Below are 115,343 nucleotides of genomic sequence, written 5' to 3' on the forward strand. Positions count from 1 at the left end.
GCAATTACCTTGTACACATTTTTTGCAAACAGCGTGGAGGCGGACATTAAGATCATAGACCCTGGCACAAGTGCTGTCAGCAGTCCGGCAGCACCGATAATTCCGACAAACCAAGGGTCAAATGCTTGCAGAGACAGTCTCAAAAGCGACAGATCCCCGTCTGCGCCTTTCAGATCTGGAACTTGCAGGATAGCCGCGAAGCCGACGAAAAGGACGAAGAGCAGGACCAGCTGGTACAAAGGCATGATGATGGCGTTTTTACGAAACACTTTTGGGTTTTCGGCTGAATACGAAGCGGAAAACGTGTGAGGCCACATGTAAAACCCGAGCGCTGTCAAGAGTACGGTTGAACTGAACCAGGCCACACTTTGTCCCGATTCGGGGAGCGTAAGAAAGCCAGGCTTTGCCGTTTCAATCTGCTGAAACATGTCTTGAAATCCGCCGTAGTAATGAATTGGCAAATACACACCTAAAAACAGAACGACAACCAGAATCATGATGTCCTTCACAACCGATATCCAGGCAGACCCGTGAATGCCTGAAACCATAACATAAACCGTGATGGAAACAGCGCCGATCCAGATGGCGGCGGTCGGGGTGATTTTGCCGTACGAGGTTTCCGATACAATCAGCCCGAGGCCTTTCAGCTGTAGTACAAGATAGGGAATGAGTGCGGCGATGCCGACCAGTGAAACGAGAATGCCAAGCAGCGGACTGTTGTATTTTTTTGTGAAAAAATCAGACTGCGACATCAGTTTATGCTGTTTCGCGTACGTCCAAACTGCTGGAAGAAGCCAGTAAGAAAGGATGTAGGCCAGACATCCGTAGGCGATGATATAAAAGGCTGGACCGCCCTTTCCGTAGGCCCAGCCGCTGCCGCCGAGAAACGTAAAAGTAGTATAAATTTCGCCTGCCATCAAAAGGAAGACGAAAACAGTTCCGAAGCCGCGCCCTCCGACCGTCCACTGCTCCAGGTTCATGTCTTTTCCTTTTTGGGCGCGTATACCGAGAAAAATACTCAAGAGCAGGACACCGAAAATGATGATGAGAGCTGCATTCATTCTGCTTCCTCCTTTTTATTTTCCTTGTCGAGGACATACACAATCGCCATCAGCGCAGAGGTCAAAAGAGCCCACATCACAATATAGGCAAGAATAAACGGCATGCCGAACACATAGGGGGTCACCTTATTTGCAAAAGGGATGCCGAGTAAGATTCCGATAAAGGGCAAAGCGGCAAGAACGTGAATCAGTTTCATAGAATCCTCCTTCTATTTAGGATTGGGGTGTACAAGCCTAAGCGTACTGAAAATGATGTCGCAGATATGGCAGCACATGTCACTTTTTAGGGTGAAAGGCTGTGGTTCGAATTATAAATAAATTTATTTTGTTTGTATAGTGTGAATTGTCTGAAATTAATGATCTGAATCGCCCGAAGAGGGAACGGGCAGTATGATTCAAAAGGCTCGGAGTCTGTCTGGGGCAAATAGATAGTATGTTAATAATTCGCTGACCTGCTCACGGATTCGCGGATTAAAATAGCGGTGGTTTTCTTCATAACCGTCGATGACAAATGTATAAAGCGTAAAGGCCTCATCGCGTTCCGTCTCGCGGATTGCAATTTTTCTTTTCCTCAGTTCTTTTCTGACCTCCATCAAATCCTTTTGTGCTATTTTTAATGATTCGCCGATAAGCTGTTTATAAGGATGCTTCAATTTTAATGTGCTTTCTTCAATTCCGGCGAGATCACGGTTAAAAATCGTAATAGCCATGGGCAAAAAGAGAGCCCGTTCAATTAGATCGTATATTTCCTCCTGCAGATTTGGCATGTTGACTCCTTCCTTCTAAGGGAACGTTTGTTCTAATTGTATTCTATATCGGCTGGTGAAATGTTTCAAGACAGAAAAAATCACCAAAACTTTTTAGTTTTCTGCTGATAATGTGTAGAATAAGGATAGACAAACCCGGTAAGGAGTATAAATGTTGGAGCATTTTTTATCCTATTTGACACAAGAACACTTAACTGAATTATTTCAAAGCTATAGGGCTTTCGGTCCGCTCATTGCTGTGCTGCTGCCTTTAATTGAAGCGTTTCTCCCGTTTTTGCCGCTGATCGTGTTTGTGGTGGCGAATACGAACTCGTTTGGCTTGTGGGAAGGATTCATCCTGTCTTGGGCGGGATCAACTGCTGGTTCCATTCTCGTATTTTTGATTGTCCGTCAATACGGACAGAGAAAATTGCTTGGATTTATCCGCAGTCATCCGTCTGTAAGAAAGCTGATGTTATGGGTGGAAAGACACGGCTTCGGTCCCATGTTTCTTCTGCTTTGTTTTCCATTTACACCGTCAGCCGCGGTGAATGTTGTTGCCGGTTTGTCAAGGATCGGAACGCGGCCGTTTATTTTGGCGGCAGCCTCGGGGAAGCTTGTCATGATTTTTATGATCAGCTTCATCGGATATGATCTGCACGCGCTGATTACACAGCCGATTCGAACGGTCATCGCCGTATTGGTGATCACTGTCTTATGGTATGTCGGCAAAAAGGTGGAGCGGTATCTGCATGTAAGAGCCAGTCAGCGTGAGCATGATGGAGGGAGACAGTAACATGAAAAAACGGTTTTGGTTTCTTGCCGGTGTAGTGTCCGTTGTTCTCGCCATTCAGGTTAAAAATGCTGTCTTTATTGATTACAAGGTAGAAGGCGTCAGTATGAACCCGACCTTCCAGGAAGGAAACGAATTGTTGGTCAATAAATTTTCGCATCGATTTAAAACCATCCATCGTTTTGACATCGTCCTTTTTAAAGGCCCTGATCATAAAGTGCTGATTAAACGGGTAATCGGCTTGCCCGGTGAAACGATCAAATATAAAGATGATCAGCTGTATGTGAACGGAAAGCAGGTTGCTGAGCCATTTTTGAAGCATTTGAAATCTGTTTCTGCCGGCAGCCATGTAACGGGTGATTTTTCTTTGAAAGATGTGACGGGAACAAGCAAGGTGCCGAAAGGAAAATATTTTGTCGTTGGAGATAATCGCATATACAGCTTCGACAGCCGGCATTTTGGTCCGATAAGAGAAAAAAATATTGTCGGTGTGATTTCTGATGCCGAATAAAAAGACGCTAATGGAAGAGGCGTCTTTTTGTATGCCGTTTGGAAAAATGTGTTGAAGAAAAATTTGTAAGGAGCTATAATCAAAATTGTTACCCGTGTAACAAAATTTATATATTTTTTGATTGGAGGGCCGTTTTTATTGGTTTTTGTTCGTTTTTCATGAAACAAAAGGAGTGGTGAATGATGAAATATGAAGCAGTGATTATAGGAGGAGGACCGGTTGGATTTATGCTGGCTTCTGAGCTTGCGATGGCCGGAGTGGGAACATGTGTGATTGAACGGCTTGAAAAACCTGTTCCGCATTCCAAGGCGTTGACGCTGCATCCCCGAACGCTGGAGCTCCTTGAGATGAGAGGGATTTTAGAGCGGTTCGTATCCAAGGGAAGCAAGATACCTTCCGGACATTTTTCAATGCTGGATACCCGTCTGGATTTTTCAGGCTTGGATACGAGCTGTCCTTACACGCTTTTGCTCCCGCAGTCCAAAACAGAAAAGCTGCTTGAAGATCATGCACGAAGGCTGGGAACAGAGGTGTTTCGGGGTGCAGAGGCGCTGGCGGTTACGCAAGACGGGGAAGCGGTCCAAACGATATTTAAGGATCGGGATGGCAGTGTACGGACGATCACAAGCAAGTTTGCCGTTGGGGCAGATGGCGCCGGGAGTACCGTCCGGAAACAGGCAAAAATTGAGTTTCCGGGAACAGACAGCACTGTCACCGCTGCGCTTGGGGATGTGGCGCTCCTTTCTCCGCCGCCGTCAGGCGTGCTGTCCCTTTGCACAAAAGAGGGCGGTGTTATGATTGTTCCGTTATCTCCAGACCGATACCGTGTCGTTGTGATCAGTCCTTATCGCACGCAAACGCCGAAAGATGTGCCTGTTACTGAGGAAGAGCTGAAAGCTGACCTCCTGCGAATTTGCGGAACTGACTTTGGTTTAAGCGATCCTTCGTGGATGTCGCGGTTCGGGAACGCCGCGCGCCAAGCGAAACGGTATCGGGACGGCAGAATCTTTCTTGCGGGTGATGCCGCGCATATTCATTTTCCGGCGGGCGGGCAAGGGCTGAATGTCGGCCTCCAGGATGCAATGAACCTTGGGTGGAAACTGGCGGCGGCCATCAAAGGCTCTGCGCCTTCATGGCTTTTGGACAGCTACCATGACGAGCGGCACCCGGCAGCTGAAGGGCTCCTCAGAAACACGGAGGCACAGACAAAGCTGATCGATTTCACTCAAGCAGGCCTCCATTTGCGAAGCATGATGTCGGAGCTGCTGGCCTTCCCTGATGTGAATCGATATGTAGCAGGGCAAATTTCTGCACTCGATGTCAGATATGAAGCTGATCGTACCATGCCGCCGAATCGTTTGAACGGGGCAAGGCTCCCTGACATGAAGCTGATTCTTTCCGACGGCAATTCGGAACGGCTGTACAGCTTTCTCCAAAACGGGACATTCGTTTTGCTGTCATTGAGGCAGGAAGCTGATGATCATATCGAAGTGAAAGGCTTACGTACGGTAACCGCCTCGCTTGCAGAACCGAATGAAAAGTTGCGGGATGTGCATACCATATTGATTCGTCCCGATGGACATGTAGCCTGGGCGGTGGATGCATCAGCGCCCGATTGTTCCGAGGTGATTCAAAAAGGGATCAGCCGCTGGTTTTCCGTCACCAGCCGAGTATAATTCAATTCGATTGTTTCATCTGTAACAAAACGGTATGATAGAAGAAACAATCGAATGAAAAAGGATGGAAAACCCGATGAACACAGATCATACGAAACGCAATCTTTTTGAATTGTATGCGGAGCTCATTCATCAGCAGGAGAAATGGGAGGGGCTTATTAAAGTCTTTTTATCTGACGAATTGAGGAAGCTGGATGTAGAGCACGGGAGTAAATCTCAATTGACGATGACAGAAATTCATGTTCTATCCTGTGTCGGGGACAATGAACCAATTAATGTCACGTCGATAGCAGAAAAAATGAATACGACAAAAGCGACTGTATCACGCATCAGCACAAAATTGCTCGGCGCAGGCTTCCTTCACAGAACACAGCTCAGCGATAATAAAAAGGAGGTCTACTTCCGATTGACGCCTGCTGGAAAAAAGCTGCACAGTTTGCACAAATATTATCATCAGAAGGCTGAACAGCGTTTTCTGTCATTTTTTGACCGCTATACCGAGGAAGAGATTCTTTTTGCGGAACGGCTGTTTCGGGATCTGGTGACAAAATGGTATCCGTCGTCAGAAGAAATTGAAGGGGGGCTTCCTAGCATTTTTAAATAAAAAAACACGCACTGCGGTGCGTGTTTTTCACGTTTCTTCTTTCTTTTTCAAGATTGTAACGTAAATCAGATTTCCTCCGACTAAAATCATAAGGGGCAGTCCAGGGGAGCCGGATGTCACCAAATTATAAATCAGCCAGATTCCTAAACATATTCCATAATATAAGTGCATTGCCTTCTCGGGATTGTCGCGCAGCAAACTTCGTTTAATAATCTTTTTCATCATATCGCCCCTATTAATTTTAGGATTTCCCTTTAGTTTACATGCATCTTCGGTTCATCTCAAAATTTGCTCTTTAGCTTTTGATGCTCTCAAAATATTTCGAGGGAATTTTAGAATTATTTTTTTACAGATATGTTTTCTGATAGCTCTGCCCACTTCTATCATCTACTATCTCCCTTGCTAAAACACTGTTTTCTCCATATAAACAAGGAAAGACCTTCTGTAGTAAGCTACCCATTTAGTCCTTTTATTTCCTCTTGGGGGGAATGTCTCACTTTCTATTTCGGCTAATACTCCCATAGAATCAACAAATGTAATACTTGTTTCATTTTCACGCATAAGAATTTTCGTACCCCCACTTAATAGACCCTGTCATTTCTCAGCTAAGTCTGTTGTTAACTTGCCAATATTTTCTGCAGAGATGCCGTACCATCCAACAATTCGTTATGAATCAACCTATTCTGAAATTGGTCAGAGATCTCTAGAATACCCAAGTAACTTGTGATTTTACTTTCTAATAATTGGAACCACTGATCTTTTTCACTCAATGTATCTTCTATATATATAAATTTGTACATGTATTTACCTCAATTCATTCATTTGTTTTATTTTTATTTGAAAAGTAAAAAGAGGACATTAAGTCCTCTTCTTACTTACGATATGTCTATTAGTATCTTTCATTTATACGTGTTTTTGATGCTTTGTTTTCAAATGAAATAGGGTCTTCTGTTTTAGTTCTCCTAATCTTTACAGAAATACCTACTAGAATGACCGCCATAGTTGTAAATATTCCCATGGTTAATAAGATCGTATCCTGATTTAAACTCCATCCAATTAAGAAAGAGATGATCGCTCCTCCGAAACTTGCCGAAGCAATAAATAAACTTGTAACTTCGTCAACGTACTTCTGAATAATGATTGATGCTAGTGTTAAAGCAATGGGAAATATGCCCGCTATACTTAGGCCAATCAAAAATGTACCACTCAATTGAAGTATTGGGTTACTTATATAAGAGAAGGCAATCAACAAAACAATTAAACAACTACAGCTAAAAAGAAGGTATTTGGAAAAATCAAGCCTTCTACTTACGAAACCAATCAATATTCTTCCTATGATGATCCCTACCCAGAAAAAGGAGACACTTATAAGACTAATTTGTTCATTGTCTTGGTTTATCATGATTGAAGGTAAAAAGTTGGCAAAATTTGTTTCGATTCCAGCATATAGGAAAGCGAAAAATACAAAAAAGCCTAATTGCTTTGATTTTTTTCTATCTCCTATAAAGTATTGAAATGCTCCTCCATCTGGAAAGGTCACTTGTTGGTTAGCATTCTTAGCGTACTTTCGGTTCTTGGACAAGAAAATGAACCACCCTACGAATAGGACGAATAAAAAGGTGAATATACAGTAATACGGTAAAAACCAGTTATTGATATCTATGAAGGAATTAATTAATAATGGGAAAGATAGAGCGCCTAATCCAAAGAGAACTTCCAGCTTACTCATTTTTTCTGCATTACTTTCGAAATTAGCAATAACAAATGAACCAACTGTCGTTTCTAATGTGCCTGCCCCATATCCTAAGAGAAAAGCCATTACAATAATATAATACCAATCCTTAGTTAGAAAAAAGATACTTAACGCTGCAAGCATTATTGTCAAAGCTAAAGTAAGTGTCCTAAAATGACTGTATTTCTTAATCATTAACGGTGCGATTAATACTCCGCTTAGAAATCCGGTAAACTGAAAGAAGATTATGACCGAAATATCATCTGTTGTCTTGTTAAAAGCCTCTAATAGAAATGGTGTCAAACTCCCTGTTGATATATGGATAATACCTACTGTAAAAAAGAAAGCATATCCGAATAAATATGTCCCTCTTAACATTCATTACACCCCTATATGAAAAAGCAGGAAAGTAAATTCCTGCTTTTTTAGTAACTTCTCTCTTTGAAATACTAGTTGACTGCTGAAACAGACATTGGTTGAGAGTTGCTGTCTTTCTCAAAGAACATTTCTAACACTTCCTGAGATCTAAAACCATCACTAAAAGAAGGGATCTCAACCCAATCATTCTGAGTTGATGCAATCCAATTGATTAACTCGCTTCTAAAAGAATCAGCCCATCCATAAAACTCGTTTGGCGGATCGTTTAATAGGCTTTGCGGTACTGGGCAGTCTACCACGTTCAAGCCATCTATGAGCTTGTAAACGTGAGGATTACCTGTGTGGTATTTAAACTCTTTTTTGTGTCCAACTACCTCAATGCTAAAACCACAGTCTTCAGGTACAGAACATTTTGATGTGATGATATTTACAAATACCTTGTTCTTCAGCTGGCCATAAATTTCTGCATAGTCATCTACAAGTACCTGTTTATCCTCTTTTGTTTTTACATTTGTGTTCATCTTTGCCCTTACTGATTCTGTGATGAAATCACTCTCAAACAAATACCATACCATGTCAATAAGGTGAATACCCAGATCCCCCAATGATCCACTCGTCTTCTTACTGTTAGCGTCATCTCTCCAAGTAAACTTCTTACGCCTAAGTGCACTATTTTTCTTGAAGTGTACTTTTATGGACAGGATGTTACCTAGTTCATTATTGATAATTAAGCTTTTTAAGATATTTACGTAAGATAAATATCTATAATTAAATCCCATACTGGCTCTTACGCTCAACCTTTCAGCAGTATCTTTCATTATGCTTGCTTCTTCAAGAGAAATAGCCATAGGCTTTTCACACAATACATGCTTATGTTTTGCTAATGCTTGCAAAGCATGTTCTTTATGGCAAAAGTTTGGTGATGCTACAATTAAACCCTCTGAGGCATCAATTAGTTCATCTGCGTTTTCAAATGACTTCCCGCCGAAAGTTTTCACAAAGCTTTCCGCGTTTTGTTGATTTATGTCATATACCCCTACCAACTCTGCATTTTTTATTGTAGATAAAGCAGTTGCATGCGCTCTTGCAATACCACCTGCACCTATGATGCCTATCTTCTTCATTTTTATTTCCTCCTCATGATCCAATTAATTTTTTTAAGGTATTAGTAATTCCTTTTGAGTACTCACTATCAGTTATAAGGTTGTGCAAGTTTTTGGCTTCCTGTGTTGCATTTTTTAGCAGATATCCATTCCCTACTGTCTGTAACATACGAACATCATTTCCACTATCCCCAAATGCGATAGCTCTTTCGGGATTTAGGTTGTATTTCTCTAACATAAACGTTACAATTTCATTCTTTCCTGTCCCTATGGGGATAAAATCTACATCATAGCTGTCTTCTGGATCGCCTGCTAAGGGATTACACCGATTTATATTTACTGAAACGCCATATTCCTCGCAGATTTTTTCAATTGCTAATAGGTTTTTCTTGTCGTTTATTTCATCTTGTTCCTGGTAGTAGAAGTTATGCTTATACCGTGACTTTCCTAATTGAGTTTGAGGATTCAAAAGAATGTTATGATTTTCTTGCAGCTGTTTCACAAGTTTTTCAACCTTTTCTTTACTAAACCCTTCATTAATGCGACTGTTCCACTTGTTATCTTGCTGACCGAAGTTATGCTCTGAAAAGTACGTAATTTCAGTTCCAAGATCACTAGCTATAAAATGCGGAAAATATCTAAATTTTCCTCGTCCCATTTTATCGAGAATAGATTCTATACTGCTCCCAGTAACCCATCCGATTATTAGTTCCCCATCTTTACTTTTTTGTTCTAGGTAGTCTTCGAGTTCATAAATGTCTTGTTGCTTTTGTTCGTCGATTGTATGCGGAAAATACGTTTCATCAAAATCACAAAAAACAATATATTGAGGATGTTCAACCGTGGATAACGTTTTATACTCCGATTTCTTGCTTAATAACATGAAACAGTCCCTCCATTACTTTGTCTTGTTCTTCTAAAGTAAATGACGGATATAAAGGCAAATGCAGTACCTGACTATGAGCCTTTTCCGTATGAACCAATGGGAGTCCTGCATACTTGTCCTGTACTAAAGGAGTTTTTTGCATATGAGACAGTATTGGATAATATACATCTGTTTGAACACCAAAATCTTCATTTAATTTAGTCATGATATCTGCTCTATCTTCTGTTCTCACCTTAATAGGAAACAGATGCCATACATGATCTTCACTTAATTCTGGTAATTCAATAAAGCCTTTATTCTGCAACTCTGCTAATTGGGTAATGTATCTATCCGCCAAGAACAGTCTTTTGAAGTTGTTTAATGAAAGGTACTTCATTCTCTCTAAACCAATTGCTGCCTGTAAATTGTCCATTTTTGAATTAAAACCAAAATTGATGACTTTCTTATTTTTCACATTTACTTCAAAACCATGATAACTAAATTGAATGCATTTTTTAGCGAGTTCTTCATTATCAGTTGCTATTGCCCCAGCCTTGCCACATACACCAAAATTCTTATAGGGATTAAAACTTAATGTAGTGATGTCTGCATACTTTCCTAAGTCTGTCAGTCCAATTCCTTGGCAGGCATCTTCAATTACTTTCAATTTATAACGATTTGCGATTTGTCGGATATGCTGCATGTCAGAATGTTTTCCGTATAAATGCACAGGTAGAATAAACTTTGTATAAGGAGTGATTGCTTCTTCAATTTTGTCAGGATCGATGCAGAATGTTTGTGGGTTAATATCTACATAGATAGGAACGCCTCCCAAAGCTAACACAGCATTTTCAGTAGCTGAAAAGCTATTAGCCGGCATGATAACTTCATCCCCTGGATTTAACCCTAAAGCCAATAAACCTATCATAATAGCATCGGTTCCACTGCTGGTTGCAATTACATACCTTTTATGTAAATATGTAGATAAAACTTTTTCGAATTGCTCTAAATAGGGACCACTCGTAAATTTTCCAGTTGGCAAAACTTCAGTTAATGTATTTAAGATATCTTCCACTTCATCATTGGTTATTAATCTGTCTACAGGCAAAAAAGGGACTTTACTGATTTCACGATTTTTTTGATAGTTGAAAAGATCATGTTCAATATCTATCTTTTCCTTTAATACTTGTTTCCACTGCTCGTTTACAATACTGTCTTCAATAACAAGTTCTTTTCCTTGTACGTCACCTTTTAAGTGTTTTAATAGTGACATGTTTTCTTTGCTTTTACCTGAAATCTTAACCTGTTTTTGCATGAACAGTACCTCCAATGATTTTATAATCTAAAAATTTATTACAAATTTATCCTAATTTCTGAAATCGGTAACATGTCAACAACTTTTTTAAGGAAGGGAAAATATGCCTACAATTGATGAAATAGCAAAATTATGCAATGTGTCTAAAACCACAGTGTCAAGAGTATTGAATAATCATCCGTATGTGTCGAAAGAAAAAAGAGATATGATCTTAAAGGCAATTAACGAACTTGACTACACTCCCAATTATTTAGCTCGGAATTTTAGGAGAAATAAGACACAAACGATAGCTTTATCGGTTCCGAGTATCGACCATCCATTTTTTGCTCAATTAATAAAAGGGGTCTCTCATGAAGCACTGTTTAAGAATTACAAGGTAATTGTATTTCAGACCTTTTATGACAAACAGACAGAGCTAGAATTGTTAGAGTTATTGAAGCATAAAGAAGTGGATGGTATTATTCTTGGAACTTTAGAAAATGAATGGGATCAGATATCCCCTTTCTTAAAGTATGGTCCTATCTTATTATGTAATGAATATCATCACTCAGCGGACATAACGATAATTGGGTATGATGAATTTGAAGCTACATACATGGGGGTAGTACATTTAATTGAAAGAGGGCATAAAAAAATTGGGTTTTGTTTTGATACTCCATATAGCGAAGCTCAATGTCAGAGGAAAGAGGGTTATTTGAAAGCTTTACAAGATTACGATTTACATCATAGAAGCGAATGGATATTCGGCGAAATGTTTAATATCGAGGATGGCTTTCGTGTTTTTCATAAGATAAAGGATCTAAAGGACAGGCCCTCAGCAATATTTACAGGAAATGATCAAGTCGCCGCAGGGATTATTAAACAGGCGATGAAAAATGGCTTTAAAGTTCCAGAAGACTTAGCTGTAATTGGTTTTGACAACCAATTGATTTGCCAAGTCGTTACTCCGACCATAACAACAATTGATATCCCCGTAATAGAATTAGGTCAACAGGCTGTGTTGAAAATCATCGAGTCCATTTCGGGTAATGCCACTTTAAACAGAAGAATTATTAAACTGCCAACAAAGCTTATTATAAGAGAATCAACGTAACGATAGATTTCCCTTTATCATTTTATATCTTTATATAAGAAAAAGAGGTTATTCATTTTAACCTCTTTTTCAATCGTAAGTCGTCAATTATTTCTTTCATTTCACCCTCTGGCAGCATTCACTTCAAACCTGATCCATTAACAACGAAATATCCGCTTATATTTCCTCATCTCGATGGTTTGCGAATTAAAAGTTCTTGAACCCTTTTTTCAACTAGGCACTACTGCCGCTGATTGAGCTCTTTTTGTCTTTTTTTTCACCATGAAGATGGTGAAGCAGGCGATAAAACGGCGGCAGCAGGGCAATAACCAGAATGACGCGAATGACCTGAACCGCAACGACAAAGGTGGAATCAGCATGTAAGGTAACTGACGTCGTCGCCATCTCTGCAATCCCGCCGGGCGCAAATGCCAGAACAGAAGTGATGAGCGAAATTCCTGTCAGCTCGGAAACGATCACGGCGCTCAAAAACATTGCTGCGATTAAACCGACGGACGAGACAAACCCGACGATGATAATACGGGTGACGCCGGCAAACATGCTTTTGTACATCTTAGAGCCGATCGTTGCCCCGAGAAATACTTGTGATACATGGTTAGCTTGTGACGGCCACCATGCCATCATGTCGTGCCCTGTCACCGCAGCTCCGCCAACATGCACAATTGCTACACCGAGCATGCTGCCGAGCAGCCATGGAGCTGGAAATTTTAAAAATTTCGCAGCTTTGCAAGCTCCCCAGGCAGCGAGAATAAGAATGACGGTCCACAAAACGGGAGCGAGCCTAAAATCTGTCGTTGCAGAAGAAATCGTCTCTGCTGCGGCACTTGCGGTACGATCTTGTTTTGTATAGATCAGAATGACTAAAAACGGAATGGAAAGCACCACGAGCAGCACACGCATCATTTGAACGAGGCTGACTATAGCGGTATTGGCGCCTACTTCCTGTGCGATACTCGGCATGGCGGAAAGCCCGCCGGGAGCGGTGCCGACAAAGCTAGTCATCATATCCGTTTTGCTGAAACGCCAAAGCACATATCCTGACAGCATAGCCAGCAGGATAGACAATATCAGCATAACGCCGACTGAAAACCAATGGTCTTTGAGAACAGAGAGAACGGATAAATTCAGCTTTTGGCCCAATTCGATGCCGAGGATCATCTGCCCAAGGGCGAGCCATCGTCGGTTAATTCCTTTTTGGTCTGGTGCCATCATCAGCCATGCCGGCCGTATCATGGCGAGGCAGCAGGCGACAATCAGTGTTCCGATCATCCATCCAATTGATATTCCGGTTAATGAAAGAATAAACCCCCCGGCTGCACTGATTGCGATAAACCATAGATCTTTGAGGAGATTTTCGTCTTTCTTCAATGTAAAACCCTTCTTCCTTTTTCACGTAACACTCCAATTGTTCACGTAGTGAATGTATTTATTACTATAGTATATTTTTGTTGATAAAGAAATTATGAATTATTTTCTATAAGCGATTCACTTTTCTTATGACCTTGTGTTCGAGCTTTTCTATTGTGTAAGTCAGAGATAAACCCGCTGTCAGCAGACACACGGCAAGAGCGTAAAAAATCACTTCTCCGCCAAATGATGTCAGGATCAGCCCGCCTGCCAGCGGTCCGATTGAGCGGGATATATCCCAATGCAGACCATAGACAGCATAAAACCGGCCCAGCAAATGAGGCGGCGCCAATTTCGATATGAAGGTCTGGATGTGGGTTAGCCCGATGCTTTCGCCAACCGTCATCACCGCTGCCGTCACTAAAAGCATTGTCAGGGAGGTTGAGCATGCAAAACCGGCAGCCGCAAGGGAGTAGCAAATATAAGTAATGAAAAGGATTGTTTTCATTGAAAGCTTTTCGGTCCCTTTGACAAGAGGTACTTGAAGAACACAGCTGAATAAAGCTTTTGCTGCTGAATAGATGGTCAGCATGGACAGATAATCAGAAAACATGTTTTTGCTGAACAGCCTGTATGTTGTTTCTGATTGTGCATATAACATGCTGATGGGGAGAGAAAGCAGCAAAAGAAGCAGGACAGGCCTGTATATCGTAAAGCTCGCGGACATTTTCGGGGTAACAGCTGGGTGTAGCGGCTTTGTCTCAGGCAGTTTCAGTGCAGCGATCAGAAAGTAGATAAACAATGCCGCAGCATCTAATGCGAATATCCACACGGGGTTATGATTGTACAGCAGCATCCCCACTAGCGGTCCTGCCGTCAGACCCGCTGAATAGATCGCATTGATGACCGCAAACACTTCCGAACGTCTGCTTTCCGGCGTGCTTTCAGCGATTTGGGCGCGGGAAGCGGGAATGTACAACGATCTTCCGATGCCATTCATGACATAGAGAATAGCGAAAACATACGCATGCTCAGCAAATACAAACCCTGTCATTGCCGCTGATTGAAGAAGCAATGCGGTCAAAATCGCTGTGCGCCGCCCAATCCGGTCCGCCGCCTTTCCTGCAGCGAGCGTCAGGAAAATATCAGCAAATGGCTGAAGGCTGATGATCAGCATTGGCATCATGATACTGCCGTTTAATTGTTCATGCAGATACAGCACCATAAAAGGTCCCATCATTGCACCTGTCAGGCTTGTCAGCAATTCGCCGAAAAAGCGGAGCCGAACGGGAGCGGTATATCTCGATTTTATAGAGTGAAAACTGGTCAACATGTGATCGCCGCCTTTCGCTGTTTGATATAGTAGTAGTGTATAGAAGGGGCGGCGGCCCAAAAAGTGAAGAAAAGAAGAGATAAAAGTTCCCCTTTTGTCGGGAGGTGCGGGGATTGAAGCTGATAGAGCACTACGTGGCGCTTGTAAAAACAGGCTGCGCCGAGTATGGACAAATGAACGAAATGACACTCACTGAGATTGCCGACTGTTTATTTTGTACAGAAAGAAATGCAAAGCTCATTTTACATAAGCTGGAGAACAGCAATTGGATTATCCGGAAAAGCGGGGCGGGGCGCGGCCGCAAATCTAAAATCGCGTTTCTTCGGAGGCCTGAGGAACTGCTTCTTCAAACTGCAAAGGAATATACCATGTCAGGAAAGCTTAAAAAGGCAAAGAAGCTGCTTCAGCAGTATCAGTCCGCGTTTCCGGGGCTTCAAAACGAATATAACATGTGGCTTTCAGAGGTATTCGGATTTGTGACGGAGACAGGCGAGAATGGGGCGAAGGATGTTCTGCGGCTGTTCATCGCGCCTGAATCTGTCAGCAGTTTGGATCCATGCCAAATATTTTTGCGGTCTGAGGGCCATTTCGTCAAACAGATATTTGATACACTCTTGACGTTTGATTCGGATATACAGGAGCCGAAGCCTCATTTGGTTCATGGATGGGAAGAGGTCGGAAAAAAACAATGGAGATTTTTTCTTCGAAAAGGTGTGTCATTTCATAATGGACAGCCGCTGACATCGCGGGACGTTGCGTTTACGTTTCAGCGCTTTTTGGAACTGGGTGACAACCCGTATAAATGGCTTCTGCACGGAGTGAAAAAAGTCTTAGAAAAGGGCCCTTATTGTGTGGAGCTCATACTCGATAAGCCGAATGCGCTTTTGCCGTATGCTCTTTGTGATGAACGGCTGTCCATACTTCCGGCAGAACAGGGCGGCGGGAAAAATGGAACAGGGCCTTTTCAGGTGAATCAGCAACACAGCGGGATGCTTGTGCTTGAAGCCAATGAGCGCTACTTCAAGGGACGCCCCTATTTGGATCGCGTTGAGTTTGTGTTTTCTGAGCAAGCCGGAGAGATGAACGGTTTTACCATTCAAGAAAAACAAACATGTCCTGAGCAGCAAACTGTTTTTGATGAGCGGCATGTTCAGTATTTGTCGCTCAATCTGAAAAAGAAGGGTCCTCTTCAACACCGAAGCTTTAGAAAAGCGCTCCGGCTGCTGATTTCCTCTGAACGGCTCGTTCGTGAAGCGGGAGGGCACCGAAGAATCCCGGTTACGTCTTTTTTGCATCCGAGTTCTTTTGAGTGGGAGGGCGTTTCACCATCTGAATTGTTGAAGAAAAGCGGATACGAGGACGAAACAATCGTGCTTTATACCTTTTCGGAAACGGATCATCGTGAGGACGCCGAATGGATTCAAAATATTTGCGCCCAGCACGGTATCAGGCTTACACTTCAATTCTGTGATGCTGCTGATCTGCGACGGCCGGAAACCGTGCAGATGGCGGATATCATTCATGACAGTGCGACGTTTTATCAAGACAGCGAGTTTGGTTTTCTGCATTTGCTGCTGTCGGAGAACAGTTTCTTGTATCAGCATCTATCTGAAAAGCTGACACAGATATGCTCAGGAATGACAGAGCGGATGTTTTCCATGCCTGACCGCTGTTCGAGAATCGACATCCTGCATGACATTGACCGGCAGATAATACAGGAGCTGAATGCGATCCCGCTGTATCAAAATGTGCTCCAGGTGACATCAAGTAAAAATGTAAAAGGCCTGGTGCTTGATGAAGAGGGATGGATTGATTTGTACTCCGTATGGCTGTCCAAATAAAAAGAGGGTTCTTTTTTGAACCCTCTTTTTTACGCTGCCATGCTGCGGCATTGTTCAGCACAGGTGAAGCAGGCTTTCGCACATGCTTGGCAATGATCATGATCGTGCTTTCCGCATTCAGTGCCGCATGCTTCACAAATATCGGCGCAAAGTTCACAAATTTCTTTCATAAACGGGCTGTCCGTTTGCATGGCTTTGACCGCCAGCGCGCAAATATCCGCGCATTCCCTGTCAAGCCGGATGCATCCGCTGAGATGATGCTGCACGCTTTCTTCCAAGCATTTAGTGAAACAATGATTGCAAGCCTTCATACAATCGATGCAAGCCTCAATACAAGCTTCAGAATATTGCTCCATGGTTGATTCCCCCTGTATGGCAGTATATGGTTTTATGTTTCCCGGCTGCATTTGAAAAAAACAGGGGAGTGTGTTTTTAGCTAAGGGGATATGTACATATACCCTGAACGGGTATATCTAACGTTCCATCAGATAGTATAGGAACCAGACAGCGTGATTTTGTTCATCACGTGCTGCGCGTGTAAAGACGCCTTTCGCTTTTAAGATTGACGTTTCCTCGGCCGCACGCAAGTAAAAGTCGACGGTTTCTTGTTCATCTTTAAAAGCGGCGTCCAGTCCTCTCGTGAAATGGTCCGGGCATTCTTCCGTTTGTTTCGGCATGATGTGTTTGCCGGTAATTGAACCATACAGTGTGGAAAATTCACGGAGGTGGCGAATCTCGTCACGCCTGATTTCTTCAATCTGTTTTCTGACCTCATCGCTGTGGGCGAGTTCGGCAAGCTTACGGTAGCATTGAATTGCACTGAATTCTCCGTTGATGGCCTTCTGCAAATTCCGAATCAAACCAGGATCTTCCCTGTATGGCACCGGATAGGGATAGTAGCTGTAATGCAAGGGGATTCAACTCCATTCTTAGGAATTGGGCTTCTGTAAAAGTATATGTTGGGCAGGGAGAGATGTGCGGAGATAATCAGCTTTTTATATGTGAAAAGGCCGTTTTTACCAATAGATCAGATTGGTCATTTTCGTCAACATTCGATAAAATATATAGAGATAAAAAGAGAGGGGTCTTCTAATTTGGGAGCAGAGTTTTTAGTAGGCAGGTCCGGGAGTGGAAAAACGAAGCTGATCATCAACAGCATTCAGGATGAATTGCGCCGGGCTCCATTCGGGAAGCCGATCATTTTTCTAGTCCCGGATCAAATGACGTTTTTGATGGAATACGAGCTTGCTAAAACGCCTGATATGGGCGGGATGATACGCGCTCAAGTGTTCAGTTTTTCACGATTGGCCTGGCGCATCCTCCAGCATACGGGAGGAATGAGCAGGCCGTTTCTGACGAGCACCGGCGTACAAATGCTCCTGCGGAAGCTCATAGAGGAGCATAAACAGGAGTTCAAAGTCTATCAAAAAGCGAGTGACAAAAGCGGGTTTACCGCACAGGTTGAGCGGATGCTGACAGAGTTTAAGCGCTATTGTCTGGAACCGGAGGATATCCGCCGGATGGCGGAAAGCGGAACGGCTTCCGAGTATCGCGGAGAACGTGTTTTATCTGAAAAGCTCCATGACTTATCAATTCTGTATCAGCAAATGGAAAAAAGCCTTGCAGACCAATATCTTCACTCTGAGGATTATTTGACATTGCTGGCAGAGCATATCCCGCTTGCGGAAGATATAAAAGGCGCCCATATCTATGTGGATGGCTTTTATCAGTTTACACCGCAGGAATTCAGGGTGTTGGAGCAGCTTATGGTTCATGCGGAGCATATCACGTTTTCGCTCACAGCGGACAAGCCGTCATATGAGCGGGAGCCGCATGAACTGGAATTGTTCAGAATGACGGGGAAAACCTATTACCGCCTGCATCAGAAGGCGAAGGAACTGAATTTGGACATTACGTATAAAGAGCTGAGCGGGACTGAGCGGCATACAAAGACGCCGGAATTGGCGCATCTAGAGGCACAGTATGAAGCGCGTCCAGTCATTCCATACGCAGAAAAACAAGAAGCCCTTACTGTGATGCAGGCCGCAAACAGACGAGCTGAGCTGGAAGGCATTGCCCGGGAAATTCACGCCCTAGTCAGAGAGAAGGGATATCGCTATAAGGATGTAGCAATTCTTGCGCGCCAGCCGGAAGACTACAAGGATATGGTGAAGGAAGTTTTCGCAGATTACGAGATTCCTTATTTCATTGACGGAAAAGCATCTATGCTGAACCATCCGTTAATTGAATTTATCCGGTCAAGCCTTGATGTTCTGAAAGGGAATTGGCGTTATGAAGCGGTGTTTCGCTGCGTGAAAACCGAACTGCTATTCCCGCTCAATGAACCGAAGGCCAAAGTGAGAGAACAGGTCGATCAGCTCGAAAATTACTGTATCGCCTATGGTATTAAAGGCGACCGCTGGACAAAGGGCGATCGTTTCCAATACAGGCGTTTTGTGTCATTGGATGATGATTTTGCGCAGACTGATCAGGAAATCGAAATGGAAAACATGTTGAATGACACCCGCGATTGGATTGTTCCGCCGCTTTTTCAGCTTCAAAAACGCATGAAAAAAGCGAAGACGGTTCAAGAGAAGGCGGAGGCGCTCTATCGTTATTTAGAAGAGACGGATGTGCCGCTGAAGCTGGATCAGGAAAGGCAGCGTGCTGAGGATGACGGCAGAATCATTGAAGCGCAGCAGCATCAGCAGGCGTGGGACGCAGTCATTCAGCTGCTTGAGGAGTTTGTTGAAATGATGGGAGATGATGAGATTTCCCTTGATTTGTTTCAGCAAATGATAGAAGCCGGAGCGGAGTCGCTTACATTTTCTCTAATTCCGCCTGCGCTTGACCAGGTGTTTGTCGGCAATATGGATTTGTCCAGAATGTATGGCACCTCCTGCACCTTTGTGCTCGGGGCAAACGACGGCGTTCTGCCGGCACGCCCTGATGAAAACGGGGTCCTGTCGGATGATGACCGGGAATGGCTGAAAACGATTGGGGTTGAGCTATCCTCAGGCGGACGGGAGCGTTTGCTTGATGAGCATTTCCTCATCTACATGGCGTTTTCAAGTCCGTCTGACCGGCTTTACGTATCGTATCCGATTGCTGATGCGGAAGGAAAAACGCTTTTGCCGTCGATGATCGTTAAGCGGCTGGAAGAACTGTTTCCATATCATAAGGAGCGCCTGTTAACAAATGAACCTGAACAGGTTAGCGATGAGGAACAGCTGATGTATGTCGTGAATAAAAGCGTGGCACAGTCCTTTACCGCGAGCCAGCTCAGGTTATGGACCCGGGAATACGACATCAGCGACGTCTGGTGGAGCACGTACAATGTGCTGATGAGTGAGCCGGACAGGCTGCAATCGAAAAAGCTGTTCTCAAGCCTGTTTTTCCGGAATGAAGTGAAGCAGCTTGAACGCAGCGTGTCGAGACAGCTCTATGGTGAACGCATTCAGGGCAGTGTATCGAGAATGGAAACCTTTAACGCGTGTCCGTTTTCCCATTTTGCGTCACACGGGCTGCATTTGAAGGAACGGCAATTCTTCAAGCTTGAAGCACCGGATATCGGCCAGCTGTTTCATTCCAGCTTAAAGCTGATTTCAGACAGGCTGCGTGAGCAAAAGCTGGATTGGCGCGATTTAACGAAAGAGCAATGCGAGCTGTTTTCCTATGATGCGGTAGAACGGCTGGCACCGAAACTGCAAAAGGAAATTCTGCTCAGCTCAAACCGGCATTATTATGTGAAGGAAAAACTGCAAAAAATTGTGACACGTGTGTCCGGCATTTTAAGCGAGCATGCGAAAGCGAGCGGATTCGTACCGATCGGGCTTGAACTGGGCTTTGGAGGAAAAGGCCCGCTTCCGCCGCTGACCTTTCAACTGAAAAACGGCTGTACGATGGAACTCGTCGGGCGAATTGACCGTGTTGATAAGGCTGAAAGCTCAAAAGGCCTGCTCCTCAGGATTGTCGATTATAAATCAAGCGACAAAGGCCTTGACTTAGCGGAAGTATATTACGGATTGGCACTGCAAATGCTGACGTACCTTGATTTATCGATTACACATTCAGCTGACTGGCTCGGGATGAGGGCGACGCCTGCCGGAGTGCTGTATTTCCATATTCATGACCCGATGATTCAATCTAATCTCCCGCTTGGGCTTGACGAGATTGAACAGGAGATCTTTAAGAAATTTAAAATGAAGGGCTTGCTCCTCGGTGATCAGGAAGTGGTTCGCCTCATGGATACAACCCTTCAAGAGGGACGTTCAAATATCATAAACGCCGGCTTGAAAAAAGACGGATCTCTTAGATCAGACTCGGCAGCAGTCGGTGAAAAGGAATTTGATCTTTTGACAAAGCATGTGCGCCGCACCTTCCAGGAAGCTGGCGAACAAATCACCGACGGGCGCGTATCCATTGAGCCGTACAAAATGAAGAACAAGACGCCGTGCACATACTGTGCGTTCAAATCAGTATGCCAATTTGATGAATCACTGGAAGAAAACGAGTATCGCCCATTAAAGGCTGAAAAGGACAAGACAATACTTGAGTGGATAAAAAAGGAGGCGGATGGCAATGAACATTCCTAAACCGGCAGACAGCACATGGACAGATGACCAATGGAATGCCATTGTTTCAACCGGCCAGGATATTCTTGTGGCAGCGGCTGCGGGCTCTGGTAAAACCGCTGTGCTCGTTGAACGAATGATTCGGAAAATCACCGCGGAGGAAAACCCAATAGATGTAGACCGTCTTCTCGTTGTGACATTTACAAACGCCTCAGCGGCAGAGATGAAGCACCGAATCGCAGAAGCCTTGGAAAAAGAGCTTGTACAGCGGCCCGGCTCGCTGCATATCAGACGCCAGCTGTCTCTTTTAAACCGGGCCAGCATTTCGACGCTTCATTCCTTTTGCCTGCAAGTGCTGAAGAAATATTACTACTTGATCGATCTTGATCCGGGCTTTAGGATAGCTGATCAGACGGAAGGCGAGCTGCTCGGTGATGAAGTGCTTGACGAGCTGTTTGAAGACGAATATGCAAAGGGTGAAAAGGCATTTTTTGAGCTTGTTGACCGCTATACGACAGACCGGCACGATCTGGATCTGCAATTTCTCGTTAAACAGGTGTACGAGTATTCCCGATCCCATCCCAACCCCGAGGCGTGGCTGGAAAGCTTTGTTCATTTGTATGATGTATCAGAAAAGAGCGCCATCGAGGAGCTGCCGTTTTATCAATATGTCAAAGAAGATATTGCAATGGTGCTTAACGGGGCGAAGGAAAAGCTCTTGCGCGCGCTTGAGCTGACGAAAGCGCCGGGCGGCCCGGCGCCGCGTGCTGACAATTTTCTTGATGATCTTGCGCAGATTGATGAACTGATTCAGCATCAGGACGATTTCAGTGAACTATATAAGCGGGTGCCCGCCGTCTCTTTTAAGCGTGCCAAAGCAGTAAAAGGGGATGAGTTCGATCCAGCGCTCCTTGATGAGGCGACAGATTTGAGAAACGGTGCAAAAAAACTGCTTGAAAAGCTCAAAAACGACTACTTCACGCGAAGTCCTGAACAGCACTTGAAAAGCCTAGCCGAGATGAAGCCTGTCATTGAAACGCTCGTACAGCTTGTCATCAGCTATGGAAAACGATTCGAAGCTGCGAAACAGGAAAAATCAATCATCGATTTTTCTGATTTGGAGCATTACTGTTTAGCGATTTTGACAGCTGAGAATGACAAAGGTGAACGTGAGCCGAGCGAGGCTGCGAGGTTTTATCAGGAACAGTTTCATGAGGTGCTCGTTGACGAATATCAGGATACCAACCTCGTGCAGGAATCGATTCTGCAGCTCGTCACAAGCGGTCCGGAGGAGACTGGTAACCTGTTTATGGTAGGAGATGTCAAACAGTCGATTTATCGATTCAGGCTTGCCGAGCCGCTTCTTTTCCTCTCTAAATACAAACGGTTTACAGAGAGCGGAGAAGGCACGGGGCGGAAAATCGATTTAAATAAAAATTTCCGAAGCCGGGCTGATATTTTAGACAGCACAAACTTTTTATTTAAACAGCTGATGGGCGGCAAAATCGGTGAGGTCGATTATGACGAGCAGGCTGAGCTGAAGCTTGGTGCAGCGTATCCGGACAATGACGAGACGGAAACAGAGCTGCTGCTGATCGACAACGCAGAAGATACGGATGCAAGCGAGGAAGCAGAAGAGCTTGAAACGGTGCAGTTTGAGGCAAAAGCCATCGCTAAGGAAATTCGCAAGCTGATTTCATCGCCATTTAAGGTGTATGACGGAAAAAAGAAAACACATCGCAATATTCAATACCGAGATATCGTGATTTTGCTCCGTTCGATGCCGTGGGCTCCGCAAATCATGGAGGAGCTGAGAGCACAGGGCATACCGGTTTACGCCAATTTAACGTCAGGCTATTTCGAAGCGGTCGAAGTCGCCGTCGTGCTTTCTGTGCTGAAGGTAATCGATAATCCGTATCAGGATATACCGCTTGCCTCTGTGCTGCGCTCACCGATTGTCGGAGCAGATGAAAACGAGCTGTCTTTGATCCGGCTTGAAAATAAAAAAGCGCCGTACTATGAGGCGATGAAAGACTACCTGGCTGCTGGTGACCGGAACGATGAGCTTTATCAAAAGTTAAATACGTTTTACGGACATCTGCAAAAATGGCGCGCGTTTTCGAAAAACCACTCAGTATCTGAGCTGATTTGGGAAGTGTACCGCGACACCAAATATATGGATTATGTCGGCGGGATGCCGGGCGGAAAACAGCGCCAGGCCAATTTGCGTGTTCTTTATGACAGGGCGCGTCAATATGAATCAACGGCATTTCGCGGCTTGTTCCGTTTCCTGCGGTTTATCGAACGCATGCAGGAGCGGGGCGATGATCTTGGTACGGCGAGAGCGCTCAGCGAGCAGGAGGATGTTGTCCGCTTAATGACGATCCACAGCAGCAAAGGGCTCGAATTTCCAGTCGTGTTTGCAGCAGGTCTCGGCCGGAATTTCAACATGATGGATTTAAATAAATCGTACCTGCTGGATAAGGAGCTCGGATTTGGCACGAAGTATATTCATCCGCAATTACGCATCAGCTATCCGACACTTCCGCTCATTGCGATGAAGAAAAAAATGCGCAGGGAGCTGCTGTCAGAGGAATTGCGTGTTCTCTATGTTGCATTAACGAGAGCGAAGGAAAAGCTGTTTCTGATTGGCTCATGTAAGGATCATCAGAAACAGCTTGCAAAATGGCAGGCATCCGCGTCCCAAACTGATTGGCTTCTGCCGGAATTTGACCGCTATCAGGCGAAAACGTATCTAGATTTCATCGGCCCGGCTCTTGCCAGGCACAGAGACTTGGGGGATTTGGCTGGTGTGCCAGCACACGCTGACATCTCAGGCCACCCGGCTCGTTTTGCCGTTCAAATGATCCATTCCTATGATTTGCTTGATGATGATCTGGAAGAAAGAATGGAAGAAAAAAGCGAGCGCCTAGAAGCGATCCGCCGAGGTGAACCAGTTCCCGGCTCGTTTGCGTTTGATGAAAAAGCCCGCGAGCAGCTGAGCTGGACATACCCGCATCACGAGGTGACGCAAATTCGGACAAAGCAATCGGTTTCTGAGATCAAAAGAAAAAGAGAGTACGAGGATGAATACAGCGGCAGGGCCCCTGTAAAACCGGCTGATGGAAGCATTCTGTACAGACGTCCCGCTTTTATGATGAAAAAAGGCCTGACAGCGGCAGAGAAAGGGACTGCCATGCATACGGTTATGCAGCATATCCCGCTGTCACATGTGCCGTCGATAGAAGAAGCTGAGCAGACGGTTCACAGGCTTTATGAAAAAGAGCTTCTCACTGAAGAACAAAAAGACGCTATTGATATAGAAGAAATCGTGCAATTTTTCCATACGGAAATCGGCGGACAGCTGATCGGCGCAAAGTGGAAGGACAGGGAAATACCATTCAGCTTAGCGCTTCCGGCCAAGGAGATCTATCCTGATGCACAGGAGGCAGATGAGCCGCTTTTAGTGCAGGGTATCATTGACTGTCTCTATGAAACTGAGGACGGATTATATCTATTGGATTATAAGTCGGACCGGATTGAGGGCAAATTCCAGCATGGATTTGAAGGAGCGGCCCCGATCTTGAAGAAACGATATGAAACGCAAATTCAGCTGTACACGAAGGCAGTGGAGCAAATTGCAAAAACAAAGGTAAAGGGATGTGCGCTTTATTTCTTTGACGGAGGGCACATTCTGACATTATAGCGAGATCCAAAAGCTCCGGAATTTCAGGCGGAGCGGGTCTCGTTTTCTATATAAAAGAGAGGTGAAAGCATTTGCGGATTTTACATACGGCTGACTGGCATCTTGGAAAAACGCTTGAAGGAAGAAGCAGGCTGAGTGAACAGGCCGATGTGCTGGATGAATTGAATACGATTGTAAAGGATGAGCAGATCGATGCCATTGTAATGGCGGGGGATGCATTTGACACCGTAAACCCGCCAGCTTTAGCCGAGCAGCTGTTTTATGAAAGCCTGTCTGCGCTTAGCGACAGAGGAAAGCGCCCGATCGTTGTCATTGCCGGAAACCACGATAATCCTGACCGTTTGTCCGCCGCTTCACCGCTGACACATGAAAACGGCATTCATTTAATCGGTTATCCGACAACAGAGCCGATTCATATTGAAGTGCCTTCAGCAGGAGAGCTTTTGGCGGTTGGAGCGCTGGCGTACCCATCTGAAGCGCGGTTAAATGAAGTGCTATCCGATACGTTTGATGAAAAGCTGCTCCGTGATCACTATGATGTGAAAATCAGGCAGGCGTTTGAGCATATGACAAGCCGGTTCCGGAACGATGCAGTGAAGATTGCCGCCAGCCATATTTATGTGGCAGGCGGAAACCAAACCGATTCAGAGCGGCCGATTGAAGTCGGCGGTGCATACACGGTGGCGGCTGAAAGCCTGCCGGCAGATGCCGCTTACGTTGCGCTCGGCCATTTGCATCGCCCGCAAACAATCAAGCGGGCGCGGACGCTTGCGCGTTATTCAGGATCTCCGCTCGCCTACAGCTTTTCTGAAGCGGGCTACGCTAAATCAGTGACGATTGTGGACGCCAAGCCTGGGGAAGAGGCCACTTGGCAAGAGGTGTTATTATCAAGCGGCAAGCCACTTGTGAAATGGAAAGCGGCAAATGGCTTAAGCGAGGTGTACAGCTGGCTGGATGATGGCAGGGATCAGAATGCCTGGATTGACCTGGAAATCCGTGTCGCGGACCAGCTGTCACTTGAAGAGATTCACAGGCTGCGGAAGGCGCACCCGGGCTTTATCCATATCAGGCCGGTTTATGAAGAACAGAACAAAGAACGGGAACGGATTGAGGTTAAGCATGTCTCAATCGAAGACCGGTTTAAGAAATTTTATGAAAAACAAACTGGGGGCGCGGTGCCGGATGAAGAAATGGTGAAGCTGTTTTTAGAGCTTGCATCAGGCGTTGAAGAGGAGGATGCGAAATGAAGCCGATCGCCTTAAGCATTAAGGGGCTCCACAGCTTTAGAGAGGAGCAGACGATAGATTTTGAAGGCCTTTCCGGTGCCGGTGTTTTCGGCATTTTCGGCCCGACAGGAAGCGGTAAATCCTCTATTCTCGACGCAATGACGCTTGCTTTATACGGAAAGGTGGAACGGGCGGCGAATAATACGCACGGTATCTTAAACCAGGCGGAAGATACGCTGTCTGTTTCCTTTACCTTTGCGCTTCAGACGAATCACCAAATCTCATACAAAGTCGAGCGTGTGTTTAAGAGAACGGATGAAATGAAGGTAAAAACGGCACTTTGCCGCTTCATCGAAATCAAGGATGAGCATACGGTGCTGGCTGATAAAGCCAGCGAAGTGAATAAAAGAGTTGAGGAGCTCTTAGGACTGACGATCGACGATTTTACGAGAGCGGTGGTGCTGCCCCAAGGGAAGTTTGCTGAATTTCTGTCTTTAAAAGGGGCAGAGCGCAGGCATATGCTTCAGCGTTTATTTAATTTGGAGCAATATGGAGACAGGCTTGTGAAAAAGCTGAGACGGCAGGCGCAGGAAGCCAATGCGAGAAAAAATGAAATGCTTGCTGAACAGTCCGGTCTCGGTGAGGCGAGCTCAGAGGCAGTGGAGCAGGCTGAAAAGGCTCTCGAACAAGCTGAAGCCCAGCTGGAAGCGATGAGGAAGAACCGTGATCAGGCGAAGGAGCGGTTTACAGAGCATCAGGAGATATGGAATGTCCAAAAGGAAAAATCCGCTTATGAAGAAGAGGAAAAACGTCTCGCAGAAGAACAGCCGCATATAGACAGCATGCAAAAACGCCTGCTGGAAGCAGAAACAGCAGCAGCCCTTAAGCCCTATGCGGACCGGTACGCAGAAGCGATCCAGCATGAGGAGCAAGCTGAAAAGGAACAAACGCTAGCCCAAAAGGATTTAGCAGACCGGACAGCTTTCTTTCAGCAAAAACATGAAGAGTATGAAGCGTGGCGCCAGCATAAAAGCGAGAAAGAGCCTGAGCTTTTAGCCAAACAGGAACAGCTTTCACGCTTGCAGGAAATCGAAATCAAACTGAGTGAGGCCAAGCAAGAGGAAGAGCGCAAAAAGGCTGACCTCCGGCAGAAAGAAGAGGCTCATCAATCTGTCATGAATGAATTAGAGACCGTAACAGACCGCCTGACACGAGGGCAAAACAGACAGACAGAATTGAAACAGCAGCTCAAATCCCTGCAGGTGACATCCGATGAGCGAAAAAGCTGCCAGCAGGCCGCAGAAATGGCATTGCGCATCAGACAAACCGAGGAGCAAATCAAAAAAGAGAAAAAACGAAGTGACGAATTGAACTTCGTGCTGCAGAAGATAAAGGAAGAGAAGAATACACTCGTTCAAAAGACGGAAGCGGAAGAAAACAACATCATTCAGGCATATGAGGCTGTACAAACTGTGTACCATTTGGTGTGCGAAACGGAACGCTCATTAACACGTATGACTGAAGAGACTAGAAAGAATCAACACACGCTTCACTTACAGCGTGAAAAAGCAAGGGTGGCACTGCTGACAAAAGAGTTAGCCCAAAAGCTGACTGCCGGAAAGCCTTGTCCGGTATGCGGTTCAACCGATCATGATCCATCTGCCTCAGTACATGAAACGTATGAAGCCGACAGCCATCTTGAAGAGGACATCAAACGGACAGATGTGTTATTGACGGAAGCTGCAGCTCTCAGCCAGGAGATTCTTTCAGCCAAAATTACGCTTGAAGAACAATCCGCGCGCTTTATTGAACAGTGTCCGTTTTTGCAGACAATTCAAGCGCAGAACCTTGAAGCGGCAGCTTCCTTCGAAAATCAGCCGGTGTATGAAGCATTTGAAACTGCCAAATTTGAATGGAAACGAATCAAGCAGGACATTCTTTCTGTTAAGACAAGAATGGCACAAATGATCGGCGCCTATCAGGAGTCTTTAAAAAAGGCCGATCAGCTTAATGAAAAAATCGGTTTTGAAAAAAGAGAAGCTGACCGTATTGAAAGCATCATCACTGAGCTTCAATCCTCAATGGACAGCAGTCTGAACATGTTTAAAGAAGCATTTCAGAATCAATCTGTGGACGAAGCAGAAAAATGGCAGCAAGCCATTGAAGAAAAGGACCGGGCTGCAGAAGAATGTGAAAAACGAATTGAGAAGAGTATTGCGTTTCTTGCTGAGCATGAAGCACAAAAGGAAAAACTGCGGGAATCTGGACACCGGCTTGAGCGGGAAAAGCTGGAGCTTCATTATGCGGCTGAACGCATCAAGAGCGTGATAGCTGATTATGAGCACGAACTCGGAGATTATGCAAAAGGAGATTCGATTCAAATCAAACTCCGCTCTGTCCAGCAGGATCTAAAGCTGTTAAAAGAAAAAGAACAATCTTTATATGAAGAACTGCAAAGCGCCCAAATGAAGCTCAACCAGGCGAAAAGCCGCGCTTCGGCAAGCGAGCTCACTCTTCAAGAGGCGAAGGGCAGATTGGAAAAAGCAAAAGCTGCTTGGCTTGAGCATACAAAAAACACCTCCATTACCCGGACTGAGGAGGTTGAACAAAGTCTCATCCCAGCCGATGAACTTGAAAAGATGAAAACCGGCATAGACCAGTTTATGGATAAACTGAAGCAAAATGCTGCAAACTTAAAACGAGTAGCAGAGATACTTGCCGGCAGAGCATTATCAGAGAGCGAATGGAACGAAACCGTTGCAGCATTACAAGAAGCTGAGGACGCATTTGGCGCTGCTATAGAGGAAAAAGGCGCGGCAGCAAAAGCACTGGCTGTCATTCGCGACCATCATAAACGGTTTAATGAAATTGAAGCTGAACTGAAAAAATGGCAGACGCATATCGACAGGCTGGACAAGCTGCAAGCTGTGTTTAAAGGCAATACCTTCGTCGAATTTTTAGCTGAGGAGCAGCTTGAAAGCGTTGCGAGGGACGCCTCAGCAAGACTCAGTATGCTGACAAGACAGCGCTATGCCATCGAAGTAGATTCAGAAGGCGGCTTCGTGATGCGGGATGACGCGAATGGAGGCGTAAGACGCCCGGTTTCCAGTTTGTCTGGAGGAGAGACCTTCCTCACCTCGCTTTCACTTGCTCTTGCGCTGTCTGCGCAGATCCAGCTTCGCGGGGAATACCCGCTTCAGTTCTTTTTCTTAGATGAAGGCTTCGGCACACTGGATCAAGATCTGCTTGATACGGTTGTAACGGCCTTGGAAAAACTTCAGTCAGACAATCTGGCTGTCGGTGTCATCAGCCATGTGCAGGAACTGCGTGCACGGCTTCCGAAAAAGCTGATTGTCCATCCGGCTGAACCGAGCGGCCGCGGTACGCGGGTATCACTTGAGTTGATGTAAGGGAGGAGCGGATATGGCAAAGCAGACTGCCGGAATATGTGAGCTGTGCGGCCGGAGCGATGTCCAGCTGACAGAGCATCATCTCACACCGAAAGAGGAAGGCGGAACGTTTTTGCCGACAGCGATGCTCTGTATTCCTTGCCATAAACAGATTCATGCCTTATATACCAATCAAGAGCTCGCTGTACGTTTAAACAAAATGGCTGAACTCAGAAGCGATCCAGAGCTTGCCCGGTTTGTCAAATGGATCAGAAAACAGCCGCCTGAGAAGCTGATCAAAACAAAGAAATCAAATGAACGAAAAAAGAAAAAATGACTAAAAAGCAGCCCTCTCTTTGCAGAGCGGCTGCTTTTATCCGTTTCCAACCATATCCTGATCGTTGACATCGGGGTCTATATAATTTGTCGCGTTGACTGCATTATTTAATAGAAGGAAATCTCCCGTGTTTCCTGCTCCCGAACCGAGCGCAGATTTTGAAGAGCTTTTCGGAGAAAGGTAAAAGGAATCACCAAAGTTTACGACTCCGCCCGATATGGAATTGATAGCTATAGGCCCGACAATTGCTGGCATAAACGACACCCTTTATCGAAGTCTCTGTTTATTATATGTTCTTGGCGGGCGATTGTGAGCGCGGAGACTGAATCTGTCTGATATGTTTGAGTCTCGCATCACCGCGGATAAGCGAAGCTGATCCGGCATGTAAAACAGAAGAGGCTGACACCCCTTGAATTTTGATGCTGCGAACATAAATAGCCGGCACCTCGTGGCAAAACGCGCTTTGTACACCTGTTTCGGGGAGCGGCTTCACTGCCTGCTGCTGAAAGATCTGATACTCCTTTTTGTTAAATGAGCCTTCATTATGGTAAAACGTGGACAGAGAACGCTGCACAGCAAATACTTTTACACTCATATCGATTTCATTTGTGTCGCCAACTTGAAACACACTTGCGATCCCGAGAGAATTAAACTTAACTAGTCTGATGCGCGATATGCGTTTAAGCATTATTCTGGCGCAATCGGAGCAAACGGCCCGATGATAAGAGATTCAGGCGGTGTATCAAAAATAGAAGACAGGTAGATGGATTCAGTGTCTCCGATGTGGAAAACGGAGGAACTGGACACACCGTTCATCCGGATGTCCCCGACTTCCAAGCTGCGGTTGATGACTGTAAAGATCATGCTTGCTCATCTCCTTTCATTTCTGATGGAATATGCTCCAGAAAGTGTTCTACAGCGCGGATGACATCACGCTTCACATGCTCAGCGATATGTTCTGCATATTGTGCAGGCGGTGTATTTTCTTCTTTTTTGATATGGGACATATAATAGTGAATCCGGCTGTCCATTTGTTTTCTGATGTCTTCAATAACATGATGTCTGTTTGTATCGTCAAGTCTGCTGTCATATTGGTTTTCAAGCTGTTCCAAAATATCTGGGATTTCCTCGGTTAAGTACATGTCGACATTCTGGCGGATCTGCTGCATGAGCTGAGCGCTCTCTTCCTGCTGCATCATCCCGATTTGCGGTGTCGACTGGCTGACTTCAAAGTTTTGGACGCTGTTCGGGTCAGTCGGATTTAAGCCGATATTCAAAGTTCCGTCGAGCCTTTCGATTTTCAGCTGATCAAATTTATACTCCACACGCTCAATGGTAGTGGCCGGCCGCTGTTTCATCGTATTCATTTCAGTTTGAATCTCTTTCAGCTGACGTTCGAGCTGCTGAATGTGAATCGCCTGCTGCTGAACGAAGGAATTCAAGTTTTGCAGGTAAGAGGAAACAGATTGATCATACATGTTCTTTCACCTCTTTCATATGATTAACGGCCAGGAGGCTGGAGCGGGACCAATGAACCTGTGTCGGGCTCCTGCAGCTGGAGCGGTTGCCCTGAGCCAGAAACTTCTGGTGCCGGTTCTACATAACTTCCTGTATTATACAAATTTGACAGAGACTTGATTGATCCGGCGCTCCCGATTTGCAGAATGGAGGAGTTGCTGATTGATTCCAGCCGGAGATAGTTGATTTGAATGGTTTGATTAATATAGAAGTTCATGAGCCTCACTCCTTTTACGCATTGGCCACGATCGGCTGATCAACCGCATCATTGTCATACACATTCGTCGCGTTTTGATAATTCATCACCTTGAGGCTGTCGCCGGTATTAAAGCTGCCAGCACCGGCAAACGTTCTGACCTGAGCCTGAGGAGAAATCGTAATGCAGTCCCCGATGTGAACGACTCCGCTCGTACCAATCGCATTAATTTTAAACGCTCCGACAATGGCCGGCATACGAGCACATCCTTTGTTGAAAAATTGAAAAAAGACAGGTAAAGTGAAATGACAATTCTGATTTCAATTGGGCTATTCACGATAGCTTATGACAAACGCACATATGTGTGAGAGAAATTTAAAGGGGATATATCGGCTTTTGATGAAAGCGTTTTATTTTTTGGGCCGTTATGTTTAAACATGGTAAAAGAGGATGTTGGGTATAAATTGAGCGGAAATGCGGCGAAGGATGCCGCTATCCGCCTATGGTGATTTTTGTTTATTTCTTTGGTGTTTTTGCGTGTAGAATGCTTTTTGGAGTATGTCGTGCTGCGGTATTCGATTTTTGGGCGGGCACATTCTCGCCCTGAGGTATATCTCAGAAGTGCTGAGCAAAAAGCGGAGTTACATGTGGTGTATTCTAATTGTTATAGAAAATGATTTACATACGGGAGTTTTCAAGATATCTCCCAAAAATCATTTCTTCTTTAATCCGGGTATTCAGCAGGATATCCAGCTCTTGGCTGCATTGAATCGTTTCTTTTGAATTCATGCCGTATTTTTGTGCGGTTTCAATTAGTGTGATCCTCATTTCTTCAATTTTACTGTTCATTACGCTATCTCCAATTCTAGATTTTATTTTGATATAAATACAGGATATCGTTAGTATAACCTATTTTGGCTCAAAAGGTTGCCTTTCGTCAATTTGACTAAAAAAGCGACAATTTTTGCTGCGGCCTTTTTTAATGGAGAAAGGACTAAAGTCTTGCTAAGTGTGCTTGCAAAAAGTCCTGCCGTTCCTCAATTTCTCTAAGTATGTTGGTCTGCTCCTTTTCGATCTGAAAGGGGCTTTTTTTGATAAAAGGATCATCAGCAGCACTTTGACAAATGTCAAGGTGCCATTCGTTGATGAGAGGAGATAATCGTTCAATAGTAAACGACCGCTTCAGCACGTTTTTCATTAAGGTGTGATATTGCGACCTGAAGGCGGGAATGGATAGAAGCCTTGACGAAAGCGTCTTTCCTTTTGTCAGAAGCGGGTCTTCTTCATACCATTCTTGTACGGCAAGCGATCTTGTCTCCATCGGGGAAACGTAAAGCCGACCGGATTCGTTTAAACAAAATGTGCAGTAAAAGCCTTGATTGGTGCAGGCGTTGCCGATCAGCCACAAAAAAAACAGCTTGACATCCAGATACAATTTAATCCTTTCAGCCAATTCGTCATCTCCGGCTGTGCGGATCAGTATGAAAAATTCATGTAAGAATGCCGAGGAATCATTGTTAAAAAGGGACAATGGAACCCTTGGATCGGCCGTCTTCACTCCGTAACTCCTTTTACCGGCTGGCTGATGGTTCTTGATGTTCAAATAAATGCCTTCAGGCTGGCCATTGATGGTCAGAAAGCTGTACGAGGCAACGGGAGCAGGTACGCCGATCTGGTCAAAAAAACAATAGGCGAGTCTGCGCCGCATCAGGGACGGATCATCCTGTTCTGCATTCAAAAAAAGTGTCCTTTCACCAAGCAGAGACTGTTCCCAGCTGATTTCATAGGATGCCTTTTCCGCTCTGTCACGCTGTGTGAGAAGAATGGGAGAAACAGATCGATCTGTTACGAAAAGCCCCTTGGCAGTACCTTTACTTTTCAGCTGCTCCCGATGAAAAAATAAATGCACGCGCTCCATATTCTTTCCTCCTTCTCAAAACGACATTTGTATGATATGTAGAGCAAGCCCGTCCTGAAACGAAATGAAAACGGAATTGAGAAAAAGGGATTTCAGCATTCGACAGAGAATACTTGAAGGAGCATTCTGATTTAAAAGATGATGGAGGAATAACATGAAATTTGCGACAGGGGAACTTTACAACCGAATGTTTGTCGGCCTGATCATTGACGATGAGAAAATTATGGATTTGCAAAAGGCTGAAAAAAAACTGTTTGAACTTGAGACGATTCCGGGATCGCTGATTGAATGTATCGCAGAAGGGGATAAATTCGTTGCGCATGCAAGGCAGCTGGCCGAGTGGGCAAAGAAACCGAATGATGAGCTGGGATCATTTATGTATTCATTATCTGAGGTGAAGCTCCATGCACCCATTCCGAAGCCATCAAAAAATATCATCTGCATCGGCAAAAACTACCGGGATCACGCGATTGAAATGGGAAGCGAGGCTGATATTCCGGAGCATCCGATGGTATTTACAAAATCGCCGGTAACGGTTACTGGGCATGGTGATATCGTAAAGAGCCATGAAGAGGTTACCACTCAGCTTGATTATGAGGGAGAACTTGCTGTCGTGATCGGAAAAAGCGGGACCCGCATTTCAAAAGAAGATGCATATGACCATGTTTTCGGATATACGATTGTGAATGATATCACGGCGCGTGATCTGCAAAAAAGGCATAAGCAGTTTTTTATCGGAAAAAGCTTGGATACGACATGTCCGATGGGGCCCGTGCTTGTACATAAATCATCTATTCAGGAGCCAGAGCGCCTCAAGGTTGAAACAAGAGTCAACGGCGAGCTGCGCCAATCCGGTTCGGCAAGCGATATGATCTTTTCCATTCCGGAATTAATTGAAACCCTCTCAAAGGGGATGACGCTTGAAGCGGGCGACATTATTGCCACCGGTACGCCGTCTGGTGTCGGCAAGGGGTTTACGCCTCCAAAATTCTTGCGGTCAGGTGACAAAATTGATATTACAATTGACCCGATCGGAACGCTGTCAAACCAAATTGGCTGAATAAAACTCGAGGGCGGACCCGGACCCGCCCGTTTTTTCTGATAATCATCTTTGTGGCAGAGGACAAGTTCATGGTACTATAAGTGGGGTAATTTATCTGATAGGGGGAACATATATGACACACCTACATATTACGACATGGGTGGTAGCGCTGATTCTGCTTTTCGTCAGCTACTCGCTGTATTCGTCAGGAAGTGCAAAGGGCGCAAAAATCACTCATATGATTCTGCGGTTATTCTATATCCTTATTATTTTGACAGGAGCTGAGCTGTTTGTCCGTTTCGCCAACTGGAACGGAGAATACGCCGGCAAAATGATTCTGGGCATTATCACCATCGGCCTGATGGAAATGCTCCTCATCCGCAAGAAAAAAGAAAAATCAACAGGAGGCCTGTGGGTCGGCTTCGTCATTGTCCTTTTGCTGACAGTGCTGCTCGGTCTGCATTTGCCAATTGGTTTTCAATTGTTTTAATAGAAAAACCTATGAACCCGGCTCTTTGATAGAGTTGGGTTTTTTTATATTTATCCCCTCATATTCCAAATCATTTAAAATAACCTTAAAATTCCCTGTAAGCGGTATCTCGTCCTATGAAATTATGATACCTTCAAGGAGATTCATTATTTTGCAGGAGGGATAACATGAAACGCAGAAAATTCAGCTCGGTTGTGGCGGCAGTGCTTATTTTTGCACTGATTTTCAGCCTTTTTTCTCCGGGAACCAAAGCTGCAGCGGCCGGCGCGATCGATCAGGCGGCTGCTCTGGAAAACGGCAAAGAGCAGACAGGCGCCATGAAGGAGCCGGAACAGGTGAAATGGTACAAAGTGATCCCGAGAGCAACGGATATTCAGAAAAACTCACATATGGCACTGACCGTCAAGAGTGATTCAGTACTGAATGTATCTGTATATCCAAGTAAGGAAAAAGCGCTTAAAAATGAGACGTTTGAGATGTACCGTTCTTTCACAGCGGAGGATGGAAAAAGCGAAGTCATTTTTCCATACGCGTGGAGCGGCCCTTACTATGTAAAAGTTGAATACCTCGGAGAAGAAGAGCCAGAAGACGGCGGAACGGCAGAAGCAGCTGCAGAAGCTGCAGAAGCCAAGTATACGATCGGGTATAAAGGCACCAAAAAACAGCCGTCAGATTTAGAAGAGGAAGAAGCTTGTCCGGTTGAAATGAGTGTCGATCAGAAGAAATCAGGAAAAGGCATACTGGATAAGCTGAGAGCGATTCGTGATGAGCAGCTGAGCCAAACAGCAGAAGGCAAAGAACTGACAAGCCTTTATTACAAAGCAGCACCGTTTATCGTTGCAAAACTCGCACTCAATAAAACAGCAAGAAATGAAATCTATCAGGATCTTGTGACATTAAAGCCGTTATTTGACGATGTGTCAGAAAACGGAGCATCATCTTCGTATAAGGTCACTGAAAAGGAGCAAAAAGCAATCAACCGGCTATATGATAAAGCTTTACAATCAGTCCCGTCATTCCTTAAAGAGGAGATAAAGAAACAAGCGGACCGACTAAATATGAAGCAGCTGCAAGGCAAAACAGCCGGAGCCATTTTAACAGAAAACAATATTGCAGCAAAAAGTGAAATTCAGACAACAAAGGTTATTTTCAAGGTGAAGGACAATAAAAGCCTCTCATCCGTACATAATGAAATGAAGGGCTTTTCTGCAAGCGCGCAATCGAAAAAAGACATATCCAATGTGAAAAAGGCAAAGAAACTGTTTGACAATCTGTATTCATTTGAACTTCCGAAAGACGAGAAACAGAACGGCGCATATACGGCAAGCGCCAAAAGGGTCAAAAGCGCTGCTGCGACACTATCCAAGATGTCCAATGTAGAGTTTGCGGAACCCGTGCAGGAATACAAAAGCCTGGCAAACGATATTCAGTACCCTTATCAATGGCCGCTTAAAAACAACGGTGAAAACGGCGGTGTCAAAAATGCGGATGTGAAATATGAGCCTGCCAACACATTGCTGTCCAAACGCAAGCTTAACGATACACTCATTGCAGTAGTAGACACAGGCGTAGACAGCACGCTTGCTGATTTAAAAGGAAAAGTAAGAACAGATCTCGGACACAATTTTGTCGGACGGAATAACAATGCAATGGATGATCAGGGGCATGGGACGCATGTCGCAGGCATTATTGCGGCCCAAAGCGATAACGGCTATTCAATGACTGGATTGAATGCCAAAGCAAAAATCATCCCTGTAAAAGTGCTTGATTCCGCAGGTTCCGGAGATACTGAACAAATTGCTCTCGGCATCAAATATGCTGCTGACAAAGGAGCAAAGGTGATTAATTTAAGTTTAGGCGGAGGCTACAGCCGCGTGCTTGAATTTGCTTTGAAGTACGCAGCTGACAAAAATGTCTTGATTGCCGCAGCCAGCGGGAATGATGGAGAAAATGCCTTATCTTATCCTGCATCTTCTAAATATGTGATGTCAGTCGGCGCAACGAACCGCATGGATATGACCGCTGATTTCTCTAACTATGGAAAAGGTCTGGACATCTCTGCTCCAGGGTCTGATATCCCGAGCTTAGTGCCGAACGGAAATGTCACGTACATGAGCGGAACGTCTATGGCGACGCCGTATGCTGCCGCTGCTGCAGGATTGCTGTTTGCTCAAAATCCTAAGCTGAAAAGAACAGAAGTTGAGGATATGTTGAAAAAGACGGCAGATGATATTTCCTTTGAAAGTGTCGATGGCGGAGAAGAAGAGTTGTATGACGATTATGGCGATCCGATTGAAATTCCGAAGACACCTGGTGTAGACTGGCATTCAGGCTACGGGCGGCTGAATGTCATGAAGGCTGTCAGCGCAGCTGATTTACAGCTTAAGGTCAACAAGCTGGAAAGCACTCAAACAGCTGTCAGAGGAAACGCGAAGGAAGGCACACTTATCGAGGTGATGAACGGCAAAAAGAAACTCGGCAGCGCCAAAGCCGGAAAAGACAATGCGTTCAAGGTTAATATCGCGACTCAAAAACAGGATCAAGTACTGTATGTGAAAGCAACAAAAGGCGATGCGAAAACATCGTATAAAGTTGTCGTCGTCAAAGGAAAACCTTCCGGCACACCGAAAGTAAACGCGGTGAAAACGAAGGATACGGCAGTAAAAGGGAAGGCAAACAGCAAAGCGATGATCAGAGTGAAAAACAAATCAAAGAAAGTCATTGCTTCTGCCAAAGCTGACGCAAAAGGAACGTTTTCGGTGAAAATCAAAAAACAAAAAGCCGGAACGGTGCTGTACGTCACGGCTGCGGATACAGATAAAAAAGAAAGCAAGGAAGCAAAAGTTGTTGTTGAAAAGTAACCAAAAAGCGGTGCTCGATGCACCGCTTTTTTATTTGCGCCCCCGTTGGACTGCTGAATACATAATGGATCGCTTTCCGTTTGAAGCCGTCCATTCAAAACGGTCTCCTGTCCCTTCGCTGCTGTAGTGATGCTGCATCGCGCATTGGGCGGTGTCATTTGAAAAGTGATAAAAGGACACACCCTGCCCCGCCGAAGAATTCGAAAAGACTCCTTTATTATAAGAAAAGACGCAATCGAATACCGATAAGCCGAAGCTGTGCAAGTGCTGAAGAAATGCGAGAAAGGTTTCGTCGTCAAGCGAATCCAAAAGCGCCATAAGCGGCCGCTTGACTGATTTCTCATAGCGGATTCGTTCTCCCCCGGAAAGGGAGATATTTTCTTCACCGCATGCCAGAACCAATTGATCCTGGAAGCCGGCTTGCTCCCACTTTCCTTTATGATGGACCCAGATTGGGCTGTGTTGGAGAGTGTCCGCCAAAAGTATATCACCTTCTCCGTTTTCGATTAAACAGATGCCGTCTTCGATGAGGATGGTGCCGTATTCCCATTTTCGTTCCTCTGTATATATCAATTGTTTCCGTTTCATCCATGCTGTCTCCTTTTTCTTCATTCCTCTCTTTTCTTTCCAATTCAAGCCTGTCCCATACAACTCTTTTATGGACAAATCAACTATCTGCCTATAGATGCATAAACTTACTAAGGTGCTGAAAGAAACGAAATTGTTACGAAAGAAACGGGATTGGAGCTGATATCACATGTGTGGAATTACGGGTTGGGTCGATTTTAAAAAGCAGCTCGTCCAGGAAAAACAAACGATGAACAGAATGACAGACACTCTTTCCAAACGAGGGCCTGATGATTCAAACGTTTGGGGGGAGCACCATGTTTTATTCGGACATAAAAGACTTGCTGTTGTTGATATTGAAGGCGGGCGCCAGCCGATGGCGTGCACCTATAAAGGGGATACGTACACCATTATTTACAATGGCGAGCTTTATAACACGGAAGATTTGCGCAAAGAATTGCGGGCGCGGGGCCATCAATTCGAACGTACGTCAGATACCGAGGTGCTTCTGCACAGCTACATCGAATGGCAGGAAGACTGTGTCGACCATCTCAATGGCATATTCGCTTTCGCTGTGTGGGATGAAAAGCGTAATCTGCTGTTTGCCGCGAGAGACCGTCTCGGCGTAAAGCCGTTTTTTTACACGAAGGAAGGCTCTTCATTTCTCTTCGGGTCGGAAATCAAAGCAATCCTCGCGCACCCTGATATAAAAGCGCGAGTGGACAGAACGGGACTTTCTGAAATTTTCGGTCTTGGACCGTCCAGAACCCCGGGCACTGGCATATTTAAAGGCATAAAAGAAATCCGCCCGGCTCACGCGCTGACATTTTCCAAAGACGGACTTAATATTTGGCGTTATTGGAATGTTGAAAGCGAAAAACATACGGACAGTTTTGATGACACGGTTGCCAATGTCAGATCGTTATTTCAGGACGCGGTGACGCGGCAGCTTGTGTCGGATGTGCCTGTTTGCACATTCCTATCAGGCGGTCTGGACTCAAGCGCAATTACAGCGATTGCGGCGGGCCATTTTGAAAAGGAAGGAAAAGCACCGCTTCATACTTATTCGATTGATTACGAAGAGAACGATAAATTTTTTCAAGCAAGCGCTTTTCAGCCGAATGATGACGGACCATGGATTGAAAAAATGACAGAGGCTTTCGGCACAACGCACCACAAATGCGTCATCAGCCAAAAAGATCTCGTTGATCATTTGGAGGAAGCTGTACTGGTCAAAGACTTGCCGGGAATGGCGGATGTCGACTCATCCCTGCTGTGGTTTTGCCGGGAAATCAAAAAGGACTTTGTCGTCAGCCTATCGGGAGAGTGCGCGGATGAGATTTTCGGCGGGTACCCGTGGTTCCATACGGCAGATGTTGAGTCTGGCTTTCCATGGATGAGATCAACGGAGGAGCGGATCAAGCTGCTTTCTGACTCATGGCAGAAAAAATTGAATCTGAAAGAATACGTAAATGCCAAATATGAAGAAACCTTGGCAGAAACGCCATTATTAGACGGAGAAACGGGTATGGATAAAGCAAGAAGACAGCTGTTCTATTTAAATATGCTTTGGTTTATGACGAACCTTTTGGATCGGAAGGATCGCATGAGCATGGGGGCGAGCCTGGAAGTGCGGGTGCCGTTTGCCGATCACCGGCTTGTGGAATATGTTTGGAATATTCCGTGGGAAATGAAAATGCATGATAATCGGGAAAAAGGCATTTTGCGCAAAGCGCTTGAAGGCATTTTGCCTGATGACATTCTGTATCGCAAAAAAAGTCCGTATCCGAAAACACATCATCCGGAATATACAAAAGGCGTCAGCGAATGGCTGAAAACGATCAGAAGCCAAAAGGACTCCGTGCTCCATACCTTGCTGGACAGAAAACAATTAGATCAGCTTTTAGAAACGGAAGGCTCCTCCTTCAAGGTGCCGTGGTTCGGGCAGCTCATGAAGGGGCCTCAGCTGATCGCCCATCTTGCTCAAATTCATACATGGTTTGAAGCGTATCGCATTGATATTGACGAAGGATAAAGAAAAAGCCGATTCTGCTCAAAGGAATCGGCTTTTTCTTCATATACAATTGCGAGAAAACATAATAGACTTGAAGAAGCAGTGATACATAGGAGTGAAAAGAAATGAAAGAGATAAAAGAAGCCTATCAGCAATGCGGCCAGATCGTCAGCGCCCGCGAACCAGCCTGTTACAAAGCATTTTCGTTTCTTCCGCTGAAGCAAAGGCAGGCAGCTTGGACGGTTATGGCGTTTTGCCATACGGCAGCCAATGCGGATGAGAAGGCGTTATCTGCCATTGAAGATGAGGAGGAAGATGTTTTTTCCGGTACGTATAACGGGAATCATTTTTTGTGGAAGGCTTTCGGCCATGCGTACCAAACCTTTACACTGGACAGCGAGCCATTCCGTGAGTTCATTGCCGCACAGAAAGCGGAAGATAAACCGTTTGGAAACCTTGATGAATTGCTCATGCACGCATACCAGACAGGCGGCGCAGCTGGATTGATGCTGCTCCCGATTATGGCGCGCCGGCATCAGAAACAGCTGACACATGCAGCCGGTTCTCTCGGTTTAGCGATTCAGCTGATTCGGATTCTGAGAGATATCGGCACTGGCCAACAGCAAAAAAGCCGTATCCCTCGGGAAGTGATGCAGCAATTTGGATATACAGAGGACGACCTTCAAAAGGGCGTCGTGAATAAGGCGTTCACAATGACGTGGGAGTATATCGCTTTTGAAGCAGAAGCCTACCTTGAAGAGTGTCAGGATGCCTTGCCGCTATTTCCGCAGTATTCTCAAAAAACGGTGAAAGCCGCTCTTCATTTGCACCGGGCTGTTTTAGAAAAAATCCGGGCGAACAAGCACGATGTATTTCAACATCACTTCGCTCTCACAGAGACCGAAGTGAAGCAGATTCTCTCTGATATCTAAAAAAACACCCGGCCTTGATTGAGCCGGGTGTTATGCCATACCTTTTTGAATCCAAATACGTGAGCGCCATCTTCTGTACATTAAGATTCCCCGGACCCATTCATCCGCAATAAAAGAAATCCAAATGCCGGCAAGACCAAAACCGAGGTGGATGCCGAAAAGATAAGCAAGTGGGAGGCCAATGCCCCACATTGAAATCATTGCCATGTAAACCGGGAATTTCGCATCCCCCGCAGCCCGCAGAGAGTTAATGATGATGACATTAAACGAGCGGCCTGGTTCAAGAATAATGGTCATGGCAATCAATAGGCTTGCAGTTGCTATAATATCAGGGCTTTGTGTGAAGAGGCCGATCAGGTCTTTTGAAAAGATCGTCATCAAAACAGATGTAGCCGCAGCAATTCCGAGTGCCCAATATAAGCTCTTCATGCAGCGCTCATAAGCGGCATCAAATTGTTTGCCGCCGATATAACGGCCGATTAAGATTTGTGTACCCTGGCTGATCGCAGTGCCGAACAGCAAAATAAACATCGTAATATTTTGCGTATACACTTTTGTTGTCAACGCCTGCGCGCCCATGATGGCGATAAAATACGTGACTATCATTTGCGACAGGTTGTATGAAAGCTGCTCTCCCGCAGAAGGAATGCCGATTTTCAGCAGCTTGCGCAAATGCTCTTTATGCATATGAAAGACTTTTTTCAGCGACATCTTCAGCTGGATGCGTTTGTTGACAATCACAATCATCGCGATTAATCCGATGACGCGGGCGATAGATGTGGACATGGCCACACCGGCAACGCCGAGAACAGGAAAGCCGAACAAACCGAAAATCACAACAAAGTTTCCGGCAATGTTTAAAATGTTCATGCCGATAGTGACAAACATTGTATCTTTTGTGTAGCCGTAGCTTTTTAAGATCGCGCTGAATGTCATGATTAAAGCCTGAATAAAGGACAGACCTCCGACAACTTGTAAAAAGACTTTCGCATCAGGCATCAGTGCGTTTGATAAACCCATCATATGAAGCAGAGGGACAGCCGCGAAAAAGACGACGGCGCTGATGGCCAGGCTGATGAAGAAGTTGGCGCCGATTGACACATAAGCGACTTCCATGGCTTCTTTCTTTTGCCGTGAGCCTAGAAATTGTGAAATGATAACGGTCGTTCCTGTTGCGATAAAGCTGAACATCACGATAATTAAATTTAAAATCTGGTTGCTGACGCCGACTGCTGCCACGCTGTTATCCGAGTATTGGCTGAGCATCAGTGTATCGGCATTACCCATAAACATATATAATGAGACCTCAATAAAGATCGGCCAAGTAAGCGAAAATAATGAGAACGTTTTGTCAGCGGGCTTTTTCAAAGCAGTTGATTTGAAGACAGCTTGTTTCATAGTGTCTAACCCCTTTCGTAAATAAAATCAACGTTTTAAAGTGTACCTCCATTTCCTTATAATAAAAAGGGATAGAAACGATACTTCTTGTAAAAATCCGACTTAAAAAGGAGGATGATTCAAATGCCTCGCATCCTGTTTACAGTCCCGCCTTTTCCGGTATTTATCGCAGCTGGGGAAGGGGTTTTTAAAAAAGGAGAAACCCATGTGAAACGTGTATTCTCCGTGTTTGATCTGATATATGTCAAACAGGGAACGTTATATATAACGGAAAATGAAACATCGTTTTCTGTTGAAGGCGGCGAGTACATCTTGCTTTCTCCCGGTCTTGAACACTACGGGACGAAGGGCAGTGATGAAGCAACCTCCTACTATTGGCTTCACTTCGATGAACATCGATATGAATTTACGGCAAAGGGAGGCAGCAACTGGTCTGAGCTTCAGCAGGAAAAAGGGAGCTTCGAAGAGCCGGCCCGCTACGGATTGGCCTTGCCGAGAAAAGGCAAGGTGCAGCGCCCGCAGTTTATGGCGCAGCAGTTTGAAAAGCTGATCGATTACTCCGCGGAAAACTCTGATTTGCCGCTCAGAAAGCAAATTTTATTTGAGGAGCTGATGCTGCATCTTCAAAAAGAAGCGTTCCAAATACCGTCTGCGAAAGAGCGGGTAGCATGGGAGGCGGCCCGGTACTTACAGGAGCACTATAAGGAAAAGACGACAATCAAGGATCTGTCGCTCGCCCTTCACTATCATCAGGATTATGTGAGCCGCTGCATGCAGCAGGTGCTCGGCGTAACTCCGGCACAATACACGAACCGGGTGAGAATGACGGAAGCGAAGCGTCTTTTATCCTCTACAAATGATAAAATGGGCGTTATTGCGGAAACGGTCGGAATGGAAGATCCGACATACTTTTCAAAACTCTTTAAGCAGATAGAAGGCATTTCACCAATTGAATACCGGAAAATTGTCAGCCGGAAAGTTCAATAACCAGACGAGGGATGAACATGAAAACAACAATTTACGATGTGGCAAAGGCGGCGGGTGTCTCGATCACAACTGTGTCGCGTGTGATTAACAATACGGGGAGAATCAGCGATAAAACACGGCAGAAGGTCATGAATGTCATGAATGAAATGGCATACACGCCCAATGTCCACGCCGCGGCGTTAACGGGAAAACGAACGAATATGATCGCTCTTGTGGCGCCTGATATTTCAAATCCGTTTTACGGCGAACTGGCTAAAAGCATTGAGGAAAGAGCGGATGAACTCGGTTTTCAAATCTTGATTTGCAGCACCGATTACGATCCGAAAAAAGAAACAAAGTATTTTTCTGTGCTGAAGCAGAAAAAGGTGGATGGCATTATTTTTGCAACAGGGATTGAAAGCCATGACAGTATGTCTGCTTTGGAGGAAATCGCCAGTGAACAAATTCCGATTGCCATGATTTCTCAGGATAAGCCGCTTCTTCCGATGGATATTGTTGTGATAGATGACGTTCGTGGCGGATATGAGGCTGCCAAGCATCTTCTGTCACTCGGCCACACGAACATCGCCTGCATTATCGGAGACGGGTCAACGACAGGCGAAAAAAATAGAATCAAAGGCTTCCGTCAGGCGATGGAGGAAGCGGGCGTGCCCATTGATGAATCACTTATCATCCAGACGCGGTTTTCCTTGGAAAGCGGCAAGGAAGAAGCGGGAAAATTGCTCGACAGGAACGCTCCGACTGCTATTTTTGCCTTCAACGACGTATTGGCTTGTGCCGCCATACAAGCTGCGAGAATAAGAGGCTTAAAAGTGCCGGATGATCTTTCTATCATTGGTTTTGATAATACGATACTCGCAGAAATGGCGGCTCCGCCCCTGACAACCGTAGCCCAGCCGATAAAAGAGATGGGGCGGAGCGTCATCGAACTGCTGGCAGAAGCAATAGAGGGAAAACGAAAGGCGAAACAAAAAATAGTGCTCCCGCCTGAGCTTGTAGTCAGACATTCTACATCACCGCTCAACACATGAGCCCGCTAATGAGCGGGTTTTTTCATTATGATAGTTGAAGCCAAAAAACATATTGCGTGTAAACCAAAGGCAGTGTAAAATGAAACCATCTTTTGAGAAAGCGCTTGCGCAAAATGGTAGAGCGGATAGAACCGCTGTTTTTTTAGCTGTTAAGAGAAAGCGCTTTCCTAAAGCGAGCCTGAAATGAGAAAAAGGAGAGGATGGGACGTGGAACATCAAGTAAGGTGCGCAGTATTGGGATTAGGAAGGCTCGGTTATTATCATGCGAAAAATCTCGTCACCGGTGTGCCGGGGGCAAAGCTGGTTTGTGTTGGTGATCCGTTAAAAGGGAGAGCGGAGCAGGTTGCCAGAGAACTCGGTATCGAAAAATGGTCAGAGGATCCGTATGAAGTGTTAGAAGATCCCGGCATTGATGCTGTCATTATCGTAACGCCGACAAGCACACATGGTGATATGATTATCAAAGCTGCCGAGAACGGCAAACAGATCTTCGTTGAAAAACCGCTGACATTAAGCCTTGAGGAATCAAGAGCAGTTTCTGAAAAAGTGAAAGAGACAGGTGTTATCTGCCAAGTCGGCTTTATGAGACGGTTCGATCCAGCATACGCAGATGCCAAACGGCGGATCGACGCTGGAGAAATCGGCAAACCTATCTATTATAAAGGCTTTACGCGCGACCAAGGCGCGCCTCCCGCAGAATTTATCAAACACAGCGGTGGAATTTTTATTGACTGTTCCATCCATGACTATGATATTGCCCGTTATTTGCTGGGGGCGGAAATCACTTCTGTTTCAGGCCACGGCAGGATTCTGAACAATCCGTTTATGGAGCAGTATGGCGATGTGGATCAGGCGCTGACGTATATTGAATTTGACTCCGGCGCAGCGGGGGACGTCGAGGCAAGCAGAACCTCTCCATACGGACATGACATCCGGGCGGAGGTGATCGGGACAGAGGGCAGTATTTTCATAGGGACATTGAGAAATCAACATGTGACCATCCTATCGGCTAAAGGGAGCAGTTTTGATATCATTCCAGACTTTCAAACTCGTTTTCATGAAGCCTACTGCTTGGAGCTTCAGCATTTCGCCGAGTGTGTCCGGAATGGAAAAACACCGATTGTGACAGATATCGATGCGACGATCAATTTAGAAGTCGGCATCGCCGCAACCAATTCCTTTCGAAGCGGCAGGCCGGTACAGCTAGATGTGAAGCGCGCTTATACAGGTATGTAAAAGCTAATATGTTGCATTTGAGGCTTTCCGCAAAAAAAAGCAAGGACATTTTAGCCCTTGCTTTCTCTTTTCTCATATAAATAGTACATATAATCAGTAGGTACGCCTGAATGGCCCAGCTGTCTCAGCATGGCGGTTACGTTCCCTCTGTGGTAAGTGCCGTGATTGACGACATGCAGGATGGTGTCTGCATAGGTTGATTCCAGTGTACCTAGTTTCGGATGCTGCATTGTGAAGGTCTGTTCTAAGTCCGTCTGGCGGCTGAAGAAATCATGATACTGTGACTCCAGCTCGGCAGCGTGCTGTTTGATTGCTGCCATATTACCTTGCGCGGACTCTAATTTGCCTGCGCTGTCTATAATCTTTTGGTAGGCCACTCCCGAAAGAACATTCAGCCAAATGTAGTCAGCCCTGCACATATGAAGCAGCACGTCGCTGACAGAAGGAAATACGCTCTTTACTTCTTGATAGGCAGTTTCCTCCGGCAGGTTTTCGATATGGGTAAATATTTTCTTGTTTGCCCAAGAATGATAGTCATAAAACTGTTTTGCATCAGTCATCAGCATGCCTCCTTTTCTAAGAAATTCGTTTTTTTCATCTGTTTCTCCTTCAATTGCAAAAGAGTGACACCCCAAAATATCCTGCCGCTGCCCACATTACCGCTGCAGAGCATTTGTTTACGATCAGCATAAGCCTGCCGCTCGTATCTATCGTCTGAAACAACCGGCCCGCTATTGCAAGGCTGATAAACCAAATCCAAGACACAGCGATGCAGGCGGCCATAAAGAGCCATTTCTCAAGCCCCGAATATTGAAGAGAGCTCGTGCCGATGACGCCGATCGTGTCCAGAATGGCATGCGGGTTTAAAAGAGAAACAGCGGCCGCAAATGCAGCTTGCTTTTTTGGTGTGAACGTATGTTTCTCGTTTTGGCTTGTGTTCGGACGGCTGTTCCAAGTCACCCAGCCCATATAGAGCAAAAATAAAAATCCGCCGGCCATCATGACTGTCTCAAACACAGGCAGCTCCTGCACAATGACAGACACGCCCGCAACGGCTAATACGATTAACAGGGTATCGCAGACTGAAGCACTGATGACAGCTGGGAGAGCCCGCCAAATATGCTTTTGCCACGCGCCTTGCTGAAAAATAAACACATTCTGCACTCCCAGCGGCAAAATTAAGCCAAACGCGAGCACAATTCCGTGAATGATTGCATTCATGCTGAAAAAGCTCCCTTCACATTTTTTTTCAATCATAAGAGAGATTGTCACTAAAGTCTCCAGCCATTTGGTTGGGTTAGGAACCAGCCAAATGTATAATGTGTAAAAAAGGGGGGCATGACCTTGTCGCAATGGCAGCCAAGCCGAAAGTCGGATGTTCCGCTGCATCGGCAGATCGAACAATATATGAAAGACAAGATTCTTCACGGAGAGTGGGCTGTAGGGACGAAAATCCCCTCACAGAGAACGCTGGCCGACATGTTTCAAGTCAACCGCAGCACAGTCACAGCAGCCATAGATGAACTCACGTCTCAAGGCTTGTTAGAGGGAAGAAGAGGCGGCGGTACGAAGGTTGTAAACAGTACTTGGAGCGTGCTGGCGGCTGAGCCTCCGCTTGATTGGAGCGATTACGTCCGTTCGGGCATTCATCGCGCCAATTCTTCCATCATTCAAGCTATTAATCAGAACGAACCAAGAGCGGATATCATCAGATTAGGAACGGGAGAACTTTCACCGGATCTTGTGCCTGCTGACACAATTGGACGGATGTTTCAGCAAATCAATCCGGGCGTCCTGTCTTTAGGATATGAGCAGCCGAAAGGAAACCGTCAGCTGCGGGAGGCAGTGGCCGACCATTTAAAAGGAAAGAAGATCCATGTGTCACCGTCTGCAATTTTAATTGTGTCCGGTGCACTTCAGGCACTTCAGCTCATCTCAATTGGACTTTTAAAACGAGATTCTGTCATTTTGACGGAGAAGCCGTCCTACCTTCAATCCTTGCATGTATTTCAATCAGCTGGGATGCGGCTTCGCGGCTTGCCGATGGATGATGAAGGGGTCAAAGCGGGGCTTGTTTCTTCTAATCAATATGGAGGACAGCTGCTTTACACGATTCCGTCGTTTCATAATCCGACAGGCACAGTCATGTCAGAGCAGCGAAGGAAAGAGATCATCAGCCTGTCAAAAAAAGAGCAGCTGCCCATCATTGAGGATGATGCGTACGGTGATTTATGGTTTGAAGAAAAACCGCCGCAGCCGTTGAAAGCAATGGATCATGAGGGCAATATTCTGTATCTGGGCACATTTTCAAAAACGGTTAGCCCCGGCCTGCGAATCGGCTGGCTTGCCGGTCCGGAGCCGGTTATTGAAAGGCTGGCGGACATTAAAATGCAGACAGACTACGGATCAAGCGGCCTGTCCCAGTGGGCGGCTGCCGAGTGGCTGTCACAGGGATATTATGAAGAGCATCTGACTTGGGTACGCAGGAAGCTTAAAGAAAGGAGAGACGCCGCCGTTCATTTTCTCGAGCGGTATGCCGGGGACATTGCCACGTGGCGGATTCCCGCAGGTGGTTTTTATATTTGGGTGACATTTCACAAAAACCTGCCTGTCAGCCGTTTCTTTTATGGATTGCTGAAACGGCAGGTGCTTGTGAATCCCGGCTACATTTATGACGGTGAAGACCGAAACAGCATCAGGCTGTCATATTCCTATGCATCTCTTGGAGATTTGGAAACTGGCATTAAAGCGGCAGCTGAAACAGCACGCCGCCTGATGATGTCCTAAGCTTTGGTTATACGATGACAGCTCCCAGTGCCCTGGCGAAGGCAATCGCATGCTCAGGTGCGATTTTGCAGCCTTTCAATTTGTCGAGGGAGACATGAAGCTGGTCAAAACGGCATGTGCTGATGTCCATGTTTTGAAGGGACGTGCCGGTAAAGCTGGCGCCTTCCAATTCGCATCCGTCAAAGTGTGTCTGCTGGAGCACCGTATCGCTGCATTCACTTTGCATAAGAGCACAGTGATCAAATCGAACTTGTTTCATATTTGAGTACGAAAATGAGCTGAAATGTCCATGGCATTCCTCGAATGAAACATTTCGCAGCGTTGCTTCCGCCACATTCATTCCAACCATTTTTGACTGCTTAACTGAAGTTCTGTGAATGACAGCCCCGCTGAAATCGGCGTTTGATAAATCGCATTTTTCAAAGATCACATCGGTCAGTTCAATATGCCGAAAAGACACATCGATAAAGACGACATTTCTGAATACCGTTTTTTCCACACAGAGTCTTTCTATATTTTCGCCGCAGATTGTACAATCTTCAAACAAATGCATGCTGATTACATCATCCTGCGTCACGGCATCATGAAAATCTGCGGTTTGCAGGTTTTCCGGTATGTTTGGTTTTTGAATTGCGATTTTATTCATGTGATGACATCCTTTGCTGCCCGAAAAACAGAGGCTTCCGGGTTCAATTTAATAGATCGTTAAGGAAATTGATACATATAGTAAATCGTGAAGAGCCTTTTCTTGGTACAGCAGCCCGCTTGTTTTGTAAGCATAAATGGAAAGCTTCCTATACGTCAAGGCGTTTACAGGCCGGGAAAGCCAAAGGGAACAGGAGGAATGCGGAATGGGGCATTACGTCAAAACCGAGGAGCATGTGACACTGTTTGTAGAGGATATCGGACATGGAAGGCCGATCATCTTTTTGCACGGGTGGCCGTTGAATCATAAGATGTTTGAATATCAAATGAATGAGCTTCCGAAAAGGGGATTTCGTTTTATCGGCGTTGATTTGCGGGGATATGGGCAATCTGACCGCCCTTGGGAAGGCTACGATTATGACACGATGGCTGATGATGTGAAGGCAGTCATTTATACGCTGCAGCTTGAGAATGCGATTCTTGCCGGTTTTTCGATGGGCGGCGCCATTGCAATCCGTTATATGGCAAGGCATGAAGGAGCCGATGTTGATAAGCTGATTTTACTGTCTGCAGCGGCCCCCGCGTTTACAAAACGCCCGGGTTATCCGTATGGGATGAGGAAGCAGGATATTGACGATATGATTGAATTGTTCAAAACTGATCGGCCCAAAACACTAGCTGATTTAGGGAAACAGTTTTTTGAGAAAAAAGTGTCTCCAGAGCTTAGGCAGTGGTTTCTCAATCTGATGCTGGAGGCTTCCTCCTACGGGACGATCCACTCGGGCATCGCATTAAGGGACGAAGATCTCAGAAAGGAACTTGCTGCAATCAAGGTGCCGACGCTGGTCCTGCACGGGAGAAAGGATAGAATTGCGCCGTTTGATTTTGCGAAAGAATTGAAGCGCGGCATCAAACAGTCGGAATTGATTCCGTTTGCAAACAGCGGGCACGGAGCATTTTATGAGGAAAAAGAGAAGATCAACAGTTTGATTGCGCAGTTCTCCAACTCATAAAAAAAAACCCGACATTGATCGGGTTTTTTATATAATACCTCTGTTTTGCAGTGCGTTAATGATGAGATCAGCTCCATCGGAAATAGAGGTCTGGTCTGACTCAATGATGAAATCGGGTGAAAGCGGCGCTTCATACGGAGAATCGATCCCGGTGAAATGTTTGATCTCTCCGTTTCGCGCTTTTTTATAAAGCCCTTTTGGATCGCGCTGTTCACAAACATGCAGCGGGCACTTCACATAAATTTCGAAGAACTCACCTTTAGGAAAGAGTGCTCTAACCATGTCCCGATCCTCTCTGAATGGAGAAATAAAAGCCGTTAAAATCATTTGCCCGCTGTCGACAAACAGCTTCGCCACTTCTCCGATCCGGCGGATGTTTTCAATCCTGTCATCAGTCTGAAATCCAAGGTCTTTGTTTAAGCCGTGGCGGATATTATCACCGTCAAGTACGTAGCTCTGAATGCCCTTGCGGTAAAGCTTTTCATCGACTGCATTGGCCAGCACCGATTTTCCGGAGCCGGACAAACCTGTAAACCAAAGGACGCAGCTTTTGTGTCCGTTTAAGGACTGTCTGTCAGGCTTTGAGATGGCAGCGGGATGCCAAATGATGTTCGGATTGTGTGTCATTGCAATTCCCCGCTGTTTTGTTTGATGGCAACAGGCTGTTGGTGAAGTCCCTTGATCAGCACGGCTGCGACCTCAGGCCGGCTGAATTCTTTAGGCGGCTTTTTGCCTTGGCGGAGAAGCTCTCTCACTTTTGTGCCTGATAAGTGGATGTGGTCTCTTGAGCTGTGCGGACATGTTTTGGAGGTGCCCATGTTTCCGCATTTTCGGCAATAAAAGCTGTGCTCAAAAAACAGCGGCTTGATGCCCAGCTCTTCCTCTGTGAATGATTGAAAAATATTTTGGGCGTCGTATGTTCCATAGTAGCTGCCGACACCCGCGTGATCACGGCCTACAATAAAATGGGTGCAGCCGTAATTTTTTCGGACGAGCGCATGGAAAATCGCTTCCCGCGGACCTGCATAACGCATGGCGGCAGGGAAAACCGATAACATGACACGATCCTTTGGATAATAGTGATTAAGCAAAGCCTGGTAGCTCTCCATTCTGATATCGCTTGGGATATCGTCTGACTTTGTTTCTCCGACAAGCGGGTGAAGCAGCAGACCGTCGACCGTTTCTAACGCTGTTTTTTGAATGTATTCATGCGCTCTGTGAACAGGGTTTCTGGTTTGAAAGCCGACAATCGTTTTCCAGCCGAGTTTTTCAAAGGCCGCTCTTGTTTCTGCGGGCGTTGCATAAAACTGTTCGAAAGATTTGTCAGGCAGGCGGCTGACCGTGATAGGCCCTCCGATATAGTAATCCGGGCGCGCCAGCAATTTTTTTACGCCTGGGTGGGCAGGATCGTTTGTTTTAAAAACAGACAGTGCTTCTTGTGTTTTATCAGGCTGGTATATATCGGTGACTGTGATCATGCCGTAGGTAACACCGTCTTTCACTAGCTTGACGTGATCTCCGGCAGACAGCTGTTTTGCTGTTTTTTCTCCGACAGGCAGCGTAATCGGCAGGCTCCACGGCAAGCCGTTTGCCAGCCTCATCTCTTTCACAACGGAATGATAATCTTTTTCTCCCAAAAAACCTGTTAACGGGCTGTATCCGCCGATCGCGATAAGCTCCAGATCACTCAGTGCAAGCTGATCTAGCTCTGCTTCGCACGCGCACTCTTCAAAATGGCATGCGGGATCACAGCGGTTGATTAATACCCCTCCGTGGGGTTCGTTTCCATTCAACGTGTTCAACCTCCATTTATACGTTTCCTTGTTTTCTTTTCTGCAGTTAATGAAAGTTTGACATCAGCGTCTCAACATCATTTCGATTCTCACATCAAGAACCTGCCATCCGCTATTCCTGATGCAGGCCGCATTCTGTTTTCTCCCGTCCGACCCATCTTCCAGCCCTCTCATCGTTCGGGTCCGGGGAAGGCAATGTACACATTTCACAGCCTATGCTCGGATAATGTTGATCGTGCAGTTTGTTATAAGGCAAATTGTGCAGGCGGATGTACGTCCAAACGTCATCCCATGTCCAGTGGATGAGCGGGCAAATTTTGATGAGCTTAAACTTCTGGTCCAGGTTTACGTATTGAATATGCTTTCTCGTTGGCGACTGCTCCCGGCGCAGTCCTGAAATCCAAGCTGTCATGCCGGACAGGTGCTTTTTGAGCGGTTCAATTTTCCGCAATTGGCAGCAGAGGTTCGGGTTATGCTTCCATAGCTCTCCGCCGTACTTCGTCCCCTGTTCTGTTAAGCTCAGCTCGGGTTCGAGCATCTGGATTGCAAATCCCGGATATCGCTCTTTGACGGTCTCGATCAGCTCATATGTTTCCTGAAAATGAAGCCCGGTATCCAAAAAGATGATGTGTGCGTTTTTGTTGATTTTTGATATTAAGTCTAGAAGCACCATTCCTTCTGCGCCAAAGCTGCAGGCGTACACAATCTTTTCTCCGTACGTTCGGTAAGCCCACTTCAACACATCGAGCTCATCGATCAATTGATCCGTTATCTGTTTGGACAGCATGTCGTTCCATGTGTCATATGTGATGGTTTCGTTCAACGTTTTCCCCCCGTTTGCATCTGCTTTTTTTATCTATTGATCGAGTTATAGGCAGACTATTCATTTTTTGCATAAAGGTTCAGGGTTTTTAGGGGCTGCGCCCGCCTAAAATGAGGTGCGGAACCATTAAGAGCCCGGCTGAATATGCTTTTTAGCAAAATGGTTTTATGCCCAAGGAGAGGTAGTATGCCGATTGCCATTTATCAGGGGCATCATCATTCGCTTGCCCCGGCTGATATTAACATCGTCATTGATGTCATCAGAGCCTTTACGGTCGCCCATTATGCGTTTATCGGCGGGGCGAAAGAGATTTTGTTGGTCCGGACAGCTGATGAAGCCTTTGCGCTGAAAGACACCTATCCGGATTATGTTTTGACGGGAGAGGAAAAGGGGGTCGGTATTAGCGGATTTGATTTAGATAATTCTCCAAAACGTATGGCTGGGCAGAATATGGCGGATAAAAGCCTGATCCAGAAAACAACAAACGGCGTCACAGCAGCATTGGGGGCGCTGAACGCAAAGCATCTGTTCGTAACTGGATTTTCCAATGCCAAAACAACGGCACAGCATGTGAAAAAGCTCGCCGCAAACGATTGTGTCATAAACATTGTGGCTTCCCATCCATCCGGTGATGACGATATGGTGTGTGCGGAATATATCAAAGGCATCATTGAAGGGACAAATGCGGTAACGGCTGAGGAGGCGATTGAAAGAATAAAAGGCTCTTCTGTTGCGGAGAAATTTTTTGACAGCCGCCAGCCATTGTTTGATTCGGAAGACATCGTTTACTGTACAAAAGAACTGACGGGCGATTTCGTGATGAAAGTGAAACAAGATGGAGAAGTTCCAACGATAGAGAGGGTCATAATATGAATGATTTTTCACTAGAATTGCCAGTGAGAACAAACAAGCCGAGAGAAACCGGGCAGTCCATTTTAATTGATAACGGCTATCCCTTGCAATTTTTCAAAGATGCGATAGCCGGAGCGTCCGACTATATTGATTTTGTGAAATTCGGCTGGGGCACATCATTACTTACGAAAGATCTTGAAGAAAAAATCAGCACACTGAAAGAACATGACATTACATTTTTCTTTGGCGGCACACTGTTCGAAAAATACGTAAGCCAGAAAAAAGTGAATGAATTTCATCGGTACTGCACCTATTTCGGCTGTGAATATATTGAGATTTCAAACGGTACGCTCCCGATGACAAATAAGGAGAAAGCGGCTTTCATTGCCGATTTTTCTGATGAATTTCTTGTGCTCAGTGAGGTGGGCAGCAAGGATGCGGAATTAGCAAGCCGGCAAAGCTCTGAGGAATGGCTTGAATATATCGTTGAGGATATGGAAGCGGGCGCGGAAAAAGTGATTACAGAAGCCAGAGAAAGCGGAACGGGAGGGATCTGTTCCAGCAGCGGCGATGTCAGGTTTCAAATTGTTGACGACATCCTTTCCTCGGATATTGATATCAACAGGCTGATTTTTGAAGCGCCTAACAAAACGCTTCAGCAAGGGTTTATTCAAAAAATCGGGCCGAATGTGAATCTGGCCAATATTCCATTTCATGATGCCATCGCGTTGGAAACGCTACGTTTAGGGCTAAGATCCGATACCTTTTTTCTGTAAAATAGCGGCTGCGGGGCTCTCGTCGTGAAGAGAGCCTCTGCCTATTATTTTTTATGGCGGTACATAGGCGTGAGATAGGGAAGTGAGGTCAGGCGGATGTTGTAGATGAAGTCGATGACTCTTGTCGATATCACCTGGCATATGAGGGCTTGAATGACGATGCCCCAGTCAATAATAGACGCGGTGACCATAAAAATGATGCAATTCATGATGAGCAGGATCGTTCCAGGATTCCCGCCGCGGTAGATAGAAATCATCAGAGCAAGGGCTCCGAATCCTCCGTTCGAAATTTTATATTTGTATAAAAGTCCGATGCCGAGTCCCAATAACACTGCGCCGCTTGCCAGATCAAGCCACAGATTAGATGTGATATCCGGAAAAACCGCATCAAAGATCAATACCGAGACAGAGGTGACGGTGATAGAAGCGAGGGTGCCGGTGAATGTTCTCATCTCCAGCCATTTTAAAGCGGTAAAAAGCATTGATACATTCACAGCCCACACTGAAAATCCGTGGGGGATTTGAAACAGATAATGCAATAGCACCGCAATACCTGCTGCACCGCCTGTCGGAATATCATGCGGAAATAAAAACAAGGACATGCCGAGTCCCTGTAGTACGCCGCCTACGACAATCATAAACGTAAGTTTTGCTTTCATCAGCAGTTCAGCCATTAAGTCATTTGCTCCTTTATGAAAAGACTTGTCCGCTGTTTTCATTTTATGAGGCTGTCCATTATTTATGTCTCAAAATAAAGAAATGGCCCAGCTTAATATGCTGAGCCATCCCACTTGTAGCGATTGACGATCTCCATATTGATCTCTGTTCCAATGCCTTTTCCTTTCGGGATGTGGACCATTCCTTTTGAAGGCTGCAGGCTGACGAGATCTGTAAAAGGATTCTCCATGACGTCCCACTCGATCGGTTCAATGTGATCGTTCTTCATTTTAGACCATGGGGGCAGACAGGCTTGTGCAAATAAAGCATAGAGCCGTGAAAGTGATCCGTCATATGCATGGGCGGATGCTCTGACGCCAAAATAACGCGCGAGCTGAAGGCAGTCCCGAAACTCATCAATTCCGTTGACATGCATGACATCGGGCTGAATGATATCCAAACAGCGCTGTGAAAGGAGAGGCATAAATTGCGCCGGGCCTTTCATGTTTTCTCCACCGGCAACAGGAACAGACAAACGGCTTCGAAGCATAGCGTAATCCTGCGGCTGATCAAAGGGCAAAGGCTCCTCAAGCCAGCCAATGTTCGTCCATTCGGAGAAATAGCGCTCCCATTTAAAAGCCACAGCGGCATCGTAGCTTTGGTTTGCGTCCAGAATCATCGTAATGGAGCTGCCTGCTGTATGCTGCAGCGCATTGATGTGCCGGACATCCTCTTTGAATGAAGTCCCGCCAATTTTGACTTTGATTTGCTCAAAACCTTTTTTTAACTGGGCTTCAACATTGGAGACTGAGCGGCTGATCCATTGCGGGGAGTCTGAGTACGATTGAAAAGACGCGTACACAGGAATCTCCTCTCTGTATCGCCCGCCCCATAATTCGCAAACCGAACAATCCGCAGCTTTGGCTGCAATCTCTGTCAGCGCCATGCTTACAGCGGAGGCCGCCCGCTGGTGCCATTTTTGAATCGTGCGCACTAATGACAGGCGGCTGCCAGCCTGTTTTCCTAATAGAAATGGGATGATCCGCTTCGTAAAACCGACATGGAGAGCAGGGAGCCAATCAACGCATTCTCCCCAGCCGTCTATCCCGCTTTCGGTGATAATCCTGATGAGATAACAAGTCCGATATCGTTTAAACCCATTGGCATCTCCGTATGGCTTTTCTAATCGGTGAAATAGCGGAAAGGTTTCAATCCGTACAATTTTCAAACTGGGTGCTACCTTTCCTCAGCGGGCTGGAGCCGATTGCCAGCCATTTTAGGGTCTTCTTTTTCTTTTGTTTCTTCATTGTTTTGCTTCACATGGATGAGCATCATCACAAGAATCCCGACAACGAGAGTCAATCCCGAGATGCTTAAAAACATGCCGGGTCTGGACCATTGCATCAGGCGGCCGAAAATCGGAGGACCGATCGCTACCCCTAAGAAACGTACAGAGCCGTACAGCGAGGTGACAAATCCCCGTCTTTCTTTGCCGACAGCCCCGGTAATAAAACTGTTCACACAAGGAAGGACAAGACCTGAGCCGATACTGCTCAGTACAAGAACACTGATAAAAAGGACAAGATTTTCAATGAATGACAGTGCCCCGTAGGATACGGTCATGAACGCCAATCCAAGTACGATCAGCTTTTTCATTAACGATTGCTTTTGCCCGATTTTGCTTCCTGTTGTATAGGACGTCACACACATAACCAAAAGCGGGATCGCTAAAATTAAGCCTTTTTTCACGCCGTCGGTGTCGTATGTTTTTTCAAGAACATCTGAGAGATAAAACAGGATGCCGAATAAAGTAAACAAACAGGTCGCACCGGCTAAATAAGCGGTAAACAGCCATCTGCCTTCATGTTTAAAGACACTTAACAGCCCTTTTGCATATTTTCCGATTGGTGGCGGTTCTTTTTCCTTTTTCTTTTCTTTAATAAAAATCCAAGTCAGCACGATCGAAATGATACAAAACACAGGGAAGGCAAAAAACGCGCCATACCAGACAAGCAGGGCGATCAGCGAGCCAATGATCGGCGATAGCACTTTCCCCATGCCGTTTGAAGCTTCAACAAGGCCGAGCACCTTGCTCTCCTGGGCGCCTTTAAACAGATCTCCCGTCAGTGCCATGGCAATTGGGCCGGTTCCGGCTGCCCCGATTCCCTGAAGCGCACGTCCTGCCATGACCCAAGGAAAGGCATGATCAAAAAAACCTGCCGCAAACCCGGCTAACAAACCGCCGGCACCATACAAAATTAAGCAGGGAATAATGATGACTTTCCTTGAGAATCGGTCTGCGAGATAACCGACAATCGGAATCGCAAATGCTGCAATCAAGGAAAATACTGTGATCACGAGACTGACTTGAAATTGTGATAAATGAAGTTCAGATTTCATTTTTGGCAAAATCGGAATAAGCATCGAGTTTCCTAGGGTTAATATTAAAGGGATTGAACCGATTGCTACAATCGTCATTCCGTTATTTTGTTTTGATGATTCCATCTCAGAGCACACTCCTTTTCTTCTGCTTAGAATGTCCCTGATGGCTTCGTTTATTCAGTGATCAGACAGCAAAAAACCGAACAGAAGATACCTGTTCGGGAAAAAAGAGGGTTAACCGAGAGCCTGTGAAATCAAAGCATATAAGTGTCCATTTTGAATAGGCGCTTTTTTCTGGATAGAACAAAAGCGGAGGTTCATCATCTTTATGAAATCCCATTTCTATCAGGCTGTCATGCAGAGACGTGTGTTCACTCGGTATATCGATTCGCATCGGCCCGTGTTTGCCGGCCGCCAGCCTGTTAATTATTTGTGCTGCAACATCTGATGATGGAGCGATGATGGGGCCGAATTTCAAATTGGCCGGTGTCTGTACAGAAAGTCCGTAGCCAATTAGCTGTCCGTCATGATTTCTGGCGATGATACATTCGCATGAAGCAGAAATAAGCTGCTGCAAAAGGTTTGATCGATCTCCGCCAAAGGCTTCCAGATCCGCCGCGGTTAAGTCGTGAAAGTCTTGTTCTCTAAAGGATGTCAGTTCAGCATCAAGCTTTTTTGTATAAGGTTGAAAACTGTGACAGCTGTACTTTCGCACTGAACCTGCCGTATGAAAACCTGCTTTTTCATAAAGCGGCAAACCTTCTTTTGTGGCGCAAAGCCTGATGGCGGTGTTTTCACCCGTTTGGGTGATACAGGCGTCTACCATACGCCGGCCGAGGCCGAGCCGTTGATATTCTTTGTCCACGATCACGAGGCCGATAGAAGCAAGCCGGCCAAACAAAAACAAGCCGATGCAGGAAATAATATCACCGCTGACATTTTGATAGCCGTAAAAGCGTCCTTGCTGGACAAGCAGTGCTAGCTCTTGTTCGCCGTAATCCGGCCACCCGGCTTGCCTGCAAAGCCGCAATAGACTAGGGATATGTTCTTCATGAAGCTTAATCAGCTTATCGATTACCCTCATACAGATCACCTGCTTGTTTCGAGTTTTTTATACATGATGATATGAGTGCCTATGCCGGGAATCTCAAACGGTTCGCCGAGTACTTCCCACCCAAGCTTTGAATAGTAGCCTTTCACATGGCTTCTGGCATTGCACCAGACTGCCTGAACGCCGTTCTTTGCCAGTTTCTCTTCCGCGTGTTTGATCAGCGTGCTCCCGCCTTTTTGATCGCGATATCCTTCAAGCGTTGCCATGCCTCTCAGCCGATATGCTGGGGATTCTGTTATTAATGGCTGATTTTGCGGGGAAAAAGAAGCGATGCTGATCAGCTTTCCTTCAAAAAACGCGCCGAGATGAAAGGAGCCTTTTGCATGATCCTCTTCATATTTGCATTGTTCAATGGATTGATGGGGGCGCAGAATGCGGTGCCGGATTTCATATGTATCTTCCGCGGAAATGGTTTTGACTTCGAGCATAATGTTCCTCCTCATGACTGTTTTTCTATATCGTAACACGAATCCCGTTGAAAAAGACCGCCCGATTGGATCAGACAGTCTTTTAAGGGATTAATGCAAAAAGATATTTTGGCGCTGCTCATCTTTTTGCTGAATATATGAAGTGAGCTCAGCGGTTAAGTCAGATCTGAGGAAAGGCGTTATCAAGTAGATGCCGTTAAACAGCTCGCATGCCGTATCCAGCAGGGAGCGTGCAATCGCAAGGCCTTCCGCCTTTTGCTTTTCTTTATCTTCACCGGCATGGGCCATTTTTTCGCGAATCGTATCAGACAGCTTAATGCCGGGAATTTCATTATGGATGAATTCGGCATTCCGGCTGCTTGTCAGCGGCATGATGCCGATATAGATCGGCGTCTTCAGATGTTTTGTTTCGTTATGGATATCGACAAGCTGCTGCTCGGAATAGACAGGCTGAGAAACAAAATAATCTGCGCCGCAATCTATTTTTTTCTCAAGCCGTTTTACCGCTTTATCCAGATGGCGGACGTTAGGATTAAATGCGGCGGCAACTGAGAAATTCGTTTTCTTGCCGAGCGGTTTTCCAGACAGAGACAGACCTTCATTGAATTGTTTAATCAGCCTGATTAAATCAAAAGATGTTAAATCATATACAGACGTCGCACCAGGAAAATCCCCGATTTTAGAAGGGTCACCTGTAATAGCAAGCACGTCATTCAGCCCTAACGTATCAAGGCCCATTAAATGTGACTGTAAGCCGATAATGTTACGGTCACGGCACGTAATATGGACAAGGGAACGCATATCGAGCTGCTGCTTGACAAGGGCGCCGCAGGCAACATTGCTGATCCGCGGGGTCGCCAAAGAATTGTCGGCGAGTGTCAGGGCATCGATTCCCGCTTCTTTTAATTCAGCCGCCGCCGATAGAAATTTGTCAAAGCTTAGCTTTTTCGGCGGGTCCAGTTCTACGATAATAGAGCGTTTTTTCGACGCGATCTCATCCAGGCCGGGCTCGGTTCGCTCGTGATGAACAGAAATGAATTCTTTCGCCCGGGTTTTGACTTCTTTTTCCGTAATCGGAGCCAGCCCGCCAACTGCTTCCGCCATCGCCCTGATGTGATTCGGCGTTGTGCCGCAGCAGCCGCCGATAATCCGCGCGCCTTGCTTACGGAATTCTGACGCGCTGTTTTGAAAATACGTGTCGTCTGTTTCATAGACAAGCCGTCCCTCTTCAAGCGAAGGAAGACTGCTGTTCGGATAAACGGATAAGAATACGTCATCAAAAATCGGCACTTCGCTGAGCGCTTCAATCATGTGATAAGGGCCGAGGCGGCAGTTAATGCCGACAATATCAGCTCCGAGATCCGCAATCGAGCGCAATGCGTCACAAAGCGGCGTTCCGTCCTGCAATACGCCTTGCTCGTGCATGGAGACATTGAGCATAATCGGAAGATCAGTCTCTTTGCGCGCGATTTTCAGCACTTCACGGGCTTCTTCCAAATCATAATACGTTTCTAACAGCAAGCCATCCGGCTCTTCATGCAGCAGCAGGTACAGCTGCTCGCGGAAGCTGCGCTTAATTTCGTCAAGACTGTACGCGTTTTTATTAAATGTGCGTATGCCGCCCATCGTTCCAAGCACGTATGCATCGCCTGCTGAAGCCCGCGCGATCTTTACGGCTTCCTGATTCATTTTTTTGATGTCATCCTCAAGCCCGTGTCTGGATAATTTAATATAGTTGGCCCCGTACGTATTCGTTTGAATAATGTTGGCTCCCGCTTCAACGTACGCTTTATGTATGCGCTGAATTTCCTCCGGCTTTGAAATATTGAGCTCCTCAAAACACCTGTCAATGCCATAGGAGTAGAGGAGCGTCCCCATGGCGCCGTCACCGATTAACACCTGTCTTTGCAAATCTTCTAAAAGTCCCATTGTCTGCCTCCTTTATTCACGTCAGCAAGGAAAAAAGAGAAATAAAAAAAGTCCTCTTAAGAAGAAGACTTTGTCAGTGATTTTGTCTCTTCTTATCTTCCAAGCTGTTCGAGCTTGCTGGATTTAGCACCTTGGTCATGGCTGATCGCCATTACACCGGTTGCTGAAGCTTCGTCGGGCCAGTCCCTCTGCTTCTCTTGATAAGAACGGATATGAAATTTTCGTGTCAGGAAGTGCCAAAAGATACCTGGCGTTTTTCCCTTTCTCCAAATTTACCGAAAATAAAGACAATAATCAATAGGAATCAGAAAATTTATCTGAAATTTATAAATTGAACGTCAATTGGCAGATCTGCTCCCCGCACAGCTGAGATAATCTGCTGCAGGTCATCTTTGTTTTTTCCGGTGACACGGACTTGATCATCCTGCACCTGAGACTTTACTTTCAGTCCGGAGTTTTTGATGATCGTATTGATTTTTTTTGCGTTGTCCTTGTCAATGCCTTGAACAAGCTTTGCACGCTGGCGTACCGTTCCGCCTGACGCGTTTTCAACCTTGCCGTAATCAATGTTTTTTGTCGGTACGTTTCGTTTAATCAATTTGCTGACCAGCACATCTTTCAGCTGGCTTAATTTGAATTCGTCATCAGAAACGAGGACCAGCTCCTCTTTATCTAAAGAAATGTCGCTTTTGCTGCCTTTAAAGTCGTATCGGGTACTGATTTCCTTCAGTGCGATTTGGATTGCGTTTTGCACTTCAGGCAATTCCACCTTGGATACAATATCAAATGAGCTTTCTTTTGCCATATGAAAACCTCCATAACATTTAACTTATGTGTTGATTATAGTAGAATAAAGAGAAACTTCCAACAGAACAAAGAATCAATTTGTGATGGTTGGAAAAAATGTTAACAAAATCCGCAGAGAATAAGCGGAACAGGAAGGACGATAGCATGAGACCAGGGCAGCAATTAACCTTGAGTATAGATCACCAAACCGACTTCGGTTACTTTTTAACCGATGGGGAAGATACGATTCTCTTACATAACAGTGAAATGACTGAGGATATCGAGGACAGAGACGAAGTAGAAGTCTTTATATACGTAGACCAGCAGGAAAGGCTTGCGGCCACGATGAAAATTCCGGTCATCAGCGCGGATGAATATGGCTGGGTTGAAGTGGTGGATAAAGTGGAAGATATGGGCGTTTTCGTTGATGTCGGTTTATCGAAGGACGCACTAGTCGCAACTGAGCATTTGCCGCCGTACGAAGATGTCTGGCCGCAAAAAGGGGACAAACTTTACTGTATGCTGAAGGTGACGAACCGGGGGCGCATGTTTGCGAAACCAGCGCCGGAAGATATCATCAGCGAACTGTTTACTGACGCTTCAGAAGATCTGATGAATAAAGAGCTGACAGGTACGGTGTACAGGCTGATCGCATCGGGTTCATTCGTGATCACGGATGACGGTATCCGCTGTTTTATTCACCCGTCAGAAAGAAAAGAGGAGCCAAGACTCGGTTCAAGAGTCACAGGCCGGGTGATTCAAGTGAAAGAAGACGGTTCAGTCAACTTGTCGCTGCTTCCAAGAAAACAGGATGCAATGTCAGTTGATGCTGAGTGCATTCTAACGTATATGAGAATGAGAAACGGTGCCATGCCGTACAGTGACAAAAGCCAGCCTGACGATATCAGAGAACGTTTTAATATGAGCAAAGCCGCCTTTAAACGCGCGCTGGGCCATTTGATGAAAAACGGAAAAGTGTATCAGGAAAATGGATGGACATACGAGAAAAAATAGCATGAAAACGGCTCGCCTGCAGCAGACTGCGGAGCGAGCCGTTTTTTTATGTCTAGTTTAATTCATCAACCAGCGTTCTGATTGCCATTTCGCGATCCACATTGTCTGAAATCGCAATCGGCGTAATATCAATGGCGAGAATGATCAGAATCAGGGCACCTGCTGCAGCAACATAGGAAACATAATAGAAATAGTTAGCGGTATCAACAGTGTTGACAAGCTCGGCCTGAACTCTGGATGTATCATCCTTAGAAGCGGCGATTTCCTTTGCAGCTTCTACTTTTTCTTCAACGATTTGACCTGCTTTTTTCAGCAGTTCATCGACTTTCAATGCATCTTTGCTGTAAACAGCTTTCTTCAGGTTATCAAAAAAGTCAGCATCCTCTTTTTTAATATCAGCGACAACCTGATTGGCAAAAGCCTTTGCCTGTTTTGTGTTGAGTTTGTCTGTCATCGCTTTATTAAAGACCTCTGGAAGCTGTTTGCCAACTTCCCCTTGGCCAAACACAAAGCCTTTAAAAATTTCCTCACCTGAATACTCAAGCTGCTTTGCCTGTGCCACACTTTCTTGCTGCTTCACCAAAAACACAGTCGTCACCAATACAACCGACAAAAATACTAGAAACGCCTTCTTCAAACTGAAACCTCTCCCTTCTTGTGTTTTTTATTCCACAACAGTCTGCGAATATATGTAAATTGAATCGTGGAATCGATAGGAGTGAGATACAATATCAAAATGCCGGCCATGATAATCGAAAAACTGATAAGGCCTAGCATGATTGCAAAAATCTCATGCATAAAAACAGCGATGATCAAAATCAATCTCCAATGCTTCTTCGGCGCAAACAGCGCCGCGAAGATGACAATTTGAACCAGCAGCGTTCCCCATGTCGGAATCACCACGAACGGACTTGTTACAATTGGCTTCGTTAACGCCTGAAAAAAGCCGTTGAAGCCTATGGTTTTTTCCTGGGCGAAATAATAGACGGCCGTTCCGTCCACCCATTCCTGCTGAGACAGCTTAGCGACGGTAGAGTGAAAATAAAGCACCGCCACTTGGATTCTGATCACAAAATAAGAAATAAAAGCTGTTATTTTTCCAAGTGTTCTTTTGCCCTCTATAGGTCTCGTACTCCAATGCCATTTTCTCGGATCGGTCAGCGTGATGGGAAGCAATAAAAAGGTCATGACGGCTGCTGCCTGCTCGCCTCCGTCGATGACGATCAGCGATGACTGCAGGCTGTAACTGACATACCAATGCAGAACCCCGGTGATTCTGGGGCGCCAGCCAATGACAACAAGCACCAGAATGACAATGCAGACCCACCTGAAAAGATTTAACATCATATAGTTATTTTCGCCGAGGCAAAAGAGACTGAGATTCATTTTACAAGCTGGATAGCTGCTGATCCCGCTGGCTGGCTTCATAATGAGGCTCGGGTGATTGATGAGCAGCGTCAGCAGGCTGGATAGCGCAATGATGCTTCTCGCGAGACCGTATACATTTGTCCACGGGTTTCTTTCGTCCCATCTGGTGATGGTCTGTTTTATGTTTTCGAGCATGAGATCACAACCTTGACTATGCTTTTTACCTGATAAGACGAAGGGGTGTATTTAGAATAGCTCCAAGGAACAATATCCTCTTTCGTCAAATAGTAGCTGCCACAAAGCAGCGGGCGGGGAGCGGGTGTTTTTAATTGCACGGTTTTGGCTTTGCTTTTGCATGCGCCGAGGTCCTTTTCTTTACATGCTGTCCACTGTTCCTTGCTGACTTGGCTGTAGATCACGCCCATTTCAACGCCTTGTGACCGCCCATATCGATACAGGCCGAATAGGTTGTCAGCCCTCATATTGGGCCATCTGACCTTAGCGCTGGCATTTTCAGCCTCATATAAGCCGATTGCAGTATCACGCGGATTTTTGCTAAAAAAGCCCCAGCCCTGAGGGAGGATGCTGGACATGAGAAATTTGGAGTCCTTTGTCAGCGGAATCGGGGTTGTCCCTAAGCTGCCAATAATAGAAAACAGAAATAGAGAACCCCAAAGGATTGAAAAAATGACAAAAAATGATATCGATTTCTGCATTCGACTGCTCCTTTTAACCTGAAGAATCGTTTTTACACTTTTCATAATATAAAAACATTTATGTAATAAAAAGGTTAAAAAGTATGAGAAATTCCATTTTTGTTAAAAGAAAAAACAGGACATTTTACACTGCTATATGTGATTGATATATAGTGTTTTTTTCGATATATTTAAACCATGAAAACGAATCAAGTTAATGACCGCTGGATTGTTCAATTTCGAAAAGGGATTTTCGAGCTGGCCATCCTATCCCTTCTGCGTTCTAAACCGATGTACGGTTATGAGCTGACGTCATCCTTAAAAACCACCTCGGCGCTGGCTATTTCAGAGGGAGCGATTTATCCGATTTTGAAACGTATGACCGAGAAGGGATGGATCGAATTTTTTTGGGAAGATTCACTGGACGGCCCGAAAAGAAAGTATTACAAAATGACGCAAAAAGGAGAAGAAATGTTAAAAGAACGGCTGGAGAAATACCTGGAAACCCATCATGCCTTACTGTCTTTATCGGGGGATTTGCTATGAATGGACAGCTTATCATTGACCGATACATGGAGGAACTAAATGCAGAGCTGGCGAATATGCCTGATGTAGAGAGAGAAAACGCTATCGACGAATTAAAGGGGCATATCACCGCTTTCGTTCAAGACAGAATCAAAGCCGGCCTTAGTGAAGAGGAACTGCAGAAAGCTGTTGAATCTGAATTTTCTCATCCGAAGGAGCTTGCCGAATTGATGATGGGTGATGGGGGAGAGACGAAAAGGAGGAGGTCTTTATTGGGCAAAAGCTGGCTTTCGGTCCTTCTCATTGTCACGATTATCGCCCTGCCGCTGCTGCCGTCCGACTTCAGACATCTGCCGCTGGCTGTTTATTTAATGGTGCTCGCCGGATATGTATGGAAGCGGAAAAAAATGATGATGTTTGCAGGTGTCAGAAAAAACAAAATGCGCTCTCAAAAGGAGATTGTTACGATTTCGCGAGTCGGTGCGGTTTATCTGCTGTTTTTAGCAGTGCTGCTTCTTTTGAGCCCGTTCCTCAATGCGCTTGTCGTCCTGCTGCTGATTGCAGTAAGCTGCGCCGCTTTTTTTCTTTTTCTTAACATCAAGTAATCTTGTAGGAGGCTGAAAGATGGAAATCAGCATCAATTATCTATTAATTGTCATCGCGCTTTTATTCTTTGTGGTTGCCTATTTTGTCGGAATCAAAAAACAAACCTGGATGCTGGCTGGGTTTAACGAGGCGCGTATACGGGATAAAGACCGGCTGGCCAGAATAGCAGGCTACTTTTTCTTGAATTCCGGTTTGTTCATTTTGCTGAATAGTTTTATCTCATTTCAAGGTCAGGAGCAGCTCATACCTCCGCTTATACTGGCATATGGAGCAGGGGTTATTATTTATGTCAATAAAAAATTAGTAGAGTAGAAAAAGAAGGGCAGAGCGAAATATCTCCGCCCTTCTTTTTTGGGAAAATAAGAACGAAGCACCACATACAAGTTTTTGTATTTTTGATAGGATGAAGAAAAATGTTAGATTCCAAAATAGGAAGGATGTGGTGTTTTGCGCAACTTGACTAAGACATCTCTATTACTGGCCGGCTTATGCACAGCCGCCCAAATGGTTTTTGTAACACATGCCTCAGCTGATCAAAGCATCAAATACGACCATACGTATCAAACCCCTTCATACATCATCGAAAAGTCATCGCAGAAGCCGGTACAAAACACAACCCAGAAAGAATCGCTATTTTCCTATCTTGACAAGCATCAAACGCAGTTTAAGCTCAAAGGGAATGCGAACAGCCATTTTCGCATTTCGAAAACCATAAAGGATCCAAAGACAAAACAAACGTTTTTTAAATTAACGGAGGTTTACAAAGGAATTCCGATTTACGGCTTTGAACAAGCGGTCGCGATGAAGGAAAACAAACAAGTGAAAAGTTTCTTTGGAAAGGTGCATCCGCAAATCAAGGACGTCTCCATCACACCGTCTATTTCTGAGAAAAAAGCAATACATACAGCAAGGCGTGAGCTCGAGGCTTCCATTGGAAAAATCGAATATCTTGATGGGGAACCAAAAGGCGAATTATATATCTATCCATACGACGGTGAATATGATCTCGCCTACCTTGTGAGACTCTCGACATCTGAACCTGATCCTGGCTATTGGCATTATTTCATCGATGCCAAAAACGGAAAGGTCATTGAGTCCTTTAATGCCATTCATGAAGCGGCAGGTACAGGAATCGGCGTATCAGGTGATGAAAAAAGCTTTGAGGTCACAGAGCAAAATGGGCGCTTTTATTTGGCTGACGAAACAAGGGGAAAAGGGATCAATACGTTTGACGCGAAGAACCTGAACGAAACCTTGTTTACGCTTTTGTCTCAACTGATCGGGTATACGGGCAAAGAAATAGCCAGCGGCACGTCCGTATTTAATGAACCTGCGGCTGTAGACGCACACGCAAATGCGCAAGCCGTTTACGATTATTACAGCAAGACATTTGGCCGTGATTCTTTTGATCGAAACGGAGCAAGAATTACGTCTACCGTGCATGTCGGCAAACAATGGAACAATGCTGCGTGGAACGGTGTCCAGATGGTATACGGGGATGGAGATGGTTCGAAATTTAAGCCGCTGTCTGGATCGCTCGACATTGTCGCGCATGAAATCACACACGCAGTCACACAGTATTCCGCCGGTCTTTTATATCAAGGAGAACCCGGTGCATTAAATGAGTCCATTTCTGACATTATGGGCGCGATGGCTGACCGTGATGATTGGGAGATCGGCGAAGATGTCTATACTCCTGGTATTGCAGGAGATTCATTGCGGTCATTGGAGGACCCATCTAAGCAGGGAAATCCAGATCATTACTCGAACCGCTACAAAGGAACAGAGGATTATGGCGGAGTCCATATCAATTCGTCCATTCACAATAAAGCAGCTTATCTTCTTGCAGAAGGAGGCGTGCACCACGGTGTACAGGTTGAAGGGATTGGGCGTGAAGCAAGTGAACAAATTTACTATCGGGCTTTAACATATTATGTAACGGCATCTACAGATTTCAGCATGATGAAGCAAGCGGCGATTGAAGCTGCCAATGATTTATACGGTGAAGGCTCGAAGCAATCAGCTTCAGTCGAAAAGGCGTATGAGGCTGTCGGAATTCTATGAGCAAACAAAAACAGTCAGACTCTGTGTCCTGACTGTTTTTGTTTGCTCATTTTCTTAAAAAGAATATCGCCAGTGTACCTGGACCGGCATGCGAGCCGATTGCTGAACTGATTGGATGCATAATGATTTCTTTCGGCTTGAACGCTTCCTCAATCAGGTGTTTCATGTCCGTGGCTTTTTCTTTGTTCGCGGCGTAGCTGATCCCGACGGTTTGATTGCTCCAATCATCCCCGCGCTCTTTCATAAGCTCGATGATCCGTTTGAAAAGTTTCTTCTGTCCGCGGATTTTTTCCAGTGGCACAAGCTTGCCGTCCTCCATCTGAAGCAACGGTTTAATATTCAACAGGCCGCCGACAAAAGCGGACGTTTTGGATATCCGGCCGCCCCTCGCGAGATATGTTAAATCATCAACGGTAAAAATGTGTTCAAGCTGGCTGCAAAAGTTCTTTACAGACGTTTCAATTTCTTGTATTGTATTCCCGTTGATACAGAGATCGGCAGCATGCCGGACAGCCAGACCGTATCCTAATGAAGCGCATTTGGAATCAATGACCCGCAAATCGAAATCGGGGAATTCCTCCTTCACTTCATTGGCGATCATTACAGCTGTCTGATACGTGCCGGAGAGACCTGAGGAAAAGGCAATGTAAAGAGCGGGATCACCTGTTTCGGCATATTGCAAAAACACATTTTTAATCGTTTGCGGTGAGGCTTGGGACGTCTTAGGCGTTTCTCCATTTTGCATCGCTTCAAATATTTGATCCGCATGAATTGTGACTGCATCTTCGAATTCTTTATCGCCGAGAGAAACCCTGAGCGGAATAAAGCCAATGCCTTTTTCTTCAAAATAAGAACGAGGCAAATCAGTAGCGCTGTCAGCGATGAGATGAACTGTCATATTGCTTCCCTTCTTTCCGTTATCGCTCGTTATCATGAGAGTTAAGCCAACTATATCATATTAATTTGCCAAAATCGTGTTCAAATATTTGTTTTAAGGGAAAACATAATAAAGAAGAAAGAGCGGAGGAACATGCCATGGTACTAGATCAAACAAAAAAATTACTCATCGTCATCATCGGCGCTTTACTCAATGCTGCCGGGCTGAACTTATTTTTGATTCCGGCAGATGTATATGCCAGCGGATTTACAGGTGTTGCCCAGCTTTTATCAAGCGTCGTTGATCAATATGCCCCCTTTTACATATCGACGGGAACGCTCTTGTTCCTCTTAAACATCCCGGTCGGTATTTTAGGTTGGCTGAAGGTCGGCAAATCGTTTACGGTTTACAGCATTTTAAGTGTCGCACTCACTACTCTGTTTATGGGGATCTTGCCGGAAACAAGCTTATCACATGACATTTTGCTGAACGCGGTGTTCGGCGGCGTCATTTCCGCAGTCGGTATCGGCTTAACATTAAAATACGGAGCTTCGACAGGCGGGCTTGATATCGTCGCCATGGTACTTGCAAAGTGGAAGGATAAACCCGTCGGCACGTATTTCTTCATTCTGAACGGGATTATCATCTTGACGGCAGGATTATTGCAAGGTTGGGAGAAAGCATTATATACCCTGGTTACACTATATGTGACAACGAGGGTGATCGACGCCATTCACACTCGCCACATGAAGCTTACGGCAATGATCGTGACGAAAAAAGCGGACGAAATCAAGGAAGCCATTTACGGAAAAATGGTGCGCGGCATCACAACTGTTCCGGCAAAAGGAGCTTTTACGAACGAACAGAAAGAAATGATGATTATCGTCATCACGAGGTATGAACTGTACGATTTAGAAAAGATCGTCAAAGAAGTTGATCCGAAAGCATTTACGAACATCGTTCAAACGACAGGGATTTTTGGTTTCTTTAGAAAAGACTGACGAAAGCAGGTGGAAGTCGTGAAACGGCTGCTTGTGATGCTCCTCCCCGTGCTGCTTTTGATAGGCTGCGGGAAAGATGAGCAGACAGAACCCGATAAGGAGGTATCAGGCGAAATGGAGAATCAAGAGGTTGTTTTATCTATTGACGCAATTCAGGAGCCTGAACAAATCAAGTTTAACATGTCGCTGAAGAACCAAAGTGAACGTGCTATTGAGTTTCAATTCAGCACAGGGCAAAAATTTGAACTTGTCGTGTATGATTCTGAGCACAAAGAAAGATACCGTTATTCGAAAGACAAAATGTTTACGCAGGCTTTTCAAAACCTGACGCTTGAATCTGGAGAAACATATGATTTCTCTGATGTGTGGAAGGAAGTCCCTGAGCCCGGAACCTATGAGGTAAAGGTGACATTTAAGGGCAGGGCGGAAAATCTCAAGCAGGTTCAGGCTGTTCAGCAGTTTGAAGTCAAATAAGAGGCTATGGCGAGTCGCCATAGCCTTTTTTTATTGCAGTTTGTCCAGCTGATTTTGAAATTGATGCAGCTGTTGACGTTCCGCATCTGTCGAATTGGCATACGCAGAAGATACAGCATTTTTGGCTCTCAGAATCGCTTGCTCCTGATCGCCTTCCTCAAGGCCGTTTGTCACCATGACCGCCTGTTGAACAAATGATTTTGCCTGCTGAAACAGTTCATTTCTCATTTAATATTCATACTGCCTTTCAGCCGAGTCTCGTGCCGCGGCATGCTGGTGAGCTTCTTCTAAAGTAGACCGATATGGAAATCTTGCGGCGTGTAGCCCGATGGAGTCTTTACCCTGCTGAATAAACCTTCTGGATTTGCTTCGTTTACCCATTTTGAGACTGCCCCCTTCCATACTTTGACGAGATGAGTCGTCTTCAATAGTATGGTGGGGTAAAGTAAGGTTTATGAGTGGGAAAAATTAATACGGACCTTCTTTAAAGTGAGAAATATTCTTTCAAAAACCTTGCCACGCCGTCCTCTTCATTTGTGGCCGTAGTTCGGTTGGCAATCTGCTTGACCGCGTCAATTCCATTTCCCATTGCAACGCCGCAGCCTGCAAATTCAAGCATTTCCAAATCGTTATCCTCATCTCCAAAAGCAATGATCCGCTCCCTAGGCACGCCGTAATAATCGCTGATTTTCTGCAGGCCGACCGCTTTATTCATGCCGCTTTTGATAATTTCAATGACATGCCACGGAGCGGCCCATCTTCTATGGTCGATCACCTCGGCATGCACATCCGATAAATATGAGCGTATTGCCGGCACATCCTCTTCCTTTGCATGTATGAGTACGGACGTCACATCTTCACCGAGATTTTCCCGCAAGTCTCCGACCGTTACATTTGTTGTGTTCATGTTAAAGGCATCAATCAGGTGCTCATCATGGTAATGAAAGTATACGTCGTCAATCACTTCAGCAAGCACGTTATGTACGTTGTAGCTCTCGCTGATATCCACGAGCTGTTTGACAACATCAAGCGGCAACGACGTATGATACCGTCCCCAGCTGTCGTCTTGCGGATGATGGACAAATGCTCCGTTAAAATTGACAATTGGCGTTGTCAGCTCCATCTGCTGGTAGTACATGGAACTTGAACGATACGGACGGCCTGTTGAGATGCAGACATAATGCCCGTCATCTTTTAGGCGCTGTATCGTCTGAAGGGTGTTTTCAGATATGGTTTTATCATCCTTTAATAATGTTCCATCTAAATCTAATGCGATTAAATAGGGTTTTGTCTCCATGAAAAGCTCCTTTAACCTTAGATTTTGCTTGTTTTGCCTTACTTACAGTGTAGCTTTTTACCATCTTTATTGTCTACATGTTACACTTATGATTATGGTTATCCTAAGGAGGGGCACATTGTGATACAAATTGAGAACCAAACCGTTTCCGGTATTCCGTTTTTACATATTGTAAAGGAAGAGAACAGGCACCGCGCTGTTCCTCTCGTGATCTTTATACATGGTTTTACAAGCGCGAAGGAACACAACCTTCATATTGCTTATCTGCTTGCGGAGAAGGGTTTTAGAGCCGTTCTGCCGGAGGCTTTGCACCATGGGGAACGGGGAGAAGAAATGGCTGTCGAAGAGCTGGCGGGGCATTTTTGGGATATCGTCCTTAACGAGATTGAAGAGATCGGCGTACTTAAAAACCATTTTGAAAAAGAGGGCCTGATAGACGGCGGCCGCATCGGTCTCGCAGGCACGTCAATGGGCGGCATCACAACGCTTGGCGCTTTGACTGCATATGATTGGATAAAAGCCGGCGTCAGCCTGATGGGAAGCCCCAATTACGTGGAGCTGTTTCAGCAGCAGATTGACCATATTCAATCTCAGGGCATTGAAATCGATGTGCCGGAAGAGAAGGTACATCAGCTGATGAAACGTCTCGAATTGCGGGATCTCAGCCTTCAGCCGGAGAAACTGCAACAGCGCCCGCTTTTATTTTGGCACGGTGCAAAAGATAAGGTCGTGCCTTACGCGCCGACCCGGACATTTTATGACACGATCAAATCCCATTACAGCGAGCAGCCGGAACGCCTGCAATTTATCGGAGATGAAAACGCTGACCATAAAGTCCCGCGGGCAGCTGTGTTAAAAACGATTGAATGGTTTGAAACGTACTTATAAAGCACTAAGTTATTAACAAGAGCTGAATTTACGTTATACTGTAGAAAAAAGGAGTGAGGGAACGTGGAAGAAGCATTAAAAGAAAACATCATGGGCGCCTTGGAACAGGTTGTCGATCCTGAGCTTGGCGTTGATATCGTGAATCTTGGCTTGGTATATGACGTTGATATGGATGAAGACGGCTTAACGCACGTGACGATGACACTGACATCAATGGGCTGCCCTTTAGCGCCGATTATCGTTGATGAAGTGAAAAAAGCGTTAGCGGACATTCCGGAAGTAAAAGAGACGGAGGTTCACATTGTGTGGAATCCGCCATGGACAAGAGATAAAATGTCCAGATACGCAAAAATTGCGCTTGGCATTCAATAAAACAAAAGAGGACAGCCTGACATATGAGGCTGTCCTTTTTTACAGCTGAAAGGAGTGAAAGGAAATGATGTACCTGCTGGCAGTTTTATGCCCGCCGCTTGCTGTTTTGTTTTCGGGAAAACCGTTTCAGGCCTTGCTGAATCTCATATTGACCTGTATCTTTTGGCTGCCGGGCGCGATTCACGCCTGCTTTATCGTCGCCGACCGCCGTGCCGAAAAACGGGCTAGAAGATAATTTGGAAAAATGAGGACGCAGTCATGGTATAATGGTCATAAAAAACAGCAGGGAGAGCACTATGAAAAAGAAATTGCTTGCATTCGCGCTTTGTACTGGCGCGTATGCGGCCCTGTTTGCGTACTCTGTGAACCCAGAGCAAAAAACAGACACAAGCGAGATGACGGATGTCAGCCGCCTGATGCCTGTAAAAATAAAGCAGACAGTGAAAGGGCAGGAAGAGGAAACGCTCATTGACACAGTCAAAGAGGCAAATCGAAAAAACATAAAAATTTCAATCGCTGGGGCCCAGCACTCCATGGGCGGCCATACATATTATGAGGACGGCATCGTTCTCGACATGACGGGCTACAACAAAATCCTGTCACTCGATCAAGAGATGAAAACCATCAGGGTGCAAAGCGGTGCAACGTGGAATGATATCCAGAAATACGTGAATCCATACGGACTCGCGGTAAAAGTCATGCAGTCACAAAACATTTTTACAATCGGCGGATCTCTCAGCGCAAATGCACACGGGCGTGATATTCGCTACGGCTCGCTGATTGATACAGTTAAATCATTCCGGCTTTTAAAAGCTGACGGGACGATTATCACTGTCACTCCAAAAGATGATTTGTTTACGGCGGCCATCGGAGGGTACGGCCTTTTTGGCGTGATTCTTGATGTAACGCTTGAACTGACAGATGATGAGCTGTATGTCATGAAGACAGAAAAAATGAATTACAGCAAATACGCAGACTATTTTTCAAAGCATGTAAAAGGAAATCCAGATGTCCGAATGCATCTGGCGCGAATTTCAACAGCGAAAAAAGGATTTCTGAAAGACATGTATGTCACAAATTACGTATTGGCTGATCACCAGGATCAGCTGCCATCATACAGCGATCTCAAAGAAGATGAGTATACGGGAGCCACAAAGTTTGCACTCGGTTTGTCAAGACGGTATGAATGGGGCAGGAATTGGCTGTGGGACACACAGCAATCCTATTTCCTGAGCCAAAACGGCACAGAGATTTCACGCAATAACGTCATGCGGTCCGAATCTAAGTTTCTTGAGTATGAAAACAATGACAACACAGATGTTTTGCAAGAATACTTTGTGCCCGTAAAGGAGTATGGGTCCTATATTGATGACCTGAGACAAACGCTGTCGGACGAAGATCTGAACCTGCTGAACATTACGATCCGCTACGTGCAGAAAAATGAAAAGGCCGACCTTTCCTATGCGAAGGACGATATGTTTTCGCTCGTGCTATTAATAAACGAGGGCTTTTCAAAAGAAGACCAGGCAGATACTGCCCGAATCATCAGGCGCATGACAGACGTTGCCATCAAGCACGGCGGCAGCTATTATCTGCCTTATATGACCTACCAGACAAAAGCGCAAATGAGGCAGGCATATCCGAAAAGTGAAGCGTTTTTTCAGAAAAAACGAACCTATGACCCGGATGAGCGCTTTATGAATTACTTTTATCAGAGGTATAAATAATGGGGAAAAACAAATTAAAATGGCTGACATTATCACAAAGCAGCGTGTTTTTCGCAAGCAGTTTAATCTTTCCGTTTTATATTCTGTTTGTGAAAAATATCGGCTCAAGCTACACACAGTTCGGTTTTTCCTACGGATTGTTCGGGTTGAGCGGAGCGCTCATTTACCCGCTCCTCGGACGGCTGTCTGAAAGGTTTGACAGCCGTTATTTTCTGCTTCTGAACTCGTGGGGGATGGCAGTTCTGCTTTTATATGTCCCGCATATCGGAAGCGTCGTTCAAGTGTATATCGTCCAAGTGCTGTTAGGGCTCTTTGGAGCGATGCAAAAGCATGGAGAAAAAGTGCTGATCGCTAATTTTACAGACAGCGGAGAGCGTGGAAAGAAGATTGGGAATTATCATTTTTGGACAGCTGTCTTTTCAGCAGCAGCCATTATGCTCGGGGGTTTTCTCGCTGACTTTTTTACAGTGCAAATGATTTTTTATGCAAGCTCTATTCTATATTTTTTGAGTGGGTTGATGATGATGAAAACAGGCTGACGCGGTCAGCCTGTTTTTTTTTATGCGGCTGAAAAGCGGCGACACATCAACGTTTTTGTGCTGGAGTCGTGCTGATTTTTTTGAGCGGAATTTCCATTGAACAGAAAATTTATAAATGAATAAAAATATTAAATATACGATTGAATTAATTTTTATTCATGTTATAATGTTAAATAATTTCACAAAGACCAAGAGGGTGAACTTGTTTTGAAAATAGGAATTGTAGGTGCTACAGGATATGGAGGCACCGAACTTGTCAGGATTCTTTCGCATCATCCTCATGCAGAGGAATGCATACTTTATTCATCCAGCGGAGAAGGGAATGTCTATAGCGAGGGTTATCCTCATCTTACCGGCTTAGCGGATCAGAAGCTGAAGCCGATTGATATGAATACGATCAAACACGAAATAGATATCATGTTTCTCGCTGCGCCGCCCGGAGTCTCAAGTGAATTGACTCCAAAGCTGGCAGATGCGGGAATTCCGGTCATTGATCTGTCAGGTGATCTGAGGTTACAAGAACCGGCTGAATATGAAAAATGGTATAAACGGACAGCGGCACCGAAGGCGGTGATTCAAGAGGCGGTATACGGTCTGGCAGAACTGAATCAACAGCAAATTCAACAGGCGAAACTCATTGCCAATCCAGGCTGTTTTCCAACAGCTGTTTTGCTTGGCCTCGCGCCATTGGCTCAAAAGAAACTGCTCGATGAATCTTTTGTTATCGTTGACGCGAAGACGGGTGTTTCCGGAGCGGGAAGAAAAGCATCCATGGGAACCCATTTTTCTGAGCTGAACGACAATTTTAAAATTTATAAAGTCAATGAACATCAGCATACGCCGGAAATTGAGCAGGCGCTGAATGAATGGCAGCCAGGTCTCGGGCCCATTACATTTTCGGCTCACTTGGTTCCGATGACAAGGGGCATCATGGCGACGATGTATACCAGATTAACCTGTGATCTATCCGCAGATGACCTGCATGATTTATATTCGGAATTTTACCAAGATTCATATTTTGTGAGAGTGAGGCCAAAAGGTCAGTACCCGCAAACGAAAGAAGTGTACGGCAGCAATTTCTGTGATATCGCCGTGACCCTCGATGAGAGAACGAACAGAGTCACGATCGTCTCGGTAATCGATAATTTAATGAAGGGTGCCGCCGGTCAGGCAGTGCAAAACTTTAATTTGATGAATGGCTGGAATGAAGAAACTGGACTCACCATCACGCCAATTTATCCATAGAACGGGAGAGAATCGAACCATGATTCAGTTAAGTGAAGATCAAATTGTAAAAGTAACAGGTGATGTATCCTCGCCAAAAGGGTTTCAGGCAAAGGGTGTGCATTGCGGGCTGCGTTACTCGAAAAAAGACCTCGGCGTCATTATCAGCGAGACACCGGCCGTGAGTGCAGCGGTTTATACCCAAAGCCACTTTCAGGCTGCTCCGATCAAAGTGACACAAGACAGCTTAAAGCACGGGCCGACACTGAAAGCCGTCATCGTCAACAGCGCCATTGCCAACGCCTGCACGGGAGAACAGGGCTTAAAGGACGCATACACAATGCGGGAGAGCTTTGCTTCACAGCTTGGCATTGAGCCGGAGCTTGTCGCTGTTTCATCAACGGGTGTCATCGGCGAGCATTTAGACATGGAAAAAATCCACGCGGGGATCGAGCTGCTGAAAGAAACACCTGCGGGATCAGGCGATTTTGAGGAAGCGATTTTAACAACTGATACGGTGATCAAGCAGACGTGCTATGAACTGGCAATCGGCGGCAAAGCAGTCACGATCGGCGGAGCGGCCAAAGGCTCGGGGATGATACACCCGAACATGGCCACGATGCTGGGATTTGTGACAACTGACGCGGCAATTGAAGAAAAAGCGCTGCAAAAGGCGCTTCGGGAAATCACTGACGTTTCATTTAACCAAATCACAGTTGACGGAGAAACATCCACGAACGACATGGTATTAGTTATGGCGAATGGCTGCGCCGAAAACGAGTGCCTGACAGAAGACCATCCAGACTGGCCGGTCTTTAAAAAAGCGCTCATGCTCACTTGTGAGGATCTGGCTAAAGAGATTGCCAGAGACGGAGAAGGCGCGACAAAACTAATTGAAGCCCAAGTACAGGGAGCGAAAAATAATCTTGATGCAAACGTCATTGCCAAAAAGATTGTCGGATCAAATCTTGTAAAAACGGCAGTATACGGAACAGATGCCAACTGGGGGCGGATCATCGGAGCCATCGGACACTCCGCAGCACAGGTGACGGCAGAAGAAGTAGAGGTTTATCTTGGCGGCCAATGCCTGTTTAAGAATAACGAACCTCAGCCATTCTCTGAATCTCTCGCCAAGGAATACCTTGAAGGAGATGAAATCACCATTGTCATCAAGATGGATGAAGGGGACGGAAACGGGAGAGCGTGGGGCTGTGACCTGACCTATGACTATATCAAAATTAACGCGAGCTATCGCACGTAATAAAGGGGAGCGAAATGAAGAAAACAATCGTTTTTAAATGCGGGGGAAGCGTCATCCGTGAGCTGTCGGAGGAATTTTTTCAAAATCTGAAAGAGCTGATGGCGTCAGGCTGGAAGCTGGCGATCGTACATGGCGGGGGACCGGAAATCACGAATATGCTGAAACGGTTAAATATCAAGACAGAGTTTTCGGGCGGACAGAGGAAAACAACGAAGCCGGTGCTGGAAGTGGCGGAAATGGTTTTATCCGGTTCTGTCAATAAATTTTTCGTTGCTGAGCTTGCCAAACACGGACTGCGAGCCGCAGGCATTTCTGGTAAGGATGGCGGTCTTTTGGAGGCTGATTATCTAGATCCGGAAACATACGGAGAAGTGGGAGAAATCAAAAAAGTCGATGCGTCCATGGTGAACGCGCTGATGGAAAATGGCATCATCCCCGTTATTGCGCCGCTGTCTATGACAAGCGACTGCAAAACGCTGAATGTAAATGCTGATCTGGCTGCTTCAGCAGTCGCCGGAGCGCTTGAAGCCGATAAGCTGATGTTCGTTACGGATGTCGATGGAATCATGAAGGAAAAGCAGCGTCTGGACGTCCTGACCCCTAAGGAGATTCAGATGCTGATCAAGCAGGAAGTGATCACAGGAGGGATGATCCCGAAGGTCAATTCAGCCTTGTCAGCTTTATCAGATCAGGTGTCTGAAGTCATGATCGTAAACGGAAAAGGATCATTCTTCGCAGAACAAACCTTTCAAGGGACAAAAATCGTCAAAGCAAAGGAGGCTGTTTCATGAGCAGCTTGTTTCAAACCTACGGCCGTTGGGATATTGACATCAAAAAAGCAAAGGGAACGTACGTTGAGGATCAAAACGGCAAAACGTACCTCGATTTCATTCAGGGGATTGCGGTATCAAATCTAGGACACTGCCATGAAGCGGTGACAGAGGCAGTCAAAAAACAGCTTGACAGCGTATGGCACGTATCCAACCTGTTTCAAAACAGTCTCCAAGAGCAAGCGGCGCAGAAGCTGGCAGCGCATAGTGCGGGAGATCTTGTCTTTTTCTGCAACAGCGGCGCGGAGGCGAATGAAGGTGCGATAAAGCTTGCCAGAAAAGCAACTGGAAAAACAAAAATCATCACTTTTCTTCAGTCGTTCCATGGCCGCACGTATGCAGGGATGGCTGCGACCGGACAGGATAAAATCAAAACAGGCTTCGGCCCGATGCTTGAAGGCTTTCACTACCTGCCATACAATGATCCTTCTGCTTTTAAAGCTCTTGGGGAGGAAGGCGATATTGCCGCGGTGATGCTTGAAACAGTGCAGGGAGAAGGAGGAGTCAATCCGGCGAGCGCTGAATTTTTATCAGCCGTACAGTCGTTTTGCAAGGAAAAGCAAGCCCTTCTCATCATTGATGAAATCCAGACCGGCATCGGACGGACGGGAAAAGGCTTCGCATATGAGCACTTCGGACTCTCACCGGATATCATCACAGTCGCCAAAGGATTGGGAAACGGCTTTCCGGTCGGCGCTGTCATCGGAAAGAAACAGCTTGGAGAAGCGTTTACCCCTGGTTCTCACGGAACGACTTTCGGAGGAAACATGCTGGCGATGGCTGCTGTGAATGCCACATTGCAAATTGTATTCCAGCCTGACTTTTTGCAAGAGGCTGCTGACAAAGGGGCGTTTTTAAAAGAACAGCTTGAGGCGGAGCTAAAGAGCCCTTTTGTTAAACAAATCCGAGGTAAAGGATTAATGCTTGGAATTGAGTGTGATGGCCCGGTTGCTGACATTATTGCTGAATTGCAGACATTAGGCTTGCTTGTATTGCCGGCCGGCCCGAACGTGATTCGGCTGCTGCCGCCGCTCACCGTGACTAAGGATGAAATAGCAGAAGCCGTCAGCAAGCTGAAACAGGCAATCGCTCATCATTCCGCTGTAAACCAGTGATTTTTTTTCGATATAAAGGCATAAAAATTCATTTTTATAATTAATTATTCATCAAGAGGTGGGCTGTTAGATGGAAGGTTATTTAGTGTTAGAAGATGGGACATCGTTCAGCGGCGAGCTGGACGGTCATGAAAACTGTACGGGAGAAGCTGTTTTTTTCACAGGAATGACAGGCTATCAGGAAGTGCTGACAGATCCATCATATAAGGGACAGATTATTGTATTTACCTACCCGCTGATTGGCAATTACGGCATAAATGAAAAGGATTTTGAAAGCAAGAAACCGCAAGTAAAAGCCGCGGTTGTCTATGAGGCGTGTGATCACTTTTCTCATTATGAAGCGGTATACAGCCTCAAGGAGTATTTACAGAAATGGAACATTCCGCTGTTAACCCATGTTGATACGAGGGCTGTCGTGAAGAAAATCCGGGCAAACGGGACGATGGGTGCGACAGTCACAGCCTCTAAAGAAGGAGCTGAGATTGCCCTTCAACCAGAGAATGTGGCAGAGCAGGCTTCCGCCCAGGAAATCAGCACATTTGGCGACGGGAATAAACATATCGCTCTCATTGATTTTGGCTATAAAAAGTCAATCGCATCATCACTTGTCAAACGAGGCTGCAAGGTTACTGTGGTGCCATACCAGCAAATGGAGGCCGTATACAACATCAAACCCGATGGCATTGTGCTATCGAACGGACCTGGAGATCCGAAAGCAATCCAGCCATATTTAGGAAAGATCAAAAGCATCATCAGCCGCTTTCCGACTCTCGGCATTTGTCTCGGACATCAGCTGATCGCGCTCGCGTTTGGAGGGAATACTTTTAAGCTGCCATTCGGGCACAGGGGAGCTAATCATCCGGTCATCGACCGTGAGACGAAACGGGTCTTTATGACAAGCCAAAACCACAGCTATGTGGTTGATGAACAGTCGATTAATGAAGAAGAGCTCACGATCAGGTTTCATCATGTCAATGATACGTCAGTTGAAGGGCTTGCCCATAAAAAACTGCCTGTCATGAGTGTTCAATTCCACCCGGAAGCCCATCCCGGACCTGCGGAAAGCGAATGGATTTTTGATGATTATCTAAAGAATGTGATACCAGCAAGGAGAGAAATCGCGCATGCCTAAAGACACCAGTATTTCAAGCATATTAGTAATCGGCTCAGGCCCGATCATCATCGGGCAGGCGGCAGAATTTGATTATTCAGGCACTCAAGGGTGCATCGCGCTGAAGGAGGAGGGCTACCGGGTCATTCTCGTCAACAGCAATCCGGCGACAATTATGACTGATGAAGCCTTCGCTGATGAAATTTATTTTGAGCCTCTGACAGCAGAAAGCCTGACAGCCATCATTAAGAAAGAACGGCCTGATGGGCTTCTTGCCAATTTAGGCGGTCAGACCGCGTTGAATTTAGCGGTGGAGCTTGAAGAAACGGGTGTTTTAAAAGAGCACGGCGTCAAACTCCTCGGCACATCCGTTGAAACGATACAAAAAGGAGAGGACCGGGAAAAATTCCGTTCATTAATGAATGAATTAAAACAGCCCGTGCCGGAGAGTGAAATTGTTGATAACGAGGCCGATGCCCTCCATTTTGCGGAATCCATCGGTTTTCCTGTTATTATCAGACCGGCTTACACATTAGGCGGAAAGGGCGGAGGAATCGCCCCTGATAAAGAAGCCTTTACAGCTATGATTAAACAGGCGCTATTAGCAAGCCCGATCAATCAATGCCTTGTCGAAAAAAGCATTGCCGGCTTTAAAGAAATTGAATATGAAGTCATGCGTGACAGCAATAACACATGCATTACCGTCTGCAATATGGAAAATATCGATCCGGTCGGCGTGCATACAGGTGACTCTATCGTTGTGGCGCCGTCACAAACATTGACAGACGAAGACTATCAAATGCTGCGGACAGCAAGTCTGACGATCATCTCAGCACTTGATGTTGTAGGCGGCTGCAACATTCAATTCGCGCTTGATCCATTCAGCAAGCAATATTACGTCATTGAAGTGAATCCGCGTGTAAGCCGGTCATCGGCTCTCGCGTCTAAAGCGACCGGTTATCCGATTGCGAAGATGGCCGCGAAACTGGCAGTCGGATACACCCTTGACGAGCTGAAAAATCCGCTCACAGGCTCGACTTACGCAAGCTTTGAACCGGCACTGGACTATGTGATCATCAAATTTCCGCGCTGGCCGTTTGATAAATTCAAAAACGCAGACCGCAAGCTTGGCACAAAAATGAAAGCCACCGGTGAAGTGATGGCGATTGAACGGAATTTAGAAGCGGCGATACAAAAGGCAGCCGCGTCGCTTGAATTAAAAAATATCGGGACACACCTTCCAGAGCTCAGCGGGTTGTCAATTGATACGCTATGGAATTTGGCAATCACTCCGGATGACCGCAGATTTTTCGTTGTCATGGAGCTGTTGAGCCGCAGCGTCTCGATTGATGACATCCATGAAAAAACAAAAATTGATCCGTTTTTCCTTCATACCTTTGACAACATCATCAAATTGGAAAACCGCCTGATGGAAGCAGGGAGCGATCTCACTTTTGAATTATTGAAGAAAGCAAAGGAAAAGGGATTCTCAGACGCAACGATTGCCTCGCTGATCAGCAAAACAGAAGAAGAGGTGCGCGCGCTTCGCAAGGAGATGGGCATTACGCCTTCCTTTAAAATCGTAGATACATGCGCAGCAGAGTTTGATGCGAAAACAAACTATTTTTACTCCACATATTTCGGAGAGACCGATGGAGACATCAGCCGCAAAGAGAAAAAACGCGCGCTCATTATCGGATCAGGCCCGATTCGGATCGGCCAAGGCGTTGAATTTGATTACAGTGCTGTTCACGGTGTGCTGACACTGCAAGAGCTTGGGTTCGAAACCATCATGATTAACAATAACCCGGAAACGGTCAGCACCGATTATGAAATTGCGGACCGCCTGTATTTTGAACCGATGACAACGGAGCATATTGTAAACGTGGCGGAGCAGGAAAATATTGATTTTGCAATTGTGCAATTCGGCGGCCAAACTGCAATCAATGCTGCTGAAGCGCTCGAAAAAGCCGGCATTACTCTTCTTGGCACATCATTTCAAACGCTCGACGTGTTAGAGGATCGGGATCAATTCTATCAGCTTCTTGATGAGCTGGGATTGAAGCACGCAAAAGGAGAAATTGCCTATACAAAAGAAGAAGCCGCTTCAAAAGCGAGTGAGATCGGCTATCCGGTGTTAATCCGCCCATCTTATGTTATCGGCGGAATGGGCATGATCATTGTTGACTCGCAAGCCCAGCTTTCTCAGCTGCTGAATGATGAGGACAGCATGCCATACCCGATTTTGATTGATCAGTATGTGTCTGGAAAGGAAGTCGAAATTGATTTGATTTCCGACGGCGAGGATGTTTTTATCCCGACATATACCGAGCATATTGAACGGGCAGGTGTCCATTCAGGGGACAGCTTTGCCATTCTTCCCGGACCGTCCATCACGAGCGGGCTGCAGCAGGGCATGAAAGATGCGGCACAAAAAATTGCCCGAAAACTTTCATTTAAAGGCATCATGAACATTCAATTTGTGATCGACAATGGAAACATACTCGTTCTTGAAGTGAATCCGAGAGCGAGCCGCACGGTTCCTGTCGTCAGCAAAGTAATGGGCGTTCCGATGATTCCGCTCGCTACACGTCTGCTGGCGGGAGCGTCCTTAAAAGATCTAAATCCGGCAGTTCAAAATCATCATGGAGTTGCCGTGAAGTTCCCTGTTTTTTCTTCTCATGCGATCCAGGATGTGGATGTCAAGCTTGGGCCGGAAATGAAATCAACGGGAGAAGGCATGTGTGTCGCCTATGATGCCAACAGCGCCTTGAAAAAAATCTATACAAGAGTCTGGAGTCAAAAAGGAAGCATTTATTTGCAAAACGTTCCGGAAGATGTGAAGGAGTTAGCAGAAAACGCAGGTTTTACCGTTCATGAAGGGACATTTGCCTCATGGATGGAACAGGAAGGAAAAGCGCTCCACATCAATCTGAGCGGTTCTGAAGAAGCACGCAAAGAACGCTTGGAAGCCATGACGCACGGCATCCCTGTCTTTACAGAAGAAGAAACTGTGCGGGCGTTCTTACAAAGCAGTTCAGGCCATCCGCAACCTGTATCTCTCAAAGACCTCTATAAAAAGGAAGTGGCATCATGCACACAGTGACGCAAACCAGTTTATACGGAAAAGATTTATTAACGTTAAAGGACCTTAGTGAACAGGACATAAACGCCTTGCTCGCAGAAGCCGGTGAGCTGAAACAAAACAAAATTCAGCCTATATTCCATGGCAAAACCTTGGCGATGATTTTTGAAAAATCATCAACGCGGACCCGTGTTTCATTTGAAGCGGGCATGGCACAGTTGGGCGGGAACGCCCTCTTTCTAAGCCAGAAAGATCTGCAGCTGGGGCGCGGTGAGACTGTCGCTGATACGGCAAAAGTGCTGTCAGGCTATGTGGATGCCATCATGATCCGGACCTTTGAACATGAAAAGGTGGAGGAACTTGCCAAAGAAGCTGACATTCCGGTGATCAATGGACTTACCGATAAATACCACCCATGCCAGGCGCTGGCGGATCTCTTGACGATTAAGGAGATAAAAGGGAAGCTTAAAGGCATAAAAGTCGCATACATCGGTGACGGAAATAACGTGGCGCACTCCTTGATGATCGGCTGCGCGAAAATGGGCTGTGATATCTCGATCGCTTCACCAAAGGGATATGAAGTGTTAGATGAAGCAGCTGAAGCGGCAAAGACATATGCACTTCAATCAGGCTCTTCTATCACGCTGACAGATGATCCGATTGAAGCTGTAAAAGACGCGGACGTGATTTATTCTGATGTGTTTACAAGCATGGGGCAGGAAGCGGAAGAGCAAGAACGTCTTGCTGTCTTTGCGCCTTATCAGGTGAATGCGGCGCTGGTCAGCCATGCCAAGCCTGACTATACATTTTTACATTGTCTCCCTGCGCATCGTGAGGAAGAAGTGACTGCGGAGATTATTGACGGGCCGAACTCTGCAGTGTTCCAGCAGGCGGAAAACCGTCTTCATGTGCAAAAAGCACTGCTGAAGGCCATTTTATATAAAGGGGAATCATCAAAAAACTGCTGAGCCAAACTCAGCAGTTTTTTTGATGGCAACATATTCACAGCCGCTTAGGCGCATACTACAGCAAAAAGGAAAAGGAGGAAAAACAGTGGGACAGCAGCACCAATTCCGGCCCGGACAGAAAGCGCCTAATAACGGTGTCTACGTAGAAATCGGCGAGACAGGGAGCATGGTTAAAAACCCTCAAAAGGTCCATCTGTCAGCAGGGGAAATGTTCCCCGAAACATCAAACCACAACCGGCTGTGGACCTACAAAAGAAAGCCGTGACCACTAAAAAACCCAAAACAATAAATGTTTTGGGTTTTTGGCTTTTTAATGCTGGCTTGCATTTTTGTTCATAGGCATGATTTCTGCTAAAACCATGATTAAGACATACAGTACAACAGCAATGACAGATGATGTTTTGAAATTATACGTAACGCTGTTCATGCTTGCAACCAAGTAGCATGCCATATGTGATAAAAGGAACGTCCAAATAAAGGCAATAATATATCGCACGTTTCCACCTCGTCCTTCTCATTCTATTCTAAAAGTTATCATACCATACAAAAAGCGAAGGGGGAATCCAATTTTAGCAGAAAGTGAGGTGACAAAAGAGTCTGATTCGTCACACTTTAATGGTAAAATATAAAAAACGTCAATCAGTATAATAGCCAAAAATGTAAAAGGCTAGGACTTTACCTTATTCGTTTCTTTTCTATTTACATAAGATAGCGTGAGATGAAGTGTGAAAGGAGGCGGGCAAGCGATGGGAATAACGGAAAGATACTTTCAACTAGGAACGGAGCATAATGTCATTCATCTGCCCTATCGCCCGAACGGCTTCGGCATCTTTATCTTGGGGGACAGAACCCACTTTGTCGGACATGATTCAAGCTTTTGGCAGCAGCATTACGGCAGAAATCAGCTTCTGAGCATGTTGATGAATGAAGGATACACTCTTTTTAACAGCAATCTGTTCGGAAGGCATTGGGGGGCGGAAAAAGCAGTCACCTATGCCAAACAGCTGATACATTCTGTGCTGAAGCAGGAAATCCTCAATCCGAAGATTCATATTTTAGCAGAAGGCATGGGTGCTCTCGTGGCCGATGAACTGCTTCGTTTTTCCCCGGATCATTTCCGCTCAGCCGCAATGTTGAATCCTTGTCTCGATCTTCAGGCACATTATGAATCGGAAAAAGAAAATAAATTTTTCTATAAACAATTTTTGAAAGAAGTATCGAAAAGCTACGGAATTTCTGAAAAAGAAGCGGAAACGCTTCGTTATAAAACAATTCAAAGCTACCCGAGCGGCGTACCGGTTCATATATGGCAGCGTATGACCGGAGCTCCATATCCCTACAGTGTACATGCAGAAGTTTTCAAGGAAAAACAGCAAAAGCAAGGCTCACCGGTCGACATGACATTTCATTTATTTGAGCATCCAAGCAGAATTTATGCATCAATTTGCAAATTCTTTCACAGTCATGAAAAAGAATTATAAAGAATATAATGACAACAGCCTTCTCTTTTGCGGAGGCTGTTTTGTTTTGGGAAATGAAAAACCGGAAGGGCGGCAGATGCAATGGAATCAACGCTGATTGTAGGTGCGGACGAATTTTTCGGCCTTTCATTATGTGAGCGAATGATGGATGAAGGCATACATGTTGACGTTGTTCTGGCGGAAACAGAAGATAAAATGAGACAAATGTACTTAGAAGAAAGACTCATGTGGCTTGGGAGAAATGAACTCTTTCGCCAGCTTGAACACATTGGAGACCAAAATTATGATACAATTTGTATCCAGTTCGGAAGTTTTTTGCCTTTAGACCAATGTGATTCTCCTTATATTTTAGTATATGAAGAAGACCGAAAAGAATGGGAAAAACGTGAAAAAACAGGCTCGGAAAAAACCGTGATCCTGCCGAAAATGTATGGGCCATGGAAAGAAGAAACAGAGGAAGACGGCTATTACACAAACGACGTCGCTGACGAGTTGCTGAGATTCCTGTTAGAACCAAGCCGTCATAGCAAAGATCAGTTTTTTGAATTGCAAGTCACAGAAAAAACCTCAAAAGAAGAAGCAAAAACAAAAATTATCGAGTGGAAAAGACAATTTTCATCAATTTTCGACAAATATTAAGAAAAACCTTCCATGTTTCGAGTTTTCTAGATACAATAAACGTATAAAAATAAACATGTTATAGCTTGTCAAAAGGAGTTGAACATGACTTGATCACAAGGCTTGTCATGATCTTTTCTGTCCTCCTTTTATTGAGTGGATGTGGACAAACTCCGTTCAAAGGAAAAATTGAGAAGGTCGGCATGCTCTTTCCTGATACGATTAATGACCTCGTATGGGGTACAAAAGGGTATAAAGGATTACTGAATATACAATCCAAATACAATGTGGACGTCTATTATAAAGAAGGCGTTAAAACAGAAGAAGATATCATAAATGCGATTGAGGATTTTCATAAGAGGGGCGTCAATCTGCTCTACGGCCATGGGAGTGAATATGCTGAGGTGTTTAACTTGGTCGGCGAAGATTATCCAGATATGGAATTCGTCATTTCCAATGCGAAAGCGAAAGCTGATAATGTAACGAGTGTCCATTTTAGCGGGGAAGCAATGGGCTTTTTTGGAGGAATGACTGCTGCCCATATGTCGAAAACGAATCAGGTCGGTGTAATTGCTTCCTTTACGTGGCAGCCTGAGGTTGACGGTTTTATCAAAGGGGCCAAGTATGAAAATCCGGATATAGAGGTAAATACGAAATATACGGATCATTGGGATGATGATACAACAGCAGTAAAGCTTTATCAGAAAATGAAGAACGAAGGCGCGGATGTTGTGTATCCCGCCGGAGACGGGTATAATGTTCCTGTTATTCAGCAAATCAAAAAAGACGGTCTTTATGCCATTGGCTACGTCACAGATCAATCGGATCTGGGCGAGAATACCGTATTAACCAGCACGGTGCAAAATGTGGACAAGGCCTATGAAATCATTGCTGAACAATTTAATAAAGGCACCCTTGAGGGCGGCGATCATTACTACGACCTGAATACGGGAGTCGTTGAGATGGGAACATTCAGCCCGCTCGTCGACAAAGACTTTCAGCAAAGAATCGCCAAGCTGATCAAAACATACAACAAAACAGGCGAGCTGCCAAAAAACGAGTAATGGAGTGACGTCACATGCAGCACGAAAAATCACTTGAATTCTTGCAAATTGCCATGAAATATCTCCCTGAAGCGAAAGAACAGCTTGAGAAATCAGGCATTGAGCTCTCAATGGAGGCCATCCAGCCGTTTATGAATCTATTTACAACGGTAATGGCGGAAGCTTATGAGCTTGGCAAGTCTGACGCTAAATCTGAAACAGAATAAGAAGAAGCCACTTTTTTGAAAGTGGCTTTTCACATGATTTTCTTTTTAATAGCGGAGAGCATGGGTGCAAGCTCCTTTAAAGCGGGCTTGATTTGATCAAGAGAGTTCATAATTGAACCGATTTGGTCCATAATATGCATGTAATTAATCGTCTCTTCGTCGTTTGTCTGAGAAACCTGAGAAACTTCCTCTTGCTGTTCCTCCTCCTTCTCTTCTGTTGGTTTTGCTGCATCGCCGAACATCATTCTTGAAAACACATCCAACTGCATACGCCTCCTTTCCATATACCATACTCTATGAGTAAGATGAACTGATAGTTTAGACGAATATATTGCCATGTGAAAAAAAATAGGATAGAATTAGTACCTGATACTAATAATTGATCACAACCTGATTGATCTTCTAAATTTAAGATATAAAGGAGTCTTCCCTAATGAAAGCTGGAATACTTGGTGTTGGACGTTACATTCCTGAGAAGGTTTTAACAAATCATGATCTTGAAAAAATGGTTGAAACTTCTGACGAGTGGATTCGTACAAGAACAGGAATAGAAGAAAGAAGAATCGCAGCAGATGATGTGTTTTCATCCCATATGGCTGTTGCAGCAGCGAAAAATGCGCTGGAACAAGCTGAAGTGGCTGCTGAGGATCTGGATATGATCTTGGTTGCAACTGTTACACCTGATCAGTCATTTCCTACGGTCTCTTGTATGATTCAAGAACAGCTCGGCGCGAAGAAAGCGTGTGCTATGGATATCAGCGCGGCTTGTGCGGGCTTCATGTACGGGGTTGTAACCGGTAAACAATTTATTGAATCCGGAACCTACAAGCATGTTCTAGTTGTCGGTGTAGAGAAGCTCTCAAGCATTACCGACTGGGAAGACCGCAATACAGCCGTTCTGTTTGGAGACGGAGCAGGCGCTGCGGTAGTCGGGCCAGTCAGTGATGACAGAGGAATCCTTTCATTTGAACTAGGAGCCGACGGCACAGGCGGTCAGCACTTGTATCTGAATGAAAAACGACATACAATCATGAATGGACGAGAAGTTTTCAAATTTGCAGTCCGCCAAATGGGAGAATCATGCGTAAATGTCATTGAAAAAGCCGGACTTTCAAAAGAGGATGTCGACTTTTTGATTCCGCATCAGGCGAACATCCGTATCATGGAAGCTGCTCGCGAGCGTTTAGAGCTTCCTGTCGAAAAGATGTCTAAAACTGTTCATAAATATGGAAATACTTCTGCCGCATCCATTCCGATCTCTCTTGTAGAAGAATTGGAAGCCGGTAAAATCAAAGACGGCGATGTGGTCGTTATGGTAGGGTTCGGCGGAGGACTAACATGGGGCGCCATTGCAATCCGCTGGGGCCGATAAAAAAAGGTGAGGTGCACACAAGATGACTAAAAAAAGAGTAGTTGTTACAGGACTTGGAGCATTATCTCCACTTGGCAACGACGTCGATACAAGTTGGAATAACGCAATCAACGGTGTGTCCGGAATCGGTCCGATCACTCGTGTTGACGCTGAAGAATATCCGGCAAAAGTTGCCGCTGAATTAAAAGATTTTAATGTTGAAGATTATATGGATAAAAAAGAAGCCAGAAAAATGGACCGCTTTACACAATATGCGGTTGTGGCTGCGAAAATGGCGGTTGAAGATGCAGATCTTAACATTACCGATGAGATCGCGCCGAGAGTCGGTGTTTGGGTAGGCTCCGGTATCGGAGGACTTGAAACACTAGAGTCTCAATTTGAAATCTTCTTAACAAAAGGCCCAAGACGGGTAAGCCCGTTTTTCGTGCCAATGATGATTCCTGACATGGCGACAGGCCAGATTTCTATTGCATTAGGAGCAAAAGGGGTGAACTCTTGTACGGTTACAGCATGTGCTACAGGAACGAACTCCATCGGTGACGCGTTTAAGGTTATTCAGCGCGGTGATGCAGACGTGATGGTCACAGGCGGAACAGAAGCGCCGCTGACAAGAATGTCATTCGCCGGCTTTAGTGCCAACAAAGCGCTGTCTACTAATCCAGATCCGAAAACAGCGAGCCGCCCGTTTGATAAAAACCGTGATGGCTTTGTCATGGGGGAAGGTGCAGGGATTATCGTTCTTGAAGAACTTGAGCATGCCCTGGCCCGCGGCGCTAAAATTTACGGAGAAATTGTCGGCTACGGCTCAACCGGAGACGCTTATCATATCACAGCGCCGGCCCAAGACGGTGAAGGCGGAGCGAGAGCGATGCAAGAAGCCATTAAAGATGCAGGCATTGCACCTGAAGAAATTGATTACATCAATGCTCACGGGACAAGCACGTATTACAACGACAAATACGAAACAATGGCGATTAAGACCGTTTTTGGCGAGCATGCGCATAAACTTGCGGTAAGCTCTACAAAATCGATGACAGGCCACCTCTTAGGAGCAGCCGGCGGTATTGAAGCCATTTTCTCTATCCTGGCCATTAAAGAAGGTGTGATTCCGCCGACAATCAATATTCAAACACCTGATGAAGAATGTGATTTGGATTATGTGCCTGATGAAGCCCGCAGACAGGAACTTAATTATGTTCTCAGCAACTCATTAGGATTCGGCGGACACAACGCAACATTAATCTTTAAGAAATATCAATCATAATCAAGCCAAACCGGCTGCCCTTAAAGGGTAGCCGGTTTTTTTTGTGTGCATAGGATTAAAAGAGGAGGCGATCACATGAGTGTAGAACAAACATATAGCTGGCTCAGGAAGGCCGGTTCAATAGATGATTTGGCGCATTACATTATCCCGCTTTTTTCAGGTGCGGAGAAAAAGAACTGGAAGGGCATTCTGGGGCACCTTCAGCATCATGGGATGTTTAAAAACATAAAAGAGGGTATTCAGACGGTTTCCAAGCTGAAGGAAAAAGGTTTTTACGGACATATCCAAAAGGAAGAACAGTACCTCAAAAACAAATGGCAAGGTCCTGATGTACCAATTGTCACGCTGCCGGTTGATGAACGAAACAGGAGAATCCGTTTAGAATTCGGATCAAAATCAGGACTCGCCTTTCAAGACAAAATGTTCCTTTTTCTTTCGTCAGATTTAGATTTTGGGTCGGTATCGGCCCTTATGACGCATGAGTATCATCACGTTTGCCGGTTAGGTCATCTGACAAAAGAGGAAAAGGATGTCACATTACTTGATACAATCATCATGGAAGGGCTGGCGGAATATGCTGTTTATGAGAGGTTCGGCCGAAGTCAAACGGCTGAATGGACGACTTGGTATACACCGGAGCAGCTTCAGGCTTTATATAAAAAAAAGATTGCGCCCCATCAGGATATCAAACGGGATAATCGATTATTCCCCCAGCTGTTATTCGGCAAAGGATATCAGCCAAAAATGCTTGGATACGCAGTTGGATTCAATATTGTAAAAAAATATTTAACCGCCAACAAGGCAAGCACCGGAGACGGGCTGTCCATTCCTGCTGAAACCTTTTTGGATGCAATGCTTTAAAAGGATAAAATAATGGAATTTCATTAATAATATTACAATTATCCTAAAAAATTCTTGATTTTGCAAAATGATTGTAATAATATACAACTATAAAATTTTGATAATTCAATATTATTTATTATTTCTGAATAAGGGGATTGCTTTCTCTTGAAAACGTTTGACAACAAGAGGGGGGAAAGGGGAGCTAGCATGAGCACACTTTTAGAAGTGAATAATTTAAAGACTTATTTTTTCAGGAAAAAGGAGCCGATCCCTGCGGTTGACGGAGTCGATTTTCACATCAGCAAAGGCGAAACCGTCGCGCTTGTAGGTGAATCGGGCTCCGGAAAAAGCATTACTTCTTTATCAATTATGGGCCTCGTCCAAAGCTCAGGCGGAAAAATCATGGACGGCTCTATTAAACTCGAAGACAAAGACCTCACCTCATTCACTGAAAACGATTATTGCAAAATCCGCGGTAACGAAGTATCCATGATCTTTCAGGAACCAATGACCTCCCTTAATCCGGTGTTAACAATCGGAGAACAAATTACCGAAGTGCTGATTTACCATAAAAACATGAAGAAAAAAGAAGCCCGTCAACGGGCTGTTGAACTCTTGCAGATGGTCGGTTTTTCCCGGGCGGAGCAAATTATGAAGGAGTACCCGCATCGGCTGTCCGGCGGTATGAGACAGAGGGTGATGATTGCCATCGCACTGAGCTGTAATCCTAAACTGCTCATTGCTGATGAACCAACGACAGCGCTGGACGTGACAATACAAGCCCAGGTGCTGGAGCTCATGAAAGATCTCTGTCAGAAGTTCAATACATCGATTCTTCTGATCACACACGACTTAGGTGTCGTGTCTGAAGCTGCCGATAGAGTGATTGTCATGTACTGCGGACAAGTCGTGGAAAACGCCACTGTTGATGACTTATTTTTAGAACCGCTTCATCCGTATACAGAAGGCCTGCTTACGTCAATTCCTGTTATAGATGGAGAGATTGATAAATTAAATGCGATTAAAGGCAGTGTGCCTACACCGGATAATCTGCCGCCGGGGTGCCGTTTTGCCCCAAGGTGCCCGAAAGCTATGGATAAGTGCTGGACAAATCAGCCTTCGCTTTTGACACACAAAAGCGGAAGAACGGTGAGATGCTTTTTATATGAGGAAGAGGGTGCCGAACAATCATGACAGCAGCTAATCAAGAAACAATCTTAGAGCTTCGTGACGTAAAAAAATACTTTCCGATCCGGTCAGGCCTTTTTCAAAGAAAAGTCGGTGATGTAAAAGCGGTGGATGGTGTTTCATTTTCGTTAAAAAAAGGAGAAACACTCGGAATCGTTGGAGAGTCGGGCTGCGGAAAATCGACTGCCGGCAGAACGATGATCAGACTGTACAAACCGACAGAGGGCCAAATTCTTTTTAAAGGGCAGGATATTTCCAATCTGTCAGAGGAGAAGCTGCGGAAGAGTGTCCGCAAAAATATTCAAATGGTTTTCCAAGATCCATTTGCTTCGTTAAACCCGAGGAAGACCCTGCGTTCCATCATAAAGGAGCCGTTTAATACGCACAACATGTATACCATGCGTGAACGAAACGAAAAAGTTGAAGAGCTGCTTGCAAGAGTAGGGCTTCACCCGTCGTTTGCCAGCCGTTATCCTCATGAGTTTTCAGGCGGCCAGCGTCAGCGGATCGGCATTGCCAGAGCACTCACTTTGAATCCAGAGCTGATCATTGCAGATGAGCCGGTTTCCGCACTTGATGTATCCATTCAGGCCCAAGTGATTAACTTGATGGAGGAATTACAGGAAGAATTTAATCTTACGTATCTATTTATCTCTCATGATCTGAGTGTCGTACGCCATATCAGCGACAGAGTCGGAGTAATGTATCTTGGCAAAATGATGGAACTGACCGGCAAGCATGAGCTTTATGACAACCCGCTTCACCCATATACCCAAGCGCTTTTATCCTCCGTTCCGGTTACAAGAAAAAGAGGATCTGTCAAACGTGAACGCATTGTCCTGAAGGGAGAACTGCCTAGCCCGGCCAACCCGCCAAAAGGCTGCGTATTCCACACAAGATGTCCTGTTGCAAAATCGATATGCAAGGAACAAATACCAGAATTTAAAGAAGCTGCTCCCAGCCACTTTGTGGCTTGTCACCTTTATAGCTAATGTTGCCCGCACAGCTTTGAGAGGGGGTATGCCACACTACATAAACAACAGCTGAGAAGAATGAACATTTCAAGAGGGGGAATATCTAATGAAAAGACGGAAAACCGCACTGATGATGCTAAGCGTATTGATGGTTCTGGCCATCTTTTTATCAGCCTGCTCGGGATCAAAATCAAGCAACAGCAGCGCGAAAAAATCAGCAGGCAAACCGCAGCAAGGCGGGGATTTGGTTGTTGGTTCAATCGGAGCGCCAACACTTTTCAACTCATTATATTCAACAGATGAATCAAGTACAGATATTGAACAAATGATTTACAGCTTTTTAACGAAAACCGATGAAAACTTAAATGTCAAAATGTCACTGGCGGAAAGTGTGAAAGAGCTGGATGGCGGATTGAAATATGACGTAAAAATCAAAAAAGGCGTTAAGTTCCATGACGGAGAAGAGCTTACTGCCGATGATGTCGTCTTTACGTACAGCATTCCGCTTAATAAGGATTACAAAGGAGAGCGCGGCTCTAACTTTGAAATGCTGAAATCAGTAGAGAAAAAGGGCGATTATGAGGTTTTATTTACGCTGAAATACAAAGACCCTAACTTCTATAACAATACGTTAGACAGCTACGGGATTCTGCCTGAGCACATTTTAAAAGATGTACCGGTTGCAGAGCTTGAAGATAACGAATTTAATAGAAAAAATCCAATCGGCTCAGGGCCTTTCAAATTTAAAGAATGGAAAGACGGACAATACGTGAAGCTTGTTGCCAATGATGATTACTATGACGGCCGTCCGTATTTAGACAGTGTCACGTATAAAATCATTCCTGACGCCAATGCAGCAGTTGCCCAGCTTCAGGCCGGAGATATTGATTTCTTTAACGTGCCGTCAACTGACTATAAGACAGCTGAATCGTTTAATAATGTCAAAGTCGTAACAGATTTAGCGTTAAGCTATACGTATATCGGCTGGAATGAGAAAAATGAGCTGTTTAAAGACAAAAAAGTGCGCCAGGCGCTTACGACAGCTTTAGACCGTGAAACAATGGTGCAAACCGTATTAGATGGGGACGGGAAGGTCGCTTATATCCCTGAGAGTCCGGTTTCATGGAACTATCCGAAAGATATAGAGGTTCCTAAATTTGAATACAACGTCAAAAAAGCTAAGAATATGCTGAAAGAAGCCGGCTGGGAAGATACTGACGGTGACGGCATCCTCGATAAAGACGGTAAAAAATTCGAGTTTACACTGAAAACGAATCAAGGAAATAAAGTTCGTGAAGACATTGCAGTTGTTGTTCAAGAACAATTGAAGAAAGTCGGGATTAAGGTAACGCCGCAAATCGTTGAGTGGAGTGCATTAGTAGAACAGACAAATCCACCTAATTGGGACTATGACGCAATGGTTTTAGGATGGAGTTTATCAACGTTCCCAGACCATTACGATATTTTCCATTCTAGCCAGTCTGAAAAAGGCTTAAATAACATGTGGTACAAAAACCCTGAAGTTGATAAGCTTCTCAAAGATGCAAAATCAATCAGTGACCGCAACGAATACTCAAAAGCTTACGAAAAGATTTACCAAAAACTTGCTGAAGATCAGCCGTATACCTTCCTTTACTATCCGAACAACCATATGGCGATGCCGGCTAACTTAGAGGGTTATGTGTATCATCCAAAACGCGAGTTGTACCAAATTGAAAAATGGTGGCTTGCCCAATAATTTTCCCTTGCAGGGGAGGGAGTGCGTTTCCTTCCCCTTTGAATTTGAAAAAGAACAACGAAGGGGACAAGAATATGGTTACATATATTATTCGAAGAACGTTATCTTCGATTCCTATTCTTTTGGGAATTACAATTTTGTCTTTCATTATTATGAAAGCCGCTCCAGGGGACCCGATGACACTTATGATGGATCCTACGATCAGCCAGGCAGACAGGGCTCAGTTTATTGAAAAGTACGGTCTCAATGACCCTGAGTATGTTCAATATTTAAAATGGCTGGGCAATATGGTTCAAGGTGATTTCGGCACATCCATCATCAGAAAAGGGACGCCTGTTTCAGAACTGATTTTAGCACGGCTGCCCAACACACTCCTCTTGATGCTGGTGTCAACAATTTTGGCGCTGATCATTTCCATCCCATTCGGGGTAATTTCTGCAAAAAAACCTTATTCGAAGCTGGACTACGGCATTACATTTACTTCATTTATCGGTTTGGCAATCCCGAATTTTTGGTTCGGTTTGATTTTAATCATGGTGTTTGCCGTGAATCTCGGCTGGTTTCCAACCGGGGGAGTCGCCACCCTGAACTCAGATTTCAGTATAGTAGACCGGATTCATCATTTGCTTTTACCCGCTTTTGTGCTGGCGACAGCTGATATGGCAGGCTTAACGAGATATACAAGATCCAATATGCTTGATGTTTTAAATCAAGATTATATCCGGACTGCCAGATCAAAAGGTTTCAAAGAGAATCGAGTATTATTTAAGCACGGCTTGCGGAATGCACTATTGCCTGTTATTACGATTTTCGGCTTAATGATTCCTTCCTTTATTGGCGGAGCGGTTGTCGTAGAGCAGATTTTCACTTGGCCGGGATTAGGAAAGCTGTTTGTCGATTCAGCATTCCAGCGCGATTATCCGGTTATCATGGCAATGACTGTGATCTCGGCGGTTCTTGTCGTTGTCGGAAACCTCATTGCAGACATCCTTTACGCGATTGTTGATCCGCGGATCGAATATTAAAAGGAGGGAAACAGAGATGTCAGAGCTGCAAACAACTCCCTCGCCGGAGATCAGGCTGAAAGAAAATATTTCGAAAAAGCCAGAAACAATGACAAAGATTTTCTGGGGAAAATTCTCGAAAAACAAACTGGCCATTTTAGGTGCCGTTATTCTTTTTATCATTATTATGTCGGCTGTTTTCGCCCCTTTAATTGCACCTTATCCCCAAGAGCAGCAAAGCCTGCTTGATAAATATAAGGCGCCGGGCCTTGAACATCTGATGGGAACGGATAAATTTGGACGTGATATTTTCAGCCGGATCTTATATGGAGCGCGTGTCTCTTTATTGGTTGGATTTGCGTCCGTAGTCGGTTCGATTTTGATCGGAACGGTTTTAGGAGCATTAGCCGGATATTTCAGAGGAATAGTGGATGCTGTCATTATGCGTGTAGTTGACATTGTGTTATCCATTCCTGATATTTTCTTGTTGATCACGCTGGTCACCATCTTCAAGCCGGGTGTGGACAAACTGATTTTAATTTTCTGTCTCACAGGATGGACCACAACAGCACGATTAGTAAGGGGAGAATTCTTGTCGCTCCGTTCAAGGGAATATGTTCTTGCTGCTAAAACAATTGGAACAAAAACGCACAAAATTATTTTTTCTCATATCCTGCCCAATGCGTTAGGGCCGATTATCGTGTCAGCTACGCTGAAAGTAGGGTCTGTTATTCTAGCTGAATCGGCGCTAAGCTATTTGGGTTTCGGTATCCAGCCGCCAATCGCTAGCTGGGGAAACATGCTTCAGGATGCTCAAAACTTTACATTAATGATTCAAGCATGGTGGTACCCGTTATTTCCCGGGCTATTTATTTTAATGACCGTTTTATGCTTCAACTTTGTCGGTGATGGCCTGCGGGATGCGCTTGATCCGAAAAATATTAAATAAAAATGAATATCATATCTGTGATAAAATATCACCAAATCAGAAAAAAAGCAGGTCTCCTTTTATTAGAAAATATACAAAGAGATCTGCTTTTTGTGATTCTTACATAAACCCAGTGATTCCAGATTTCCTCAATCTCTTTGGAATAATTTCTCTGTCCCTTGCCTATACTGTGGACAACAGTTTTTATAAAAGTGAGGGGTTAGAGATGTTATTTCTTCATGATGTGTGGGTCAATTGGTTTGAAGGGGAAGAAAATGGATACAATGTATGCCACTTTCACGAATGGCGCAAGGAAGATACGGTTGAGCTTTTGGATCAGGTGCCGCTGCTAAGGGTGCCGTCAGTACTGTTTCATTACATAGAAAACGATTTGTCAGAGCTTCCGAAAGGTTTGCTTGAAGACGTACATCAGAAATCGTACATTCGGAAAAATCATGAGCGGACAAAGCTTGAGTATTGTTTTGTCGTAACAGACGGAATCGGCATTTTGGCTGTCGACACGATCGGCTACACGATCCCTGTCAGAAAAAGCCGTCTGATCCCAAGACAAGAGCAGCTCGTTTATGAAATGGTAAAAGATGTAGAGCCTGAAACATATGAATTTGAGCCAAAGAAGCTGGAATCCTCCAAGGAATATCACATTTTATCATTAGCACCAGAACATGTCAGAGGACTGACAAGAAAAGAACGGCAAATCAAGCAGCTGATGTTTATGGCGCTTGACCAATTGAAAGGGCTGAAAAACCGGGCGGAAATCGGCTACTGGTACACAGAGTGGAATCCGCATATGTATGAACAAATCAAAAGGATGAGCTTTGAAGAGATTTGGGACATGCTGTATAACGAAACAATTGAAGGCTGGTCGGACAAGCACCTAGCTTTTTGCGAAAACCTAATAAAAGGACAGCCTTTTTTCGAAAAGCTTTGGGAAATGGAAAACGAATCAAAGGTCAACTGAAAAAAACCGCTCTTTGCAAAGAGCGGTTTTTTGATTAGCGTCTTTTTCTTCCAAGACCCATGGCATTCTCCATTTTTTTCAGCATTTTGTTTGCTGTCCGGTTCGCCCGTTCCGCGCCTTCATCAAGAATCCGGTCTAATTCTTCAGATTCTATCAGCTCATAATAGCGGTCCTGGATCGGTTTTAATGCGTTCACCACGACTTCTGCCAAATCACCTTTAAACTCACCGTAGCCTTTTCCTTCGTACTTTGCTTCAAGCTCTTCAATTGTCGTATTGCCGAGGATTGAATAAATTGTAAGAAGGTTGGAAACGCCCGGTTTGTTTTCTTTGTCAAATTTCACAATGCCTTCAGAATCTGTCACAGCGCTTTTGATTTTCTTTTCAAGAAGCTTCGGTTCATCCAGCAGGGTAATATAAGCTTTCTGATTTGGATCAGATTTGCTCATTTTCTTCAGCGGATCATTCAGAGACATGATGCGTGCACCGACTTTTGGAATTTTCACTTCCGGAATCGTAAAGATGTCGTTGTATTTTTTGTTGAAGCGTTCTGCAAGATTCCGCGTCAGTTCAAGGTGCTGCTTTTGATCCTCGCCGACAGGTACAAGATCCGTTCCGTACAGCAGAATATCAGCGGCCATCAGCGGCGGATACGTTAACAGGCCGGAGACGACAGCTTCATTGCCTTTGGATTTGTCCTTAAATTGAGTCATCCGCTCAAGCTCGCCGATATAGGCGACACACTGCATCATCCATCCGGCCTGCGCATGCGCGGGGACCTCGGACTGAATAAACAATGTTGCTTTTTCTGGATCAAGTCCGACAGCTAAGTAAAGCGCCGCGAGATTGCGGATATTCTTTCTAAGCTCAAGCCGGTCTTGAGGAACAGTTATCGCATGCTGATCGACGATGCAAAAATAGCTGTTATAATCATGCTGCAGTTCGACAAACTGCTTCATTGCACCGATATAGTTGCCGAGCGTCACTGAGCCGCTTGGCTGAATGCCTGAAAAAATCGTTTGTTTCATGAAAACATCAACCTCATTTCTTAAAACATAATAAAAAAGGCTCAGTCATCCCCTGTAAAAAAGGGACGAATGAACCGTGGTACCACCCTGATTATTCCATTAAAATGGAATCACTCTGACGTTTGTAACGGAGACTGCTCCGGCTGAGCCTACTTTTTTCCAGTTCGGTCAGCTGCTCCAAAGTCCATTCCACATTGCCCGTTATCTGCTCCCAGCACCGCAGACTCTCTTCAAACAGGTGAAATGTGTACTACTCTTTTTCATAGCAAGCTTTTCTTTTGATTGCTTCATTATAAATCAATTATAACCAATTGTCATCATGAAAAAACATTCTTTTTTCCAGTAAAATTGTAATAATATAAATAACACGAGTGCTGTAAAATCCCTAAATGATAACTGCTATCAGCGTAAAAACAGGCAGATATTATATGTAAAAAGCAATATGGGTAGAAAACACATGAAAAAGTTTTTAATCAATTTATGCTTTAAATGGTAGAAGGATATTATGTTCATGGAAGAAAAACTAACGAAGTTTAAATATTTTAAATTGATAAAATAATATTGCAATAAATTATTTGTTTCATTATAATGAACTTGTTCACTCTATTGTTACAGCTTTTTTACAAAAATAATCAGAAAAGACGGAACAGAATAAAAGTTGTGGAAACTCAGGTTCATTTGTCTGATATTTCTGAGGATTTAGCCGTAAGGAGCTGAAAATTATTATTAGGGGGTTTGCGAATATGAAAAAACGTTGGTCGATTGTCACGTTGATGCTCATTTTCACTCTCGTGCTGAGCGCGTGCGGCTTTGGCGGCAGCGGATCAAACGGTGAAGGGAAAAAGGACAGTAAAGGAAAGACGACACTTAACATTAATATTAAAACTGAGCCGTTCTCCTTACATCCGGGATTGGCAAATGATTCAGTATCAGGCGGTGTCATCCGTCAGACTTTTGAAGGATTGACACGTATCAATGCAGATGGTGAGCCTGAAGAAGGCATGGCTTCTAAAATTGAAACGAGCAAGGACGGAAAGACATATACATTTACCATTCGTGATGGTGTGAAATGGTCTAATGGAGACCCTGTAACAGCACAAGATTTTGAATATGCTTGGAAATGGGCGCTTGATCCTAATAACGAATCACAATACGCTTACCAGCTCTACTACATAAAAGGTGCTGAAGCGGCGAATACCGGCAAAGGCAGCCTGGATGATGTGGCAGTAAAAGCTGTCAATGACAAAACGCTGAAGGTTGAATTAAATAACCCGACTCCATATTTCACTGAATTAACTGCGTTCTATACGTATATGCCGATCAACAAGAAAATTGCAGAGAAAAATAAAAAGTGGAATACAAATGCCGGGGATGATTATGTATCAAACGGGCCGTTCAAAATGACAGCATGGAAACACAGCGGTTCTATTACTCTCGAAAAAAATGACCAGTATTGGGATAAAGACAAAGTCAAACTGAAGAAAATTGATATGGTTATGATCAACAATAACAATACGGAACTGAAAAAATTCCAAGCTGGCGAACTTGATTGGGCCGGTTTGCCGCTCGGGCAGCTTCCGACAGAATCTCTCCCTTCCTTGAAAAAAGACGGTTCTTTACATGTTGAGCCGATGGCAGGTGTGTATTGGTACAAATTCAACACTGAAGCTAAGCCGTTAGACAACGTCAATATCCGTAAAGCATTATCTTATGCGATTGACCGTCAATCGATTGTTAAAAACATTACGCAAGGTGAACAAATCCCGGCTATGGCTGCGGTGCCGCCGACAATGAAGGGATTTGAGGATAACAAAGAAGGCTACTACAAAGACAACGATGTCAAAACGGCAAAAGAATACCTTGAAAAAGGCCTAAAAGAAATGGGATTAAGCAAGGCATCTGACCTTCCGAAAATCAAATTGTCTTATAACACTGATGATGCACATGCGAAAATCGCTCAAGCTGTACAAGAAATGTGGAAGAAAAATTTAGGCGTTGATGTTGAGCTTGATAACTCAGAATGGAATGTCTATATTGATAAGCTCCACAGCCAAGATTATCAAATCGGCCGTATGGGCTGGCTTGGGGACTTTAACGATCCTATAAACTTCCTAGAATTGTTCCGTGACAAAGACGGGGGAAATAACGATACAGGCTGGGAAAACCCAGAATTCAAAAAATTGCTGAATCAGTCACAAACTGAAACAGATCAAAACAAACGTGCAGAGCTGCTGAAAAAAGCGGAAGGTATTTTCATTGATGAAATGCCGGTAGCTCCAATTTATTTTTATACGATTCCTTGGGTACAAGACGAAAATCTGAAAGGAACTATTATTACTGGAACTGGAGAAATTTACTTCAGAAACGCGTACTTTCAATAAGTCTTATTTGTGAAAACAATAACCTCAAGGTATATGGGGACCTATTTCCCATATACCTTTCTTACTGAGGAATATAAAAAAGTAAAAACCATGGAGGTGTTCCCCCTTGCTAAAATATATCGGAAGACGCTTAGTCTATATGATTATCACACTATTTGTGATTGTAACTGTGACATTCTTCTTAATGCAAGCAGCACCGGGCGGGCCATTTTCAGGTGAGAAAAAGCTTCCGCCTGAAATTGAAGCAAACTTAAATACGCACTATGGCTTGGACAAGCCGCTGTTTGTACAATACGTCAGTTATTTGAAATCAGTTGCAATGTGGGATTTCGGACCATCATTTAAATATAAAGGTCAGAGTGTTAACGACCTGATCAATTCAGGTTTCCCCGTTTCATTCACTCTTGGAGCAGAAGCTATTCTCCTCGCTTTAGCGTTAGGTGTATTGTTTGGAGTCATTGCAGCTCTTTACCATAATAAGTGGCAGGATTATACCGTCGCGATTTTAACGATATTTGGTATTTCAGTTCCGAGCTTTATCATGGCGGCTGTTCTGCAATATGTGTTCTCCATGAAGCTTGGGCTGTTTCCGGTCGCGGGGTGGGAGTCCTGGGCATACACCTTTTTGCCTTCAATCGCACTTGCTTCCATGCCGATGGCGTTCATTGCCAGACTTTCCCGTTCAAGCATGATCGAAGTGTTAAACAGTGATTATATCCGCACTGCGAAAGCGAAAGGGCTGTCTCGTCCAGCAGTTACTGTGCGGCACGCCATTCGAAACGCGCTTTTGCCGGTTGTTACATACATGGGCCCGATGGCCGCCCAGGTCTTAACGGGAAGTTTTATCATTGAAACGATTTTTGGGATCCCGGGTCTTGGTTCACACTTCGTAAACAGTATTACAAACCGTGATTATACGGTTATTATGGGTGTAACGGTGTTCTTCAGTGTCATCTTGCTATTGTGTGTATTAATCGTAGACGTGCTTTACGGCATTATTGATCCAAGAATCAAGCTTTCCAAAGCAAAGAAAGGAGCCTAGGCCATGCAGAACATTCCAAAAAACATGTTTGAACCAGCCGCAGCGAATGCCGGCGATGCAGAAAAAATAAGTAAAAAGAGCCTTTCCCTCTGGAAAGATGCGATGCTTCGCTTCCGCAGCAATAAGCTTGCAATGGTCGGGCTTATCATTATCGTACTTATTATCCTTATGGCAATTTTTGCGCCGATGTTCTCAAGGTATGATTATTCAACTACTAATCTCTTAAATGCGGATAAGCCGCCTTCAAAAGATCACTGGTTCGGAACAGATGATCTTGGACGGGACATTTTCGTCCGTACATGGGTAGGGGCGCGAATCTCAATCTTTATCGGTGTTGCAGCCGCTGTTCTTGATTTGCTGATCGGTGTCATTTGGGGGAGCATTTCAGGCTTCCGCGGAGGCAGAACGGATGAAATCATGATGCGTATCGCTGATATCCTTTGGGCAGTTCCTTCATTATTAATGGTTATCTTACTGATGGTTGTTCTTCCGAAAGGTCTATTTACGATTATTATTGCCATGACGATTACAGGCTGGATTAATATGGCCAGAATCGTGCGCGGACAAGTGCTGCAGCTGAAGAATCAGGAGTATGTGCTTGCTTCACAGACACTGGGTGCAAAAACATCCCGTCTGCTGTTTAAACATATCGTGCCAAACGCAATGGGTTCTATTTTGGTCACGATGACACTGACAGTTCCTACTGCAATTTTCACAGAAGCCTTTTTAAGCTATTTGGGACTTGGTGTTCCGGCTCCGCTGGCAAGCTGGGGAACGATGGCTTCTGATGGATTGCCTGCATTGACCTATTATCCGTGGCGTTTATTCTTCCCTGCTGGATTTATCTGCATTACAATGTTTGGCTTTAACGTTGTCGGCGACGGATTAAGAGACGCATTGGATCCTAAGTTACGTAAATAAGGGAGTGATACGGGTGACACGCCTATTAGAAGTAAAAGATTTAGCAATTTCATTTAAAACATATGGCGGAGAGGTCCAGGCGATCCGCGGAGTGAATTTCCATCTGGATAAAGGAGAGACGCTGGCCATTGTTGGAGAATCAGGTTCCGGAAAAAGTGTAACCTCTCAAGCGATTATGAAGCTGATTCCAATGCCTCCGGGTTATTTCAAACGCGGTGAGATCCTGTTTGAAGGAAAGGATCTGGTGCCGCTGTCCGAAAAAGAAATGCAAAATGTCCGGGGAAAAGAGATCGGCATGATATTCCAAGATCCGATGACCTCTTTAAATCCAACGATGAAGGTCGGTAAACAAATTACGGAAGTGCTTTTTAAACACGAAAAGATCTCGAAGGAAGCGGCTAAAAAACGCGCGGTTGAACTGCTGGAATTAGTCGGTATCCCAATGCCGGAAAAGCGGGTGAACCAATTTCCGCATGAATTTTCAGGCGGGATGAGACAGAGGGTTGTCATTGCCATGGCGCTTGCGGCGAATCCGAAGCTTCTGATCGCCGATGAGCCGACAACTGCTCTTGATGTAACGATTCAAGCGCAAATTTTGGAATTAATGAAGGATTTGCAAAAGAAAATTGACACGTCCATCATCTTTATCACACACGATCTTGGTGTTGTGGCTAACGTTGCTGACCGGGTCGCTGTCATGTACGCGGGACAGATTGTAGAAACCGGTACGGTAGACGAAATCTTCTACGATCCGAGACATCCGTACACTTGGGGGCTTCTTGCATCCATGCCGACACTGGAAAGTTCAGGAGAGGAAGAGCTGACTGCCATTCCGGGCACACCGCCTGATTTGACAAACCCGCCAAAAGGAGATGCTTTTGCCCTGCGAAGCCCTTACGCGATGAAAATTGATTTTGAACAGGAGCCGCCAATGTTTAGGGTGTCTGATACTCATTATGTCAAATCGTGGCTGCTTCATCCTGACGCGCCAAAGGTAGAGCCGCCTGAAGCGGTAAAAGCGAAAATGCGCAAACTGGCAAACACGTATGAAAAACCTGTCTTAGTGAGAGAAGGTGAATAAATTGACTGAGAAACTATTAGAAATCAAACATTTAAAACAGCACTTTGTCACGCCGAGAGGAACCGTTAAGGCTGTAGATGATTTATCATTTGATATCTATAAAGGTGAAACATTAGGGCTGGTTGGTGAATCTGGCTGCGGTAAATCGACAACAGGCCGAAGCATTATCAGGCTGTACGAAGCAACCGATGGTGAGGTGCTGTTTAACGGTGAAAATGTGCACGGGAAAAAATCGCGGAAAAAGCTGCTGGAATTCAACCGCAAAATGCAGATGATTTTCCAAGACCCATATGCATCTCTGAATCCGAGAATGACAGTTGCTGATATTATTGCTGAAGGCCTTGATATTCATAAGCTGGCAAAAACGAAAAAAGAGCGGATGCAGCGAGTTCATGAACTATTGGAAACAGTGGGATTGAACAAGGAACACGCAAACCGCTATCCTCATGAATTTTCCGGCGGCCAGCGCCAAAGAATCGGGATTGCCAGAGCGCTTGCTGTTGATCCGGAATTCATTATCGCGGATGAGCCGATTTCCGCTTTGGATGTATCCATTCAAGCGCAGGTCGTGAATTTAATGAAAGAACTGCAAAAAGAAAAAGGGCTCACATACCTGTTTATTGCCCACGATTTATCGATGGTCAAATACATCAGTGACCGCATTGGCGTCATGTATTTCGGGAAACTGGTTGAGCTTGCGCCGGCAGATGAGCTTTATGAAAATCCGCTTCACCCATATACAAAATCATTGCTTTCTGCGATTCCGCTTCCTGATCCGGACTATGAGAGAAATCGCGTTCGCCAGAAATATGATCCGTCTGTCCATCAATTAAAGGATGGGGAAACGATGGAATTCCGTGAAGTCAAACCGGGACATTTTGTGATGTGCACGGAAGCCGAATTTAAAGCTTTTTCATGATTCATCAATCCTTCAAGAGATTCTCTTGAAGGATTTTTTTGCGTCCTCATAGAAAGTGAGAATGATAACATTTACAATTAGAGGAAAAAGCGGAGGCGAAATACGATTCAATTTCTGCATAACAAAAATGTTTTTGGGCTATTGCTGTCTCAATCTTTTCAATCTTTAGCAGGAGTCCTCGTCACAATCGTTTTAATGGTCCGGGTCTATCAAATGACTGACTCCGTTTTTTTGGCGGGCCTTATTTTATCGTTCATGTCGTTTGCGAGTATAGCAGCAAGCTTTTGCGTCTCTCCGGTGCTTCGCAATCTCGGTTTTAAAAAGGTGCTTGCGGGAGCGAATCTGCTGAGAGCGGTCTTTACAATACTGATGGCATACAGCGTCACTCATCACGGACAGGCATTCTTTTGGATTACGCTGCTGTTTGTGTTTTGTTTTTCCTTCGCGGGCGCTTTTTTTCAGCCGGCAAGATTTGCGCTGCTGCCGATTATTGTTCCAAAGAAGCAATATGTAAAAGCGAATGGTGTGATCTCCCTCTCGAATCAATTGTTCTTAACAGCAGGCTGGGGCCTTGGAGGCCTTCTGACGTACGCTGTCCCTTTTGAACTCGTTGTCGGCGCTGCCATTTGCCTGTTTGTTCTATCGGGAGCTTCCATCAGTATGCTGCATGTAAATGAAGAAGAGGCTGTAGGAACTGCTGAAACAGCATCTGCCAGAAGTATATGGAAGGATTTAATGATCATCCCTATTGTAAGAGACATTACTGTAATGGACATGATAGAAGCTTTGGCGGGTTCCGTATGGTCATCTGCTATTCTCCTCGCATTTACTGCGGCTGTTTTGCATGAAACAGAGGTGTGGTGGGGGATGTTTAACGCTTCCTATTTTATAGGCGCAATTGTCGGCAGTGTGATTGCCATTCGTTTTTCTTCTTTTTTTGAGCGGAACATGGGCTATGCCATTATGTTCAGCTCGCTTGTAATGTCGGCGCTGACCCTTTTGTTTTCATTTTCTCCAGTCCCATTTTTATGCGCTCTGGCTTGTGCTGCAATGGGGCCTTTTTATCAGGTGCGTGATATTTGCCAGGAAACCATGCTGCAGGAGGTTATTCCCGAGCAGAAACGAATCGGAATCATGGCTGCAAAAAATGCGATTTTGACTCCTTGGTCAGGCGTCACCTACTCCATTATGGGGCTAGTGGCTGATGCTGCTGGTGCGAAAATAGCTTTTATCGCGGCTGCTGCATTATATATCATGACATTTCTGATTGCACTGGCGCAGCCCCGCCTGATTCATTACAGGCGGGAAAATCGAGTTCAATGAGAAACAATTCAAAATGAACGGAGCAGCTTGCTCCGTTTTGCTGAAAAAAAATGAAACCATGGCGGAAGTTCGCACGTCTTTATAGATGTAAGGCTGTTTAAACAAGAAGAAATGGGGTATATCTAAAAGTATGAAGACAACGAACTCATAAGGAGCAAATCAATGAACTGGTATGAAAAGCTTAGCGAGTACTTTCCAATTGAAGAAATGAAATCAAAAGCGCATATGGAAGCTCTTCTGAAAGAGCGAAGCGATATTTATCATAAAGATGAAGGCAAACATCATATTTTAATGTTTGCGGAATTCGATTCTTTTATCTTCGTTGATTATCTGTATGTGTCTAAGGATGCAAGAGGGCAGGGGCTTGGCGGCAAATTGATCGCGAAGCTGAAAAAGAAAAATAAGCCCATATTGCTCGAGGTGGAACCTGTGGATGAAGATGATACTGATACAGAAAAACGCCTGAGGTTTTATCAAAGAGAGCATTTCAAGCATGCTCAGTCAATTGGGTACCGGCGCCGGTCATTGGCTACGAATGAAGTAAACAAGATGGAGATTCTGTACTGGTCACCAAAAACAGAATCAGAAGAAGAAATTCTTGAAGCCATGAAACAGACATATGAAAACATTCATACTTATAAAGACGAGAAATGGTACGGGGAATCGTACGAAAAAACGGATGAAGTCCTGAAACTCATTGATGAAGAAAAACAAAAAAATATTTTCGATCAGTTAAGCTAATTGAGAATTAGAACATATCATGAACATTAAAAATTTGCTGGATTGACACATTTTTTTCTTAGGATACTGTTCACACTTACTTTTTTATAGTATAATACCTGTAAAGATTCCTTTTTTAGAGTAATTTCAATTTAAGAATAAAATAGATGTTCATCCTACTAATTAGAGGAGTGAAGATGAATGGTTACACTATACACATCACCAAGCTGTACTTCATGCAGAAAGGCGAGAGCGTGGCTCGAGGAGCACGATATTCCATTTGTAGAAAGAAACATTTTCTCTGAACCTTTATCAATTGATGAAATAAAACAAATTCTTCGAATGACTGAGGATGGAACAGATGAAATCATCTCAACCCGTTCAAAAGTATTCCAAAAACTGAATGTGAACGTTGAATCTATGCCGCTGCAAGATTTGTACCGCTTGATCAACGAGCATCCAGGTTTGCTTCGCCGTCCGATCATCATTGACGAAAAACGTTTGCAGGTCGGATATAACGAAGACGAAATCAGACGTTTCCTGCCAAGAAAAGTTCGCTCTTTCCAATTAAGAGAAGCACAGCGTTTGGCAAACTAATAGATCGTATCATCAAAAGAAGGCTGAGTCATCAGCCTTCTTTTTTAGATAGTTGACAAAATCCTAAAACGGTTTTTTGTTTTAGGATTTTGTTACCTTTTCAGTTCAGCGTGATTGAAAACCTTTGAAGTCTAGGAAGGCCGAGCATTGGAGCACAACGAATATGTTTATTCGTGAGCACCGACGCGCAGGTCTGACAACGAATGCAAAGGTTTGTCGACACGCTGAAAGAAGGCTGAGTCATCAGCCTTCTTTTATTTTTCAACCTGCTGGTAATAAATGCTCGCAAGGATGACAAACGCAACCGTCAAAATGGGGAGGAGCGTTTCGACTGTGCCGTGCTGCGCCATAAAAAGCGACAGCTTTTTGTCTCTGACAATCATTTCTCCGCCAGTATAAGCAAGCAGCCCGCTTCCCGCGTAAATCAGAAGCGGTATTTTCTCTAGTGCAATATGGATGAGTTTGCTGCCCCAAATAATAACCGGAACCGATACACACAAACCTATAACAACGAGAGAAAACTCACCGTGTGATGCTCCCGCAACTGCGATGACGTTGTCCAGCGACATAAAGAGATCTGCAAGCACAATCGTTCGTATCGCTCTCCACAGGGAGGTGCTGCTTTTAATGTGTTTCGTGTCTTTTTTTTCAATCAGCAGCTGATATCCTAAATACAGCAGGAAAATTCCGCCGGCGCACTGCAAGAACGGAATGTTCAAAAGATATACTGCTGCACTTGTTAATCCGATTCTCATGGCAACGGCAATAAATGTTCCGAGAATAATCGCTTGCTGTCTTTGCTTGTCCGGCAAATGTCTGCTGGCCATGGCAATAACAACCGCGTTATCTCCGCCGAGGATCAGGTCAATCCCAACAATGACAAGCAGAGAAATCAGATAGTCATGCTCCATGAAGCGGCACCTCGCTTTCAGTCCTTCGCTTGTACTACTACTATATGAGACAGGTTGTATTTTATGATATCAGCCGCCTGAACTGCCGTTTTTTAGGCAAAGGTGCATTTTTATTTCTTTTGTGACTGTTTTATCATAAAATAGAAATACAAAGGAATTCACAATGGCCTTGGTTAAGGTTAAGATGTGGACGGAATGGGTAAAGTGTAGTAAAGTACAATTAATCGGGAGCTTAGATGTCCCTTCAACATCTTATATAGAAGGGAAGGTTGGCAAATGGAAATTGAAAGAATTAACGAGCATACAGTAAAATTTTATATGTCTTACGGAGATATTGAAGATCGCGGTTTTGACAGAGAAGAAATTTGGTATAACCGTGAGCGCAGTGAAGAACTTTTCTGGGAAGTCATGGATGAAGTTCATGAAGAAGAGGAATTCGCTGTGGAAGGCCCACTTTGGATTCAAGTTCAGGCACTGGACAAAGGATTAGAAATCATCGTCACAAAAGCCCAGCTTTCCAAAGACGGACAAAAGCTCGAACTGCCGATTCCTGAGGATAAAAAGCAAGAACCAGCATCTGAGGATCTTGACGCCTTGCTGGATGATTTCCAGAAAGAAGAGCAAGCCGTCAATCAGGAAGAGAAGGAGCAAAAGCTTCAATTTGTCTTGCGATTTGGCGATTTTGAGGATGTTATTTCTCTATCTAATTTGAACGTTAACGGAAGCAAAACGACTTTGTATTCGTTTGAGAACCGATATTATTTATATGTAGATTTTTGCAATATGACTGATGAAGAGGTTGAAAATCAGCTAAGCATCCTGCTGGAGTACGCAAATGAATCCTCAATCAGCATACACCGTCTTGAAGAGTACGGCAAGCTGATTATTTCAGAGCATGCTCTAGAAACGATAAAAAAACACTTTGCATCATAGCAAACCGATTTCCTTCCGGAAATCGGTTTTTTTTATGCACGAAAATGCCATTTTAGAGATGTGAAAAATCAATAACATGTAGACAAGCGGAAAATACAGCGAACAGGAATTGATCATCTTTTCCAGAAAGTATACTTCATCTGGAAAGGAGAGATGACAATTGTTTAGTGCTGTGACTGAAGACGGCCAAATGTTTCACCTTCTAGGCGCTCAGCAAAACCAGAAATTAAAGCGGAGACGGTTCTTCTGTCCGGTATGCGGGGGAGAGCTAGCTGTGAAGCTCGGACTTCAAAAAGCGCCGCATTTTGCCCATAAACAGAACAAGTCCTGCTCCATAGACATCGAACCGGAAAGCGCCTACCACTTAGAAGGAAAAAGACAGCTGTATGTATGGCTGAAAACACAACGAGCTTCACCAATATTGGAGCCGTATATAAGGACAATCAACCAAAGACCGGACGTCATGGCAAGGATCAAGGAGCATATGCTTGCTGTTGAATATCAATGCGCCACTATCGCTCCAGATGTCTTTCAAAAGCGGACAGAGGGCTTCAAACAAGAAGGAATCATCCCGCAGTGGATTATGGGATACAGCCGCTTAAAACGGACTGCTTCGTCCTTTTATCAGCTTTCAGCTTTTCATTGGCAGTTTATCAATGCAAGTCCATACAGAGAACTGATATGTTATTGTCCTGAAAGGCGTTCTTTTCTCCGGCTTAGCCACATCATTCCATTCTACACAAACCATTCTTATTCCTCAGTCCAAACGATCCCTATCCATCGGGCAGGTGCAGGCGATCTTTTTTTCACTGAACCGAAACCCTCAATTCAATATTCAGGCTGGACGAAAGCGATTCACCGTTTTCGCCATAAACCCCATCGGTTTAACTCAAAGGAAATAAATCGCCTTAGGCTGCTGTTTTATGAGAAACGGCAGACGCCTTTTTCTTTTCTGCCGACTGAAGTGTTTGTTCCAGTTAGAAAAGGGGCAGTTTTTAAGAGTCCGGTTTTTGTGTGGCAAGGGTTTCTTTATTTGTTTATGACGGATCTTGGAGATAAACGTGCGCCAATTCGTTTTTCAGCCGTTTTGCAGCAGTGCAAACTGCACATTTATAATAAGAACATTGCACTCAGGTTTGAATGCAGCGAAGAGTGTCTTTCAGAAGCGGTTAAACAGTATATTGATTTTTTGTGCAAGAAGGGATTTTTAAGGGAGACTCAGAAAGAAGTATATGTGCTGAATCAGCCTGCAGGCGGCATACACTCCATGCAGGATCTTATAGAAAGAGACCGCAGCTGTTTTATAGAATGAGTTTGTCTTATTTGGCTCACCCTAAGACAAAGGTGGTGGGCAGGCTGTGAAAGGCACAAAAGGAAAGGTTTTTCGTGTTTTTACTGCTTTTTTGGCATTCGTTCTCTTCATTACTGCATATGATTTGACAAAAGGCAGTGAAAAACCGGAAGATATTCACAACACAAGTTTATTGAGAAACAGCTGTTTTTTCAATTGGCTTGAATCAAAGAAGACGAGGGGGATCACCATGGCTGAGGAAAAAAAAGCAAACCAACTGCCTGACAGAAGTGAGGTAAAGGCAGAAGACACATGGAGACTTGAGGATATTTTTCCTAGTGATGAGGCCTGGAATAAAGAATTTCAAGCTGTAAAAGAATTAATTCCGAATTTATCTAAGTATAAAGGAAAGCTGGCAGATTCAGCTGATCATTTATACGAGGCTCTTACGTATCAAGATAAAGTGATGGAGCGGCTGGGTAGGCTGTACACATATGCGCATATGCGCTCTGACCAGGATACTGGGAACTCCTTTTACCAGGGGCTGAATGACAAGGCGGGAAACCTGTATACACAGGCCGCAAGCGCGACAGCTTATCTGGTTCCGGAGATTTTATCCATAGAAGAAGACAAACTGCAGCAGTTCATTCTTGAAAAAGAAGAATTGAAGCTGTACTCTCATGCGATTGAGGAGATTACAAAGGAACGTCCGCATGTGCTGAGCGAGAAGGAAGAGGCACTGCTTGCTGAAGCCTCCGAGGTACTGGGGTCATCTTCAAATACATTCAGCGTGTTAAATAACGCAGATATAACGTTTCCGTCCATTAAAGACGAAGATGGGAATGAAAAACAGATCACTCACGGCAACTTTATTAATTTCTTGGAAAGTGAAAACCGTGAAGTCCGCAAAAATGCGTTTGACGCAGTGTATAAAACGTACGGACAATATAAAAACACAATGGCCACGACGCTAAGCGGCACTGTGAAAAAGGACAACTTCTACGCGAGAGTGAAAAAGTACAAGTCCGCGCGTGAGGCTGCGCTTTCTAACAACAGTATTCCTGAGGAAGTATACGATAACCTTGTTAAGACGATTAATAAGCATTTGCCGCTCCTGCACCGCTATATTGCGCTAAGAAAGAAAGTGCTTGAGCTTGATGAAGTGCATATCTATGACCTGTATACACCGCTTGTGAAAGATGCTGGGATGAAGGTGACATACGAGGAAGCCAAAGATTACATGCTGAAAGGCCTTGCACCTTTAGGGGAAGAATATGCCTCTATCCTAAAAGAAGGACTGGAAAACCGCTGGGTGGACGTTTACGAGAATAAAGGCAAACGCAATGGGGCTTATTCATCAGGAGCTTACGGCACCAATCCGTATATTTTGATGAACTGGCATAATAACGTCAATAATCTCTTTACGCTCGTGCACGAGTTTGGACATTCCGTACACAGCTACTATACGAGAAAGCACCAGCCTTATCCATACGGCAATTACAGTATCTTTGTCGCGGAAGTTGCCTCTACGACAAATGAAGCGCTCCTTGGTGAATATTTGCTGAACAATTTAGAGGATGAAAAACAGCGCTTATATATTCTCAACCATATGCTTGAGGGCTTCAGGGGAACGGTTTTCAGACAAACGATGTTCGCTGAATTTGAACATCTGATCCATACAAAGGCGCAAGAAGGCGAGCCGCTTACACCTGAGCTTCTGACAAATGTCTATTACGATCTGAATAAAAAGTATTTTGGAGACGGCATGGTGATTGATAAGGAAATCGGCCTTGAATGGTCGCGAATTCCGCACTTCTATTACAATTACTATGTGTATCAGTATGCGACAGGGTACAGCGCTGCCCAAGCATTAAGCAGCCAGATTTTGAAGGAAGGAAAGCCGGCGGTTGACCGTTATATTGACTTCCTGAAAGCGGGAAGCTCACAATACCCGATTGATGTCCTGAAAAAAGCGGGCGTTGATATGACGTCTCCAGAGCCAATCGAAGCCGCGTGCAAAATGTTTGAAGAAAAACTTGATGAAATGGAAGAGTTGCTGATGAAAGTCAAGCAGTCTTAAAAAAGTAAGCCTGTGCGGAAATGACGCACAGGCTTTTTTAAAACCCTTTAAAGGTTTTCCGGTGATTCAAGCGGTAGAGGGTAAACAAAATAGACAGAAACAGCAGAGGAGAGGTAATATAAAGCGGCAGCATATGCATCATGCCTAAGATATTCAAGCAGAAAAAAACAGCAATGCACACAATTGAGATCAAAGTAGACATCATGGCGGTCCTCCTCGTCCTTTTTCCTTATAAGAATATGAGTGAATGCACTTCGTTATGTTTTGTGACAAAAATATGAACATTAAGCATAGAGGTTGTCAAAAGTCGACATCTTTTGTTATCATAAGGATGTGAAATTGATCACAAACAAACATTACCCCTTTGTTTGACCGTGAAAAATTTCTCCCATCCCCTTTGTTGTCGTTAAGACATATGAAACCGCGCTTATCCCGGCGCGGTTTCTTTAGTGTTAAAAATAGAACGTACGTTTGGTTCGAGGCGTAAAAAAACAGCCTCAAGCATATGCACGCCTGCGGCTATTTTTCACATGATTGATATTCATCAGAATAAGTGCTGAGAGACTTCCAAAACATTCCGTGTTTGGCTTCCACTTTAGCAACCTTTTTAGCAAACGCCAGTTTTTTCATTTCTTTTTCTACCTCTTCAAGGCTCAGGTCATATACAAGAGCAATTTCTTTCGAGGCAACGAAGCGGAAATATTCAATAAAACATTCTAAAGGCGGTGTTTCCGACGGCTTCGGCTCGTCGCCAAGCATCTCAAATAAAATTTCTTCATATACATCATATGAATAGCTGCCAGGTACTTTAAGCCCTTCATCCTCATGCTGCGTATTGAAAAACGTCAGTGTCGGATTAACGGAAACATCCATCTCAGCAGCAATTTTCATGTCACATTGAAGCGCCTTGACCGCGCTTTGAGAATGCAGATCGTTTTTGAATTCTTCAAGATCGAGACTCGTTTTTTCAGCAATCTCCAAAAGCACGTTTTCATCCGTAATATTTTTCTTTGATACAAATAGGCTCTCCTGCATATTTCTGAGAAATTGCATGCCGGCTTTTCGTCCTTGCAGTTCGGCTGCTTTAAAAGCGAGAGCAGCCATATAAGGCGATGAAAGCGGCTGATCCTGCTCGAACCAGACATTGCCGTCACACGACATGCCAGAGCGGCTCGCGATCTTTTCCCATGCTTCTGCGAGAAGATGCTTTTTCCGCTTCTTATTTAAAGCGGTGAGGCTTGCGGAAGCGATAATGCGTAAGGTGAAAAAGCGTCCGTATCTAATTTTCAGCTTTTTGATGACGGGCTCTAAGGACCAGCATTCAGGACATAAAGGGTCTACAAACATATAAATTTCAAGCGGTTTTTTTGGATGACCGTGGCAATGGGCGAAGTATAGCTCATGCTGATAATTTGTCAAGATGATTGATCCTCCGCTTCCGTTTGATTCACCATATGCCTTGCTGTCAACTCCAGCCGGCCAAACAAAAACTCACGAATTTCGCCCTCCAGCCCTACATGGTCCATTGCGTCCTTCATACAGCTGAGCCACGCATCAGCTCTCTCGTTTGTAATTGGAAAGGGAAGATGCCTTGCTCTGAGCATAGGATGGCCGT

Annotated in this window: 116 protein-coding genes, 2 pseudogenes, 1 riboswitch and 1 other annotated feature (2 of these 120 cut by a window edge); of the genes and pseudogenes, 68 read left to right on the top strand and 50 right to left on the bottom strand. The window is 44.9% G+C overall.

The window, feature by feature from the left end:
- The 3 genes from NYE53_RS05735 to NYE53_RS05745 form a co-directional block, all read right to left on the bottom strand.
- Positions 1 to 1,061 carry the 5' portion of a sodium:solute symporter gene (locus NYE53_RS05735; RefSeq protein ID WP_262119611.1) on the bottom strand. Its footprint begins 409 nt before the window's first position, so 1,061 of the gene's 1,470 nt are visible here — the first part of the coding sequence; the start codon lies at positions 1,059 to 1,061; its stop codon lies beyond the left edge, outside the window.
- Entirely contained in the window at positions 1,058 to 1,258 is a 201-nt protein-coding gene (locus NYE53_RS05740) for a DUF3311 domain-containing protein (RefSeq protein ID WP_003224377.1), read from the bottom strand. The genes NYE53_RS05735 and NYE53_RS05740 overlap by 4 nt, the downstream gene beginning before the upstream one ends.
- Before the next feature lie 198 nt (positions 1,259 to 1,456).
- A complete protein-coding gene (locus NYE53_RS05745) occupies positions 1,457 to 1,828 on the bottom strand; it encodes a hypothetical protein (RefSeq protein ID WP_064671203.1) in 372 nt (123 codons plus the stop codon).
- Positions 1,829 to 1,979: 151 nt separating this feature from the next.
- Between NYE53_RS05745 and NYE53_RS05750 the strand changes: the two genes are divergently transcribed.
- The 4 genes from NYE53_RS05750 (at position 1,980) to NYE53_RS05765 (ending at position 5,391) form a co-directional block, all read left to right on the top strand.
- Positions 1,980 to 2,603, top strand: a complete 624-nt coding sequence (locus NYE53_RS05750) for a VTT domain-containing protein (protein WP_010886465.1) — start codon at positions 1,980 to 1,982, stop codon at positions 2,601 to 2,603.
- A 1-nt stretch (position 2,604) separates the two neighbouring features.
- The gene (gene lepB, locus NYE53_RS05755) at positions 2,605 to 3,111 is read left to right on the top strand and encodes a signal peptidase I (RefSeq protein ID WP_003233128.1); all 507 of its coding nucleotides are present in this window, start codon (positions 2,605 to 2,607) and stop codon (positions 3,109 to 3,111) included.
- Between the two features lie 179 nt (positions 3,112 to 3,290).
- The gene (locus NYE53_RS05760; RefSeq protein ID WP_339247691.1) at positions 3,291 to 4,787 is read left to right on the top strand and encodes a monooxygenase; all 1,497 of its coding nucleotides are present in this window, start codon (positions 3,291 to 3,293) and stop codon (positions 4,785 to 4,787) included.
- 76 nt (positions 4,788 to 4,863) lie between these two features.
- Positions 4,864 to 5,391 carry a MarR family transcriptional regulator gene (locus tag NYE53_RS05765; protein WP_041335554.1) on the top strand — a complete coding sequence of 176 codons (528 nt, stop codon included), beginning with the start codon at positions 4,864 to 4,866 and terminating at the stop codon, positions 5,389 to 5,391.
- A 27-nt stretch (positions 5,392 to 5,418) separates the two neighbouring features.
- On the opposite strand, the gene NYE53_RS05770 is transcribed toward NYE53_RS05765, so the two are convergent.
- From NYE53_RS05770 to ntdA, 5 genes are all read right to left on the bottom strand, one after another.
- The gene (locus NYE53_RS05770; protein WP_038829160.1) at positions 5,419 to 5,616 is read right to left on the bottom strand and encodes a hypothetical protein; all 198 of its coding nucleotides are present in this window, start codon (positions 5,614 to 5,616) and stop codon (positions 5,419 to 5,421) included.
- 664 nt (positions 5,617 to 6,280) lie between these two features.
- Positions 6,281 to 7,501: a glucose/mannose transporter GlcP gene (gene glcP / locus NYE53_RS05775; RefSeq protein ID WP_339247694.1), complete on the bottom strand. Its 1,221-nt coding sequence runs from the start codon at positions 7,499 to 7,501 to the stop codon at positions 6,281 to 6,283.
- A 71-nt stretch (positions 7,502 to 7,572) separates the two neighbouring features.
- Complete coding sequence (gene ntdC / locus NYE53_RS05780) at positions 7,573 to 8,625, bottom strand: glucose-6-phosphate 3-dehydrogenase NdtC (protein WP_106073786.1); 1,053 nt, start codon at positions 8,623 to 8,625, stop codon at positions 7,573 to 7,575.
- A gap of 13 nt (positions 8,626 to 8,638) precedes the next feature.
- Positions 8,639 to 9,487: a kanosamine-6-phosphate phosphatase gene (gene ntdB, locus NYE53_RS05785; RefSeq protein ID WP_339247695.1), complete on the bottom strand. Its 849-nt coding sequence runs from the start codon at positions 9,485 to 9,487 to the stop codon at positions 8,639 to 8,641.
- Positions 9,459 to 10,784 (bottom strand): 3-dehydro-glucose-6-phosphate--glutamate transaminase, encoded by a 1,326-nt coding sequence (gene ntdA / locus NYE53_RS05790; RefSeq protein WP_339247696.1) that lies wholly within the window; start codon positions 10,782 to 10,784, stop codon positions 9,459 to 9,461. Before ntdA ends, ntdB begins: the two co-directional genes overlap by 29 nt.
- A gap of 103 nt (positions 10,785 to 10,887) precedes the next feature.
- Here ntdA and ntdR point away from each other — a divergent pair, with 103 nt between their 5' ends.
- A complete protein-coding gene (gene ntdR / locus NYE53_RS05795; protein WP_014479382.1) occupies positions 10,888 to 11,877 on the top strand; it encodes an NTD biosynthesis operon transcriptional regulator NtdR in 990 nt (329 codons plus the stop codon).
- Between the two features lie 213 nt (positions 11,878 to 12,090).
- Here the strand turns inward: ntdR and NYE53_RS05800 are convergent, their stop codons facing one another.
- Both NYE53_RS05800 and NYE53_RS05805 read right to left on the bottom strand, forming a co-directional pair.
- Positions 12,091 to 13,245 carry an AbrB family transcriptional regulator gene (locus NYE53_RS05800; protein WP_038829166.1) on the bottom strand — a complete coding sequence of 385 codons (1,155 nt, stop codon included), beginning with the start codon at positions 13,243 to 13,245 and terminating at the stop codon, positions 12,091 to 12,093.
- A gap of 106 nt (positions 13,246 to 13,351) precedes the next feature.
- Positions 13,352 to 14,557, bottom strand: coding sequence for an MFS transporter (locus NYE53_RS05805; RefSeq protein ID WP_021479605.1), 1,206 nt, complete (start codon positions 14,555 to 14,557; stop codon positions 13,352 to 13,354).
- Between the two features lie 113 nt (positions 14,558 to 14,670).
- On the opposite strand from NYE53_RS05805, the gene NYE53_RS05810 reads away from it, so the two are divergent.
- Positions 14,671 to 16,398 carry an SgrR family transcriptional regulator gene (locus tag NYE53_RS05810; RefSeq protein ID WP_339247698.1) on the top strand — a complete coding sequence of 576 codons (1,728 nt, stop codon included), beginning with the start codon at positions 14,671 to 14,673 and terminating at the stop codon, positions 16,396 to 16,398.
- Between the two features lie 29 nt (positions 16,399 to 16,427).
- Here the strand turns inward: NYE53_RS05810 and NYE53_RS05815 are convergent, their stop codons facing one another.
- Together NYE53_RS05815 and NYE53_RS05820 are read right to left on the bottom strand one after the other, a co-directional pair.
- Complete coding sequence (locus NYE53_RS05815) at positions 16,428 to 16,754, bottom strand: four-helix bundle copper-binding protein (protein ID WP_339247700.1); 327 nt, start codon at positions 16,752 to 16,754, stop codon at positions 16,428 to 16,430.
- A gap of 117 nt (positions 16,755 to 16,871) precedes the next feature.
- Entirely contained in the window at positions 16,872 to 17,309 is a 438-nt protein-coding gene (locus NYE53_RS05820) for a ferritin family protein (RefSeq protein ID WP_339247701.1), read from the bottom strand.
- Positions 17,310 to 17,492: 183 nt separating this feature from the next.
- Between NYE53_RS05820 and addB the strand changes: the two genes are divergently transcribed.
- From addB to hlpB, 5 genes are all read left to right on the top strand, one after another.
- A complete protein-coding gene (addB, locus tag NYE53_RS05825) occupies positions 17,493 to 20,993 on the top strand; it encodes a helicase-exonuclease AddAB subunit AddB (protein ID WP_339247704.1) in 3,501 nt (1,166 codons plus the stop codon).
- Positions 20,980 to 24,678 (top strand): helicase-exonuclease AddAB subunit AddA, encoded by a 3,699-nt coding sequence (gene addA, locus NYE53_RS05830; protein ID WP_339247706.1) that lies wholly within the window; start codon positions 20,980 to 20,982, stop codon positions 24,676 to 24,678. The genes addB and addA overlap by 14 nt, the downstream gene beginning before the upstream one ends.
- Before the next feature lie 71 nt (positions 24,679 to 24,749).
- Positions 24,750 to 25,925, top strand: coding sequence for an exonuclease subunit SbcD (sbcD, locus tag NYE53_RS05835; RefSeq protein WP_339247707.1), 1,176 nt, complete (start codon positions 24,750 to 24,752; stop codon positions 25,923 to 25,925).
- Positions 25,922 to 29,314, top strand: a complete 3,393-nt coding sequence (gene sbcC / locus NYE53_RS05840; protein WP_339247709.1) for an exonuclease subunit SbcC — start codon at positions 25,922 to 25,924, stop codon at positions 29,312 to 29,314. Before sbcD ends, sbcC begins: the two co-directional genes overlap by 4 nt.
- Positions 29,315 to 29,327: 13 nt before the next feature.
- Positions 29,328 to 29,630 (top strand): HNH nuclease-like protein HlpB, encoded by a 303-nt coding sequence (gene hlpB / locus NYE53_RS05845; RefSeq protein ID WP_064671212.1) that lies wholly within the window; start codon positions 29,328 to 29,330, stop codon positions 29,628 to 29,630.
- Positions 29,631 to 29,666: 36 nt separating this feature from the next.
- Here hlpB and NYE53_RS05850 read toward each other — a convergent pair whose 3' ends face one another.
- From NYE53_RS05850 to NYE53_RS05885, 8 genes are all read right to left on the bottom strand, one after another.
- Positions 29,667 to 29,885, bottom strand: coding sequence for a spore germination protein (locus NYE53_RS05850; RefSeq protein WP_003233096.1), 219 nt, complete (start codon positions 29,883 to 29,885; stop codon positions 29,667 to 29,669).
- A 31-nt stretch (positions 29,886 to 29,916) separates the two neighbouring features.
- A complete protein-coding gene (locus NYE53_RS05855) occupies positions 29,917 to 30,318 on the bottom strand; it encodes a spore germination protein GerPE (protein ID WP_010886467.1) in 402 nt (133 codons plus the stop codon).
- Positions 30,318 to 30,494 (bottom strand): spore germination protein GerPD, encoded by a 177-nt coding sequence (gene gerPD, locus NYE53_RS05860; RefSeq protein WP_014476380.1) that lies wholly within the window; start codon positions 30,492 to 30,494, stop codon positions 30,318 to 30,320. The genes NYE53_RS05855 and gerPD overlap by 1 nt, the downstream gene beginning before the upstream one ends.
- A complete protein-coding gene (locus tag NYE53_RS05865) occupies positions 30,491 to 31,108 on the bottom strand; it encodes a spore germination protein GerPC (protein ID WP_014476381.1) in 618 nt (205 codons plus the stop codon). Before NYE53_RS05865 ends, gerPD begins: the two co-directional genes overlap by 4 nt.
- Before the next feature lie 23 nt (positions 31,109 to 31,131).
- On the bottom strand, positions 31,132 to 31,365 hold the full coding sequence (gene gerPB / locus NYE53_RS05870) for a spore germination protein GerPB (protein ID WP_003233090.1): 234 nt from the start codon (positions 31,363 to 31,365) through the stop codon (positions 31,132 to 31,134).
- Positions 31,366 to 31,379: 14 nt separating this feature from the next.
- A complete protein-coding gene (locus NYE53_RS05875) occupies positions 31,380 to 31,601 on the bottom strand; it encodes a spore germination protein (protein WP_003233088.1) in 222 nt (73 codons plus the stop codon).
- A 421-nt stretch (positions 31,602 to 32,022) separates the two neighbouring features.
- Entirely contained in the window at positions 32,023 to 32,193 is a 171-nt protein-coding gene (gene yisI / locus NYE53_RS05880; protein ID WP_003233086.1) for an aspartyl-phosphate phosphatase YisI, read from the bottom strand.
- A gap of 145 nt (positions 32,194 to 32,338) precedes the next feature.
- Entirely contained in the window at positions 32,339 to 33,262 is a 924-nt protein-coding gene (locus tag NYE53_RS05885) for a CotH kinase family protein (RefSeq protein ID WP_339247712.1), read from the bottom strand.
- 154 nt (positions 33,263 to 33,416) lie between these two features.
- Here NYE53_RS05885 and NYE53_RS05890 point away from each other — a divergent pair, with 154 nt between their 5' ends.
- From NYE53_RS05890 to wprA, 3 genes are all read left to right on the top strand, one after another.
- Complete coding sequence (locus NYE53_RS05890; protein ID WP_339247715.1) at positions 33,417 to 34,322, top strand: fumarylacetoacetate hydrolase family protein; 906 nt, start codon at positions 33,417 to 33,419, stop codon at positions 34,320 to 34,322.
- A gap of 115 nt (positions 34,323 to 34,437) precedes the next feature.
- Positions 34,438 to 34,794: a YisL family protein gene (locus NYE53_RS05895; protein WP_003244937.1), complete on the top strand. Its 357-nt coding sequence runs from the start codon at positions 34,438 to 34,440 to the stop codon at positions 34,792 to 34,794.
- A gap of 167 nt (positions 34,795 to 34,961) precedes the next feature.
- Positions 34,962 to 37,655, top strand: coding sequence for a cell wall-associated protease WprA (wprA, locus tag NYE53_RS05900; protein ID WP_339247718.1), 2,694 nt, complete (start codon positions 34,962 to 34,964; stop codon positions 37,653 to 37,655).
- Positions 37,656 to 37,685: 30 nt separating this feature from the next.
- Here the strand turns inward: wprA and NYE53_RS05905 are convergent, their stop codons facing one another.
- Positions 37,686 to 38,267: a DUF2777 domain-containing protein gene (locus NYE53_RS05905; protein ID WP_339247720.1), complete on the bottom strand. Its 582-nt coding sequence runs from the start codon at positions 38,265 to 38,267 to the stop codon at positions 37,686 to 37,688.
- 145 nt (positions 38,268 to 38,412) lie between these two features.
- Between NYE53_RS05905 and asnB the strand changes: the two genes are divergently transcribed.
- Both asnB and NYE53_RS05915 read left to right on the top strand, forming a co-directional pair.
- Positions 38,413 to 40,257: an asparagine synthase (glutamine-hydrolyzing) gene (gene asnB / locus NYE53_RS05910; RefSeq protein WP_339247723.1), complete on the top strand. Its 1,845-nt coding sequence runs from the start codon at positions 38,413 to 38,415 to the stop codon at positions 40,255 to 40,257.
- Positions 40,258 to 40,338: 81 nt separating this feature from the next.
- Positions 40,339 to 41,168: pseudogene (locus NYE53_RS05915) on the top strand (phytoene/squalene synthase family protein).
- 30 nt (positions 41,169 to 41,198) lie between these two features.
- Here the strand turns inward: NYE53_RS05915 and NYE53_RS05920 are convergent.
- Positions 41,199 to 42,566 (bottom strand): MATE family efflux transporter, encoded by a 1,368-nt coding sequence (locus tag NYE53_RS05920; protein ID WP_014476390.1) that lies wholly within the window; start codon positions 42,564 to 42,566, stop codon positions 41,199 to 41,201.
- Between the two features lie 123 nt (positions 42,567 to 42,689).
- Here NYE53_RS05920 and NYE53_RS05925 point away from each other — a divergent pair, with 123 nt between their 5' ends.
- The 3 genes from NYE53_RS05925 to iolX all read left to right on the top strand — a co-directional run bounded on the left by NYE53_RS05925 (position 42,690) and on the right by iolX (position 45,820).
- The gene (locus tag NYE53_RS05925; RefSeq protein ID WP_003245539.1) at positions 42,690 to 43,553 is read left to right on the top strand and encodes an AraC family transcriptional regulator; all 864 of its coding nucleotides are present in this window, start codon (positions 42,690 to 42,692) and stop codon (positions 43,551 to 43,553) included.
- Between the two features lie 17 nt (positions 43,554 to 43,570).
- Entirely contained in the window at positions 43,571 to 44,584 is a 1,014-nt protein-coding gene (gene degA / locus NYE53_RS05930; protein WP_339247725.1) for a transcriptional regulator DegA, read from the top strand.
- Positions 44,585 to 44,791: 207 nt separating this feature from the next.
- Positions 44,792 to 45,820, top strand: coding sequence for a scyllo-inositol 2-dehydrogenase (iolX, locus tag NYE53_RS05935; protein WP_339247728.1), 1,029 nt, complete (start codon positions 44,792 to 44,794; stop codon positions 45,818 to 45,820).
- A gap of 50 nt (positions 45,821 to 45,870) precedes the next feature.
- On the opposite strand, the gene NYE53_RS05940 is transcribed toward iolX, so the two are convergent.
- A complete protein-coding gene (locus NYE53_RS05940; RefSeq protein ID WP_339247731.1) occupies positions 45,871 to 46,380 on the bottom strand; it encodes a DinB family protein in 510 nt (169 codons plus the stop codon).
- Positions 46,381 to 46,429: 49 nt separating this feature from the next.
- The gene (locus NYE53_RS05945) at positions 46,430 to 47,092 is read right to left on the bottom strand and encodes a LysE/ArgO family amino acid transporter (protein ID WP_216999579.1); all 663 of its coding nucleotides are present in this window, start codon (positions 47,090 to 47,092) and stop codon (positions 46,430 to 46,432) included.
- A 66-nt stretch (positions 47,093 to 47,158) separates the two neighbouring features.
- On the opposite strand from NYE53_RS05945, the gene NYE53_RS05950 reads away from it, so the two are divergent.
- The gene (locus tag NYE53_RS05950) at positions 47,159 to 48,607 is read left to right on the top strand and encodes a PLP-dependent aminotransferase family protein (RefSeq protein ID WP_327828999.1); all 1,449 of its coding nucleotides are present in this window, start codon (positions 47,159 to 47,161) and stop codon (positions 48,605 to 48,607) included.
- Between the two features lie 7 nt (positions 48,608 to 48,614).
- Here the strand turns inward: NYE53_RS05950 and NYE53_RS05955 are convergent, their stop codons facing one another.
- Positions 48,615 to 49,253 (bottom strand): pentapeptide repeat-containing protein, encoded by a 639-nt coding sequence (locus tag NYE53_RS05955; RefSeq protein ID WP_339247736.1) that lies wholly within the window; start codon positions 49,251 to 49,253, stop codon positions 48,615 to 48,617.
- Between the two features lie 205 nt (positions 49,254 to 49,458).
- Here NYE53_RS05955 and NYE53_RS05960 point away from each other — a divergent pair, with 205 nt between their 5' ends.
- Positions 49,459 to 50,265 (top strand): alpha/beta hydrolase, encoded by an 807-nt coding sequence (locus tag NYE53_RS05960; RefSeq protein ID WP_339247739.1) that lies wholly within the window; start codon positions 49,459 to 49,461, stop codon positions 50,263 to 50,265.
- 27 nt (positions 50,266 to 50,292) lie between these two features.
- Here the strand turns inward: NYE53_RS05960 and cysC are convergent, their stop codons facing one another.
- From cysC to NYE53_RS05975, 3 genes are all read right to left on the bottom strand, one after another.
- Positions 50,293 to 50,892, bottom strand: a complete 600-nt coding sequence (gene cysC, locus NYE53_RS05965) for an adenylyl-sulfate kinase (protein ID WP_339247742.1) — start codon at positions 50,890 to 50,892, stop codon at positions 50,293 to 50,295.
- Positions 50,889 to 52,058, bottom strand: a complete 1,170-nt coding sequence (gene sat, locus NYE53_RS05970) for a sulfate adenylyltransferase (RefSeq protein WP_327828997.1) — start codon at positions 52,056 to 52,058, stop codon at positions 50,889 to 50,891. Before sat ends, cysC begins: the two co-directional genes overlap by 4 nt.
- Positions 52,059 to 52,170: 112 nt before the next feature.
- A complete protein-coding gene (locus tag NYE53_RS05975; protein WP_339247746.1) occupies positions 52,171 to 52,881 on the bottom strand; it encodes a phosphoadenylyl-sulfate reductase in 711 nt (236 codons plus the stop codon).
- Positions 52,882 to 53,067: 186 nt separating this feature from the next.
- Here NYE53_RS05975 and NYE53_RS05980 point away from each other — a divergent pair, with 186 nt between their 5' ends.
- The gene (locus NYE53_RS05980; protein WP_326211270.1) at positions 53,068 to 53,754 is read left to right on the top strand and encodes a 2-phosphosulfolactate phosphatase; all 687 of its coding nucleotides are present in this window, start codon (positions 53,068 to 53,070) and stop codon (positions 53,752 to 53,754) included.
- On the top strand, positions 53,751 to 54,509 hold the full coding sequence (locus NYE53_RS05985; protein WP_327828994.1) for a phosphosulfolactate synthase: 759 nt from the start codon (positions 53,751 to 53,753) through the stop codon (positions 54,507 to 54,509). Before NYE53_RS05980 ends, NYE53_RS05985 begins: the two co-directional genes overlap by 4 nt.
- Before the next feature lie 44 nt (positions 54,510 to 54,553).
- On the opposite strand, the gene NYE53_RS05990 is transcribed toward NYE53_RS05985, so the two are convergent.
- The 7 genes and pseudogenes from NYE53_RS05990 to NYE53_RS06020 form a co-directional block, all read right to left on the bottom strand.
- Positions 54,554 to 55,183: a YitT family protein gene (locus NYE53_RS05990; RefSeq protein WP_009966972.1), complete on the bottom strand. Its 630-nt coding sequence runs from the start codon at positions 55,181 to 55,183 to the stop codon at positions 54,554 to 54,556.
- A gap of 95 nt (positions 55,184 to 55,278) precedes the next feature.
- Positions 55,279 to 56,394, bottom strand: coding sequence for a mandelate racemase/muconate lactonizing enzyme family protein (locus NYE53_RS05995; protein WP_339247750.1), 1,116 nt, complete (start codon positions 56,392 to 56,394; stop codon positions 55,279 to 55,281).
- Positions 56,395 to 56,402: 8 nt separating this feature from the next.
- Entirely contained in the window at positions 56,403 to 57,671 is a 1,269-nt protein-coding gene (locus NYE53_RS06000; protein ID WP_339247752.1) for an MFS transporter, read from the bottom strand.
- 111 nt (positions 57,672 to 57,782) lie between these two features.
- Positions 57,783 to 58,632: pseudogene (locus NYE53_RS06005) on the bottom strand (GNAT family N-acetyltransferase).
- 5 nt (positions 58,633 to 58,637) lie between these two features.
- Positions 58,638 to 59,087, bottom strand: coding sequence for a GNAT family N-acetyltransferase (locus NYE53_RS06010; RefSeq protein ID WP_021479578.1), 450 nt, complete (start codon positions 59,085 to 59,087; stop codon positions 58,638 to 58,640).
- Between the two features lie 90 nt (positions 59,088 to 59,177).
- Positions 59,178 to 61,016, bottom strand: a complete 1,839-nt coding sequence (locus NYE53_RS06015) for a bifunctional homocysteine S-methyltransferase/methylenetetrahydrofolate reductase (protein ID WP_339247754.1) — start codon at positions 61,014 to 61,016, stop codon at positions 59,178 to 59,180.
- Positions 61,017 to 61,105: 89 nt separating this feature from the next.
- A riboswitch (SAM riboswitch) is annotated at positions 61,106 to 61,223 on the bottom strand.
- Between the two features lie 106 nt (positions 61,224 to 61,329).
- The gene (locus NYE53_RS06020; RefSeq protein ID WP_003233034.1) at positions 61,330 to 61,821 is read right to left on the bottom strand and encodes a YajQ family cyclic di-GMP-binding protein; all 492 of its coding nucleotides are present in this window, start codon (positions 61,819 to 61,821) and stop codon (positions 61,330 to 61,332) included.
- Positions 61,822 to 61,919: 98 nt separating this feature from the next.
- Between NYE53_RS06020 and NYE53_RS06025 the strand changes: the two genes are divergently transcribed.
- Positions 61,920 to 62,816: a S1 RNA-binding domain-containing protein gene (locus tag NYE53_RS06025; RefSeq protein WP_015252384.1), complete on the top strand. Its 897-nt coding sequence runs from the start codon at positions 61,920 to 61,922 to the stop codon at positions 62,814 to 62,816.
- Positions 62,817 to 62,868: 52 nt separating this feature from the next.
- Here the strand turns inward: NYE53_RS06025 and NYE53_RS06030 are convergent, their stop codons facing one another.
- Genes NYE53_RS06030 through NYE53_RS06040 form a run of 3 tightly spaced genes read right to left on the bottom strand, consistent with a single transcriptional unit; the run spans position 62,869 to position 64,900 of the window.
- Positions 62,869 to 63,453: a sporulation delaying protein family toxin gene (locus NYE53_RS06030; protein ID WP_339247757.1), complete on the bottom strand. Its 585-nt coding sequence runs from the start codon at positions 63,451 to 63,453 to the stop codon at positions 62,869 to 62,871.
- Positions 63,450 to 64,379 carry a sporulation-delaying protein SdpB family protein gene (locus tag NYE53_RS06035; protein ID WP_124059708.1) on the bottom strand — a complete coding sequence of 310 codons (930 nt, stop codon included), beginning with the start codon at positions 64,377 to 64,379 and terminating at the stop codon, positions 63,450 to 63,452. The genes NYE53_RS06030 and NYE53_RS06035 overlap by 4 nt, the downstream gene beginning before the upstream one ends.
- Positions 64,364 to 64,900, bottom strand: coding sequence for an SdpA family antimicrobial peptide system protein (locus NYE53_RS06040; RefSeq protein ID WP_015383323.1), 537 nt, complete (start codon positions 64,898 to 64,900; stop codon positions 64,364 to 64,366). The genes NYE53_RS06035 and NYE53_RS06040 overlap by 16 nt, the downstream gene beginning before the upstream one ends.
- Before the next feature lie 177 nt (positions 64,901 to 65,077).
- On the opposite strand from NYE53_RS06040, the gene NYE53_RS06045 reads away from it, so the two are divergent.
- From NYE53_RS06045 to nprB, 4 genes are all read left to right on the top strand, one after another.
- A complete protein-coding gene (locus NYE53_RS06045) occupies positions 65,078 to 65,425 on the top strand; it encodes a PadR family transcriptional regulator (RefSeq protein ID WP_339247760.1) in 348 nt (115 codons plus the stop codon).
- Positions 65,422 to 66,009: a hypothetical protein gene (locus NYE53_RS06050; RefSeq protein WP_339247762.1), complete on the top strand. Its 588-nt coding sequence runs from the start codon at positions 65,422 to 65,424 to the stop codon at positions 66,007 to 66,009. Before NYE53_RS06045 ends, NYE53_RS06050 begins: the two co-directional genes overlap by 4 nt.
- Positions 66,010 to 66,028: 19 nt before the next feature.
- A complete protein-coding gene (locus NYE53_RS06055; RefSeq protein WP_003233021.1) occupies positions 66,029 to 66,322 on the top strand; it encodes a DUF3784 domain-containing protein in 294 nt (97 codons plus the stop codon).
- A 135-nt stretch (positions 66,323 to 66,457) separates the two neighbouring features.
- Positions 66,458 to 68,074 carry a neutral protease NprB gene (nprB, locus tag NYE53_RS06060; protein WP_339247763.1) on the top strand — a complete coding sequence of 539 codons (1,617 nt, stop codon included), beginning with the start codon at positions 66,458 to 66,460 and terminating at the stop codon, positions 68,072 to 68,074.
- A 46-nt stretch (positions 68,075 to 68,120) separates the two neighbouring features.
- Here nprB and NYE53_RS06065 read toward each other — a convergent pair whose 3' ends face one another.
- Positions 68,121 to 68,972, bottom strand: a complete 852-nt coding sequence (locus tag NYE53_RS06065; RefSeq protein WP_003245785.1) for a DegV family protein — start codon at positions 68,970 to 68,972, stop codon at positions 68,121 to 68,123.
- A gap of 137 nt (positions 68,973 to 69,109) precedes the next feature.
- Here NYE53_RS06065 and NYE53_RS06070 point away from each other — a divergent pair, with 137 nt between their 5' ends.
- Entirely contained in the window at positions 69,110 to 69,952 is an 843-nt protein-coding gene (locus tag NYE53_RS06070) for a YitT family protein (RefSeq protein ID WP_003245017.1), read from the top strand.
- A gap of 18 nt (positions 69,953 to 69,970) precedes the next feature.
- Positions 69,971 to 70,426, top strand: coding sequence for a BsuPI-related putative proteinase inhibitor (locus NYE53_RS06075; RefSeq protein ID WP_339188952.1), 456 nt, complete (start codon positions 69,971 to 69,973; stop codon positions 70,424 to 70,426).
- A gap of 30 nt (positions 70,427 to 70,456) precedes the next feature.
- Here the strand turns inward: NYE53_RS06075 and NYE53_RS06080 are convergent, their stop codons facing one another.
- The 3 genes from NYE53_RS06080 to yitU form a co-directional block, all read right to left on the bottom strand.
- Positions 70,457 to 70,654 carry a DUF3813 domain-containing protein gene (locus NYE53_RS06080; protein ID WP_339247768.1) on the bottom strand — a complete coding sequence of 66 codons (198 nt, stop codon included), beginning with the start codon at positions 70,652 to 70,654 and terminating at the stop codon, positions 70,457 to 70,459.
- Positions 70,655 to 70,807 carry a hypothetical protein gene (locus NYE53_RS06085; RefSeq protein ID WP_003245103.1) on the bottom strand — a complete coding sequence of 51 codons (153 nt, stop codon included), beginning with the start codon at positions 70,805 to 70,807 and terminating at the stop codon, positions 70,655 to 70,657.
- 103 nt (positions 70,808 to 70,910) lie between these two features.
- Positions 70,911 to 71,723: a 5-amino-6-(5-phospho-D-ribitylamino)uracil phosphatase YitU gene (yitU, locus tag NYE53_RS06090; RefSeq protein ID WP_014476412.1), complete on the bottom strand. Its 813-nt coding sequence runs from the start codon at positions 71,721 to 71,723 to the stop codon at positions 70,911 to 70,913.
- A 120-nt stretch (positions 71,724 to 71,843) separates the two neighbouring features.
- Between yitU and NYE53_RS06095 the strand changes: the two genes are divergently transcribed.
- The 13 genes from NYE53_RS06095 (at position 71,844) to NYE53_RS06155 (ending at position 85,108) form a co-directional block, all read left to right on the top strand.
- On the top strand, positions 71,844 to 72,611 hold the full coding sequence (locus NYE53_RS06095) for a prolyl oligopeptidase family serine peptidase (protein WP_339247771.1): 768 nt from the start codon (positions 71,844 to 71,846) through the stop codon (positions 72,609 to 72,611).
- A gap of 63 nt (positions 72,612 to 72,674) precedes the next feature.
- Positions 72,675 to 72,983: a metal-sulfur cluster assembly factor gene (locus tag NYE53_RS06100; protein ID WP_003224525.1), complete on the top strand. Its 309-nt coding sequence runs from the start codon at positions 72,675 to 72,677 to the stop codon at positions 72,981 to 72,983.
- A gap of 64 nt (positions 72,984 to 73,047) precedes the next feature.
- Positions 73,048 to 73,218, top strand: a complete 171-nt coding sequence (locus NYE53_RS06105; RefSeq protein ID WP_003232996.1) for a YqaE/Pmp3 family membrane protein — start codon at positions 73,048 to 73,050, stop codon at positions 73,216 to 73,218.
- A gap of 61 nt (positions 73,219 to 73,279) precedes the next feature.
- Positions 73,280 to 74,710 (top strand): FAD-binding oxidoreductase, encoded by a 1,431-nt coding sequence (locus tag NYE53_RS06110; protein WP_339247773.1) that lies wholly within the window; start codon positions 73,280 to 73,282, stop codon positions 74,708 to 74,710.
- The gene (locus NYE53_RS06115) at positions 74,710 to 75,249 is read left to right on the top strand and encodes an MFS transporter (RefSeq protein ID WP_003232993.1); all 540 of its coding nucleotides are present in this window, start codon (positions 74,710 to 74,712) and stop codon (positions 75,247 to 75,249) included. The genes NYE53_RS06110 and NYE53_RS06115 overlap by 1 nt, the downstream gene beginning before the upstream one ends.
- 207 nt (positions 75,250 to 75,456) lie before the next feature.
- Positions 75,457 to 76,494 carry an N-acetyl-gamma-glutamyl-phosphate reductase gene (argC, locus tag NYE53_RS06120; RefSeq protein ID WP_339247776.1) on the top strand — a complete coding sequence of 346 codons (1,038 nt, stop codon included), beginning with the start codon at positions 75,457 to 75,459 and terminating at the stop codon, positions 76,492 to 76,494.
- 19 nt (positions 76,495 to 76,513) lie between these two features.
- On the top strand, positions 76,514 to 77,734 hold the full coding sequence (argJ, locus tag NYE53_RS06125; RefSeq protein WP_339247777.1) for a bifunctional ornithine acetyltransferase/N-acetylglutamate synthase: 1,221 nt from the start codon (positions 76,514 to 76,516) through the stop codon (positions 77,732 to 77,734).
- Positions 77,735 to 77,748: 14 nt separating this feature from the next.
- Complete coding sequence (gene argB / locus NYE53_RS06130) at positions 77,749 to 78,525, top strand: acetylglutamate kinase (RefSeq protein WP_014476417.1); 777 nt, start codon at positions 77,749 to 77,751, stop codon at positions 78,523 to 78,525.
- Positions 78,522 to 79,679, top strand: a complete 1,158-nt coding sequence (locus NYE53_RS06135; RefSeq protein ID WP_213414410.1) for an acetylornithine transaminase — start codon at positions 78,522 to 78,524, stop codon at positions 79,677 to 79,679. Before argB ends, NYE53_RS06135 begins: the two co-directional genes overlap by 4 nt.
- A 70-nt stretch (positions 79,680 to 79,749) precedes the next feature.
- Positions 79,750 to 80,811 carry a carbamoyl phosphate synthase small subunit gene (locus NYE53_RS06140; RefSeq protein WP_032721333.1) on the top strand — a complete coding sequence of 354 codons (1,062 nt, stop codon included), beginning with the start codon at positions 79,750 to 79,752 and terminating at the stop codon, positions 80,809 to 80,811.
- The gene (locus NYE53_RS06145) at positions 80,804 to 83,896 is read left to right on the top strand and encodes a carbamoyl phosphate synthase large subunit (protein ID WP_339247780.1); all 3,093 of its coding nucleotides are present in this window, start codon (positions 80,804 to 80,806) and stop codon (positions 83,894 to 83,896) included. Before NYE53_RS06140 ends, NYE53_RS06145 begins: the two co-directional genes overlap by 8 nt.
- Complete coding sequence (gene argF / locus NYE53_RS06150) at positions 83,884 to 84,843, top strand: ornithine carbamoyltransferase (protein ID WP_339247783.1); 960 nt, start codon at positions 83,884 to 83,886, stop codon at positions 84,841 to 84,843. Before NYE53_RS06145 ends, argF begins: the two co-directional genes overlap by 13 nt.
- An 85-nt stretch (positions 84,844 to 84,928) precedes the next feature.
- Entirely contained in the window at positions 84,929 to 85,108 is a 180-nt protein-coding gene (locus tag NYE53_RS06155; RefSeq protein ID WP_003245356.1) for a YjzC family protein, read from the top strand.
- A 45-nt stretch (positions 85,109 to 85,153) separates the two neighbouring features.
- Here the strand turns inward: NYE53_RS06155 and NYE53_RS06160 are convergent, their stop codons facing one another.
- A complete protein-coding gene (locus tag NYE53_RS06160; RefSeq protein WP_003245236.1) occupies positions 85,154 to 85,339 on the bottom strand; it encodes a DUF2929 domain-containing protein in 186 nt (61 codons plus the stop codon).
- A 250-nt stretch (positions 85,340 to 85,589) separates the two neighbouring features.
- On the opposite strand from NYE53_RS06160, the gene NYE53_RS06165 reads away from it, so the two are divergent.
- The 4 genes from NYE53_RS06165 to comZ all read left to right on the top strand — a co-directional run bounded on the left by NYE53_RS06165 (position 85,590) and on the right by comZ (position 88,212).
- Entirely contained in the window at positions 85,590 to 86,324 is a 735-nt protein-coding gene (locus tag NYE53_RS06165) for a hypothetical protein (RefSeq protein ID WP_339247785.1), read from the top strand.
- An 81-nt stretch (positions 86,325 to 86,405) separates the two neighbouring features.
- Entirely contained in the window at positions 86,406 to 86,963 is a 558-nt protein-coding gene (locus NYE53_RS06170; RefSeq protein ID WP_339247788.1) for a hypothetical protein, read from the top strand.
- 89 nt (positions 86,964 to 87,052) lie between these two features.
- The gene (gene med, locus NYE53_RS06175) at positions 87,053 to 88,006 is read left to right on the top strand and encodes a transcriptional regulator Med (protein WP_014476425.1); all 954 of its coding nucleotides are present in this window, start codon (positions 87,053 to 87,055) and stop codon (positions 88,004 to 88,006) included.
- A gap of 14 nt (positions 88,007 to 88,020) precedes the next feature.
- Positions 88,021 to 88,212, top strand: a complete 192-nt coding sequence (gene comZ / locus NYE53_RS06180) for a ComG operon transcriptional repressor ComZ (RefSeq protein ID WP_003224559.1) — start codon at positions 88,021 to 88,023, stop codon at positions 88,210 to 88,212.
- Positions 88,213 to 88,241: 29 nt separating this feature from the next.
- Here the strand turns inward: comZ and yjzB are convergent, their stop codons facing one another.
- A complete protein-coding gene (yjzB, locus tag NYE53_RS06185; RefSeq protein WP_003232972.1) occupies positions 88,242 to 88,481 on the bottom strand; it encodes a spore coat protein YjzB in 240 nt (79 codons plus the stop codon).
- Between the two features lie 164 nt (positions 88,482 to 88,645).
- Here yjzB and fabH point away from each other — a divergent pair, with 164 nt between their 5' ends.
- From fabH to NYE53_RS06230, 9 genes are all read left to right on the top strand, one after another.
- Positions 88,646 to 89,584, top strand: a complete 939-nt coding sequence (fabH, locus tag NYE53_RS06190; protein ID WP_003232971.1) for a beta-ketoacyl-ACP synthase III — start codon at positions 88,646 to 88,648, stop codon at positions 89,582 to 89,584.
- A gap of 22 nt (positions 89,585 to 89,606) precedes the next feature.
- A complete protein-coding gene (gene fabF / locus NYE53_RS06195; protein ID WP_003244890.1) occupies positions 89,607 to 90,848 on the top strand; it encodes a beta-ketoacyl-ACP synthase II in 1,242 nt (413 codons plus the stop codon).
- A 75-nt stretch (positions 90,849 to 90,923) separates the two neighbouring features.
- Complete coding sequence (locus tag NYE53_RS06200) at positions 90,924 to 91,709, top strand: DUF2268 domain-containing protein (RefSeq protein ID WP_339247790.1); 786 nt, start codon at positions 90,924 to 90,926, stop codon at positions 91,707 to 91,709.
- Positions 91,710 to 91,898: 189 nt separating this feature from the next.
- A complete protein-coding gene (gene appD, locus NYE53_RS06205; protein WP_003232965.1) occupies positions 91,899 to 92,885 on the top strand; it encodes an oligopeptide ABC transporter ATP-binding protein AppD in 987 nt (328 codons plus the stop codon).
- Complete coding sequence (gene appF / locus NYE53_RS06210) at positions 92,882 to 93,871, top strand: oligopeptide ABC transporter ATP-binding protein AppF (protein WP_041056494.1); 990 nt, start codon at positions 92,882 to 92,884, stop codon at positions 93,869 to 93,871. Before appD ends, appF begins: the two co-directional genes overlap by 4 nt.
- Positions 93,872 to 93,959: 88 nt before the next feature.
- On the top strand, positions 93,960 to 95,591 hold the full coding sequence (locus tag NYE53_RS06215) for a peptide-binding protein (RefSeq protein WP_339247791.1): 1,632 nt from the start codon (positions 93,960 to 93,962) through the stop codon (positions 95,589 to 95,591).
- 74 nt (positions 95,592 to 95,665) lie between these two features.
- Positions 95,666 to 96,616 (top strand): ABC transporter permease, encoded by a 951-nt coding sequence (locus tag NYE53_RS06220; RefSeq protein ID WP_014476430.1) that lies wholly within the window; start codon positions 95,666 to 95,668, stop codon positions 96,614 to 96,616.
- Positions 96,617 to 96,632: 16 nt separating this feature from the next.
- Positions 96,633 to 97,544 (top strand): oligopeptide ABC transporter permease AppC, encoded by a 912-nt coding sequence (appC, locus tag NYE53_RS06225; RefSeq protein WP_339247793.1) that lies wholly within the window; start codon positions 96,633 to 96,635, stop codon positions 97,542 to 97,544.
- Between the two features lie 205 nt (positions 97,545 to 97,749).
- Positions 97,750 to 98,502 (top strand): YjbA family protein, encoded by a 753-nt coding sequence (locus NYE53_RS06230; RefSeq protein ID WP_003239298.1) that lies wholly within the window; start codon positions 97,750 to 97,752, stop codon positions 98,500 to 98,502.
- 34 nt (positions 98,503 to 98,536) lie between these two features.
- Here NYE53_RS06230 and trpS read toward each other — a convergent pair whose 3' ends face one another.
- Positions 98,537 to 99,529, bottom strand: a complete 993-nt coding sequence (gene trpS / locus NYE53_RS06235) for a tryptophan--tRNA ligase (protein WP_015483084.1) — start codon at positions 99,527 to 99,529, stop codon at positions 98,537 to 98,539.
- Between the two features lie 58 nt (positions 99,530 to 99,587).
- Positions 99,588 to 99,802 (bottom strand) — a binding site (T-box leader).
- A 470-nt stretch (positions 99,803 to 100,272) separates the two neighbouring features.
- On the opposite strand from trpS, the gene oppA reads away from it, so the two are divergent.
- The 8 genes from oppA to spx all read left to right on the top strand — a co-directional run bounded on the left by oppA (position 100,273) and on the right by spx (position 108,513).
- Positions 100,273 to 101,910, top strand: coding sequence for an oligopeptide ABC transporter substrate-binding protein OppA (oppA, locus tag NYE53_RS06240; RefSeq protein ID WP_021479550.1), 1,638 nt, complete (start codon positions 100,273 to 100,275; stop codon positions 101,908 to 101,910).
- Positions 101,911 to 102,016: 106 nt separating this feature from the next.
- Complete coding sequence (gene oppB / locus NYE53_RS06245; RefSeq protein WP_014479444.1) at positions 102,017 to 102,952, top strand: oligopeptide ABC transporter permease OppB; 936 nt, start codon at positions 102,017 to 102,019, stop codon at positions 102,950 to 102,952.
- Positions 102,953 to 102,955: 3 nt separating this feature from the next.
- Positions 102,956 to 103,873 (top strand): oligopeptide ABC transporter permease OppC, encoded by a 918-nt coding sequence (gene oppC / locus NYE53_RS06250; RefSeq protein WP_003232954.1) that lies wholly within the window; start codon positions 102,956 to 102,958, stop codon positions 103,871 to 103,873.
- Between the two features lie 4 nt (positions 103,874 to 103,877).
- Complete coding sequence (oppD, locus tag NYE53_RS06255; RefSeq protein ID WP_251186924.1) at positions 103,878 to 104,954, top strand: oligopeptide ABC transporter ATP-binding protein OppD; 1,077 nt, start codon at positions 103,878 to 103,880, stop codon at positions 104,952 to 104,954.
- Position 104,955: 1 nt separating this feature from the next.
- On the top strand, positions 104,956 to 105,873 hold the full coding sequence (oppF, locus tag NYE53_RS06260; protein WP_003239287.1) for an oligopeptide ABC transporter ATP-binding protein OppF: 918 nt from the start codon (positions 104,956 to 104,958) through the stop codon (positions 105,871 to 105,873).
- Positions 105,874 to 105,978: 105 nt separating this feature from the next.
- Positions 105,979 to 107,196 carry an MFS transporter gene (locus tag NYE53_RS06265; RefSeq protein ID WP_339248495.1) on the top strand — a complete coding sequence of 406 codons (1,218 nt, stop codon included), beginning with the start codon at positions 105,979 to 105,981 and terminating at the stop codon, positions 107,194 to 107,196.
- A 162-nt stretch (positions 107,197 to 107,358) separates the two neighbouring features.
- Positions 107,359 to 107,937 carry a GNAT family N-acetyltransferase gene (locus NYE53_RS06270; RefSeq protein WP_003224597.1) on the top strand — a complete coding sequence of 193 codons (579 nt, stop codon included), beginning with the start codon at positions 107,359 to 107,361 and terminating at the stop codon, positions 107,935 to 107,937.
- 180 nt (positions 107,938 to 108,117) lie between these two features.
- Complete coding sequence (gene spx / locus NYE53_RS06275; protein ID WP_014476435.1) at positions 108,118 to 108,513, top strand: transcriptional regulator Spx; 396 nt, start codon at positions 108,118 to 108,120, stop codon at positions 108,511 to 108,513.
- 254 nt (positions 108,514 to 108,767) lie between these two features.
- On the opposite strand, the gene NYE53_RS06280 is transcribed toward spx, so the two are convergent.
- Complete coding sequence (locus NYE53_RS06280; protein WP_003232944.1) at positions 108,768 to 109,424, bottom strand: TerC family protein; 657 nt, start codon at positions 109,422 to 109,424, stop codon at positions 108,768 to 108,770.
- 169 nt (positions 109,425 to 109,593) lie between these two features.
- On the opposite strand from NYE53_RS06280, the gene NYE53_RS06285 reads away from it, so the two are divergent.
- Together NYE53_RS06285 and mecA are read left to right on the top strand one after the other, a co-directional pair.
- Positions 109,594 to 109,734 carry a hypothetical protein gene (locus NYE53_RS06285; RefSeq protein ID WP_119122854.1) on the top strand — a complete coding sequence of 47 codons (141 nt, stop codon included), beginning with the start codon at positions 109,594 to 109,596 and terminating at the stop codon, positions 109,732 to 109,734.
- Positions 109,701 to 110,357, top strand: a complete 657-nt coding sequence (gene mecA / locus NYE53_RS06290; protein ID WP_003232942.1) for an adaptor protein MecA — start codon at positions 109,701 to 109,703, stop codon at positions 110,355 to 110,357. The genes NYE53_RS06285 and mecA overlap by 34 nt, the downstream gene beginning before the upstream one ends.
- On the opposite strand, the gene NYE53_RS06295 is transcribed toward mecA, so the two are convergent.
- Positions 110,352 to 110,474, bottom strand: coding sequence for a hypothetical protein (locus NYE53_RS06295; protein ID WP_251186925.1), 123 nt, complete (start codon positions 110,472 to 110,474; stop codon positions 110,352 to 110,354). The genes mecA and NYE53_RS06295 overlap by 6 nt on opposite strands.
- A 43-nt stretch (positions 110,475 to 110,517) precedes the next feature.
- Here NYE53_RS06295 and coiA point away from each other — a divergent pair, with 43 nt between their 5' ends.
- Positions 110,518 to 111,669: a competence protein CoiA gene (coiA, locus tag NYE53_RS06300; protein ID WP_339247796.1), complete on the top strand. Its 1,152-nt coding sequence runs from the start codon at positions 110,518 to 110,520 to the stop codon at positions 111,667 to 111,669.
- 229 nt (positions 111,670 to 111,898) lie between these two features.
- Positions 111,899 to 113,728 carry an oligoendopeptidase F gene (gene pepF / locus NYE53_RS06305; RefSeq protein ID WP_003245178.1) on the top strand — a complete coding sequence of 610 codons (1,830 nt, stop codon included), beginning with the start codon at positions 111,899 to 111,901 and terminating at the stop codon, positions 113,726 to 113,728.
- A 37-nt stretch (positions 113,729 to 113,765) separates the two neighbouring features.
- Here pepF and NYE53_RS06310 read toward each other — a convergent pair whose 3' ends face one another.
- The 3 genes from NYE53_RS06310 to NYE53_RS06320 all read right to left on the bottom strand — a co-directional run.
- Complete coding sequence (locus tag NYE53_RS06310; protein WP_003244944.1) at positions 113,766 to 113,933, bottom strand: hypothetical protein; 168 nt, start codon at positions 113,931 to 113,933, stop codon at positions 113,766 to 113,768.
- Positions 113,934 to 114,247: 314 nt separating this feature from the next.
- Positions 114,248 to 115,147: a protease adaptor protein SpxH gene (spxH, locus tag NYE53_RS06315; protein WP_014476439.1), complete on the bottom strand. Its 900-nt coding sequence runs from the start codon at positions 115,145 to 115,147 to the stop codon at positions 114,248 to 114,250.
- Positions 115,144 to 115,343: the 3' portion of a thiol management oxidoreductase gene (locus NYE53_RS06320; protein ID WP_339247800.1), read on the bottom strand. Its footprint extends 199 nt past the window's final position; only the last 200 of its 399 coding nucleotides appear in the window; its start codon lies beyond the right edge, outside the window; the stop codon is at positions 115,144 to 115,146. The genes spxH and NYE53_RS06320 overlap by 4 nt, the downstream gene beginning before the upstream one ends.

Source organism: Bacillus sp. FSL R5-0523 (assembly GCF_037975295.1).
Taxonomy (GTDB): Bacteria; Bacillota; Bacilli; order Bacillales; family Bacillaceae; genus Bacillus; species Bacillus subtilis.

Bases quoted from the DNA above. Each gene is read 5' to 3' on its own strand.
- wprA (WP_339247718.1), top strand. From the start codon at position 34,962: ATGAAACGCAGAAAATTCAGCTCGGTTGTGGCGGCAGTGCTTATTTTT.
- NYE53_RS06010 (WP_021479578.1), bottom strand. From the start codon at position 59,087: ATGCTCGAAGTCAAAACCATTTCCGCGGAAGATACATATGAAATCCGG.
- fabF (WP_003244890.1), top strand. From the start codon at position 89,607: ATGACTAAAAAAAGAGTAGTTGTTACAGGACTTGGAGCATTATCTCCA.
- mecA (WP_003232942.1), top strand. From the start codon at position 109,701: ATGGAAATTGAAAGAATTAACGAGCATACAGTAAAATTTTATATGTCT.
- NYE53_RS05850 (WP_003233096.1), bottom strand. From the start codon at position 29,885: ATGCCAGCAATTGTCGGGCCTATAGCTATCAATTCCATATCGGGCGGA.
- NYE53_RS05815 (WP_339247700.1), bottom strand. From the start codon at position 16,754: ATGGAGCAATATTCTGAAGCTTGTATTGAGGCTTGCATCGATTGTATG.
- NYE53_RS06080 (WP_339247768.1), bottom strand. From the start codon at position 70,654: ATGAGAAATGAACTGTTTCAGCAGGCAAAATCATTTGTTCAACAGGCG.
- NYE53_RS05925 (WP_003245539.1), top strand. From the start codon at position 42,690: ATGCCTCGCATCCTGTTTACAGTCCCGCCTTTTCCGGTATTTATCGCA.
- NYE53_RS06165 (WP_339247785.1), top strand. From the start codon at position 85,590: ATGGGAATAACGGAAAGATACTTTCAACTAGGAACGGAGCATAATGTC.
- NYE53_RS05980 (WP_326211270.1), top strand. From the start codon at position 53,068: ATGCCGATTGCCATTTATCAGGGGCATCATCATTCGCTTGCCCCGGCT.
- trpS (WP_015483084.1), bottom strand. From the start codon at position 99,529: ATGAAACAAACGATTTTTTCAGGCATTCAGCCAAGCGGCTCAGTGACG.
- NYE53_RS06310 (WP_003244944.1), bottom strand. From the start codon at position 113,933: ATGATGTCTACTTTGATCTCAATTGTGTGCATTGCTGTTTTTTTCTGC.
- NYE53_RS06220 (WP_014476430.1), top strand. From the start codon at position 95,666: ATGGTTACATATATTATTCGAAGAACGTTATCTTCGATTCCTATTCTT.
- NYE53_RS05895 (WP_003244937.1), top strand. From the start codon at position 34,438: ATGACACACCTACATATTACGACATGGGTGGTAGCGCTGATTCTGCTT.
- yitU (WP_014476412.1), bottom strand. From the start codon at position 71,723: ATGGAGACAAAACCCTATTTAATCGCATTAGATTTAGATGGAACATTA.
- argB (WP_014476417.1), top strand. From the start codon at position 77,749: ATGAAGAAAACAATCGTTTTTAAATGCGGGGGAAGCGTCATCCGTGAG.
- NYE53_RS05905 (WP_339247720.1), bottom strand. From the start codon at position 38,267: ATGAAGAAAAAGGAGACAGCATGGATGAAACGGAAACAATTGATATAT.
- NYE53_RS05855 (WP_010886467.1), bottom strand. From the start codon at position 30,318: ATGCTTAAACGCATATCGCGCATCAGACTAGTTAAGTTTAATTCTCTC.
- NYE53_RS06280 (WP_003232944.1), bottom strand. From the start codon at position 109,424: ATGGAGCATGACTATCTGATTTCTCTGCTTGTCATTGTTGGGATTGAC.
- pepF (WP_003245178.1), top strand. From the start codon at position 111,899: ATGGCTGAGGAAAAAAAAGCAAACCAACTGCCTGACAGAAGTGAGGTA.
- appC (WP_339247793.1), top strand. From the start codon at position 96,633: ATGTCAGAGCTGCAAACAACTCCCTCGCCGGAGATCAGGCTGAAAGAA.
- NYE53_RS06035 (WP_124059708.1), bottom strand. From the start codon at position 64,379: ATGCTCGAAAACATAAAACAGACCATCACCAGATGGGACGAAAGAAAC.
- oppC (WP_003232954.1), top strand. From the start codon at position 102,956: ATGCAGAACATTCCAAAAAACATGTTTGAACCAGCCGCAGCGAATGCC.
- ntdB (WP_339247695.1), bottom strand. From the start codon at position 9,487: ATGTTATTAAGCAAGAAATCGGAGTATAAAACGTTATCCACGGTTGAA.
- NYE53_RS06135 (WP_213414410.1), top strand. From the start codon at position 78,522: ATGAGCAGCTTGTTTCAAACCTACGGCCGTTGGGATATTGACATCAAA.
- NYE53_RS06110 (WP_339247773.1), top strand. From the start codon at position 73,280: ATGAAAAAGAAATTGCTTGCATTCGCGCTTTGTACTGGCGCGTATGCG.
- NYE53_RS05955 (WP_339247736.1), bottom strand. From the start codon at position 49,253: ATGAATAAAATCGCAATTCAAAAACCAAACATACCGGAAAACCTGCAA.
- yjzB (WP_003232972.1), bottom strand. From the start codon at position 88,481: ATGCAGTTGGATGTGTTTTCAAGAATGATGTTCGGCGATGCAGCAAAA.
- NYE53_RS06020 (WP_003233034.1), bottom strand. From the start codon at position 61,821: ATGGCAAAAGAAAGCTCATTTGATATTGTATCCAAGGTGGAATTGCCT.
- ntdA (WP_339247696.1), bottom strand. From the start codon at position 10,784: ATGCAAAAACAGGTTAAGATTTCAGGTAAAAGCAAAGAAAACATGTCA.
- NYE53_RS06230 (WP_003239298.1), top strand. From the start codon at position 97,750: ATGTTATTTCTTCATGATGTGTGGGTCAATTGGTTTGAAGGGGAAGAA.
- NYE53_RS05745 (WP_064671203.1), bottom strand. From the start codon at position 1,828: ATGCCAAATCTGCAGGAGGAAATATACGATCTAATTGAACGGGCTCTC.
- argJ (WP_339247777.1), top strand. From the start codon at position 76,514: ATGATTCAGTTAAGTGAAGATCAAATTGTAAAAGTAACAGGTGATGTA.
- NYE53_RS06050 (WP_339247762.1), top strand. From the start codon at position 65,422: ATGAATGGACAGCTTATCATTGACCGATACATGGAGGAACTAAATGCA.
- NYE53_RS05805 (WP_021479605.1), bottom strand. From the start codon at position 14,557: ATGTTGACCAGTTTTCACTCTATAAAATCGAGATATACCGCTCCCGTT.
- NYE53_RS05920 (WP_014476390.1), bottom strand. From the start codon at position 42,566: ATGAAACAAGCTGTCTTCAAATCAACTGCTTTGAAAAAGCCCGCTGAC.
- NYE53_RS05940 (WP_339247731.1), bottom strand. From the start codon at position 46,380: ATGACTGATGCAAAACAGTTTTATGACTATCATTCTTGGGCAAACAAG.
- oppA (WP_021479550.1), top strand. From the start codon at position 100,273: ATGAAAAAACGTTGGTCGATTGTCACGTTGATGCTCATTTTCACTCTC.
- NYE53_RS06045 (WP_339247760.1), top strand. From the start codon at position 65,078: ATGAAAACGAATCAAGTTAATGACCGCTGGATTGTTCAATTTCGAAAA.
- appF (WP_041056494.1), top strand. From the start codon at position 92,882: ATGACAGCAGCTAATCAAGAAACAATCTTAGAGCTTCGTGACGTAAAA.
- degA (WP_339247725.1), top strand. From the start codon at position 43,571: ATGAAAACAACAATTTACGATGTGGCAAAGGCGGCGGGTGTCTCGATC.
- appD (WP_003232965.1), top strand. From the start codon at position 91,899: ATGAGCACACTTTTAGAAGTGAATAATTTAAAGACTTATTTTTTCAGG.
- fabH (WP_003232971.1), top strand. From the start codon at position 88,646: ATGAAAGCTGGAATACTTGGTGTTGGACGTTACATTCCTGAGAAGGTT.
- NYE53_RS05740 (WP_003224377.1), bottom strand. From the start codon at position 1,258: ATGAAACTGATTCACGTTCTTGCCGCTTTGCCCTTTATCGGAATCTTA.
- comZ (WP_003224559.1), top strand. From the start codon at position 88,021: ATGCAGCACGAAAAATCACTTGAATTCTTGCAAATTGCCATGAAATAT.
- NYE53_RS06200 (WP_339247790.1), top strand. From the start codon at position 90,924: ATGAGTGTAGAACAAACATATAGCTGGCTCAGGAAGGCCGGTTCAATA.
- NYE53_RS06065 (WP_003245785.1), bottom strand. From the start codon at position 68,972: ATGACAGTTCATCTCATCGCTGACAGCGCTACTGATTTGCCTCGTTCT.
- NYE53_RS06040 (WP_015383323.1), bottom strand. From the start codon at position 64,900: ATGCAGAAATCGATATCATTTTTTGTCATTTTTTCAATCCTTTGGGGT.
- NYE53_RS05770 (WP_038829160.1), bottom strand. From the start codon at position 5,616: ATGATGAAAAAGATTATTAAACGAAGTTTGCTGCGCGACAATCCCGAG.
- ntdC (WP_106073786.1), bottom strand. From the start codon at position 8,625: ATGAAGAAGATAGGCATCATAGGTGCAGGTGGTATTGCAAGAGCGCAT.
- lepB (WP_003233128.1), top strand. From the start codon at position 2,605: ATGAAAAAACGGTTTTGGTTTCTTGCCGGTGTAGTGTCCGTTGTTCTC.
- NYE53_RS05765 (WP_041335554.1), top strand. From the start codon at position 4,864: ATGAACACAGATCATACGAAACGCAATCTTTTTGAATTGTATGCGGAG.
- NYE53_RS06070 (WP_003245017.1), top strand. From the start codon at position 69,110: ATGGTACTAGATCAAACAAAAAAATTACTCATCGTCATCATCGGCGCT.
- NYE53_RS05875 (WP_003233088.1), bottom strand. From the start codon at position 31,601: ATGCCGGCCATTGTCGGAGCGTTTAAAATTAATGCGATTGGTACGAGC.
- NYE53_RS05890 (WP_339247715.1), top strand. From the start codon at position 33,417: ATGAAATTTGCGACAGGGGAACTTTACAACCGAATGTTTGTCGGCCTG.
- NYE53_RS06215 (WP_339247791.1), top strand. From the start codon at position 93,960: ATGAAAAGACGGAAAACCGCACTGATGATGCTAAGCGTATTGATGGTT.
- NYE53_RS06055 (WP_003233021.1), top strand. From the start codon at position 66,029: ATGGAAATCAGCATCAATTATCTATTAATTGTCATCGCGCTTTTATTC.
- NYE53_RS06025 (WP_015252384.1), top strand. From the start codon at position 61,920: ATGTTAACAAAATCCGCAGAGAATAAGCGGAACAGGAAGGACGATAGC.
- NYE53_RS06105 (WP_003232996.1), top strand. From the start codon at position 73,048: ATGATGTACCTGCTGGCAGTTTTATGCCCGCCGCTTGCTGTTTTGTTT.
- gerPD (WP_014476380.1), bottom strand. From the start codon at position 30,494: ATGATCTTTACAGTCATCAACCGCAGCTTGGAAGTCGGGGACATCCGG.
- NYE53_RS05960 (WP_339247739.1), top strand. From the start codon at position 49,459: ATGGGGCATTACGTCAAAACCGAGGAGCATGTGACACTGTTTGTAGAG.
- NYE53_RS06015 (WP_339247754.1), bottom strand. From the start codon at position 61,016: ATGGGACTTTTAGAAGATTTGCAAAGACAGGTGTTAATCGGTGACGGC.
- argF (WP_339247783.1), top strand. From the start codon at position 83,884: ATGCACACAGTGACGCAAACCAGTTTATACGGAAAAGATTTATTAACG.
- NYE53_RS05990 (WP_009966972.1), bottom strand. From the start codon at position 55,183: ATGGCTGAACTGCTGATGAAAGCAAAACTTACGTTTATGATTGTCGTA.
- cysC (WP_339247742.1), bottom strand. From the start codon at position 50,892: ATGACACACAATCCGAACATCATTTGGCATCCCGCTGCCATCTCAAAG.
- glcP (WP_339247694.1), bottom strand. From the start codon at position 7,501: ATGTTAAGAGGGACATATTTATTCGGATATGCTTTCTTTTTTACAGTA.
- asnB (WP_339247723.1), top strand. From the start codon at position 38,413: ATGTGTGGAATTACGGGTTGGGTCGATTTTAAAAAGCAGCTCGTCCAG.
- NYE53_RS05985 (WP_327828994.1), top strand. From the start codon at position 53,751: ATGAATGATTTTTCACTAGAATTGCCAGTGAGAACAAACAAGCCGAGA.
- yisI (WP_003233086.1), bottom strand. From the start codon at position 32,193: ATGAACAGTAAAATTGAAGAAATGAGGATCACACTAATTGAAACCGCA.
- addA (WP_339247706.1), top strand. From the start codon at position 20,980: ATGAACATTCCTAAACCGGCAGACAGCACATGGACAGATGACCAATGG.
- NYE53_RS06115 (WP_003232993.1), top strand. From the start codon at position 74,710: ATGGGGAAAAACAAATTAAAATGGCTGACATTATCACAAAGCAGCGTG.
- spx (WP_014476435.1), top strand. From the start codon at position 108,118: ATGGTTACACTATACACATCACCAAGCTGTACTTCATGCAGAAAGGCG.
- sbcC (WP_339247709.1), top strand. From the start codon at position 25,922: ATGAAGCCGATCGCCTTAAGCATTAAGGGGCTCCACAGCTTTAGAGAG.
- gerPB (WP_003233090.1), bottom strand. From the start codon at position 31,365: ATGAACTTCTATATTAATCAAACCATTCAAATCAACTATCTCCGGCTG.
- NYE53_RS05950 (WP_327828999.1), top strand. From the start codon at position 47,159: ATGACCTTGTCGCAATGGCAGCCAAGCCGAAAGTCGGATGTTCCGCTG.
- NYE53_RS06270 (WP_003224597.1), top strand. From the start codon at position 107,359: ATGAACTGGTATGAAAAGCTTAGCGAGTACTTTCCAATTGAAGAAATG.
- NYE53_RS05865 (WP_014476381.1), bottom strand. From the start codon at position 31,108: ATGTATGATCAATCTGTTTCCTCTTACCTGCAAAACTTGAATTCCTTC.
- NYE53_RS05760 (WP_339247691.1), top strand. From the start codon at position 3,291: ATGATGAAATATGAAGCAGTGATTATAGGAGGAGGACCGGTTGGATTT.
- hlpB (WP_064671212.1), top strand. From the start codon at position 29,328: ATGGCAAAGCAGACTGCCGGAATATGTGAGCTGTGCGGCCGGAGCGAT.
- NYE53_RS06140 (WP_032721333.1), top strand. From the start codon at position 79,750: ATGGAAGGTTATTTAGTGTTAGAAGATGGGACATCGTTCAGCGGCGAG.
- NYE53_RS06085 (WP_003245103.1), bottom strand. From the start codon at position 70,807: ATGGGTAAACGAAGCAAATCCAGAAGGTTTATTCAGCAGGGTAAAGAC.
- ntdR (WP_014479382.1), top strand. From the start codon at position 10,888: ATGCCTACAATTGATGAAATAGCAAAATTATGCAATGTGTCTAAAACC.
- NYE53_RS05885 (WP_339247712.1), bottom strand. From the start codon at position 33,262: ATGGAGCGCGTGCATTTATTTTTTCATCGGGAGCAGCTGAAAAGTAAA.
- NYE53_RS06000 (WP_339247752.1), bottom strand. From the start codon at position 57,671: ATGGAATCATCAAAACAAAATAACGGAATGACGATTGTAGCAATCGGT.
- NYE53_RS06295 (WP_251186925.1), bottom strand. From the start codon at position 110,474: ATGATCAATTCCTGTTCGCTGTATTTTCCGCTTGTCTACATGTTATTG.
- NYE53_RS06170 (WP_339247788.1), top strand. From the start codon at position 86,406: ATGGAATCAACGCTGATTGTAGGTGCGGACGAATTTTTCGGCCTTTCA.
- NYE53_RS05750 (WP_010886465.1), top strand. From the start codon at position 1,980: ATGTTGGAGCATTTTTTATCCTATTTGACACAAGAACACTTAACTGAA.
- NYE53_RS06145 (WP_339247780.1), top strand. From the start codon at position 80,804: ATGCCTAAAGACACCAGTATTTCAAGCATATTAGTAATCGGCTCAGGC.